Genomic DNA, 115,343 nt, shown 5'->3' with positions numbered 1-115,343 from the left:
TGCCCAATAGAATGAGGCTGTTGAGACATTTTCGCCAGTATTGGCAAAATAGGCTGGTGTCGTTGAAATTTGAGTAAAGAATGGCACCATTGTTCCAAATGGCATTGAACCGTATGCCAACCATTGAATTCCTGTGGTATCGTGCGGTTGGTCTGGGCGCAATTGAAGAATGGCTGTTTGACTAGTGCGGTTGATACCAATTGTGCGGAAGGCACGTTGTGTGACCGCATTTCCTTCTGGTCCGTACGGGTCAAATTCTGTGTCTTGGTAATGATTGCTCAAAACGTATTTGACATCTTCGATCGTAATTTTACGGTAAGGTTTTTGTGCCCATGGAATAAAGAAACTACGTGGGTCTTGTTCGATTTCTGGGTTTAAGAAACGTTGCATTGCCCAAGCACGTGGTGTATTGTAATGACGGTCTTTATCACGTTGGCTACCAAAAGCATAGCGTGGGTTAAAGTGTTCATTTGAGTAAGTCAAATCCAAGTTATTGCTTGCGATGAAATCACGCAAATCTTTTGAATACATGTACTCATCTGGGTTGTTGAACTCAAAGTGATCAATACCGAGCTGATTAGGATTTGTGACGTAACATTCATCTGGAACACGGCGAGCAATCCAATGGTGACCACCAATGGTTTCCAACCACCAAATTTCATTAACATCAGAAAAGGCAACACCGTTTGATTCGTAAGTTCCATATTGTTCAAGGATAGCACCGAGACGTTCTACCCCTTCACGTGCTGTACGAACGTAAGGAAGTACCAATGTCAACATATCTTCCTCACCAATACCAGATTCAACCAAAGGGTCAGCTCCTAAAACACGCGCATTGGTCGTAATGGTTTCAGTTTCGCTCATGGCAACATTGGCTTCGTTGATACCAGCTTCGCCCCAGATACCGTCTTTACGCAAAGCATCTGGCACTGACGTATAGCGCATTGGATTATCTGGTAAATCCATTTCAAATGAAGACAAGACTGATTTGTAATGACGTGGTTGGTCTTCTGGTTTCACCACGATAAATTGTTTTGGCGTAAAATCGCCACTTTGTGAATCTTCCGTACGTGCAATAATAGTTGAACCGTCATAAGACGCTTTTTTACCTACTAATATTGTTGTGCATGCCATAATATGCTTCTCCTTTTACTTTCTATAATTCATCCGCAATTTTATTAATTTTACGTAATCTGTGGTTAACACCACTCTTGGTCAATGTGCCTTCCAAATGGTCGGCAATTTGTTGAATGGAATAATCTGGATTTTCAACACGGATTTTAGCCACTTGTTGAAGTTCAATTGGCAAGGTTTCAAGTCCAACCGTATCCATGATTTTAATGATATTATTGATTGTTTTCATGCTAGCTGTCACGGTTTTGGCAATGTTTGCCGTCTCCGCATTATTAGCACGATTGATATCGTTACGTGTCTCACGCATAATCTTAACTTCTTCAAAAATATCCTTACATTCCATAGCACCAATAATCAAAAGAAAATCCATGATGTCTTCTGCTTTTTGCAAATAGGTTACCGTACCATTCTTATGTTCAATGACCTTAGCATAAAGGATAAATTTTCGCATCAAATTCGCCAAATCTTCAGCGTGGTCTTGATAAACCGAGAAAATTTCCAGCTGATATTTTCCAGATTCTGGATCACGAATGGTTCCAGTCGCCAAAAAAGCGCCGCGCAAATAAGCGCGTCCCTTATCATCATCTTCTAAAATAGTTGGGTTAATTCCCATTTCAATGCCAAAGAAAGAATCCGCCAACTGCAAGTCATTCAAGATTTCTCTGACGTTTGCTACCACAAAAACATTGTAAATACGGTTTTTACGCAGATTTGTCTTTTGGTGGTATTTAATTTCTGGCTGAACATGGTAAAGATTTTCAGTCAATTCATAAATATGACGAGCGATTTTAGCATTTTCTGTTGTGATAGACAAGGTAAGTCCGTCTCCTGTCAAGCCAAGGCTACCAGACATTTTAATGATTGCTGATAATTCGCTCTTATCAAACCGCGACAAATTGAGCAGTTCTTCTTTCACTTTTACTGTAAAACTCATCGCTTCCTCATCCTCACCAAATTCATTAATTCCTCAACGACAAAGTCGCCATTGTGAAAAGCTCCGCCATTTTCCAAACGCAAGAAATCTGATGAAATCACACGTTTCACCTGCTTGCGAAGTCCTGCAAAATCATGTTCTACTTGAACCAAATACTCATCAAATTCGTTAGAATTCATGTAATCTTGCGGTACTTCTTGGATATTGACCAAAACGGTGTCAATCACATCTTTACCAAGGTGGCGGTTGAGCACTTCCACATGGTCAGCATCAGTAAAATGCTCGGTCTCACCATATTGGGTCATGATGTTACAAACGTAAGCCACTTCTGCTGAGGTTTCCAGCAGAGCTTGCTTGATTTCTGGAATAACAAGATTGGGCAGGATTGAGGTAAAAAGCGAACCAGGTCCCAGAACAATCATATCACTATCCATAATCGCATCAACAACTTTTCGACTAGCAGTCGGTTCTTCATTGTTATAAGTATTTGTGACATAAACGTGGTCAATCATACCTTTATAATCAGCAATATGACTTTCGCCAATAACTTCGTGACCGTCTTTGAAAACAGCATGCAAAGTCAATGGATTTTCACTGGCTGGGTAAATCTTTCCTGTGACATGGAAAAATTTTGTTAGCAACTGCATGGCATTGTAGGTTGAACCTTGCATTTCTGCGATGCCTGAAATAATCAAATTACCAAGCGGATGCCCTGCCAAAGCACCATCAGTTTCGTCAAAACGATATTGAAAGACTTTTTCATAGAATTTCGGCATATCACTCATCGCTACAAGGACGTTACGAAGGTCGCCTGGCGGTGTTAACTGCGTCACAGAACGCAAAGTTCCGGAACTACCACCATCATCAGCAACCGTCACAATCGCTGTGATATCAACTTCTTCATGCCGTAAGCTATTTAAAATAACAGGAATACCCGTTCCTCCACCGATAACAGTAATTTTAGGTTTTCTCATGAACGATTCACAGTCTCCTTACGACGATTTTTATCACGGTGGTTTTCATTGACAACCCAATTTTCTTTTAACTCTTCTGCCAAACGATGCGCAAAGGCGACACTACGATGTTGACCACCTGTACAACCAATGGCAATCGTCAAAACGGATTTTCCTTCTTTTTGATACCCTGGCAAAATTGGTTTAATCAAGCCTGTCAAATGTTGATAGAAATCTTCAGACTCTTCATGATTCATAACGTAATCATAGACTTCTGATTCGAGCCCTGTTTGGTCACGGAGTTCTGGTTTGTAGTAAGGATTTGGCAAGAAACGCACATCAAATACCAAATCAGCATCAAGCGGCAAGCCATACTTAAAACCAAAACTCATCACTTCTATACGAAATGATACTTGGTTTTCCTCACTTGAAAATTGCTCTGAAATGGTTTTACGGAGTTGGCGTGGTGTGAGTTCTGTTGTATCAACCACATTTTGGCTCAAGTTTTTCAGTGGCGCTAACAATTCACGCTCAAGTTTGATACCATCTAAAATACGTCCATCTGCTGCCAACGGATGACTACGACGTGTTTCTTTATAACGAGCAACCAATTCACCATCTGTCGCATCCAAGAATAAAATTTTAAAATCAATTTTTGGATTGGCATCGATTTTATCAAGAACAGAATTGATTTCATTAAAAAAGAGGCGACTACGCATGTCGACTACAAGTGCCACACGATTATTGTCGCTAGATTGTTCAATCAGCTCAATAAATTTTGGTACCAAAGCTGGTGGCATATTATCAATCGTGAAATAACCCAAATCTTCAAATGATTGAATTGCCACCGTTTTACCAGCTCCACTCATCCCAGTTACAATAACTAAGTTAATACTTTTGTCAGACATAATTGTCCCCCTTTTATCTACTAGTTTTATTATAACAAAATTCAGCCTAAAGATTGATTAGAAAAACCTTTTCACATAAAAATTTAGGGAGTGAGACAAATAAAGTCTCCAGTGGAGACTTTATCAGAGCGTAGACAAACCCTCTCAGCAGTATAAATATTGTAAATTTAGAGTGTGTCTATCGATTTGAATAAACTCTTAGAAATGCTGATATAACGGTGTTCCTAAGGTTTTTTATTTTTTAACAAAAAGAAAAAAGATTGAAGAAAAATATCCAAAATGGACTTTTTCTTCAATCTGAAATAAAGTCTCCAGTGGAGACTTTATTCATGAGCCTAAAAATTAAAAAGCGAATCAGTAGTTTCGTAGAAACTTGATTTCTCAGCAAGTCTTAATTTCTTGTTGCTGACCTAAAACGGTCTATTCCTAAACCGTTTTTGACACTTACTTCGTAAGTTTTATTTCCCGATTATAAAGGTTCCCCAAACCTTTATAACTCACCCCCGCATAGCTCGAAAGATTTGGGGAATCTTTCGAGGTGGGAAATAAAGTCAAGCGAAGCTTGATGTCAAGTAGGGTTGTAAAAGCTGATTTATCAGCGCATTAGAAACTACTCAACCACTGCGTATGCTCTTATTACAACTGCATAAGCAATGAGGCTTGCCCCGTCTCTACCACCTACTTAAAATAGGGTTGTTAAACTTGATAACCGTTTGGATTTTGGTTTTGCCATCTCCATGAATCACGCATCATGTCTTGCAATGTTTTTTGTGCTGTCCAGCCCAATTCTTCTTTAGCTTTGCTTGCGTCTGCGTAGCAAGTGGCGATATCGCCAGCGCGGCGATCTTTGATAATGTACGGAACGGATACATGATTGACTTCTTCGAACGCTTTCACCAAATCCAAGACGCTATAACCATGACCTGTTCCAAGATTATATACCGCTACTCCTTTGCTAGCAAGATTTTTCTTCAGCGCAGCAACATGACCTTTTGCCAAATCAACAACATGAATGTAATCACGCACACCAGTTCCGTCTGGTGTATCATAATCATTACCAAAAACGCTTAATTCTTTTAATTTACCGACAGCCACTTGGCTAATGTATGGCACTAAGTTATTTGGAATACCATTTGGGGCTTCACCGATTAATCCACTTTCGTGTGCTCCGATAGGATTGAAATAACGTAAATTAGTCACAGATAAATCTTTGTCTGCATAAGCCAGGTCAGTCAAAATTTGTTCAATCATTACTTTCGTATAACCATAAGGATTTGTGGCTGATGTTGGTAAATCCTCAGTCAGCGGTGATACATTATTCATGCCATAAACCGTTGCACTAGAGCTAAAAACAATATGATTGACATGGTAATTTTTCATCACTTCAAGTAACGTCAATGTCCCAGTCAGATTATTTTGATAATAACTTAACGGCTGCTCAACCGATTCTCCGACTGCCTTAAATGCTGCAAAATGAATCACAGCTTCAATGTCATTTTCATAAAAAACATTGTTTAAAAAGTTTTTATCTAAAATAGAACCTTTGTAAAACGGAATTTCCTGACCAATAATGACTTTCAAACGGTTTAGAACTTCTTGTGAACTATTTGAAAAATCATCGACAATAATCACATCATAACCTGCTGAAATGAGTTCAACTGCTGTATGACTACCAATAAAACCTGCTCCTCCTGTTAATAAAACGGACATTCTAGTTCCTCCTCTTTCCCTTTGACCATAAACTTTTAACCCTGTATGCCTCATTTGGAGTATCTTGAAGCAATACATACCACATCATGTTTCGAAAACGAAGATTTTCTGTCGGGTGTTTATTCAGGTTAATCGTTCGCTATCCATATCAATTTCTCTTACTTTGTTTAATTTTGATTTTATAGTTTTTCTGTTGGTTCTTACTTAAACTTTGTCCACGAATTTGGATGTCGCATTAGGGAGCTTTCACCGTAGCCAAGCTCTCCAGTCACAGGTTCATTTTCATTTCCCACTTGCAACAAAGCCGAAATCTTATAGCATTCAACTCCTATTTTTTCATAATCATAAACGAATAAATTATTAACTTCTGACTATAAATGACTGGTATTATCACTATCATTCTCACATGTAACGGTTAAATATATGGTCTGAACATCTTTATAATCTTCTATTCTATAAATCACATCATTATCCGTCAAATGATAACTCTCCTCTGTAGCAGTCGTTATTGACTTTGTAGTAGTGTCTCTTGAATCATCATTATTGGTAAAAAGCCCAAAAATCAAAACAAGCTCAGCGATCACCGCTAACAGTAAAAAGACTAATAAACAGCTTTTGTTATTTTTCGTAATTTCCCTTTCTAGTCAAAATAAGCATTTTTTGATTTAAAAAACTTGCCAAATAATGAAATGCACCGTCTTTTTCCGCTTCAATTATTGGATGCCGTCCTAAAATCTGATATAGCAAATTGCTACTAATGTTCTCTAAATCTAACCAAGCTATGATAAAGTAAAACATAGTTGCAACTAGGAAGCCAAATCCATAAAACAAAATACTTGTATATAAACTAGCAATCGTTGCTAAAATAGATGTCAAAGCAAAGATAATACTAGCACGATAACTACCTGATAGATTTCCAAAATAAATAGTAGACAAAGTGACTACATTGGCCATACCGTAAACAGCATATGCTACACATAAAATTCTAAAATAACCATTCATTGTCGTATTAAATCCCAAGGGTAAAACATTCAAAATCGTTATTCCAACAGAAATAGCTAGTAGCGTAACCATTAATTGAACCCAAACAGTTCGTTTCAAGCCTTTTTTCAAATTGTCAGTCATGTCCCTTTCTAATTTACGAATTTCTTGTAGCGTTACTCCGTTATTAAAACTCAAGTAATATTTACGATAACTATCAAAGAAATCGACCTCCATAGAAACAATAAAATGTGCTGTTGTTGCCAACATGGTCAAAGAAGCAATGAAGACTGTCAAATCATAATAAGGCGCAATATAGAAAAAACCACGAACCTGCTCACCAATTTGACTAAACCAAATCACAATAACATGCCCTAAAAGACCAATCTGTGTACATAAGCCAATGATAGCCAGTTCCCAATAATCATCAAATCCATTCAAAAAATCAAACATATGGTGGTAGACTAGTTTGTTAGGAAATTGTTGATACAAAAGATTGGTTGCTAAAATAAAGAAACTTGCATAACCAAAGATTATTCCTGATAGACTAGCAACAACAACCGAGAAATCAATAAGTAAAAAAATCCCCGTCATCAGTAACGTCGTTACTACGGTCACAAGAAATGCCTTAAAAATTCCCCAATAATCTTTAATAATCGTCAAATAATTAATAATATTCCAAGATAACAATAGTTCACAAAATAAAAGCCATGCTAAAATACCATATAGCCATCCCAAATGTGAAAAAAGTAGAAAAATACCATACAAAATACCACCAATAGTAAGGGTGAAAATTTGACTCCCCCAATAACTTGTCAACACATGGCGAATATCTCGTGAATAAATCTTATCCGACAAGTACCGCGAAATCACCAAGGAAACAAATCCATTAATCAAAAGCAAACCAAGTAAACCATAAGTGATAATAGCAACTATCAAATTACGATCAGTGATTGTTACTTTCGCCAAATTTGACAAAATAAAGACCGTCAGCAGAACCAATTCACCCAGCAAAAGCGGTGCGACAGTAACAATCGAGGCATAAACAAAGGCTCGTGGTTTTGAGGTCAAACGTTTTTCTCTAACAACCTTATTAATGGCAAATCCAATTCCAGCCATCAAACCACCTCCAAATACAAATCACGATATTGCTGAATCATCATCTCATAGAGATAATAAGTTCTCGCACGTTTTTGAGCAATTTCACCCATTTTCAATCGCAACTGACGGGAACTGCACATTTTTTCCATGGCGTGTGTCAGACCTGTTCGATAAGTTGGCGGAATACAATAACCAGCAATACCGAGATAATCATCTTTATTTCCCTCCAACAATTCTCGGCAACAGCCAACATCAGTTGTCACACAAGGTCTCCTAGCTGCCATGGATTCAATAACAGACAATGGCTGTGCTTCTGAAATACTTGTTAAAATGGTAAAATCCAAATTTTCCATGTATTCAACCACATTAACTTGCCCCGTGAAAATCACATTTTTGATGCCTAGCCGACGAATCAATTGATGACATTCTCTGTTATACGTTTCATCATCAACAGCACCTAGAATATGCAATCGCGTGTTGGGATAATTGCGAGACAACTCATAAAAGACATAAAGCATTGTCTTAATGTCCTTGATTGGTGCGATACGAACAACCGCACCAATATCTATCCAACCATCCTCTTCTTTCAAAGGTATTGCCGAAAATCGGTCATAATGAATCCCATTTGAAATCACTCGACATTTTTCAATGTCACATCCAACCTCTTCTTGAATAAACTTCGCTTTGGTATAAAGACTCGTCACACACTCCGCTTTGTCATAGATAAGATTTGATAGCATATAGAAAAACTGAATCCATTGCCGTTTCATCGTTGGCAATACCCAATCTGACCGCAAAATTTCTTCCTCACGCTCTCGCGTGTAAATGCCGTGTTCTGTCAACAACAACGGTGCTTGGTGCTGATAACTTCCCAAAGAAGCCAGTAGCCCTGCATAACCTGTTGCAATAGAATGATAAACATCAGCTTTCGGCATATCTTGGGTCATCAGATAAAGAACCGTTAATAACATGGAACGTGTTGTGTGAAAGAGGTCTGCAAAAGCTTGGTTTTGATGCTTTTCCTCAACAATTTCCGTCAGTAATTCCAAAAACAGCCGACTTCTCAAAAAGTCACTTGGATTAACCTGACGCTGATTAAAAATGTCAAACAATACTTCCCAATCAGGAGATTGACAAGATAGCAAATCTTTCAATGCTTGTCTCTCCGTATCGTTAAAGATTTCTTTGAAGTTAGAATTCCCAGAAACTTGGAAAGCATCATCCAGAAAAACTTCCTTGACCTCGACCACATTGTCAGCCAATTCATATTTGAAGTTACCACGACTTTCAGCATTTGCTCCAATGGTCACTAGAACAAATTCGTGCTCAGTCATCTCATTAATATAATTGTGCATCCACGATGAGACGCCACCATTGACGTAAGGGTAGCACCCTTCCAAAATTAAACAAATACGCAACTATTTTCCTTCCTAAACCTTTATTTCTTAGCAATGGCTACTGAACTTGAGGTTGCATGCAAAAGATAGAGATTTCCTGTCAAGTGTTCCAAACTGCCTCCCGTTATATCACCAGGTTTACCATTGTTAAACCGCACCATCAAATACGCCTCATCAACAAAATTACCAAGATTAAATTGATAAAAATCTTCTGCCTCTTCTTTTTCAACCGTAATACTTGAGAAACGTTGAATAGCGCCACCCATTTGTGATTCTGTCATATTTCGAATAGAGGGTGCTGTTTTGTACAGCCATGCCATTTGTTTAGACAGATTCTTATATAATTGAGCCCAACCCAATTTTGCTCCACGGTCAATATCCAAGGGATCGTCTGGGTGAATAAAGTGGTGACTAACATAATGCATATTTAACTCAGAAAGCATCGTCAATTTCGTGTAATCATCAATAATAGCTCCTGATGTTATCCGCGGTTCTTCAACAATACCGTCATCTGCGACTTCAAATTCTTGCTCATAGACAAAATCTTCTGAAAAATAACTACTGGCAATAACCTTAATATTTGGATAATCCTTTGCTAATAAAGCCCTACCTTCTGCTGATAAAATATTTGAAGGTGGTACATAAACCGAACGTTCACTCCTTGGAAACAAATTCTCCGTGAAATCCATTAATTCATCTAACGACTTTTCAATCGCTGTATCACTCGTCCACGTATTGTAAGAAAAGGCACCACCATAGTCAGTATCCGACAACATCAAGGGTTGATGATTATAACCGTGATAGCCTATCTCACCGCCCATTTGTAAAAGCTTATTACCAAAATAAATAAAACGCGAACTATCTGACTGACGCTCAGTGCTTCCTGTTGTGTCATCCTCATAATTTTCAATGATAACACCCGTATATTTAATACCGTATTTATCAGATAAACTAATCATATCAGGCCACCAAATATTCGTGTAAAAATCAGAAACTGTCATCTGATAATCACGTGTAATGTATTTTCCATCGCCACGTGGAACTGGTGATGGAAAATCATCCAAGGTAAAAGCAGCGGAATTAATTACTGGATATATCTCAACATCTCTCAATAACGAATAAGATGCCGAATAGAAACCACGCACTGCTTTTTCATAGATACCAAAATTATCAACAACCACATGACCATGTCCTAAATCATATTCCCAAACCAGAGGAATTTTACTATCGTCTCCTGTTGTCAAGTAAACCTCTGCATTATCATCAAGCTCAACTGCCCAAGCAGAATCAAAGGGCTTATCAAGAGCATAATCCTGCCCCGCTCCCAACATAAAGCCATTTTTAATTGAAACTTCCTCAACTTTAGCATAGGTATCAGATGCATTTATAATACCTAGCTTATGCTCAATAGCAGATGTAACTTCATCTTTTTGTAGTGTCATCGCAAACATGACATCACCACCTGATTCAACCCATTCCATTAAGTGAAAAACAGTATCACCAAGTGGTCTTAAATCTGGTGTTAGAACAACAACCGTATCAAAATTTCTAAAATCAGGCACCATTTCATTGTCAACATCAATATAAGTCGTTGCAACCTTCATATCTTCAAAAATCTGCTTAAAATTATCAATAGCACTCTCAGAGGTCTCATTGCTTGAATCATAAATCAATAGATTTGTCGCTGAGACGTTAACCAAGGCTTCCGCCTTAGTTTGAACCTGATTATCAGATAGATAATAATCATCCTTATGACTATAATAATTAATCCCATTCTGTTCAACCAACAATCCTACCGATAATACTACAAGAATAAGAAAAACTGGAAGAATCATCGTAAATCTAAACGTTCTTTTTTTTAACATCTGTATTCCCTACACTTATTGCCAAAACGCCAATTTAGCTTTATTTTTAGCCGAAAAATAAACATGATGTTGCTCTAGTTCTTTCCAAAAACGCTTCAAATCAGAACTCGATTTTTTCAAAACAATCATATCAAGTTTCAACATCCAAATATCCTGATCATCTGGAAAAAGAGCAAAAAGCTTTGTTAATAAATTTTCTAATCTCACAAAATCATTCATACTCTGATAAATTTTAGCTAAAGTAAGCAAACGTGACTTTTCAACTGGAAAATTCCTTGCTAGCATCTCATTGATTTCTTCAATATAAATATGTTTTAACGTCAATCCATAGTGCCCCTCTGCTATTTCGCTATCAATATAACGCTCTAAAAAATTAGCATATTCACAATGCCTCTCTAATGAATTAGGTTCTTTTTGAACACGTTCTTCCAACTGACGTAAACGCTCATCATATTTTGCAGTCAATTCAGAAAGAATTGTTGTGGCATAATGAACCACTTCAACATCTTCGTTTAAACGTGCTTGATGGAGCAACGGCACAAATTGATCTGGCGACTCAAAAATAACATCAATAATCAATTCACGTTTAATCCCCGAATGATTAAGCAAAAGCGCCTCTTGGAAAGGAACAATATTTGTAATGTCAAGCATGACATTTTCCTTCACCTCCAATTGATTTTGCTCAGTTGTATCATCTATTAACCAAGGAATCACTTCATAAAAAGCTAACTCACCATCTACAAGTTGCGATTGTCTTTCCTTTAAAATATAAAGCACCAGTAAAATTCCGATGAATGGTAAAAAAATAATTAGTGAGTCAAAATAAAAACCAAGTTGAATGTTGTTTTTTCTTGCTATTAAGAAAAAACTAACAACAATGGCTAAATGGCATCCTAAAAACATAGCAAACAACATTAACTTCTCCTTCTCACGAAATCATTTGCTTAAACGCAATAGCTTCAACAGTCTCCTCAACATTATGTTCACCAACTACTTCAAAACCTAAATCAGACAACTTCTCATACCAGTCTGTTAGTGATTGCGTATATGTATTAATTAACAAACAAAGATGATTTTCAACTTGTCCTAAGCTATCAAAAAGTGATAATTTTTCTTGCAAGCTTTTCAACATTGTTGGAGGAATCTCCTCTACTAGAAGCCCTAAATTCAATACTTTCCACATGAAATAAGGCGAATCAACATCTTTTAACGCTAATAATTTTTGATAAAATGCTACTTCCTTTAAAACCTCATACTGAGAAACTGATGTTAATTTTTGACGAAGATGTTGATAACTTAGGCTTGCTAATCCGGTTAAAGACTTCAAAAGATTTTGATGATAAAGATTTAATTTATCTGTTGGTAAATGATCCAAGGCTAAATAATAACACAACTCACCATCTGCCAAAACTCCTGCCAAATACATCGGATAGTCGTCATGTAAATGCTGGTTCACCCAAACTGTATTATCAACTAACTGCTGACTAACTCCTGCTAACTGTTCTGCAGTTAAAATGAGATGTTTGGTATTTTGCACTGTTGTTAATTGCAACTTACTTTTCTGATTATTATCTACCTTACAAATCGCAATCTCATCTGTACCAAAAGCCTCACTAATATAATCCAATAACTTGACCATAAAAATTTCTAAATATGGTGTTTCCAAATTTTCTAAAAAGCGATAAATCCGACCATAACTATCTTGCCGTTCCAAAATCTGGTGCGTCAGCTCAACTTTCTCTGATAATAAATCTTCAGCAAATGATTGTTCACCAGATAACTGTTGTTTCAAATGATTAATTTCCGATGAAAGTCTAGATAAGTCAGACCTATCTTTCTCTTTAATATACCCACTCACCAAACCTGACACTATGTAGATTATATATGGAATCCAATTAGTCGGCTCAAAAAAGAGCGTTTGAAAATCAGCAAACCCCATCAGAATATTTTGAATAATCAGTCCGATTGATGCAAAAACGGCTGCCCATAGACCATAAAACAGTCCTAAACTAAGACCTGATATCACAATAGCAAACAAACGATAATCGACTGTTTGAAAATATATTTGGTCCCCAAATAAATAAGAAAATACCCCACTAACAATAAGTAACCCAAGCAAAACAACGACTCTGGCTGGTGTTCTATCTAATTTAGCAAATTCACGTAATTTATTCACTAATGATAATGATTGTAGCTCTGTGGCAAAACTTGGCAAATCATGAGTTGATAAATCCTCTAATAAAGAAACTTTTGGAAACCATCCATAGTCTTGTCTAAGATCAGAAGTCTGTGGCTTTAAAATAGACAACTGGGCTTCTTTAGAAAATACAACATTATGAATATTAAGTTCTCTAAAAAGTTGTTGAAAGCTCATATCAAAACTATCTGGGACTTCTATTCTTTCAAAGGCGTCAGTCCAATTATCAAAAATACGACGACACAAATCCAATAAATCTCTATTAAAAATATAATAAATTTTCTGATCTGGATGTATCATTATGTCATTGTCAGACGTTAAGATACTTCGTAAATAATCCGTTGAATTTGATAATTGATAAAGATAAAGAGATCGTAAAATTTTTATAGATAATTGCTGATTTTGTGAATAATGATAAAGCATTCGTTGATAAGCTGATAGCATTATGCTTCGATTACTTTCCTCTTGAAAACATAAATCAGGTCCCATTACGTACAAAAATTCTACCAAAAAATCCTTGCTTAAAGCATTGAGGATTTTTTTAATCTGTAAAAATTCACCATCAAGTTCTTTTAAAGGTTCTACGGATTCGGAAAGATATAGAATAGAGATTATATGATAACCGGTTAACAGTTGTTCAATATCAATTTCTTCCTCCCAAGCAATCTTTCGAATTCTATTTTTACATTTTGATTGACTTAATTCCCCTAATACTACCACTTTTTCTTCAGGAAACATTTTTAACAAATCACTTTCTTCTAGTATTACAGTGTTTCCTGTTATTAAAACAGTCATTTTACCTCCTTTTATTTTAATATTATTTGTTTTATGAAAAAAAAAAACTTATGTGAAAAACATTCTATCATTTTATTTTTTTTGACAAATAATTAGTCTGAAAATTTCAATATTTTGATACCAAACCTTTTTAATATTTACTTCACGTATCAAACAATGAAACATTTCAAGCTTAGTATCACTTATCAATGATTCCTACATATAATCTAGCCATTTTCAAAATATATCGAAAAAACAATAATGGCAACCTCCCCTACAAACATATATCGAAGTTATCTCTACTCAGAGTATCAAATTACTATCAATTAATCTGTACAAGATGCTTGTAGCTACTCCCGTGTTAAACTTACTATTAACAAACAGAAATACATCAATTTTCAAATGAGACAATAAGCTAAATTTATGCCCCTTAAAATCATTAGCAACTCCTGTAAACAGAAAAAGACAAATCCCCAAAATGTGATTTGTCTTCAATTATTAGATTAAAATTTGACATATTGTTCTTCTGGATTTTTATACTTACTTTTACTAATCAAACAAAAGCAATGTATCAGCAGTTTCTTGTCCAGATACTGCAAAGTGAATCGCATTTTTATTTGTCATGGGATCTACAATCCCTAAAGAGATACTATAATTTTCCCGTAACTTCTTTACATTACTTATAGGAAGTTCAATAGGTATGGATTTCTCTTCATTAGGAAGAATTTTAGCTACATTTAAATCTAGTTTAATCCTTTTAATACGATTGGTACCTTTGTTTTTTAAATAAACATAAGTCGTCCAATTTCGATAAAATGGTGCAACTCCTGAATTTTTTAAGGTAATATTAAGAACAACTTTTTGCGTTGACTCTTGCTTGATGCTTGCAGATGTTACCCATAAACGATACCCCATATTTTTTAATAGTTCATTATAGCCAGTCTTATTGTCACCAATATCTTCGGCAACTTTTGGTCCTAAAAATGTTGTATGTGACTGAGCTACTAAACTTGTCGTCTGTGAAAGTTTATCTCCTAAAAGGCTACTTAAGCTATCTGAACTTGTTAATTCACCACCAATTGGTGCTGTTTGCCAAGCATCAGACATCATTACTAAATCGTTTTCTCCCGTTTCTGAATAGATGCCTCCTGAATCAATCCAATCTAGCCATTCTTGAGTTGCTTCACAATTTCCAGCCATGTCATTATACAACCCTAAATCATTTTCACTCGCTATTCTAAACGGCCGACGCATGAGTAAATTGGCATTCGGAAAAGCTGATAACCAAGGCACGACATACCGCTCACGAACAGATTCGTCTGGCAATTGACGAACACCCGCGGTACTATCAACATGCCATTCTCCCCAATGTCCTAATCCACCTAATTCAATAAAACTTATCAATTCCTCATCACCCCAACGATCTCCCATTGCTTGAATAGTTTTTTCATAGGCAGTAATTAATTCTTCACTATTATAGTTCGGCGAAAAACCTTTTCCACAATCTGAATCATACCAATCTCCTAATACCTTCTTTAGGCTCTAATTCTCGCCAAGTAATGTCCACATAAAGAAGGGTAACATCATCCGCCACTATTTCTTCCATTGCAGCAGGTGCGTATCCCATCAAGGGATTACTAATAACTTTTTTTGAATAGGTAAAATTTTTCTTCATATTACCAGGTTTGACATCATAAATAAAATAGAATAATAGAAACATCGCTAATACCATCAATAGCGTAAATAAGGTCATTACTATACCATTTTTCATATTCGTCCTCTCTTAAAACACATTGGCTTATTTCTATTTTAGTGTTATTTTATTCATTTCTTCAAGCAATTCTTTATTTTGCTCTTGCAATTCAATAACTTGATTAGTAAGAGACGCTAACATTTCTGTTTGTAGTTTTTGAATTTCTAACAAATCTGATTGATCTTGTTGGACCAAATGGTCAAGCTTCGCATGTAACAGTCGAATACCTTCCTCTGAAACTTTATTAACATTATAATCATTTTTAGCTTGTAGGCGGTCATATTCTGAAGCTCGATTTTGACTCATCATAATCAAAGGTGCCTGAATAGCTGCAATTGTTGATAAGGCTAAATTCAGCAAAATAAACGGATACTGATCAAAAGCAATTCCAAAAGGCTTGATAACATTTACTGCCATCCAAATCACCATAAAAACAATAAATGAAATGATAAATGTCCATGAACCACCAAAACGTGCTACATCATCAGCGATTCGTTGACCAAAAGTCAGTTTTTTATCCAATTGACCTTGAACATCCAATGCAGTATAACGGTTATCCTTAGATACATCGTAAACTAATTCACGGATAAAATCATTCTTCCGATTTGCTTTATTAACCATTTCATCCAGAAATAACACACGGTAATGTGTTAAATTTTTATTGCTAATAAAATCATTTTCCTTTAATTCAGGATGTTTTTTCTTAATAAGATTACGCAAACGAACATCCAACTCAGAGAGAAATACTCCCTCTACCATTGGGTACAACTGATGATCAATACCATCACAAATTAGCTTTTCATCATTCATAAATTCACTCTTTCTATTTCCTCCCATTATAACAAAATAAAAATAAAAAAACTGATTTCTCAGCTTTTTGTGTTAGTCCTCCCGATCAATAATGACTCCCATGACGGTTAAGTGACCATTACTAATAAGTGTAAGTACCAAACGTGCCAATTCCTTAGCTGGCATAGCAAAATCTGATTTTATCCACCATAACAAGGTTCCTGTGAAGATACTGGTTAGGTAGGCAACGATAAATTCTGTCGGAACCTGCTCGCCAGATTCTGTAACATTCAGCTTAGCAAGCAGATGATCATATTTTTCGTGTAACAAAGTACCAAATTTTTCTTGCATGATTTCCTGTGAAATACTGCGCAAAACTATTTTAGCAATAGCGGAATTTTTCTCCAAATCATGGTAAAAATCAGCTAGTAGTTTTTCAGCTCTTTTTACCTTCACACGATTACCATTTGTTATTTGGGCACCATCAATCATCGCAGACATTTCTCCCAACACCTGCTGTTGAATTCCTTTCTGTAATTCATCTTTATCAGCATAATGAGCATAAAAAGTAGCACGGTTAATCATCGCTTCGTCAGCAATATCTTGCACTGTAATTTTTTCGTAAGGTTTTTCGCTGAGTAGTTTGGCAAAAGCATCAAAAATCAATTTCTCAGTTCTTAAATAACGAATATCTGTAAATTTCATTAGTTTATTCCTCCAAGATAAACAACAGTTTGTTGAACATGTGTTGTTTAAACAACACAACTTAAAAAATTAGCGATTGAATTTGACAATAAGTATTCTATAATACTATTATAGCAAACGGTTTGTTGAATAAGCAACAGATTGTTGGCAATGTAACACTGTGTTAGGTAAAACAAAGAAAGGAAAAAATAGTGTTAAAGACCTATTTGCGTGGATAAGGGGGAAAATTTTCTAAGAAATTCGATTTTCATCTCACTCCCACCGCCCTCTAACACTTTTAGTATTTTATTATATGTATAAAGCAGGTATAGATGTCGGATCGACAACTGTTAAAGTTGTCATCTTCGACGATAACTATCAATTATTATTCTCACGTTATGAACGTCACTTTTCAGATGTCAAAACAGCAACAATTAAAGTTTTAAAGGAAGCTATTTCAGAAATCGGCGACCAAGCAGTCAGTATTGCTATCACAGGTTCAGGGGGAATGGGTTTGGCAGATGTGGCAAAAATTCCATTTGTTCAGGAAGTTATTGCCGCTACCACTACCGTTGAAAAATTCATTCCACAAACCGATGTTGTTATCGAACTTGGTGGTGAAGATGCTAAGATGACATTCTTTGGTGATGCTCTTGAACAGCGCATGAATGGAACATGCGCTGGTGGTACAGGAGCTTTCATTGACCAAATGGCAGAGCTTTTGAAAACAGATGCCAACGGCGTTAATGAATTAGCCAAAGGCTACGAAACGATTTACCCAATCGCCAGTCGTTGTGGGGTATTTGCCAAAACAGACGTCCAACCATTGATTAATGAAGGGGCTCGTAAAGAGGACATTGCGGCTTCTATTTTCCAAGCCGTTGTTAATCAAACCATTGCTGGTTTGGCTTCAGGGCGTAAAATTTCTGGAAATATTGCCTTTCTTGGCGGACCGTTGTTCTTTATGAGTGAACTTCGTCAACGTTTCATTGAAACACTCAATATTAAACCAGAAAATGTTATTTTCCCTGAAAATCCGCAACTTTTCGTTGCCATGGGAGCTGCCTTAGATGAAGACCAAGCGCAATTAGCACTATCAGAAATCATTCATAACCTTGAAAATAACACTTCAAAATCGCTAGTTCCTAAAAATACACTAGATGTTCTTTTCAAAGACCAAGCTGAATTAGACGCTTGGCGCGCTCGCCACAATGAAGCAAGTGTTGAATATAAAGATATTGCCAAAGCTTCTGGTCCAGTCTTTCTAGGAATTGATGCGGGTTCAACAACCTCAAAGGTTGTCTTGACTGATCCCGAAGGTGCCATTTTATTCCAACACTATGGCAACAACCAAGGGCAACCACTTGAAAATGTTATCGAAATTCTTAAAGAAGTTTATCGCCAATTACCAGACACAGCCTTTATCGCACGCTCTTGCGTAACAGGTTATGGTGAAAATTTGATTAAAGCAGCCTTACACGTTGACTATGGTGAAGTCGAAACCGTTGCTCACTTCAAAGCCGCTAATTACTTCAACCCTGGTGTTGATTTCATCCTCGATATTGGTGGGCAAGATATGAAAGCTATGAGCGTTCAAGACGGCGCCCTCTCAAGTATTCAATTGAACGAAGCTTGTTCATCTGGTTGTGGTTCTTTCATCGAAACCTTTGCCAAATCACTTAAATACGACGTTAAAGACTTTGCACAAGTTGCTTTACTAGCTGAACACCCTGTTGACCTCGGTTCAAAATGTACAGTGTTCATGAACTCAAAAGTCAAACAAGTGCAAAAAGAAGGCGCTACTGTTGCTGATATTTCTGCAGGACTTTCCTATTCTGTTATCAAAAATGCGCTTTATAAGGTTATTAAACTCAAACGTCCTGAAGATTTAGGTGAAAAAATTGTTGTCCAAGGCGGTACTTTCTACAATGAAGCGGTGCTCCGTGCCTTTGAATTGGTCAGTGAACGCGAAGTTGTTCGTCCAAGTATTGCTGGTCTAATGGGAGCTTACGGCTGCGCCATTATTGCCCAAGAAAAATACGAAGACGAAACCGCTCAAGCACCTGCCGTTGAAATGGCAACAGTCTAGTAAAAGGAGAGAAGCATGACCGAAACATTACTTGAACATAATCGTGCCAAATCAAGCTTAATGGGGCTTGACGAACTAGATCATTTCACAACCCAAAAAGAATTCACACGTTGCGGACTTTGTGAAAACAACTGCGCATTGACGGTGACGATTTTCAACGATGGCTCAAAATTTGTCACTGGTAACCGTTGTGAACGCGGAGCTGAAAAAGTCACTAAAATCAAATTTGACCGCAGCAATCAAAAAGAAAACCTCGTTGATTATAAATATAAAAAACTCTTTAAGTTCAAAGCACTTACTAAACGAGATGCTGTACACGGCATTATCGGTGTTCCTCGTGTGCTTAACATGTATGAAAATTACCCACTTTGGCACACTATTTTAACAGACCTTGGTTTCCGTGTTCAACTTTCACCAAAATCTGATAAAAAATTATTTGAAAAAGGGATTGAAACTATTCCTAGTGATACCGTTTGTTATCCTGCCAAAATGGTACATGGACACATTCAAAGTTTGATTGACCGAAAAGTTGACGCTATTTTCTACCCAAGTGTTATTTACGAACAAATCGAAAATAGCAAAGCGCCTAATCACTACAACTGCCCAATCGTTCAAAGTTACCCAGAAGTTATCGAAAAAAATATGGACCCTATCCGTAATGGTGAGGTGAAATATTTCCATCCCTTTGTTAACTTGGCTGACCACGAATCTGTTGTAAAATCATTGATTAAAGCTTTCAGCAAATACGAAGATATTACAGCTGAAGATATTCAAAATGCTGTTGAACATGGCTATCAAGCGCTAGCTGATTTCAAACAAGATTTGCAAGATAAAGCTGATGAACTCTTATCTACTCTTGCTCTCAAAGGTGAAAAGGCTATTGTCCTTTCAGGTCGTCCATATCACCTCGACCCTGAAATCAACCATGGTATTGCCAATATCATCACGCAAGAAGGCTTCCATGTTTTGACAGAAGATATGGTAGCTGGTCTTGAAGAAGTTTCAGGACTTCGTGTTGTGAACCAATGGGTTTACCATTCTCGCCTTTATGCGGCTGCCAAGGTGGTTTCTAAAAATCCAAACCTTGAGCTTGTTCAACTAAACAGCTTTGGTTGCGGACTTGACGCGGTAACAACTGACCAAGTCGAAGAAATCATGCGTGGTCACAACAAACTATATACCGTACTCAAAATTGACGAAGGTAGTAACCTCGGTGCTATCCGAATTCGTCTCCGTTCCCTCAAAGCTGCCGTTGAAGAACGTGATAAAAAATTCAAAAAAGCTAATCTTGACCACATTTTCAATCAAGCACCACAATTTGATAACCAATTCGATGAGGAAGAAGAACCCAAAGAACCTGTCTTTACTAAAGAAATGAAAAAGACACACACGCTTCTTATGCCAATGCTTTCTCCAATTCACCAAAATGGTCTTATCGAAGAAGCCTTCAAACATGCTGGCTACAACGTTGTCATTTTACCTGCAATGGACAGAAAAGCCGTTGAAGTCGGGTTGAAATTCGTCCATAATGACGCCTGCTACCCTGCTATCATTTCTATCGGTCAATTGATTGAAGCTCTTCAAAGCGGCAAATATGACCTTGATAATACCAGCGTTATGATGACCCAAACTGGTGGTGGTTGCCGTGCAACTAACTACATTCCACTTTTACGTAAAGCTCTGAAAGACGCTGGCTTCCCTCAAGTTCCTGTGGTTTCCATTTCTATGGGAAATCAAGGTACCGAAGAAACACCAGGTTGGAGCCTCACTTATTCATTCGTCAAACGCCTACTCATCAGCGTTTTGTATGGTGATTTATTCGAACGTGTGCTCTATCGTGTTCGCCCATACGAAGCTGTTCCGGGTTCTGCTAACGCCCTTTATGACAAATGGCTTGAAATTGCTCGTAAAAATGTGATGTCAGGTTCATATTTTGAATTTAATCATAACATGAAACGTATCATCAAAGAGTTTGATAGCCTTGAAACCGTTGATTTCGGACAAAAACCTCGTGTCGGTGTCGTTGGAGAAATCCTTGTCAAATACGCTCCAACAGCTAACAACGACATCGTTTCTATCATTGAAAATGAAGGCGGTGAAGCTGTTGTTCCTGACTTATTGGTTTTATGAATTATTCACTTTTCAACCAAATTTGGAAAGCTGACGAGCTTAATATGAGCCAAAAAGCTAAACGCTTCGCTAAGCTTGGTATTGATGCCATTAATCTCCTTGAAAAACCAATGAATAAAGCCCTTGAAAAATCTGAACGCTTTGAAGGCATTGAGTCTATCTATGACATTGCCGAAGGTGCTTCTAAGATTATTTCAATTGGTAACCACACTGGTGAAGGTTGGTTCCTAACAGGTGAAATGATTGAATTGCTCAACAATGATGTTAAAAATATTGTCTGTCTCCAACCATTCGGTTGTTTACCAAACCACATCGTTGGTAAAGGTATGGTTAAAGAACTTCGTCGTCAATACAAGGCTGCTAATATTACTCCAATCGATTACGACCCAGGTTCATCAGAAGTTAACCAATTAAACCGCATTCGCTTGATGATGACAACTGCAAAAAAATGCAAAAAGCAACACTCACAAGCGCTAATTAACACAAAAAACTCCTGCTTAGCTTCTAACTAAGCGGGAGTTTCTTTGTTAGCGTAGGCAGAAATCAACTGCTACCAGTTCAAACTTAAGCCCAAAATAAAATTAGTCAAGATAAGCAATGACTTCGATTTCAACTTTGACGTCTTTTGGCAAACGAGCGACTTCTACTGCTGAACGTGCTGGAAAATCAGCCTTAAATGCCGTAGCGTAAACGTCGTTAAACGGTACAAAATCATTCATATCACTAAGGAAACAAGTTGTCTTAACCACATGGTCAAAATCTGTGCCTGCTTCCGCAAGAATAGCAGAAATATTTTTAAGAACTTGCTTAGTTTGTTCTTGAATAGTTGTTCCGATAATTTCACCAGTTTCAGGTGACAAAGGCACTTGACCTGAAGCAAATAGGAAATTACCAACGACCTTTCCTTGAACATAAGGTCCAATTGCCGCTGGTGCTTTATCTGTGTGAATTGTTTTTGCCATGATAAACTCCTTCTCTCAATTAAGTAGCTCTATTATAGCAAAATATTCTGAAAATTAAAACATTTTATAACTTATAAAACTGAGGAATATTTGGGATTGGCTTTTCTGATGTTATTGCCATAAATAGGTTTTAGAGCTTCAAAAGCAGCTACTACTCTATTAGGAATATCCACATGAGCTAGAAAATTCTTTCCATTTGGTCCATAACCTTATTCATTATCTGTTAATCTTGGAATCTCACCCATTAATAAATTGATATAGCGGTCAACATCCCACATGCCATGAATCTTTGTTGCGTAGGTGAGTTTATCTTGATAATTCAGGTAAGCTCGATAAGCTGCGTAATTAATCACTACCGTATCTTTTGAAAGGTATTTTCGTAATGTTGCTTCCATACGATATTGCATAGTAGCATCTTGGCATAAAATGATACTCTGGTGGGCAATGCCTTTGTTCTTCATTAATTTGAGCAAATTCGTGATATTATTGCCACAGTTTGTTGATTTGGTTTCAAGATAGTCAGCTTGGATTTGATAAACAGTCAAAAGATATTGTTGAAAAAGTTCAGCTTCTGTCAAGCTATTTACGGCAATTAAGGGATATTCTTTGTGAATCTGCTCTTTCAAGGTAGCCGTTGTATGTCCTTCACCACCAACAATAATATAATGCTCTGCAATATCATCTTTGATAGCCTTAGCCAGTACATCACCGCCAGCAAGAATGCTACCGCCAAAAAGAACCATAACATCTACTTTTTCTATTCCATATTTTTCATGCAAGTTTTTCTGATTAAGTTCCTCAACATCTCTTTTGCCACAAAATTGACCAAGGATATTAAGATTTTCTGCAATTTTTTGATTTTCCATTGGCAAGTCTCCGAGAATTTTTCTGATTTCTTTTGACACTAACGTCGAATGAATTTTGACGGAATGGCAAGGGGATTATTTTCATCAGCCAAAATCTGACGTACTGCTAATTTTCCCAGTTCATAAGAATAATGCTCTACTGACGGAATCCCAAGTAACTCACTAATATGCTGATTTTCTTGCCCGATAATCAACGGCAAAGTTCTGCCATCATCCTTAAAAGCCTTGATAACACCATAAGCCATTTGATCCTCATTCGTCACAATTGCATCAAAATCCTGCGTAAACTGTTTTGCCCAATTATAACCGTCTTGAAAATTAGAAATGCCACTAAAAACAGCTGAATTTTGATATTGCGGAAAATGTTCTAAAACAGAAACCATTGTCCGATAAGTCGCACTAGCTTCATCAGCTCTCGTAAAAAGATAGGCTGGTGATTTAATGCCCGTTTCAACTAAATAGGCATTAAGATCATTATAAGCTTGGTAGCGGTCAACATAGACTGATTTCAAAAAAGGATTGTCAATCGGCTCACATAAAAGAATGGGACCGTATTGTGCATAAGATGCAATGGTCTCTATCGGCAATTCACGTGACGTAAAGATAAGCCCGTCAAAAGCACGACCACGCAATTGTTCTAAATACTCACGTTCCGAAAGCTCATTGTAGCCCGAATGTAGTAAAAGCAAACTATGGTTTGTTTTCTTACTTTCATCTAGCATACCATTCAATAGCTGAGTGAAATAGGGATGACGATTGTGAGGAATAACAACCGCAATTTTATTAGTCTTTCCAGCACTCAATTCTTTTGCGACCAAATTTGGCGTATAATTAAGCTCTTTTATCACCGCTTGAATTTTTCGACGCACGTCATCTGACACATAAGGATGATTGTTAAGCACGCGTGACACCGTCGCTTTAGAATAACCCGTTCGTTCTGCAATATCTCTGATTGTTACCATTTAAACATTCCTCAAAAATTTATGAATTCCATAACCAACACCATTGCACTGGTTAACCAATGTGATAAATTTAGCTTGGGCAATCACATCTGGGCTAGCATTTGCCATTGCAATTGGAAAACTCGTCCGTTCAAACATTGGCAAATCATTGTGCCCATCGCCAAAAACCGCAGTTTCTCCCTCGCTCAAAGCTTCTTTTTGCATGATATAATCAATACCAGCTGACTTCTTAGCCGCCGCATGAGTGATTTCCAAATAATGATTTCCTGATTGCTGCACCGCAACCGTATCTATCCCTAATGATAGCACAAATTCTTGTAGATTTGTTAACGCTTTCTCATCAAAGACAATCATCATTAACTTATAAATCTCTTTTTTGGGTTTTAAGAAATGGCTGAGCAGCATTGTTCGTGTCGGCTTTTGTTGCGTAAGCTTCTGCTCAAAGAGAATTCCTTTGTCAATCTCATGACAATACCATTTATGCAAATCATAGTATGACAAACTGACCTCTGGAAATTTCTCATGAATCGCGCCAAGAAGAGTATGAACATCTCCTTTTGCTATTGGTTGACTGTGAATCGGAAGGATACGACCACCTTCAACACGATAGATCAAACCACCATTAAAGCTAACTTGCGCACCCGTCAAATCTAATTTTTTAATCGCTGCCATCATTTCCATTGGAGCACGAGCTGATACCAAGGTCATCGGAATGCCAGCTGATTTAATCAGAGAAACATTTTCCTCTGAAACTGCGCCAGTATTGTCAAGAAGCGTTCCATCCATGTCTGAAAAAATACGTTTAATCATCTTTTTTACCTCGCTTGTTTGATTTGACTAAAGTATAATTTATGAAACGCGTTCCAGGTCAAGCTCTTTTTTAAAAGAATTTTTTTCAAATAGTTACAAAAAACTTTTTTCTCTTTATTAATCGTGTATAATCAGTAATGTAATTAGCTATTTGACTAGTCATTGTCAATTCTAAAAATACGTTTCCAACCTCATAGTAACTAAAACATTGACATGACGTAAAAAGCACCCTAGCGAGATGAATTCTCACCGTTAGGGTGCTTTTATTATCTTAATGATTGTTTTTCTCATTACGTTTTTCTTTTAAGGCAGCTGTTTGTTTGCGAATTTCGTTTAAGAATGGCGCTGTTGTTAATCGGAAATTCTTATAGTTTCTAAGCATACGACGTTGATTGAAACGGAATGGCTCGATTTCTTTTTCTCTCAAGGTTTCATTGATGTGAAGTCGTAAATTTTCCAAACGTTTGCTAAAGACTTCAGCTTGCTGTGTTAAATCAGCAACTTCTGTTCGCACTGATTCGCGTAATTTTTCTTGCTCGGCACGAACGTATTTTTCAAAAGCAGTAGCAGCTTGTTGGAATTTCACCGTATCGACAACTGTCCAAATCAAATCTGCAGTCATCACAACAACAATACCTAATGCTAACCAATCATTCAGGTGATTAATTAGCCCCATCACTCCTGGTTGAATAAATTTAACGAGAACAACAATTCCAAATCCCCAGAAAAGTGATATCCGCGGTGCAATACGTCCCTGAATATTACCAAACTCCTGACTGTAGTCCCATAATTTCATATGAAAGACCGTTTCTAGCAACCAACCTGCAACATATTCAAATGCTGTTGCTACAAGCAAACCACTCAAGAACAGCCATAAAATATTGCTCTGAAACGGCTCTGTCGCTAGTAAAACCGTTGTCACTGCAAAGCCATAAACTGGACAATACGGTCCCACTAAAAAACCACGATAAGCAAACTTCTTATCCTTAATCGAACAATAAACCGTCTCCCAAAGCCAGCCTACAAACGAATAAATAAAAAACAAAAAGATAATGTCTGCCAATGAATATGTCATAAAACTCCAACCTTCTAAAATTCAAACTATTTTCATTATATCAAAAAACCTAGAACAAGACGTGTTCTAGGTTATTGTTTTACAAATTTTCAATAAGCTTTGCTGCAAATCCACTTGTTGAGCAGGCTACTTTTTCTTGCGCCAAATCAGCTGTAAATTGACCTTGTGCAAATGTTTTTTCAATCGCTGCTGTGATTAAACTAGCTACTTCTGTCCAACCAATGTAATCAAACAACATGCAACCAGACAAAAGAACAGAGCATGGATTGGCAATGTCTTTACCAGCAATATCTGGTGCAGTTCCGTGTGTTGCTTCAAAAATAGCGTGACCTGTTAAATAGTTGATATTGGCACCTGGTGAGATTCCAATACCACCAACTTGGGCAGCAAGGGCATCACTAGCATAGTCACCATTGAGGTTTGTCAAAGCCACAACATCAAATTTTTCAGGATTAAGCAAAATTTGTTGCAAGAAATTATCAGCAATAATGTCATTAATCACCAATTTTCCGCTGGCTAATTCGTCAGCGTATTCACGTTTTGCAAGGTCATAACCCCAGCTACGGAAGCCACCTTCTGTGAATTTTTGAATATTTCCTTTGTGAACAAGAGTGACTTTAGTCAAATTGTTAGCAAGAGCGTATTCAATCGCAGAGCGAATCAAACGTTCACTACCTTCTTGTGAGATTGGTTTGATTCCGATACTACTTGTTTCAGGAAAACGAATCTTGCTGACAGACATTTCATTTTGCAAGAAATCAATGACTTTTTTCACTTCTTCTGTGCCAGCATTCCACTCGATACCTGCATAAATATCTTCCGTATTTTCACGGAAAATAGTAATGCTTGTTTTTTCTGGTTCTTTAAGTGGGCTTTCAATCCCTTTAAAATAACGAACAGGACGCACACAAGCGTATAAATCCAATTCTTGACGAAGGGCAACATTTAGTGAACGAATCCCACCACCAACTGGTGTTTCTAGCGGACCTTTGATAGCGACCAAATCTTCTTTAATCGTTTCAAGAGTTGCTTCTGGTAACCATTCTCCTGTTGCTTCATGCGCTTTTTTACCAGCCAAAAGCTCAAGCCATTCAACTTTTTTCTGACCTTGGTAAGCTTTATCAATCGCTGCATCAAAGACAGCACGCGCATTTTTCCAAATGTCACGTCCAACACCATCCCCTTCAATAAAAGGGATAATTGGATTGTTAGAAACAGTCAAGTGACCATTTTCTAAAATGATTTTATCTGCCATTTTTCTCGTTTTTCCTTTCTAAGGCTTTTTAGCGTTCTTCAAGTGGTGTGTATTTCAAACCGAGCTCTCCAGTATAATGAGAACGTGGTCGAATCAATTTGTTATTTTTTTGTTGTTCTTGAATATGAGCAATCCAGCCTGATACACGGCTCATTGCAAAAATAAGGGTAAAAATCGAGCTATCAATACCAAGAACATGGTAAACCGTTGCCGAATAGAAATCGACATTTGGAATAAGCCCTTTAGTGTGTTTCATGTAATCTTCAATTTCACGTGACAAGTTGAACCACACTTCGTTTTCAGTACCTTCGGTAAGAGCTTGTGCCATTTCACGCAAATATTTTTCACGTGGGTCTTGTGTTTTATAAACACGGTGACCAAAGCCCATGATTTTTTCTTGCGAATCTAATTTTTCTTTCAAATACGCTTTGGTATCACCCATTTCACGAATTTCAGTTAACATGTCAAAGACACGTTCATTAGCACCACCGTGAAGTGGTCCTTTAAGCGTACCAATTGCAGTTGTCACACAAGAATAAATATCAGCCAATGTTGACGCACAGACACGCGCTGCGAATGTAGATGCATTTAATTCATGGTCAGCATGTAAAACCAAGGCATGATTTAAGGCTTTTACTTGCAATGGTGTTGGCTCCTCACCGCTTAACATATAAAGGAAATTCGCTGCAAATCCTAAATCTTCACGTGGAGCCACTGGTGTTTTCCCATCACGTAAACGCGCAAAAGTTGCAATAATAGTTGGCATTTTAGCCATTAATTGAATAGATTGTTCATATGTTGCTTCTTCAGAACTATCTTCAGCATTGACATTATACACACCAAGCAAACTAACTGTTGAACGAAGCACGCTCATTGGGTGCAAATGGCTGCGCGACTGAATCATAATGCATTGTTCAACCGCATCGCTGATGGCATAATTTTCACGAAGTTCTTTCACAAAATTACCAAGCTCTGCTCTATTTGGCAAATGCAAGTTCCAAAGAAGGTAAATCACTTCTTCAAAACTAGCATCGTTATCCACTAATTCAGAAATATTATAACCTGCATAGGATAAATTATCATCAATAATTGAACTAATATAGGTATTACAAGCCATTAAATCTTTTAATCCGCTTCCTCCTGTCATAGATTATGCGTCCTCCAATTTCTTTCTAACAACCATTGGTAAGATACCGCCGTTTTTATAGTAACGAATGTCAGCATCGGCATCAAAACGTACCATGGCTTTAAAGTGCTTTTCATCTGATTCATCACGAGCCACAACATCAACAATATCGTGAATACTAGGAGTTTCTGAAAGATTAATATCGTATGTTTCAAGACCAGTCAAACCAAGACTTTCTGCTGTATCACCTTCTAAGAATTGCAATGGTAATACACCCATCATGACAAGATTTGAGCGGTGAATACGTTCAAAACTTTCAGCCAAAACAGCTTTAACCCCAAGAAGGTTAGAACCTTTGGCAGCCCAGTCGCGACTAGATCCCATACCATAATCTTTACCTGCAATGACTAAAGTATCGACATTATCTTCTTTATAATGCATAGCAGCGTCATAAATTGGCATGATTTCGCCGTTGTATTTTGTGTAACCGCCGATTTTACCGTCCGCTAATTGGTTTTGGATACGAATATTGGCAAATGTTCCACGCATCATGACTTCGTGATTACCACGACGGCTACCATATGAGTTGAAGTCAACGTAATCAACACCATGATTATCTAAATACTTAGCAGCTGGGCTATTTTTAGCAATATTACCAGCAGGTGAAATGTGGTCAGTTGTCACACTATCACCAAATTTGGCTAATGGCTTAAGATTTCTCAATGGCTTAATTGCTAAATCATCACCTAGCTTGTCAAAATATGGTGGATTTTGAATATAAGTTGACGATTCATTCCAACGGTAAATCTTACTTTCTTCTGTTGGAATTTGATTCCATTTTTCACTATCTGTAAAGACGTGTTCATATTCTTGTTCGAACAATTCACGTGTCACGTATTTATTGACATATTCTGCCACTTCATCATTGGTTGGCATGATGTCTTTAAGATAAACAGGTGCATTATTTTGATCAAAACCAAGTGGTTCTGTTGTTAAATCAATATTTGTATTTCCAGCAAGTGCATATGCCACAACAAGTGGTGGGCTAGCAAGAAAGTTTGCTTTGACAAGCGGATTGACACGTCCTTCAAAGTTACGATTACCTGATAAAACAGCAGATACTAACAAGTCTGTCTCTGTAATAGCTTCTGCCACTTCTGGACGAAGGCTACCTGAGTTACCGATACATGTCGTACAACCATAACCGACAATATTAAAGCCAAGTGTATCTAAGTAAGTTTGCAAACCAGAATTACGTAGGTAACCTGTAACCACCTTAGACCCTGGAGCAAGTGATGTTTTAACTGTTGGAGCTACGCGCAAGCCACGTTCAACAGCATTTTTCGCAAGCAAACCAGCTGACATCAAGACGTAAGGGTTTGAGGTATTTGTACATGATGTGATAGCTGCGATAGCCACATGTCCTGTTTGAATCTTAATATCTTGGTCATCAAAATGAACGGTTGCTTTTTTATTGATTTCATCAGCTGTCAAACCAAAGCCTTGAACACCAGCTTCACGAACTAAGCTTTCTTGGAAAGTTTGTTTGGCTTGTGTCAAATCAATCAAATCTTGTGGACGTTTTGGTCCAGAAATACTTGGTGAAATTGTTGATAAATCAATTTCAACGACTTTAGTGTATTCCGCTTGATGCTCTGGGTCGTAAAAAAGATTATTGTGTTTGACATATTCTTTTGTTAAAGCAATATGGTCTTCTTTACGGTTTGTTAAACGCATATAATTGAGCGTTTCATCATCAATTGGGAAATAGCCGCAAGTTGCACCGTATTCTGGTGCCATATTGGCAATGGTGGCACGTTCGGCAAGGCTAAGATTTGATAAACCATCACCAAAATATTCAACGAATTTACCAACAACTTTTTCTTGACGAAGAACTTGTGTCACTTTAAGAGCTAAATCGGTAGCGGTGGCAATTTTAGGAAGTTTACCTGTCAAACGAACACCGATAACTTCTGGAACTGGAAAGAACGATGCTTCACCAAGCATTGCTGCTTCTGCTTCGATACCTCCGACACCCCAACCAAGGACACCAATACCGTTAATCATTGTTGTGTGACTATCAGTACCAAACATTGAGTCTGGATAAAGCATGCCTTCTTTTTCAATGACAACATCACTAAGGAATTCAATGTTAACTTGGTGAATGATACCAGTTGCAGGTGGCACCGCACGGTAGTTATCAAACGATTTTTCTGCCCATTTCAAAAATTCATAGCGTTCATTGTTACGTTTAAATTCAAGGTTAATATTATCTTCTAAAGCTGTGTCACAGCCAAAGAAATCGACTTGGACACTGTGATCAATAACCAAATCAACTGGAATTTCTGGATTAATAAGTTCAGCATCTCCACCATTGGCAACAATGGCATCACGCATTGACGCAAGGTCAACAACAACAGGAACGCCTGTAAAATCTTGTAAGATGACACGACTTGGTTTGAACGGAACTTCTCCGCCTGTTTTTTTAGGATTGTAAGTTGCTAAATTTTTAATGTGATTTTTTGTAACATCTACACCGTCATACTTTCTGAGTAAACTTTCAAGTAATATACGAATAGTGTAAGGGATTTTCTTGATATCTCCTCCATAATGTGAAACCGCTTCTTCAAGATTAAAATACGAATACTCACTATCTTTTAAGGAAAACTTTGATAAAAATTCTGTCATGTACAACCCCCGAAATATAATAAATTTTTTTAATTATACAGCTTTCAGAATATTTAGTCAAGTACAACCTATAATATCGTGTTAGGTTTTATGACATATCATATAATATAAAACTTTAGCATTTCTAAAAAACTTGATTTTACAATATTTTGTGTGTTATATCATTTTTAAATACTACATATTGTGTTTTTTCGAGAGATTTTTCTTGCTTTTTTGACTAATTTTGGTTATTCTAAATTAGCATTGAGTTTCCCATAAGGAAATATTTTTTAGGAGGATGCCCTAATGGCTAATAAAATCACAATTTTTTCAAAAAATAACTGTATGCAGTGTAAAATGACAAAAAAACTCTTGGATAAAGAGGGAGCTGATTACCAAGAAATCAACATCGACGAACGTCCTGAGATGATTGATTATGTAAAAGACCTTGGCTTCTCTGCTGCGCCAGTCATTAAAGCAGGTGACATTATTTTTTCTGGCTTTCAACCTGCAAAATTAAAAGAAATTATCTAAACCTTCTATAATTAAATTAAAATTAGAAAGGAGTTACCACACTTCAATTAATGAGCGTTGGTATCTTACTTTATGAGTCTTAAAAATCTCGGCGATGTTTCTTATTTTCGCCTTAATAATGAAATTAACCGTCCTGTGAATGGACAAATTCCCCTGAATAAAGATAAAGAAGCCCTTAAAGCTTTCTTTCGTGAAAATGTCATTCCATATTCAATGACTTTTGACACGATTATCGATAAAATCAACTATTTGATTGATAATGATTATATCGAGTCAGAATTTATCAACAAGTATACGCCAGATTTTATTGAGACTGTGGCTAAGGATTTGCAAGCACAAGGCTTTCGTTTTAAATCTTTCATGGCCGCCTATAAGTTTTATCAGCAATATGCTTTAAAGACAAATGACGGTAAACATTATCTGGAAAGCATTGAAGACCGTATTCTTTTTAATGCCCTTTATTTTGCTGACGGTAATGAAGAATTGGCACGTGATTTGGCAACTGAAATGATTCATCAACGCTATCAGCCTGCTACACCTTCCTTTTTAAATGCTGGTCGTAGTCGCCGTGGTGAATTTGTCTCTTGTTTTCTCATTTCAGTAACTGACGACATGAATTCGATTGGGCGTTCTATTAATTCAGCGCTACAATTGTCCCGTATCGGTGGGGGTGTTGGTATCAGTCTTTCAAATCTGCGTGAGGCTGGTGCTCCTATCAAGGGTTATGAAGGGGCAGCTTCTGGTGTTGTTCCTGTCATGAAGCTCTTTGAAGATAGTTTTTCATATTCTAACCAACTGGGGCAACGTCAAGGGGCTGGTGCTGTTTACCTTGATGTTTTCCACCCAGATATCATGGCGTTTCTATCAACAAAAAAAGAGAATGCTGACGAAAAAATCCGTGTCAAAACTCTCTCACTTGGTATCACTGTGCCTGATAAATTTTACGAATTAGCTCGCAATAACGAAGAGATGTATCTCTTTAGCCCATATAGTGTTGAGCGTGAATACGGCGTACCTTATAGCTATGTTGATATTACGGCTGAATATGACAAAATGGTTGCTAATCCAAATATCGTCAAAACCAAAATTAGAGCACGTGATTTGGAAACTGAAATTTCAAAATTACAACAAGAATCTGGTTACCCTTACGTGGTCAATATTGATACAGCTAATCGTACCAATCCAATTGACGGTAAAATTATCATGTCAAATCTTTGTTCAGAAGTGCTTCAGGTTCAAACCCCTAGCGTGATTAACGACGCTCAAGAATTTGTCAAAATGGGAACTGATATTTCATGTAATTTGGGCTCAACAAATGTGGTTAATATGATGACTTCACCTGATTTTGGACGTTCTATCAAAGCTATGACACGCGCCTTGACCTTTGTTTCGGACACCTCATCTATTGAAGCTGTGCCAACAATCAAGCATGGCAACGAACAAGCGCATACCTTTGGACTTGGTGCTATGGGGCTTCATACTTTCCTAGCTCAACATCACATTCATTATGGTAGCCCAGAATCCATTGAATTTACCAATATTTACTTTATGTTAATGAATTATTGGACTTTGGTGGAATCAAATCATATCGCTCGTGAACGCAAGCAAACATTTGTAGGGTTTGAAAACTCAAAATACGCTGACGGAAGCTATTTTGATAAATACATTACAGGTGAATTTGTCCCAAAATCTGACCGTGTGAAAGAACTCTTTGCAGAACATTTTATTCCTAGTGGTGAAGATTGGGCTAAGCTCCGCGATGCTGTGATGACAGACGGACTTTACCACCAAAATCGTCTAGCAGTTGCTCCAAATGGTTCTATTTCTTACATTAATGATGTTTCTGCGTCACTTCACCCGATTACGCAACGTATTGAGGAACGTCAGGAAAAGAAAATTGGTAAGATTTATTACCCAGCTGCTGGTTTATCTACAGATACTATTCCTTATTACACTTCTGCTTATGATATGGATATGCGAAAAGTCATTGATGTTTATGCTGCGGCGACTGAACACGTTGACCAAGGATTGTCACTAACGCTCTTTCTGCGCAGCGATATTCCGCAAGGCCTCTATGAATGGAAAACGCAAAGCAAACAAACCACTCGTGACCTTTCTATCCTGCGCCATTACGCCTTTAATAAAGGCATTAAATCAATCTACTACATCCGTACCTTTACCGATGACGGTGATGAAGTCGGCTCAAACCAATGCGAAAGCTGTGTAATTTAACTGAGTAAGTCTGACTAGACGTTAAAACGTCTGTCAGACTACGCTATTCGCTATGGCGAATGGCTAACTCACTTACTAACTCCATTAATCGACTAGTATCGAGTCGATTAATTACGTGTCGTAACCTTTTCCAATACTCGTATTGGTCCTAAAGGACCTAATAGCAAGACGTAAAACGTTATAGCGAAATGGTTAACTCCTTTACCAACTCCATTAATCAACTAGTATCAAATCGATTAATTATGTGGTGTGACTTTATCGAACAACTATTAGCAAGTCATAATGACATGGCGTAATCTTTTAAAAACTTATACTTGTTCTACAAAAGCTAAAATCAAACAGTAACTACTTTCGCTTAGGAATTCAAAAAGGTGTTAGCATTGGGGTAACTTTCACTCTTGGCAAAATACCTTGCTCTTGCTAGGTTAGCTTACTCCATGAAAAAAACAATCTTAAAAATTTAAATACTATTTCTGAAATCCCAGTCGTTTGGCTGGCTTTCTTAATCACTTTTAGGAGAATATAAATGTCACAAACTTATTATGAAGCCATTAATTGGAACGAGATTGAAGACATCATTGATAAATCAACTTGGGAAAAGTTGACGGAGCAATTTTGGCTTGATACGCGTATTCCGTTATCAAATGACCTTGATGATTGGCGTAAATTGTCAGCAGAGGAAAAAGACCTTGTCGGAAAAGTCTTTGGCGGATTAACTTTGCTAGATACCATGCAATCTGAATCTGGCGTCGAAGCGATTCGTGCGGACGTCAGAACCCCCCATGAGGAAGCTGTTCTGAATAACATTCAATTCATGGAGTCAGTTCATGCCAAATCTTATTCATCGATTTTTTCAACACTTAACACAAAATCTGAAATTGAAGCCATTTTTGAATGGACAAATAGCAATGACTACCTGCAAAAAAAGGCAAAAATCATCAATGATATTTATGAAAATGGAAACGCACTACAAAAAAAAGTTGCCTCTACCTTCTTAGAAACTTTCCTATTCTATTCAGGTTTTTTCACACCACTTTATTATCTTGGCAATAATAAATTGGCAAACGTTGCTGAAATTATCAAATTGATTATCCGCGATGAATCTGTTCATGGCACTTACATTGGCTATAAATTCCAACTTGGTTTCAATGAATTATCTGAAGAAGAACAAGACAATTTTCGTGAGTGGATGTATGATTTACTTTATCAACTTTACGAAAATGAGGAAAATTATACCAAATCGCTGTATGACGGTGTTGGTTGGACTGATGAAGTATTGACATTCTTACGCTACAATGCCAATAAAGCTCTGATGAATCTAGGGCAAGATCCTCTTTTCCCAGATACTGCTAATGACGTTAACCCTATTGTTATGAACGGTATTTCAACAGGAACGTCTAATCACGACTTCTTTAGTCAGGTCGGAAATGGTTATCTCCTTGGTTCTGTTGAAGCCATGCAAGATGACGATTACAATTATGGTCTCTAGTCTGAACTAATTTTGAAAATGTGTGATAACTTTTAAAAAACATGAAAACTAATCTTGACAAGAAACTATCTTCCATGCTAGACTATAGGTGATTAGATTCACAAAGGAGTGCCTCTGGCTGAGATCGCATTTGCGAAATCCTGATAACCTGATCTCGTTAGTACGAGCGTAGGGATTGTGACATGACCGTTTTAAACTTTGTTTTGAATATCATTGCACATATTATCAGAAAATTAAGCTCCTTTGTATAATAAAGGAGCTTTTAATGATGTCGTCAAAAAATTCTCAACTGTCTGCTTTGATTGAAACAGCTTTGGTAGCTGCTTTAGCCATGGCTTTATCTTATATTCCAGATTTTGCAAGCTGGTTCACACCGTCGTTTGGAGCTATTCCCTTGGTTCTCTTTGCACTACGTCGAGGAACAAAATATGGCATATTAGCTGGACTGATTTGGGGCTTGCTGCATTTTATCCTTGGTAAAGTTTGGTATTTAGCTTTATCACAAGTACTTATTGAATATATCCTTGCCTTTGTTTCCATGGGATTAGCTGGGATTTTTACCGTTCCTTTTCAAAATGCTCTGGTCAAGGACAATAAAGGACGTGCTTTATTTTACGCAACAGGTGGTGCTGTTTTAGCTGTCTTTGTTCGCTATTTCTGGCACTTCGTCGCTGGCTTTATTTTCTGGGGCAATTATGCGCCAAAAGGAATGTCGCCTTACTGGTATTCATTTACCGTTAATGGAACAGCTGGGATTTTAACCTTGATTTTTGTTATTTTAGCGCTAACTATTATCATTCCGACACAAGGAAAACTTTTCTTAGTTAAGAGATAAAACAAAAAAACACGTTTGTAGCGTCAGATTGAAGAAAAAGTCCATTTTGGATATTTTTCTTCAATCTTTTTTTCTTTTTGTTAAAAAATAAAAAACCTTAGGAACACCGTTATATCAGCATTTCTAAGAGTTTATTCAAATCGATAGATACACTCTAAATTTACAATATTTATACTGTTGAGAGGGTTTGTCTACGCTCTGACACGTTTGTAGCGTGTTTTTTTAATTGACCTTGAGACGACGATGATAACAGCGGTAAAAAAGTACAACCCACATCATGGCTTGCGAGAAAATGGTCATGCTCAATAGCATACCAATGGCTTTTATAGCAATATCCAAGCCAATCCATTCATTACAATAGCTTCTTGCAGCTGCTTCTGCTGCATTTGTGGTCACAACATTAGTTAATTCTGAATACATCTAGACATTGGTGAAAGAAACGAGCATAACAATAGCACCATAAATAATTTGAGCTACCGAACTGTTAAAGTCATTAGCTACTAAAGATGTCGTATTCGATATATCATATAACGTAAAAGTGCCACAATGAGAAACACTCAGGAAAAATACGATTAGGTTCGGTAGCCCCTGGTCCGCTTTACATTGCTGAAGATGTGGCATCCGAGCATATTAGCATTGATAATAATTTGCTTTCGGAAAATGATGTCATTGCTAAATTGCTGTCTCAAGATTATCAGCTCATTTTTACGCACCAAGAAATTCAAACAGATGACATCGAATCGCTTTATGTCGGCACGGAAAGTTTACGTGTTAACAGTGATGCCATAGTTGTCCCAGCTAATAAAACCGAAACGACGTTTCAAGAAATGGCTGGTTTTAGTTTCGTGGTTCTTCGCGACATTGGCATTTGGCAACGAATTATCGAGGACAATATTCCAAATGCGAAATTCATTTACCAAGCTGAAGTTGATGATTTCAATGAAATTAGGCGCTATTCGAGTTTGCCGTATTTCACAACCAATATTACGCAGCTCACGCGCGAAAGGCAAGTACACAATCGCCGTTTAGAAATGCCAATTACCGACGAAACTGCACAGATTGATTTTTACCTTGCCTATCTGAAAACAAACAAATCACACTTCAAAGTGGACATTACCGCCATTCAAACCGCCTGGGCACATTTGAAATGAGAATGACGAAATAGCTGAGTGTTCTTGCTCAGCTTTTTGCTATCTATCACGTTTGTTTTAGAGTTGTTTTGCTAGGTTAATCATTTCAAGCACACCTTGTGCGCATTCGCTGCCTTTATTTCCTGCTTTTGAACCTGAGCGTTCGATGGCTTGCTCAATATCTTCTGTCGTAATCACGCCAAACATAACTGGAATATCGCTTGTGAGATTGATTTGCCCGACACCTTTTGCCACTTCATTACAAACAAGATCGTAGTGACTAGTTGACCCACGAATAACACTGCCAAGTGTGATAACACCGTCGTATTTTCCACTTGCAACGATTTTTTTCGTCATAAATGGAATTTCAAAAGCACCTGGAACCCAGTAAACATCAATAGCTTCTTTAGCTACTTCGTTACGAATCAAGCCGTCCATTGCTCCACCTAATAATTTCGAGGTAATAAATTCATTAAAGCGTGCAACGACGATAGCGATTTTAACATCTTTTCCAATAAATTTCCCTTCAAATGTTGTCATGATTTTTTCTCCTTAAACGATGTGTAATAAATGATGAAATTTTTCTTGTTTGGTTTGCAAGTAAGTACGATTTTCAACGTGCGCTGGAATTTGTAACGGTAAGCGTTCGACAATCTCGATACCAGATTTTTCAAGCTGTTCTAGCTTATCAGGATTGTTAGTCAACAGCTTAATTTGTTTAATGTTCAAAAAGGACAATATGTCTGCTGCAATCTGGTAATCACGCTCATCTGGCGCAAAACCAAGCTCAAGATTGGCATCATAGGTATCAAATCCTTTTTCTTGCAGCTGATAAGCTTTGAGCTTATTTTTAAGACCAATACCACGTCCTTCTTGGCGAAGGTATAAAATCGCTCCGCATCCAAGTTTATCAATTTTCTTCATCGCTGCGTGCAGCTGCTCACCACAATCACAACGTAAAGAGCCAAAAACATCACCTGTCAAACATTCCGAATGCAGACGAACTAATAGTGGTTCATCAGACGTCAGGTCACCTTTTGATAACAAGAGGTGCTCACGTTTTTTCTCATCTTCAAACAAACGAAGCTCAAAATCACCATAAGACGACGGTAACGTTACCTTTGGGCTATCTTGAAAGCTCACATAACGTGCGATATCTCCTACTTCAATCATGGTCAAATGCCATTTTTCAGCATAAGCGTGCAAATCAGCTTTTCGTGCCATGGTGCCATTATCTTTTAAAATTTCGCAAATATAAGCTGCTTCTGTGCTACCAGCCAAACGTGCTAAATCAAGACTAGCTTCTGTATGCCCACGCCGTTGCAAAACACCGCCGCTTCGTCCAACCAAAGGAAACATATGCCCAGGTCGGTGAAAATCACTAGCTTTACTAGCCTTAGTAGCCAAGGTTTGAATGGTCTTAGCACGGTCAAAGGCTGAAATACCTGTTGAGGTTTCTTTATGGTCCACGCTGATAGTAAAGGCGGTGCCATGCGCATCAGTATTTTCTGCTGACATAGGAACAAGTTCCAAACGATCAGCAATGCTTTTAGCTACTGGCGCACAAATCAAACCACGCGCGTGCTTGGTCATAAAGTTCACATTGTCAGCGCTAGCCAATTCGGCTAAACCAACCAAATCCCCTTCTGCTTCGCGGTCATCATCATCAACCACCACGATTAATTTTCCTGCTTTCAAATCAGCAAGAGCTTTTTCGACATCCTTAAACATTTATTGTCCTCCCATTTTTGTAACTTGTGCTTGCATGTATTTGGCTAAAATATCCGTCTCGATATTGACCTTATCGCCTTTTTTGAGTCGAGCCAAGTTAGTTTCTTTCGCCGTATGCGGAATCAGCGACACGCTAAATTGCCCAGACGTCACCGACACCACCGTCAGACTAACCCCATTGACTGCGATTGAGCCCTGCCCCACGATTTGCCCTGCGAGTTTTTGGGAAATAGCAAAGCTAAGCACGATAGCATTTTCATCGCTGTGGTTTTGGATGAGAGTTGCGACACTATCAACGTGCCCCGTCACAAGGTGCCCTTCAAAACGTGCATTAGCAGCCATAGCCAGCTCAAGATTCACCAAGTCACCGATACGACATTCTGAAAAAATAGTGCGCTTAAAAGTCTCTGGCATAATATCCACCGTAAACGTATCACCTGCTTTAGCCACGCAAGTCAGACAAACCCCATTGATTGCCATACTATCACCGATTTTGTAATCCGCTAATAATTTTCGTGAAGCTTTGCAAGTTAATTTGATACTGTGTTGCTGTTTGACGATTCGGCTGATACGCCCTTGTTCTTGAATTAATCCTGTAAACATCACAACCTCCTTTTGACTGACAAACGTAGATTAGTGCCAATTGTTTGAACTGAAAAATCCTGCAAATCGTAAACTTGTTCAACCTGACGAGAACTGGCCATAGCAGCTCTGCCATTGCCACCAATCACCTTAGGGGTCACGTAAGAAATGAGCTCATCCCATAAATCGCTCGCTAAAAATGCATCATGAACCTGCGCTCCGCCCTCGACATAAACAGACTGAATCTTTTTCTCATAAAGCGCCTGCAAAATGTTAGCAATGGAAAAATTAGATAAGGCTATAACCGTGATATGCGCAGGCAAATTCGCAACTTGTCGCCTACTAAAAATGTAAACTGGCGCTGATTGATTTTTAAAAATTTGTAGCTCTCGTTTGTCAAAAATGCGCCCTGTTTCGTCCAAAATCACGCGTACTGGCGGATACAAACTCGTCCCAGCGCCCAATAATTGTGGGTTATCAATCAAAACTGTGTCAGCACCAACCAAAATGGCTTGGTAATCATCTCGCTCATCATGAACAAAACGGTTGGTTTCATCATTGGTCAAGGCAGTTCGTTTGCCAAGCACCGCAATTTTCCCATCCAAACTCACCGCTTGTTTCAAAACCACGTAAGGGCGCTTGTATTCATGGTAAAAATTATAATGCGGATTAAGTGCGCGTGCCTCATTTTCCAAAGCTTGTGTGACAACCTCAATTCCTTGACTTTTCAAGAATTCTAAACCTTTTCCAGCAACCAAAGGATTGGGGTCAAGCTGTCCAACAACAACCTTTTTAATGCCTGCTTCAACAATCGCCTGCGTACAAGGCGGCTGCTTCCCAGTATGATGACAAGGTTCCAGAGTCACATAAAGAGTTGAATTGGCTAGTTCTTCAGGGGCTTCACAATGCAAAATCGCATTTTTCTCAGCATGCTCGTGACCATACTGCAAATGCGCACCACGAGCAATCACACGACCATTTTTAACGATAACCGCACCAACTAAGGGATTGGTATAGGTCTGCCTAAAACCTTGTTTAGCTGCTGCAATTGCCTGTGCCATATAGTTTTCGTGCATAAAAGCCTCCTTTCTAGCAAAAAAATCCCAATGAAAACAAGCTTAGCGACCTTAGCCAAAGCAATTTCATCGGGATAATTCATTTTTACCATTGCATCAAGCAACACCAAAAAACAATAATTGTAATCAAAAACCTCGTAGCAATACACTACGAGGCAATCAAAGACAACTAAAAAAGTATTCCAAAAAGCAAGAGACTTGCCCTTTGACACTCTATCAATTTCTTCTCCCATCCAGACTATACTGTCGGTTCTGGAATCGCACCAGATCAGCTTGCGCTCACGGACTTATCTTTGCTCATTTGATTATCAAACAAAGTTGATTGATGATTTGCTTTTAGTCTAGGCGACACCTCGCAGACATAACTGGTGTTAGGCAAGAGGCGTCAACAACGAATAAAAGCAAATAGCAATCAACGACAAAGAATCACCGTCGGTCGGGAATCACACCCCACCCCGAAGAAAACTATTCAATTCTTTTTTAGATTAGCACGATTTAAAAACGCTGTCAATCATTTTTCTTATTTTCTGAAATATTTATTAACAAAGCGAATGTTCGCAAGATTGATATAGAGATAGATTGCTGTCGTTACGACCAAACCTGAAGTGACATCAACTGAGCTAAGTGTTGCTAACACACACAACACAATATAAACAAATGGTAAATACTGATTAAGATTGAAAACAATCAAGAATGCTTGTTCATAATTTGCTTGAAGCTCCCCTTCATCATAAGAATAAGCAAATTCCTTTACTTCTTTAATTGTCGGAAAAGTTGATAATTTATAGTGACGAATTTTCTGAGTTAATTTAAATATCATCACTTGAAAAATAATTAGCAGAGCTAGGAAAATGATATCTTTTACATATGCTGTAAGATTAAGGACAGCACCGCTAACAATCCTATCATGGAAACCGTAAACATCACCAAATATTGAAAGGAGAATTAATGCTACTGAGACATTGTAGAAAATTGTTGCAAACTCTAAATTTTTAAATGTCTGGCGATAAACCTCATAACTATCATCTTCATCAGCATCATCACCCATGCTTTCATAACGATTATGGTAATGATTTGCTTGATACATAAACCATAATGTAACAATAATTGAAATAGCAGTAATCCCATAAGCCAAAACCATAAAAGTATCATAATTAAACGTTAGCACATTATCGCCAAAATCAACACCAAAATAACCAATAAGCCCACCTGCAAGCGCACTAACTACGAAGATTCCAAACCACGTTAAGATACGTTGCGCAATTGTTAATCTTTTTGTCTTTTTCATTCTTCTTCTCCCTCTTCATCAAGACTAAAAACATTTTCGACAGGTTCGTTGAATATGTGTGCAATGCGCAGAGCGATAATCACCGATGGCGTGTATTCATTGCGCTCCAAGAGACTGATCGTTTGCCTAGAAACCTTAGCTAATTTGGCTAGTTGAGTTTGATTTAACCCATCACGCGCCCGTAATTCTTTAAGACGATTTTTTAAAACCAAAATACCCTCCATTCTAGTAACTAACAAAAGTTGCTTCCTTTTTAGAAATTGTTTTTTAACAATTCCTTCCTCCTAGGATTTGGTGCTTCTGATGTTAAATAAGCACCAAAAATAGCAAGAAAAATAAGAAACCAATTTTTATCCGACATATAATCTCCTCCCTTTTGTTGATTTGATTATAACATCGTTTTTTATTTTTGACAAGCATCTTTGTCAAAAATGAAAAAATATTTGTCAAATAGTATATAATTCTTGTCAAATAAAAACTCAGATTAAATAATCTGAGCTCCTAAAATATCAATATTTTTTACAAACCATTCACCAACGCCACCAATTTTTGGGCATGTCCTTGTGATTTTACAACCATTTCTTGTGCTTTGTTAGCGTCCTCTCGAAGTGAGTAAGAAACACCATGTGTGACAATGTGACCTGCATAGTTTAACTGTGTTAATTTCGCTGTCAAACGAATTGGTGCCAAAAGGTCATCAATCGTCGTGCCTGCTTCTGCGCTATAAGCCGCTTCTCCTGCTCCAGTTGTCAAAGATGCCACCAAATATTTTCCTTTCAAAGCATCACCAGTTGAACCATGTGAAAAGCCGTGAACAAAGACCCTTTCAATCCATTTATTAAGCAAAGACGGCGTCATATACCAGTACAATGGGTATTGGAAAATAATCACATCAGCCTCTCGCAATTTATCCTGCTCTGCTGCCACATCAATCTGATAATCAGGATACAAATCACTCAAGATGTCCAATTCCACCTCTGGCAAAGCTTTCTTCACTTCTTCCAAAATCGTTTTATTGGCTAAAGAATCATTTTTCAAATCGGGATGCCCTGCAACAATTAAAATATTTTTTGACATATTTTTACCTCTCGTATTTTCAGAAAATTATATACATTTTCAACCAATTTGTCAACTTAAAAAGAAGTTGAGACAAACTTGCCCAACTTCCCTAGCTTTTACGCAAAAACCTCTGCCAAAATGGCTACGCCTTGGTCTATTTCTTCCTTCGTCAAGGTCAATGGTGGCAAGAGACGAATAACATTTGTTCCTGCTGTCAAGACAATCAAGCCTTTATCACGTGCTTTTTCGACCAATTCGGCAAGATTTTCAGTCGTTTCAATCCCAATCATGTAACCAAGACCACGAACATCAGTCACTTTTGCATTGCCAGCCAAAACTTTCTTCAATTCAGCTTGCAAGTAATTTCCATTGTCAAACGCTTGTGGCAAGAAACCGTCAGCCAACATAATATCGAGTACGCTTGAGGCTACTGACATGACAAGTTTATTACCACCAAAGGTTGAACCATGGCTACCGTAAGAGAAAGCAAAACCAAGTTTTTCCTTGGCTAACATGGCACCGACTGGTACACCATTTCCAAGACCTTTTGCCAAAGTGAAAATATCAGGCTCAATGCCATAATGTTCAAATGAGAACAATTTACCAGTACGTCCCATACCAGTTTGCACCTCATCAACAATCAGCAAAATACCTGTTTCTTGGCAAAATACGCTTAATGCTGTCACAAAATCCTTGTCAGCTGGGCGAACACCTGATTCCCCTTGAACCAATTCCAACATAATAGCGGCAGTATCATCGGTCACCAAGCTTTTCACGCTATCCAAATCATTGTAAATCGCATAGCTAAAATGTGGCACGCCATCACCAAAACCAGTTTTAATTTTGTCTTGCCCAGTTGCGGACATTGACCCAAAAGTACGACCATGAAAAGAATTAACAAAAGCAATGATTTCTTGCTTGCCAGTCGCCTTACGTGCAATTTTAATAGCAGCTTCATTGGCTTCAGCACCACTATTGGCAAAGAAAGCAAGATAATCTTTATTCCCAATCAACTTGTCTGCCACTTCTTCTTGCAAAGAATTAAGGTACAAGTTTGGTGTGTGCCAGATTTCTTCAGCTTGTTTTTGCAAAGCAGCTTTCACTTCTGGGTGAAAACCAAGATTTGTCACACCGATTCCTGTTGAAAAATCAAGGTATTTCTTGCCGTCTTGGTCAAAAAGGTAATTTCCTTCTGCCTTGACAAATTCAACGGCTGCGCGTTTATAATTTTGAAATAATTTTGTCATTGTTATCTTCCCTTTCATGCTAGAGTTAGCAGATGATTGAAGTTCCTGTTACCAGATTGTCGCCAATCAATACCTCACCAACACCTGCTAAAACGGTATTTACCGCTGATTCAATCTTAGGAATCATGCCTCCTGTGATCATTCCTTGGTCAATCTTATCTTGAAATTCTGTCGAAGAAAGGCTATCGAGCACCGCACCATTTTCCAAAACACCTTTAACATCAGTCATCAAGACTAATTTTTCAGCGCCGAGGGCAACGGCAACAGCTGTTGCAAGATAATCCGCATTGATATTTAGCATATCACCATCTTTAGAATAGCCAATTGAGGCAAGGACAGGTAACATTTGATTCGCCAACATTTTTTCCAAGATTTCCGTCTGAATTTGTGAAACATTGCCAACATAACCGTAAGTTTCTTGGTCTAAGAAATCAGCCTGAACGACTTTTTCAATATCAGACAAGAGTTGAATGCTATCAATAGACGACTGGTTAAGTTTTTTAACCAAATTTTCTCCAACGATATTTAACAAGGCATAGCTAACAAGCTTCATGTCAGATTGGCTCGTCACACGCAGACCGTTGATTTTCTTAACAGGCACGTGCTCTTCTTCCATTAATTTGTTAATCGCAAAGCCCCCACCATGAACGATAACCAACTGCTTGCCTGCTTCTTTCCATTTTTTGATTTGATTAATAAAGTCTTGCGAAAGGTGCTGACTAGCAACACCTCCGATTTTAATCACAATAATATTTTCCATATGTTTCTTCTCTTTATGTGCGATAAAGGGCATTAATTTTCACGTAGTCGTATGATAAATCACAGCCCCAAGCTTTTCCTACTGCTTCACCAGAATGCAAATCAACCGTAATCGTAATCTCATCCTCGTGCATGATGTCTTGCATTTCCTCAGCTTCAAAGTCAACTGGGCTTGATTTTAGCATAACAGGAATGTCGCCGAGGTAAATGTCAATGTTGTCAACTGGAACATCAACACCTGCATAGCCAACCGCTGCTAAAATACGTCCCCAGTTAGGGTCCTCTCCAAAAATCGCTGTTTTAACAAGACTTGAACCAACGACACTTTTTGCCATCATACGGGCATCAAGGGCATTAGGTGCATTCTTGACATTGACTTCAATGAGTTTGCTTGCACCCTCACCGTCTTTGGCGATTTTCTTAGCCAATTCTTGCATGACGTAATTAAGCATTGCTGAGAATTTATCAAATTCTGGTGTATCTGGCAAGATTTCTTCATTCAATGTACAACCATTTGATAACACTAAGACCATGTCATTTGTTGATGTATCACCGTCAACCGTAATTTGGTTAAATGTTGTTTCAACATTTTGGCTTAGCGCAAGCTGCAAGGTTTCACTTGAAATATTCGCATCACAAGTGATAAAAGCAAGCATAGTTGCCATATTTGGGTGAATCATTCCTGAACCCTTCGCTACACCAGCCATGGTCACTTCATCACGACCAAATTTTTCTGTGACAGCAACGGTTTTAACCATAGTATCTGTTGTTAAGATAGCTTTCGAGAAATCATCAGAATTACCATTAACAACAAGCTTAGAAAGCCCAGTTTTAAGAGTATCCATTGGCAACAAATCACCAATAACACCCGTTGAAGCAATCCCGACCAAATCAGGCTCAATGCCTAATTTTTCAGCTGTCCATTTTTGCATAGTATAGGCATCTTCCATTCCTTGCATGCCCGTACAAGAATTTGCCACTCCTGAATTCACAACGATTGCTTTCATCTTTTGCGCTTTTTTAATGGAATTTCGTGTCACAATCAATGGCGCAGCAATGACTTTATTTGTCGTGTAAACACCTGCTACACTAGCGGGAACTTCTGAAACAATCCAACCAAAATCAAGTTTTCTTTTCTTAAATCCTGCATGCAAACCGTCTGCCGAAAAACCAAGAGGGCTCGCAACATTTCCTTCAATCACTTTCATCTTCTTACACCTGTAACACGTAAGGAACTCATACTTCCCAATAACCTTCTGTGCTACTTCCTTTCTATATTCTATAAATAATTTGGTGAAATCAACAAACCTTCTGTTTCGTTCCAACCATTCATCAAATTCAGATTTTGCACGGCTTGACCAGCAGCGCCTTTAATCAAATTATCGATAACAGATACGACCGTCAGCACATTTGTGACATCATTGTAAAGAAAACCAATATCTGTAAAGTTTGAACCGATAACATTGTGCAATTCTGGCAAATCATCTTGGATGCGGACAAAAGGTTTGTCCTTGTAAGCATCCTTGTAAATGGCGTATAATTCCGCTTCGCTCAATGGCTTTTTCAATTTAACATAAGAAGTCGCCATAATCCCACGGTTAACTGGCAACAATGATGCTGAAAACTGAATCTGGTGTAACTTCTTGCTAAATAATTGCAATTCCTGCACAATTTCAGGAATATGCTGATGACGGTTTAATTTGTAAGTCACGTAGTTATCATGCACATTGACAAAGTGACTTGATTCTGATAAAGCTTTACCAGCCCCCGTCAAACCACTTTTTGCATCAACGATGATAGAATCTTCTTCAGCCACACCAGCTTTTAGCAATGGAATCAAGGCTAATTCTGTTGCTGTCGCATAGCAACCAGGGTTTGAAATGAATTTCTTACCTTGGACATCTGTAAATTCTGCCAAAGCATATGTAAATTTATTCAACACATCATCACTAGCTGGTGTTTTTTTATACCATTTTTCATAAGAATCAGCTGGCAAACGATGGTCTCCCGACAAATCAATCACTGGGAAATCAGTTTCAACAAATGGCTGCGCTAACTGGCTAGCCACCCCACTTGGTGTCGCAAAGAAAACCAAATCTGATTTTTCCATGATTTCTTGAGCATTAAATGTCTCAATAACTAAGTCACAAACACCAACAAGGTAAGGGTATAATTCTGACAATCGTCGGCCGATTTCCTTAGTTGCATGAATCGAAGCAATCGTAACATTTTTATGATTATTCAATAATTTAACTAATTCGAGACCACTATATCCAGTGATACCAACAATTGACACTTTCATAATATACACTCCTTGAATAAATATGTATTCAATTTTATAGTATATTTATTCATAAGTCAAGTGTTTTTTGCATAAAAAACAAAAAAAGCATAAATTTTCACTTATGCTTTCACTATTTTTCAAATAATTTCAGTTTGTTAATTCGCTCGACGGCTTCGACAAGGCGGTCTGGTTCGACGAGCAAGCCGATTCTGACGTATCCGTCTCCTTGTTCTCCAAAACCTTTTCCTGGTGCGACAGCAACATGAGCTTCATTTAATAGCAAATCTGCAAAGCTTTCGCTGTCATACCCTTCTGGTACGGGCATCCAAGCATAGAATGACCCTTTTGACTCAAAAGCATGCCAACCAATTTTTTCTGCTGCTTGAACAAAAGCATGGCGACGCTCGTTGTATTTCTGATTTAACCCTGCGATTGCTGCTTTTGCTTTTTCATCTAAAAGAGCTACTGCTCCCGCATCTTGAATAGCAGGGAAGATACTTACAAAAAGGTGGTCTTGTAGCAAATTAAGCGCTTCAATCAATTGTTCATTTCCTGCCGCAAATGCCAAACGCCACCCCGCCATATTAAAGGTCTTAGAAAAAGTGTATAACTCAATGCCGACATCTTTAGCTCCAGGTGTTGACAAAAAGCTTGGATTCTCATAACCGTCTGCCCCTAAGGCACCATAAGCAAAATCGCTAACTACCCCAACCTCGTATTTTTTAGCCCAAGCGACGAGTTCTTCGTAAAACGCTGCAGTTGCAACCGCACCTGTCGGATTATTAGGATAATTAACATAGATGAATTTCGCACGTTTAGCTACTTCTTCAGGAATAGCTTGCAAGTCTGGTAAGAAATTATTTTCAGCTTTTAACGGAAATGTCTCATAGTTGATTTTTCCAAGCGACACACTTGAGAGATAATCTGGATAACCTGGGTCTGGCAACAAGAGCAATTCATCAGGATTCATTGTCGCCAGAGGAAATTCTACCAAGCCAATCTTTGCGCCACCAAGGATACAAATTTCCTTTTCGCTATCAAGATTTACATGATAATTGTCCTTATAAAATTGACTGGCTGCCGCTTTAAAATTAGTATTTCCACGAAATTGCGAGTATTTATGAGAAGCAGGATTTTTGGCTGATTCAACTAAAGCATCAACAATGTAATCATAAGTTGGCTGATCTGGATTGCCCTGTCCAAGATTGATGACATCATAGCCTTCTGCCACTTTGGCATTAACTTTTGCGACAAGACTAGCAAAAAACTGTTCTGGCAATTCTTGTAAAATCTTTGATTGTGAAAACACCTTAATTCCTCCTAATGATACAAATCTGGCTTGCGGTCAGCAAAAACTGGAATGTGACCTCGATTTTTTTCAACTTCTGTCAAATCAAGTTCAGCCGTAAAAATTCCCTCTTGATTATCTGGCACTTGTAAAACGATTTTCCCCAATGGGTCAATCACCAGAGAATGCCCAGAAAAATGGTCTGAAATGCCATCGCCAACCCGATTGACAGCCACGACAAAGGCTTGATTTTCAACCGCACGCGCTCGCAATAAAATCTCCCATTGCTCTACACGTTCTTTGGGCCATTCAGCTACTACAAATAAAACCTTAGCACCGCTAGACATCAAGGTTCTCACCCATTCTGGAAAACGAATGTCATAACAAATCACACTAGCTGCTTTGATATCATCTAGTTCAAAGACACTTTCTTTATTGCCTGCTTGCAGGTACTCATCTTCTACCATTAAACCAAACAAATGCACCTTATCATAATCAGCAATCACTTGCCCCTCTCGATTAAACACATAGGTCGTATTAAAAAAGTGATTCTCTTTTGCCGTTGCGACCGAACCAGCCACCAAATTAACATGGTACTTCTTAGCAAAATTTCCTAAATCCGTTATCGTTTCTTTCCCATTAACATCAGCAATATCTGCCAGCTGTTTCAAGGCATAGCCAGTATTCCACATCTCAGGAAGAACAATCACATCTGGCGCATCATGCACCGCTTTTTCCAATAACTCCAATACTTTCTTTCTATTTTGCTCAGGATCCGCTTCACGGATAGCCATCTGAATAAGTGAAACTTTCATTTTTCCCTCAATTCTATCTTCTGTGAAAATATTCTGAAATCTTAGTGACTATTATAACAGTCTAAAAATCCCTCGTAAAATAGTTATTTTAAATAGACTCGATAGTTAAAAACTATAACTAAAAAACCCACCTTTTTAGGTGGGCTTATGTTTATTTTCCACTATCTTGTAACATTTTTATCAGACTGCTGAGGAGGCTGCCTTCTGCTAAAGCGACTAGTAAGGTTACCCAATCAACATGACCTTGCAGAGCATCTACAATAATAATGTAAGCAAGAATCAGCAGCGTTATGCCGATAAAAGCGATAGCTAATTTCAAAAGTGTGTTTTTAGATTTCATCTGACAAAACAACTCCTTTATCAGTCAAAGACTGCCTAACGGATGTTACAGATTTTCAGCTACTGCTGCAAGAAGGTCAGCAATTTTAGCGGCATCTGAACCACCAGCCATAGCCATGTCTGGTTTACCACCACCACGACCTGATACGATTGGTGCCAAAGCTTTAATCAAATTGCCAGCGTGAACATCTTTTGCTTTGCTTGCTACAAGAACATTGACTTTTTCGCCAATAGCTGCCGCCAATACAAGCACGTCAGAGTAATCTTTTTGTTTCCAGTTGTCCGCAAATGTACGAAGAGCACCAGCGTCAGAAACGGTTACTTGGCTAGCAATGTAACGAACTCCATTTGCTTCTTTAACATCTTCAAAGACATCACCAGCTTGCGCTGCAGCTGCTTTTTCTTTTAATTCAGCATTTTCTTTTTGCAATTTGTGCAATTGTTCTTGCAAGCTTGCGACTTTATTAGTGACTTCTTTCAATTGTGGGACTTTAAGCGTAGCAGCAATTGTTTTAAGGTCTTCTTCTTCTTGACGGTAAGCTTCAAAGGCTTCTTTACTTGTTACAGCAAGGATACGACGTGTTCCTGAACCAATCCCTTCTTCTTTGACAATCTTGAAGATTCCGATTTCTGCTGTATTTGAAACGTGTGTTCCACCACAAAGTTCGATTGAGTAATCGCCGATTGTGACAACACGGACGTTTTTACCGTATTTTTCACCAAACAAAGCCATTGCGCCCATTGATTTCGCAGTATCAATGTCAGTTTCAATAGTCTTAACAGGAATAGCATTCCAGATTTGTTGGTTAACTTCTTCTTCAATTTGACGTAATTCTTCAGCTGTTACAGCCTCAAAGTGAGTAAAGTCAAAGCGCAAGAAGCCTTCTTCATTAAGTGAACCAGCTTGAGTAGCGTGTTCACCGATAACATTGTGAAGCGCAGCGTGAAGCAAGTGAGTTGCTGTGTGGTTTTTAATCACACGGTGACGACGTTTGCTGTCGATTTCAAGAGTATATGTTGTACCAACTGACAAGCTTGCCAAGACTTCAACTGTATGAAGTGCTTGACCATTTGGTGCTTTTTGAACATCAGTCACACGCGCAACGATATCGCCTTTATCATTTTTAATCACACCGTGGTCAGCCACTTGTCCACCCATTTCAGCGTAGAATGGTGTTTTAGCAAAGACAAGCAAGGCTTGACCTTCTGAAACAGCTTCTGTACGTTCGTTATCAGCGATGATAACTGACAATGTAGAATCAAGGACTTCATCTTCGTAGCTAAAAACTGATTCTTCAGTGATGCTTGACAATGTCTCGTTTTGCATACCCATTGAGCCGCCTTTAACAACATTGGCACGAGCACGTTCTTGTTGTTCTTTCATAGCAGCTTCAAAGCCAGCATGGTCAATCTTGAAGCCTTTATCTTCAGCCAATTCTTCTGTCAATTCAACTGGGAATCCGTATGTATCGTACAATTTGAAGATGTCTTTACCTTCAACCGTATCTTTGCCAGCAGCTTTCAAATCAGCCAACAATTCATCAAGCATGCTTGAACCAGCATCGATTGTACGAGCAAATGTTTCTTCTTCACGTTTGACGATTTTTTCGATAAAGTCTTGTTTTTCAAGAATCTCTGGGTAGTATGATTCCATGATTTTACCAACAGTTGGAACCAATTTGTACAAGAATGTTTCCTTGATACCAAGACGACGACCGTGCATAACAGCACGACGAAGCAAGCGACGAAGCACGTAACCACGACCTTCATTTCCAGGAAGGGCACCATCACCGATAGCAAATGAAAGTGAGCGGATGTGATCGGCAATAACTTTGAAGCTCATATTGTCGCCATCTGGGTCATAAGTTTTACCAGATAATTTTTCAATTTCGCGAATGATTGGCATGAAGAGGTCAGTTTCAAAGTTTGTTTTAGCCCCTTGCATAACTGCAACCAAACGTTCTAAACCAGCACCCGTATCAATGTTTTTGTGTGGTAATTCTTTGTATTCTGAACGTGGAACAGCTGGGTCAGCATTGAATTGTGACAATACGATGTTCCAGATTTCGATATAACGGTCATTTTCAATATCTTCAGCAAGAAGTTTGATACCAACGTGGTCTGGGTCAAAATCTTCACCACGGTCAAAGAAGATTTCTGTATCTGGTCCTGAAGGTCCAGCACCGATTTCCCAGAAGTTATCTTCGATTGGAATCAAGTGGCTTGGCTCAACACCAAGTGAAATCCAGCGATTGTAAGTATCTTTATCATCTGGATAGTAAGTCATGTAAAGTTTATCTTTAGGGAAATCAAACCATTCTGGGCTTGTTAATAATTCATATCCCCAAGTGATAGCTTCATCACGAAAATAATCACCAACAGAGAAATTTCCCAACATTTCAAACATTGTGTGGTGACGAGCTGTCTTACCAACATTTTCAATATCGTTTGTACGGATAGCTTTTTGTGCATTTGTGATACGTGGATTGTCAGGAATGACAGAACCGTCAAAATATTTTTTAAGAGTTGCAACACCTGAGTTAATCCATAACAATGTTGGGTCATTTACAGGAACCAAGTTTGCAGAAGGTTCAACAGAGTGACCTTTTGATTTCCAGAAGTCTAGCCACATTTGGCGCACTTGCGCACTAGTCAATTGTTTCATTTTATCTTTCCTTTTCTTGTTACTAAGCGATGTTACAACGCTTGCCATAGATTGAAATCATCTTTTATGCCATTAAGGATACAAAAAACGGCAAGTCCATCTCATAGAGGGTGACGTTAGCCACGGTACCACCTCTTTTCAATGAACCTGTCATTCTTCATTTATCTCTTAAATTGTTTTTTCTTGCATTTGACCCTGGTAACTCGGTTACCAATATTGACAATTAGAAAACATGAGTAGCACATTTTTAACTTCATCCATGGCTCGCAGCAACCGCCACTTTTCTGAATCTGAATTTTTAAAAACGATTCTCAATCTTTTTAATTGTACTGTATTTTAAGCTTCTGGTCAAGTAGCTTATTCAGCTGAATCTGTAGATGATTCAGTTGTTGATGATTCTTCTGTTGAACTTGATGAGCTTGCTTCAGAAGAAGTTGATGAAGCTTTTGATGATGAAGCTGAAGAACTTGATGATGAGCTTGTTGCATATTGTGAAAGAATACTTGCAAAGGTGTTATCTTTAATCTTCACGTTAGCTTTATCAAGAGCTTTAGCAATAACTTGATTTTGGAAGTTTGTGTCGTTTTGATATTTAGCCATGATAGCTTTCTTCAAGCGTTTTTTGTATGTCTTCCAATCAGAGTTTTTATCTGTTTTCTTAGTTGTCTTAACGATGTAGTATGTGTATGAATATGTTGAAGAATTCATTACTTTGATAACATCTGAAACTGAACCTTCATTTTGTTTGAATGCAGCATCCATAACATCTGTTGGAAGTTTTGTATCTGCTGAGTCAAATGTGTATTCAGTTTTCTTAGCTATTGTGTTTTCTTTAGCGATTTTATCAAAATCAGCGCCATCCGCAGTTGCTTGATCGTGAACTGAGTTAGCTTTGTCTTCGTTGCTCAAAGCAATAACTGTAGCTGTTGTATCAGGGGTGTAATCTTTGTAAGCTTCTTTGTAGTTTTTAGTTGTCAATTTATCTTTGGCAGCTTCTTTAACAGCATATTCCACTAACATTGATGTGCGAATTTGTTGCTTGTAAGTATCTGTTGTCAAACCAGCAGCTTGAAGTGCACTTGAGAATGATGAACCATATGATGAAGCAGTTTTATTGTAAGCTTCAGTCACTTCTTTATCTGAAACTTTGCTTCCATATTGGTCTTCAAAGACACGTGACAAAATCAAGTTCAACATTGTTTGTTGTGAAGATTTTGAACTTTTTGCAGCACTGTAGAAGTCTGATACTGTGATAGTATCACCTTTCATGGTAACAAGAGCTTTTGTTTCTGAATTGCTGTTAGTAGCAAGGTAAGTTACACCTGCACCGATAAGAGCTGAAGCTACTGCAATTGAAACACCTTTGAAAGCTTTACTTTGGATAACTTTCTTAAACCCTGATTTTTCTTTGTTGGCCATTGTTATTAAACTCCTTAATTTGTCTTTAACTCCACTAGTATATCACAATAACTTAAATATTGCTTAATTTTACAGTGATATATCTGCTGTATTTTTACGAATCATCAATAATCCGTCGCTTAACGGAAGTAAGGTTGCTGTTAAATTTGGATTATCCAGTGTCGCATCAAACAATCGTTGAAGCCCACGATAGATTGTCCGTTGTCCGCGGCGCACTTCTTCGATTGGCTTGACAATATCCCCGCCTTGGAAAACATCATCAAAGACAATGACTCCGCCGACTTTCAAATGTTTCAAGACTTCTGGCAGAAAGACAATGTATTTTGATTTCGCTGAATCCATAAAAACAAAGTCAAATTCCCCATCAAGTGTCGAAAGAGTATCAACGGCATCTCCTTCAAGCAAAGTAATTTGTTTGCGAGTGTCATACTTAGCAAAATTTTCCTTGGCGAAGGCAATCATTTCAGGATTACGGTCAAGTGTCGTAATCTTCGCATCTGGGGCATTTTCTGCCATTAAAAGTGCTGAAAATCCGATAGCTGTGCCAATCTCTAAAATATTTTTTGGCTGCAATGTTTGCATCAAAAAACGAAAATAAGCCACAACTTCATGCTGAATAATAGGGATATTTTCTTGATGAGCAAATGCTTCCAATTCTGCCAGATAGCCCTCATTTTGCTTCTGATGTGTTCGCATATAGCGAACAATGTCTTCTTTCACTACGGGACGACGCATATTGTGATTTGCTGTTTTTGAATATGATTTAACCATAACTCTTATTATATAGCAAAATAAACCCGTTGTGAATAGGCTTTCTTCGATTTTTAGTCATTAAAAAGTGCCACAATATCGGATAAATCAGCAATGTGTTGATTGATTTTTGATGACGGTTGACCGAGATTAATTGATTTAATGCCTGCATTTTCGGCAGCTTCAACGTCAAGACGACGGTCACCAACGTAATAAGTGCTTGTTTTATCCAACTCATATTTTTCAAGAAGGTAGTTAATCGCTTCGGGTTCAGGCTTACGAGCGAAGCCATTTGCTGATGTCACCACTTCTGTAAAATACTGATGCACGCCTAGTCTTTCTAAAACATCATTTGCCGTGATACCTTTATGCGTATAGGCAAAGTGTGTCACTCCTTTTTGTTTGGTTGCCGCAAGAACCTCTGTTAAATGTGGCATGGGTTTTATCAGATAATCACGCGCTTCCTGCTCTTTTTTAAAGAAAGCTGATAGCTCCGTAAAATCTAATTCTTGCTCTTTTGCCACTTGATAAAGCAAAGCTTTGACCGATTCTTTGATAATAAAATCCATAATCCATTGTTCATCAAAAGCCAAGCCATAATGCGCATAAGTCACTTGCAAGGCTTGCCCAATCGCTTCGTAGGAATCCACCAAAGTTCCGTCAAAATCCCAAATAAATGTTGTCACTTCTGTCTCCTCATTTCAATATTAATCTGAATTCTCCAAGTCCAAGGTAATCCAATAACGCGCTAGACGATGCCCATCCTCTAAATCGATAATATTTTCCAAAATACCGCCAGCTTTTTCAATGGTTCTACGACTGGCAATATTGTCCTCACGCGCTGTGATAAGCACAGGATTGATGCCACGTTTGGCATATTGCTCAAGGGCAAAGCTGAGAAGTCTGGTCATGATACCTTGTCGTCTAAATTCTGGTGAGGTTTGATATCCGATATGTCCACCAATCGTCGCAAGATTGCCCTTTTCCAGCTGCCAACGACAAGATATAAGCGCAGCAATTTTCCCATTCAAAAAGGCATAATAGGTCGTCATCGTTGAATAATCAGGGTTAGTAGTTTGTGTTTCTTGCGCTCTGCTATTTTCCACAAAGGTTTTAAAATCACCAATCTCACGTGTCGTGATAAAGGGATTATCGTCATTTTCCAAAGCCGTTTGATAAGCTCGGTAAGCCGCTTCATCACTAACATCTAGTTTCCTAATTTCCATGCCAGCACCTCCCCAAAATTTTTTCTATTATAACATAAAAACGAGGTTAGAATACTCAACCTCGCTATAATTTTATAGATGTGCTCCTTTTTCAATTAAAGCTTCCAACTCATCCAAGCGTTCCTCAAAAATTCGGAAAGCAGCGTCTAGATAAGCACTTGTTGTCATATCCACACCAGCTTTTTTGATCACATTAAGCGGATAATCAGAATTACCTGCTTTCAGATAATCAAGGTAGCGGTCAATATCAGCTTGTGTACCGTGAACAACCTTATCAGCTAAATAACTAGCTGCCGCAAATCCTGTGGCGTATTGGTAAACATAGTAATTGTAGTAGAAATGCGGAATGCGTGCCCATTCGTATTGGATTTCTAGGTTGTCTGTTTTGCTGAGTCCATAATATTTCTCGTTTAAGTCGGCATAAAGTTGGTTGAGGTAATCACTCGTCAACACTTCTCCAGCTTGGTCTGCCTTATGAATGATATCTTCAAATTCCGCAAATTGTGCTTGGCGGAAAATGGTACTCTTGAAACCATCAAGATAATGATTCAAAATTGCAAAGCGTGCTTTGTCATCATCAACTTCTTTCAAAAGTGTTTCTGTCAAAATATTTTCATTAGTTGTTGAAGCAATTTCTGCCAAGAAAATACTGTAATCTCCATAAACATAGGGTTGATTTTCACGTGTAAATGTCGAATGCAAGCTGTGCCCTGTTTCGTGAACTAAGGTAAACAAATTATCCAAGGTATCTTGCCAATTTAACAGCATGAAAGCATTCGTATCATACGAACCACCAGAGTAGGCACCAGAGCGTTTGCCTTTATTGACATGGACGTCAATCCAGCGTTCTGTAAAAGCACGATGAACACGCTCAGAATATTCTTTGCCAAAAACAGCCAAGACATCTTCAGCTTTTACCAAAGCTTCTTCATAGGTAAAACTCATATCCATTTCAGAAAGTGGCGTATGAATATCGTACATTTTCAAATCATCCAGTTTAAGGATTTTCTTGCGAAGTTCCACGTAACGATGAAGCAAAGGCAGGTTAGCATTGACCGTTTCAATCAAGGTATCATAAACAGATTCTGGAATAAAATTAGCCGAAAGTGCTGCCTCACGTGCTGATTTAAAATGATGAACACGCGCTTCATAGTTATGCACTTTGACATTGGTTTGCAAGGTTTTCGCATAAGTGTGTTGGAATTGTTCATAAGTTGCATACAAAGCTTGGTAAGCTTCTTTGCGGACATCACGATTTTTTGATTCTAACAAGCTAATGAAATTACCATGCGTTAGCTGAATTTCTTTGCCCTCATCATCTGGAACGATTGGAAAAATGATGTCAGCATTATCCAAAAGCCCAAATGTTTCTCCTGCAGCTCCAAAAATTTCTTGCGCACCTGCTAATAATTCTTCCTCAGCCTGTGACAAAACATGCGGTTGACGTTTGAAAAGTTGCTCAAAGAAATGTGCATAAGCAGATAAAGCTGGTGTTTCTGCCACGAAATCCTCAAAAGCTTCTTTAGACAATTGCATCAATTCAGGTTCGTAAAAAGCAAAAATTTCACTAAACTTGGCATAGATTGCTGTTGCTTTAGCTTGGTATTCTTGGTATTTGGCTACTGTTGTATCTTGGTCGTTTTTCATTGAAGCATAAACATAAAGCTTCTCCAAACGACGCGACAAGGCAAGGTAACTTTCCGTAATAGCAAGCAAATCATTACTTGACGCTGTCAAACGTCCTTTGTAAGCTTTAGCATTTTCTAAATCACTATCAAGACTAGCCAGCTCCGCTTCCCAAGCATCATCTGTAGCAAAAACTGTGCTTAAATCCCATTGGTATTTTTCATCAATATGACTACGATTATCTGACATCACATTCTCCTTTTTGAGGTTTATTTACCATTTTATCATAATAAGCTGGCGGATAAAGCCATTGACGTTCTTTTTCTGTTTGATTTTGATAAAAGCGATGAAAATTTTCGTAAAACGGTGATAAATCTTGCGAAATCTGACAGAACCCCTCAACAAAATCAAAAGGACGAACTTGTGGAAAATAAGCCGATAAAGGCAAACTTAGCAAATTTTTCCCTTTTAAATAAGCTTTTTCTTGCCTTTTTAACCAAATTGAATGGCGAGAAGATAACTGTTTTTGAATATAGGTTAATAAGGTTTGGTCTTGGTTTACCTCGTAAGTTGAAAGCTTCTGCTGTCGATAAGGAAGTCGAAAAAATGCCATAATATCATCTGAAAATGAACAAGTCTTGGTTAGATAGTGAACCTTGCCATGCAAATCTTCATAGATTAAATAATGTAAACGAATGAGTTGTTTTGTGACATCCAACTCCCACAAATGAAAGCCCATATTCTGCGAAAAATAAAGAAAATGACGTTGCAAAGGTGATAAACGATTGCCAAGCCACAACTTTTCCCCCAACAACCAAAGTACTTGAATACCATGACTTTGATAGGCTTTTGTGCGTTGAAATAATCGCTGTTCTGATAAGCGCGAACATTGCACTTCTAAAGCCAAATTATCATTGACAAATAAATCAGCCACCTGATGTAAATCTGGTAAAACTTTTTCAACCACGACTTGTTCAGTCCGCGACACAGCATGATAAAGCGCCGCTTTTAACTGAAGGTGCTCACTGCTTTCATTTTCACTATAAAAATCACACTTATCCAAAGAAACATGAGCAAAGTGCGGACGCATAACTTTGCCATTTTTTAAACGGACAGCAGAGCGGCAAGCTGGGCAAACAAAGTTTTGGTTAGCTGGGATACCATCTAACAAGGATACTAATCTTCCATTTTCATCAAGCGCTGATAACACATCACACCTCCTACCTATTTTATTCGAAAAAAATCCTGAAAAACATCTGACACCTAATCCAGATAATTTTTCAAGATTTCTTTTTCGGTAGACGTCAACTCACGATATTGTCCGCTTGGTAAATCGCCCAGTTGAAATTCTCCAAATGTTAGTCGTTTCAAATAGGTTACTTTTACACCGTAGGCTAAAAACATTTTTTTAATCTGATGAAATTTTCCTTCAGAAATCGTGACATAAGCAGAGCTTTTTTCTGTACTTGCCGTGATAAGCTCAAGCTTAGCAGACTTACAAATCGTTCCATCATCAAAGGATACTCCATTTTCAAAAAATGCTGGCGCATCATCAGCTAAAAACGCATTAACCTCGACATAATAAGTCTTGGCAACGTGATATTTGGGATGTAACATTCGGTAACCTAGCGGACCGTTATTGGTAATGAGAAGCAAACCTTCGGTACTGCGGTCAAGTCGTCCGACTGGATAAAGCTGTGGAACACGGTCTGCTTCTTTGATTAAATCAATCACTGTCTGATGTTCTTTATCAGACACTGCTGAAACAACGCCAGCAGGTTTATTGAGAAGAAAATATTTCTCTGATGACTGTTTGACTTGTTTTCCTGATACTGTGATTTTTTGCAGACTGGTCTCAACGTTGAGATTATCCGCTTCAGCCAAACGACCGTCCACATACACTTGGCGACTGCGAATTAATTTTTTAACCTGATTTCGCGACCCAAAACCAGCCTGACCTAATAATTTGTCTAAACGCATGGTTCTATTTTACCATGTTATCAATAATTTTTAGACAGCAAAAGTCTGAGTGTCAAAACCCAGACTTCATGTTTATTAGTTTAATTGACTTGCTGCGGCTTCATCTACAATCACGACAACATTAGGGTGATTTTGAAGGACACTCGCTGGCAATTCTTCAGTGACAGGTCCATTAATCATTTGATTGATAGCGTCAGCTTTACCTTCGCCGTAAGCCATTAAAACAACCACCTTAGAAGCCATGATTGATTTGATACCCATTGAAATGGCTTGTTTTGGCACATCATCCATGCTGGCAAAGAAACGGCTATTTGCTTCAATGGTGTCTTTTGCCAAATCAACAATGTGTGTTGTCACGTCAAATGGTGTCCCAGGTTCATTAAAACCAATATGACCATTGCGCCCAATTCCCAAAATTTGAAAATCAATACCGTGTTCAGCAATCACTTGGTCATAACGACGTGTTTCTGCTTGCAAATCTTCTGCCAAGCCGTTAGGAAGAAAACTTTCTTTAAATGGTTTGTATTGGAAAAGATTTTCTTGCATAAAATGACGATAACTTTGCTCGTTGTCAGCTGCCAAACCAACGTATTCATCCAGATTAATGCTAGTCATATCTGAGAAATCAAGATTGCTCTTTCTAATTTCTTCATAGAAACTAAGCGGTGTGCTACCTGTCGCAAGTCCCAATGTTTTAGCTCCCTTAGCCATTTCATCTTTCAAAAGAGAAAATGCCACTTGACCACCTTCAACTTGATTATTAACACGAATTATTTTCATTTTTAAATCCTCCAACATCTTCTGTTTTGGTATAGACCTCTTATCTATTTTTATTATATGGTATATACCAATCTTTGTCAAGGGAATTGTTTAAAAAAATCCACTCATTATTAATGAGTGAATTTTGCTAGCGTGTTCCTGCTAATTTTCCGAGACCTTCGCCGACATAATAGGCAAAAAGCGCAGCGATTAAGCCAATAAGTAGGGTTCTAAAAATTTCTTTTTTCTTACTGCTACCTGTAATGATTGCTTTCACCAAGCCAAGTAAGGCTAAGGCAAGTGATACCAAGACACAAGCAATCAGAAATGTGTGTATTTTAAAGAGACTAAAAACATTAATCAAAAGATATGACAGTAAAGGAATTAAGCCGAAAGTGATAAATGACATAAAGGTTGCTCCTGCATTTTTTACAGCTTTTGCTTTAACCGCAGATTCTTCTGTCGTAGAGCTTAAATAATCACCAACTGCCATCGAAAATCCGTCTGCTAAAAGATTTGAAAATCCTAAAATAAGAATCGGTTTAATCCCCAAATTACCACCGACAGCTCCTGCTACCACAGCAAACGTTGTGACAATGCCATCCATACCACCGTAAACAATTGACTTTGCATAATCCCTAATTGTCATATCCGTTACCTTCCATTAGTGAGTAATGAGTTAATTTTAATTAGAATCATTCTAAATAACTTCATCTTTATTATATCATCTCTTTAAAACGATTACAATTATCCTCGATCAGATGACGAGAAATAGTTCTCGTGTTATAATGTAAAGTTGAGAATATAAATATTAAGGATTTACTATGAATACCAATGATTTTGATTTTAATTTACCAGAGGAATTGATTGCCCAAACTCCTCTTGAAAAACGAGATAGTTCAAAACTTTTGGTCATTGACCACAAGACACATGAAATGGTTGATGCTCATTTTGACCATATTTTAGATGAATTAAACCCTGGGGATGCGCTTGTTATGAACAATACGCGTGTGCTTCCTGCCCGTCTTTACGGTGAAAAACCAGACACACACGGTCATGTGGAATTACTTCTTTTGAAAAATACACAAGGTGACCAATGGGAAGTTCTTGCCAAACCCGCAAAACGTTTGCGTGTCGGAGTTAAGGTATCATTTGGTGACGGACGTTTAACAGCTACTGTGGTTGAAGAATTAGACCACGGCGGACGTGTCGTTGAATTTGCTTATGACGGTATCTTTCTTGAAGTTTTGGAAAGCCTTGGTGAAATGCCATTGCCACCTTACATTCATGAAAAATTAGATGACCCAGACCGTTACCAAACCGTTTATGCTAAAGAAAATGGTTCTGCTGCCGCTCCTACTGCTGGGCTTCATTTTACTCAAGATTTGCTTGCCAAAATCGAGGCAAAAGGTGTTAAACTTGTCTATCTGACCCTTCATGTTGGGCTAGGAACTTTCCGCCCAGTATCTGTCGATAATATCGAAGAGCACGAAATGCACTCTGAATTTTACACGCTATCTGAAGAAGCTGCCCAAACGCTTCGTGACGTGAAAGCTGCTGGCGGACGTGTCGTTGCTGTCGGAACAACATCTATCCGCACACTTGAAACTATCGGTTCAAAATTCAACGGCGACATCAAAGCTGACAGCGGCTGGACGAATATCTTCATCAAACCTGGTTATGAATTTAAAGTGGTTGATGCTTTTTCAACGAACTTCCACTTGCCAAAATCAACACTTGTCATGCTAGTATCTGCCTTTGCAGGACGTGAATTTGTCCTTGATGCTTACCAACACGCCATTGACGAGCACTACCGCTTCTTTAGTTTCGGCGACGCCATGTTTGTGAAATGATCTAAAAAAGAACGGAAATTTTCCGTTCTTTTTATTCTGCCATATTGGTATAAACGTCTTGGACGTCATCGTCGTCTTCGAGTTTATCAACGAGTGTCTCCAAAATGTCTGCTTGTTCGTCATCAAGGCTAACGTAATTTTGTGGAATCATACTAAGTTGTGCTTGGGCGAATTCCAAATTTTGTACTTGCAAAGCTTCTTTGACAGCTGGAAATTCTTTTGCTTCGGTAAAAATTTCAAAGGCGTCATCTGATGTTTTCAAATCTTCCGCACCAGCATCCAAAATCACTTCAAGCATGGCATCTTCGTCCAAGTCCAAATTATCGCGGTCAATGACAATGTAACCTTTTCGGTCAAACATATAAGCAACAGAACCTGTTGAGCCCATGTTACCACCGTTACGCGTGAAAATGGTATGCATATTCGCATCTGTACGTTTTTTATTGTCAGTAAGAGTATGAACAAGGATAGCGATGCCACCAGGTCCATATCCTTCATAAGTGACTTCATCATAGTTTGTTGTATCGCCAACATCTGTCGCTTTTTTAATCGCACGATTGATATTGTCTTTTGGCATATTAGCCGCACGCGCTTTATCCAAAACTATACGAAGGCTGGCATTCATTGACGGGTCACCGCCACCTGCTTTAGCAGCTACAAAAATCTCACGTGACAATTTATTGAAAATCGCACCACGTTTAGCATCTGCTTCACCTTTTTTATTTTTAATTTTGCTCCATTTATTATGTCCTGACATGCAAAATTCCCCCACTCCTTGCTATTATATCACATTACACCACAAAAAAGCAGAACACCACCGAGTTTTCTCGGATTAACGTCCCGCTTGATAAAAAATCTATAAATTAAAGAATCGTATTAATTAAAGGATTTTTGATACGTTGAAGTCACTTTGTTGCTTTTGAGTAAAGCTCAGCAACTTTTTCCCAATTAATTACATCAAAGAAAGCTTTGATGTAATCTGGGCGAACGTTACGATACTTGAGATAGTAAGCGTGTTCCCAAACGTCAAGTGCCAAAATTGGTGCTTTTCCTTGTGAAATTGGTGTGTCTTGATTAGCTGTCGAGAGCACTTCAAGTTTGCCATTTTCATTCACCACAAGCCAAGCCCAACCTGACCCAAAGCGAGTTGTCGCAGCTTGCGTGAAAGCAGCTTTGAATTCGTCAAATGAGCCAAAAGCTTCCTCAATTGCAGCCAACACTTGTGTTGTTGGTTCTTGTTTTTCAGGTGATAATAATTCCCAGAAAAGGGCGTGGTTCAAATGCCCACCACCATTATTAATCACCGCTTGACGGATATCTGTTGGAATACTATCAACATCTGCCAACAAAGCTTCCAAATCATCTCCAATTTCTGGATGCTTTTCAAGCGCCGCATTTACATTTGCCACATAAGTAGCATGATGTTTATCATGGTGAATTGTCATTGTTTCTGTATCAATATAAGGCTCAAGAGCGTCATATGCATAAGGTAGTTTTGGTAAAATAATAGCCATGCTAATTACCTCTTTCATTTTTGTACCTTTATTTTATAGGAAAATAGCAGAGCTAGCAAATTATTTGACCGCTTTTTTCAAGGCATGATTAGTGATGTTCGTGAGCGATTTTTAAGATAGCAATATCAAATAAATAAGCCTTGTCATATGTCCCAGTTTTAATGGCATAATCCGTTTCAATCAACACCGCCAAAGCTTTTTTCAAGAACGGCATTGAAAGCGTACGAGAGTCACGCAAAGCAAACTTAACTTGATAAGGATTGACACGACGTCCAAGATAATCTGACAGCGCCGTTACAGTTTGTTGTTCATTTTTACCTTGACTGGCTAAAATGCTGACTTGCAAGAACATGCGAAACTGCCCTAACATAATCGCAATCAATTTGATTTCATCCTCACCTTGCAAACGCAAATCACGAATCAGCTCGCGTGCCTCATCGATTTTGCCATTCAAAACAAACTGCGTCAAGTCGAAAATATTATCCTGAAGCGTTTTTGGAATGGCTTGATTAATATCATCTGCCGTGATATGACCATCTTTTTTATAAGATTTCAAAAAAGCAATGTTTTTCAAAATCTCACTGAAATCATAATTGGATTTCAAAAGCAAAGCCTCAAAAACACCTGAATCAAAGGTCAGATTTTCTTTGTGAGCCAATTTTCGGAAATACGTTTTTAGCTCTGCTTCTTTTAATTCACTTGCTTCAAAAATCTGTGCATCACGTTTAAGAATTTTCACCAAGCGACGTTTGCCGTCTAATTTCCCTGGCGCAAAAATAATCAAGCGCGTCGTGTCCAAGGGATTTTCCAAATATACCTCAAAACGTTTGAGTGCCTTATCATCCAAACAAGACCTCTTAGCTGTCGTGATGTCGAGTAAATTATCAAAAATAACCACCTTTTGGTCAGCAAAAAATGGCAGACTTTCAAGGTCCATTTCCGCATCTTGATAATCAACCTCAGCCATATCAAAATAAGAATAAGTCAAGTCATCCTTATCATAACCAACACGTGCCATCATACGTTCTTTCAGCTGAGAAAATTGTCCCAAATCCTCACCCGTCACCACCGTAATTAAACTAAGATTTTCTTTTCGTAATTTATCAATTTCTTCGATTGCAATCATAGAAATATTATAACAAAAAACCATGAGAAAAACTCATGGTTTTAAACTGAAGAAAAAGTCTTTTCAATTCCCCCTACCTCACTGTTTCGATTTTCCAGTGATTTAGTCCTCTAAAGCGGATAGCGCCTTGCTCGTCTGTGCGGTAAATGGTCATGTTTTGTACTCGGAAGCGTTCAAGCGTTTCTTGGTGAGGATGTTTGTATCGGTTATTTTGCCCTGCGGAAATCAAAGCAATTTGCGGTGAAATGTGAGCGAGAAATTCTGAACTTGATGATCCTTTTGAGCCATGATGCCCTGCTTTTAAGACATCAACCGGCAGATTGGGATAAGTTGCTATCAACTCTTGCTCGCCTTCTTCTTCCAAATCTCCTGTAAACAAGAAATTCTTACCCAAAAGATTCCCATAAAGCACCACCGAGTCATTGTTACCACCATCACCAGTCTGGCTCGGATAAAGCACTTGCAGGTGACTTCCCATAATCGGCAAAACATCACCAGCTGTTACCACGCGCACCTTGGTTTTCATGGCTTGTAATTTCGCCACAAAATCTGGCTTTGTCAAACTTCCCTGACTAACCAGAATTTCATCAATTTTCACCTGCTTTACCACCTCTAGCATATCTCCCATGTGGTCAGTATCCGTGTGCGTCAGAACTAACTGGTCAATTTTTCCAACGCCGCGACTGTTGAGATAAGGAATCAACGTTCGCTCCGCATTGCTATCCGTCAGCCGCTCCTGCCACGCGTTCTTCTCACTAAAACTCACCTTTCCGCCCACATCAATTAGCAGCGTATTCCCCTTAACATCACGCACAAAAATACTATCTCCCTGCCCAATATCAACCACCGTCACCTCGTTTTCTAGCGGATGCTTGATTTGAAAAAATAGCAGAGCTACTAAGCTGACAAGAAAAATTGCCGTTTTCTTTCGTCGCCAGCAATCATAAAGCACGCCCAACATTAAAAATAGTAGCACCAAGATACCAAGATTTGGTTTACCAAAAACAATCGGACCGCCCAAAATTGCCTTAGTGTGCTTGATAACAGTTTCCAAGAAAACAAAACAACCATTAAAACAAGTCAGTTTAACCAAGGGCGATAAAATAAAAATGATTGATAGCATTGGCAACATAATAGTGTCAAATGCCACAGAAAAAATTGCGGTCAATAAGACAGATAACGGTTGAAACACAGCAAAAAAATGAATTAACAAGGGCAAACTGGCTAATGAAATCGTCAAACTTTCCGCAATAATTTTCTGATAGCGACTAATGTCATCAAAGTTAATAAAATTGAGAATAAAAGCGTAAGTAAACGAAAGAATGCCTCCCATCGTCAGCAGAAAATTTGGCATAACTATAAAAAGAACAAACAAAGTTAAAGCCAAGTTATCTAATTTTTTAATACCAAGATTTGCAAAAGCAGATTGAATTAAACTCCGAATTACCGAAACAGAAAAGCCAGTCAGCCCCGCATAGACGAGTGAAAATGGGATTTGTAGTATGTCCACATAATCTCGGCGTAACCCAAGACGTAGAAAGAAAAAGCGGAATGCCCCCACAAAAAAGCCAACCTGCATGCCTGAAAGAGCAAAGAGGTGAATAATTCCTAAACTCGTGTAAACCTCACTCATCTCATCAAACGATTTATCCAGATAGCCAAACAAAAGCCCAGTCATATAATGTTGCATAGGAGCAGGAAAATGCTGCTGAATACTAACAATAGCCTTTCGTCGAACATCATGTAGCTTATCCCACAAAGTCGTCTTATGAACAAGTTCAACATTGTTAATCGCCGACAAATTTACCACACGATAAATACCTTCATGTTTAAGGTAAGTACGATAATCAAAACCACCAAAATTCCGCTGGGGCGTTGCTTCTTCCAAGTCCATATCACCAGATAAAACAACCGTTTGATTTAATGTTTTAAAAAAATGCTGTTCTTTCTCCGATTTCAAGGAATAAAAAATCTGATAAGTCCGCCCAGCTTCCTTACCTCGAAAGGACAGCAAATCCCCATTGACCGAAATCGTGTCAGGAATCATCTGGATTTTTGTTAAATGATCTGGTGCTGCTTGATAAGCCTGCTCTGTCTGATTAGCCTTAGTCAGAAAAAATACCGCAAAACAGGTTAAACACAAGCAAACTTGACACCAAGCCTTCCAACCATACTGTTGCCATAAAAACACCAAGGCTAGCAAGAGAAACATCAAACACCCAACCACTTTTGAAAAGCAAAAATAATAGAGCAAAATGAGCAAAAAAGCCAATTGAATTGGCTTAATGGGAAAATATTTAATCAACGGTCACCTCAGATTTTAGCTTTTCTAGTATTTTTTCTCCGATACCAGACACATTCGCTAAGTCATCAACTGATGAAAAACCACCATTAGCATCACGGTAGTCAATAATATCTTGGGCACGTTTGGCGCCAATGCCAGAAATCGTCTGGAGTTCCGCCAAAGTTGCGGTATTAAGGTTGATTTTATCTGAACTTTCTTCCTGTTGAGCGCTGCCATTTGCTTGTGAATTAGTCGTTGCAGGAGCAACATTTTCATCAACTCTTGCCACATAAATCACCGATTCATCGGTTACTTTTTCAGCCAGATTCACCGACTTCTTATCAGCATCTTCTGTAAAACCACCTGCTAATTTGACCACATCTGTCACACGGCTACCGTTTGAAAGCTCATAAACCCCCTCATTTTTCACAGCACCTTTGATATCTACAAACATTTTTTGAGTCTCAGTTTGCGAACTTGAACGTTCTGTTTTTAAATCACTTGCGCTACTACTTGTCGAAAAAGTCGTGCTTAGGGCAGGTAGGTCATTTTGCGCATCCGCTGTTGTTTTTGTCACATTTAACCAAGCAAAAAATCCGATTATCATGACAAGTATTATCCCCAATACCGCTGCCAACGTTTTGTTCTCCAAAAGTTTTTCTTTTATTTCTTCAATCATCTCACTACCTCACTTTTGACATAAAAAATAGACTCATACAAGCCTTTACTTATTTATTCGAAAAAGCCCAGCAAAATCGCTGAGCTTTTGGTTCTTATTTCATTTTACGGTGCTTATCTGGATCCCAAACAAAGCTTGCAATGTAGCTAAAGAGCAATGTCAACAGAACAACGATAATCGCCACAAGTCCAAGAGGAATACGGTAAATGTAAGTTAATGGATTTGGTTTTTTGTTGGTATGATAAGTCGCATTTTCAGCATCCAAGCGATCAAATTCTGTTTGAATACGGTTTGCCACTTCTTCAATCCCTTCATCATTCATGCGTTTGATATCAGAAATGTCAACTGGATTACCAAAGTTCATATCCACACGTTCTCCAGTCAAAAGCCCTTTTAATTCCATTGGTCCTGCATAAACGACTGGCATAATCTTAACCTTCGCCATTTTAGCAATAACAGCAACCCCACCTTTAACATCGGTTGAATGACGGCTACCACTTGGAAACATCACAAGTGAACGATTGCTTTTCTTCAACATGTTAATAGGGTATTTAAGAGCTTTTTGCCCTGGATTTTCACGGTCAATCGGAAAGGCACCACACATACGAATCCACCAACCAAAGATACGGTGCGTAAATAATTCTTTCTTCGCCATGAAAATAAATTCTTTCGGACGAGCAGCAAATGCCATATAAACTGGATCCCACCAAGTACGGTGCGGTGCAACCAAGATATAGTTCTCATCCTTGCTTAAAATTTTGTCCTCATTATGATAGTGAGCATTTCCATTGATAATCCAAAGTAGGAAAACCACTAATCCTCGTAAATAAGTATAAAACACAGATTTACTCCTTTTTCTTCAAACATTCTTTAACATTGTACCATGCTTGAGCCGAAAAATCATTACCTAACTAGTGAGAAAAATTAAAATTTGCTATAATAAATATCATGATTAAATCAATTTTAAAAGCTGGCGAACGTATTGACCAGCTCTTTTCGACAGATGTCAAAATTATTCAAAATAAAGACGTGTTCAGTTATTCTATCGATAGTGTCTTGCTGTCACGTTTTCCAAAAATCCCTTCACGTGGCTTGATTGTTGACCTTTGTTCTGGAAATGGTGCCGTAGGACTTTTTGCCAGCACGCGCACCAAAGCACCAATTATCGAGGTAGAATTGCAAGAACGTTTGGCAAATATGGCAGAGCGTTCAATCCAGCTCAATCAATTAGAAAACCAAGTTCAGATGATTAATGACGATTTGAAAAATCTGCTCAAGCATGTGCCACGTTCTGGTGTTGATTTGATTCTGTGTAATCCACCTTATTTCAAGGTTTCAGAAACGTCAAAGAAAAATCTTTCTGAACACTACCTTCTTGCTAGACATGAAATTGCTACCAATTTAGAAGAAATTTGTGAGGTAGCCAGGCACGCGCTCAAATCAAATGGACGACTAGCTATGGTACATCGACCAGACCGTTTCTTAGACATCATTGATACCATGAGACAATACAATCTAGCGCCAAAACGTATCCAATTTGTTTATCCTAAAATAGGTAAAGATGCTAATATGCTCTTGATTGAAGCGATTAAAGACGGCTCTACTGACGGACTAAAAATTCTCCCACCACTCTTTGTTCACAAAGAAAACGGTGACTATACGGACGATATTTTTGAAATTTATTATGGAAAAAACGGAAGAAAAAACTAACAAAGCTTATATGTATGTTGTCGAATGTGCTGATGGCACACTCTACACAGGCTACACAACCAATGTTGAAAAGCGTATCAAAACACATAATAGCGGCAAAGGTGCAAAGTACACTAGAAGTCGCCTACCAGTCAAACTCATCTACCAAAAAAGCTTTGACAGCAAAGAAGCCGCCATGTCCGCCGAAAGCTACTTCAAACAAAAAACACGACAACAAAAGCTAGCATATATAGAAGAACACACTTCCATTTTCTGAAGTGTGTTCTTCTATCTCATTCGCTAATGTAATAATTGATAGAGAGCGCCTAATAAATTCGCATCATTACCGAAACTAGTTTTAACAATATTAGGGCGTGTTAAAACACTTTTAGTTCCTGAAAGGTCTTGTGAGCTGATCCCACCTCCAATAGCAAAAGTATGTAAATCTAAGGTAGCATGCACATTCAAAATAATAGTCGCAATGGTTTACAATAGTCTTCAAAAGTAGCTACTGCTTCTGTTTTTTTGATTGAACAGCTTTAAAAGCTATTAAGCCGTCTTTAATATCTGAATTTCCAATTATCTGATTGATTTTTTCAATCATTCCCACAGCAGACTCTAGATAGCCACTCATCTTGTCAAAACTTTGATTAGCAGGATTTAGAAGTATAAAACTTAACTCACCTGCTTGAAAATGTACACCACTGCGTAATTTCCCATTCAAAACGAGACCGCCACCAACACCAGTTCCTAAAATAATGGTTGCACCATCTGATACACCTTTCAAACTCCCCTGCCAGACCTTTGCTAAGGCTGCTGCCTTACCATCATTAAGCACCGTAGCTGGTAAATCATAATTTTCTTTAATACGCTCTTTAATATGAACATCATCCAAACAAGTCAGGACACCACCCAAATAAATGATACCATTATCAATATCTACACGGTCCGGAGCACTAAACGCCACTCTTTGAATCTGGCTACGATAAGTCAAGATAATGTCATCAATTGCTGACCAAAAATCATCTAAATCCTTAGGAGACATCACATGATTTTTCTCTAAAATCTCCTCGGAAGCACTCATCAAAGCATATTTTATATGAGTACCAGCAATATCAAAACTTAAATAACATGTCATTTCCTCACTGCTCATCTCTTAACTGACGAGCTGTCTTTCCAAAATTTGTTTCCAAGGCGCGGTTCATTGACCGTAAGCCGCTAAAACCATGTTTTAAAGCAATATCTGTCAGACAATCCTTGGTTTCAATCAAACTATCACGTGCTTTTTGAGCACGAATAGTTGCTAGGTATTGCCCTAAGGTTACCCCCAAGTGAGCTTTGAAAAAGCGTGCCATATAGGAGCGAGACAGATGACAATGTTCTGCCAATTCTTCCAAACCAATGGTCTCCTGATAATTTTTCTGCAAAAAAGAATCAATCTCCTTGATACGCTCAGCAATTTGAAGGCGATTATCCTTATGAACATCAGCCACAGTATCAACCAAAAAAGAAGTCACTAAAATATCCAAAACCTGTAAAATACCTAAATTTAATTTCAGATTTTTCTGTGGACTATCTGCCTGAAAATCTCTTATAATCATCTCTAAGATATCTTGGAGATGATTATAAGCCTGCTTTTGCTGCGTTGAAAAAGTCTCTGGATGATTGATATCAAACTGACAGTGACTAATATCTTCATATTGACCAACCAAAAATGGATAAGGATAGGTAATCGTCAGAGCCAACTCAGGCTCTTCCTTATAATTCAAAACACGAATGCTGTGAATATCCTGAGTATTAACCACTAAAATTTGACCTGATTGGGTTTGAAAATTTTCACCTGCAATGTAAAAATGATCAATGGATCCTTTTGAGGTATAGCTTAATTCAACAGCCCTATGCCAATGCGGCTCAATATAGGCAGGCGACTGCTCATTGTGAACATATAAAAATGACAATAAGCCTTGATTAGGGTTGACCACTTCATGCTGACACGTTTCCAAGAAAGACCTCCTGATAGGAAAGAAACTCGCTTTCCAACGAGTTCTTCTCTGATATTATTTGTGTATATTATGCACTCTGACATAATGCACAAGCGCATAAATTGTTATAAGTGCAAAGCCAATAGCTGAAACCAATAAGGTGTTGCTCGCTTCAGAACCAAAGAAAGCCGATAGAGCTCCCATAACCGTAGGAGAGACAAAACAACCAACATTCACCATAACTAGAACAAGTGTTGTTGCTAAGTTAACAGAATTTTGAGGTGCTGCCCAACCAAGCCAGTTGTACATATATGGTACCGCAAATCCAAAACCAATACCAGTAATAACCATAGATAACAGTAAAATAACTAAATTTTGTGAAAATGCTGTCAGCAGAAAACCTAAAGTGACTAGAAAAAAACCAAGTGGAAAAATTTTATCACGCAATTTTTTAAAGAAGAAACCAAAGGTAACCCCAATAGGGATACCCACCAATGTCGAAAAGCCTGCTACCATAGCTGCTGTCGAAGTAGTACCGATACCATTTTCTACAATCATAGTTGGTAATTTATAGCTCATCGGTAAATACAGCATGAAAATAAAGAACATCAAAATAGCGATAAGAATGACTTTACCATTGATTGATTGCTTTTGCTTATTTCCATTTTGATTACCAAATTGAGTAGTTTCTCTTTTCAATGGCACAAATAGCGTAAATAAAATAAGAGATGGGATAACCAGAAAATAAATAACAAAGGCTGCATGCCAACTAATCGTAACCAAATAACTGACTAAAAAAGAAGATACCGCCGCACCAATACTGCTCATAACATTTTGGAAACCAAGCATAGAGGCGCGTTCTTCCTCATCATCAACATAAAATTGAGGAATCAAACTGACTGCTAGAGAGTTAAAAAGTCCAATTCCTGCTCCGAGTAGAAAACGCGAAATCAAAATTGGCGTAAAAGCCACAGCATACATTGGAAACGTTCCAGCTAACAAGGTAATAACCAAACCAATCAATATAGTCAATTTTTGTCCAAGAGCACGTATCAAAAACGGACTGACAAACAAACCAACCATAATTCCAAAATTTGGAATAGTAGATAGTGTCTCAACACCACTTTGACTGACACCGGGAAAAGCATTATACATAAGTGGTAAAGCTGCTGAAATCTGGGGTGCAATCATTAAAAAGAGAGAAATAGAGAGCAGAGAGATTTTAAAAGATAGTTTATCTTTTACTGGTTTCATAACGAAATCCTCCTAGAGTATAAAATATGACTGGTTTAACAGATTTGTAACGTAACTTCTGCTAAGCTTTTCTTACTTTTTATTATAACGAGTTAACAGAGTTTACAAAATAACAAGAGTTCCCAGAAAAAGGCGTCTAGTAACCTTTTTCTATATCATAAATAGGTTACTAGACGCCTTTTTTTAGATAAGATAGTGCTAGAATTTTACTCATTTTTAACCTAAAATCGTAGTGTCTTAAAAATAGATTTAGAAACGAGGTCTTACAAAATGACGATCAAACAAGAGGTTTTAGAAGCTGCGAAAACATTAAGTGCACTTTTTAAAGAAGGTGATGATAAACGTGACGCCGGACTGCCACATGATATTCCTGAGGTTGAACGTTTTGACAACATCGCCTATGGTCCTAAAGAAAAATGGAATCTCCTAGATATTTACCTTCCTAAAAAACGTATAGACAAGGTTCCTACTATCATTAATATCCACGGTGGGGGATGGGTCTATGGTACCAAGGAAACCTATCAATTTTTTGGACTTAGCTTAGCTAAAGAAGGTTTTGCTTTTGTTAATTTTAACTACCAACTAGCACCTGAAGTCGAATTTCCTGGAGAACTCGATGATGTCAACCGTGCTGTACACTGGGTTGCTAGCCACGGTAGCGATTATGATATAGATTTAAATAATATTTTCATCATCGGTGACAGTGCTGGCGGACAAATGGCGGTGCAGTATTTGACTATCCTCACCAATAATGACTACCGTCAAAAATTTGGCTACGACAAACCTAACATGTCAGTGCGTGCAGCTGCTATTAACTGCGGAGCTTCTTTCCTCAACCTTCCTGGTACTATTGAAGGTGCCCCAAAGGCTTACTTTACCGATACTGTTTTAGAAAATAAAATGGATATGCTGCTAACCGAAAAATATATCACACCAGCCATACCACCTTTATTCCTCACAACCGCTAATCAAGATTTTATTCGTGATTGTACTGTCAGACTAGATGGTTTCCTGCGTGCTAAGCATATTGAACACGAATTTCGTACCTATGGAACCCCTGAAGAACCAAAAGGACACGTTTTTAATTACAATATTAAAGATCCTATTGCTACTGCTTGTAACTTGGAAATATTAGCATTTTTCAAACAGTACATTGCTTAATATCAATTACCTCTGCTAGAATAGCGGAGGTTTTTTACCTGTATTCAAAAACACACCCTGTCATCACAGAGTGTGTTTTATGATTATCTTTCCCCTTTATTACGGATAACAAATCCTGTTTTCTTTTCGCTTGATGTGCGATGTGGGCGTTTGTTATCTTTGTTTTGGAAATCACGTTTGTTCTTAGATGACGTACGTTTGAAATCACGATAGCTGTTATTATCTCGGTCATCACGTTTTCTGTCTGAACGTCCACCACGGCGATTATCACGACCGCGACCATTGCCACGACCACCCTTGCGGTTATTAAAGCCACCACCTGATGGTTTAAATGGTAATGGTTTTTCACGAGCAATTTCCACTTTTGGAAGCGTATCTGGATCTTTAACGGTCAAGTTCAAGATGTACAATGCTAATTCTTCTGGTGTAAATTCTGCTGCCAATTTAACGGCATCACCTTTGAATTTGTCAAAGTTTGCACGAATCGCTTCATCCGCAAAATCACGTTCAATTTTCTTAAGCGCAACTTTTTTCTTCGCTTTAAAGGCTTCATCAGCAGTCGCTGGTTTCAAGCCTTTCATGCGTTTTTTCGTCAATTTTTCAATAATTGACAAATATCCCATTTCGTTTGGTGCCACGAAAGTGATTGATTGACCATGTTTCCCAGCACGTCCAGTACGTCCAATACGGTGAACATAGCTTTCTGGGTCTTGTGGAATATCGTAGTTATAAACATGTGTGACCCCTGAAATATCAAGACCACGTGCTGCAACGTCAGTCGCAACCAAGATGTCAATATTGTCATTCTTAAAATCACGAAGAACACGGAGACGTTTACCTTGGTCAAGGTCACCGTGAATACCTTCGGCACGATAGCCACGTAATTTCAATCCACGTGTCAATTCATCCACACGACGTTTTGTACGCCCAAAGACAATTGACAATTCAGGTTGGTCAACGTCCATAAGACGTGTCATTGTATCAAATTTATCTTGTTCTTTAACGCGAATATAGTATTGGTCAACAAGATCAGTAGTCAATTCTTTAGCAGCAACTTTAACGTGTTCAGGGTTTTGCATAAATTTCACCCCAATACGTTTGATAGCTTCTGGCATCGTCGCTGAGAAAAGAAGGGTTTGACGTGTTTCCGGAACACGACTAATAATGGCTTCAATATCTTCTAAGAATCCCATGTTAAGCATTTCATCTGCTTCATCAAGGATTAATGTTTCAACATGGTCAAGTTTCAAAGCTTTGCGTTTAATCAAGTCAAGCAAACGCCCTGGTGTTCCCACTACAATATGAGCTCCTGAACGAAGTGCCTTAATTTGTTTTTCAATGCTTGACCCACCGTAAACGGAACGGACTTTCACACCTTTTTCACGACCAAAACGAAACAATTCTTCTTGTCCTTGAACAGCCAATTCACGTGTTGGCGCAATAACCAAGGTTTGAACAACATTACGATTTGTATCAATTTTGTTCAAAGTTGGCAAGCCAAAGGCAGCTGTTTTCCCTGTTCCAGTTTGTGCTTGTCCGATAACATCCTTACCTTCCAAAGCCAAAGGAATCGTTAATTCTTGGATTGGAGATGGCTCAACAAAGCCTGCTTTTTCTACGGCAGCAAGGATATTTTCCGATAAGTTAAGTTCTGTAAATTTCAAATTTTTCTCTTTTCTAAAAGGCAGTGCGAAGCTGCCTTATTAAACTTTAATCGTTGTTTAACAACTTATCTAGTTTAACACATTCCAAGTTAAAAAGATAGGAAACAATTTCATTTATTAAAATAACACGTTTTCATAACTTCTATTGAAAGTTCTAAAATGAAATTAGTCACTTGAGTGTATCAAAAAACATCTCAGAGAGATATAATTGTAATCACCACAACGACAAGTCACATTTATTGAATACTGGATTAACAACTATTCCAAAAAAGTGCTTGATTATCACTCTCCTAGAGAGTTTTTACAAAATGGCTAATTTAGACTTGAAATTTGGTTTCACAACTTCTATCATTAGAATTTTCTGTAAAAGACTATTTTTCTTAGTCGTTTAAGGTTTCTTTAAGTCTTCTCTGATAAGATATGGATATCCTAAAACTTTTCTTTTTCATAATCTCAAAAAGATAGTCCTGATTCGTCGGGGCTGTTTTTGTTTTAACTCCTAAAAAGGTCTGAGCACGCAAGTTCAGACCTTTATTTATTTTTATCTTAGCATGAAGAACGACAAAAGAAGTTGAGCACTTTCTCAACTCCCTCTGTCTTTATTACATTTTTTCTTCTAGTTCAACATCTGGGTATTTATCCGCAAACCAGCGAAGCGCAAAGTCGTTTTCAAAAAGGAAAACAGGTTGGTCAAAGCGGTCTTTAGCCAAGATATTTCGACTTGATGACATGCGTTCATCAAGGTCTTCTGGTTTAATCCAACGAACAGTCTTTTTACCCATTGGTGTCATTACCACTTCGGCATTGTATTCATTTTCCATACGGTGTTTGAACACTTCAAACTGCAATTGACCAACAGCACCAAGCATGTATTCGCCAGTTTGATAATTTTTATAAAGTTGGATAGCTCCTTCTTGCACCAATTGTTCAATTCCTTTGTGGAATGATTTTTGTTTCATGACGTTTTTAGCAGCTACTTTCATGAACAACTCTGGTGTGAAGGTTGGTAACGGTTCAAATTCAAATTTATTTTTACCGACTGTCAACGTATCCCCAACTTGGTAAGTTCCTGTATCGTAAACCCCGATAATATCACCAGCAACGGCATTTTCAACATTCTCACGTGATTCTGCCATGAATTGTGTCACGTTTGACAATTTCACTGATTTTTTCGTACGTGCTAAATTCACGCTCATGCCACGTTCAAATTCACCTGAAACGATACGCACGAAAGCAATACGGTCACGGTGTCGTGGGTCCATATTTGCTTGGATTTTAAAGACAAATCCTGAAAAATCTTTATCGTAAGGGTCGATTTCATTACCTTCTGTTGTTTTATGTCCATGGGGTTCTGGCGCAAATTGTAAGAAAGTATCTAGGAAAGTTTGCACCCCAAAGTTTGTAAGGGCAGAACCGAAGAATACTGGTGTTAAATCACCAGACAAGATAGCTTCTTCTGAAAATTCATTTCCTGCTTCTTCTAACAATTCAACATCTTCCAAAACTTGTTGGTAGAATGGGTTGTTAGCAAATAATTCATCACCATCTTCAAGTGCTGCAAAACGTTCATCGCCTTTGTAAAGTTCCAAACGTTTGTTGTACAAATCGTAAAGCCCTTCAAATGATTTTCCCATCCCAATTGGCCAATTCATTGGATAACTTGCAATACCAAGCACTTCTTCCAATTCTTCCAAAAGGTCAAGTGGTTCACGACCATCACGGTCAAGCTTGTTGATAAAAGTAAATACTGGAATATTACGGTGTTTAACAACTTCAAACAGCTTTTTCGTTTGTGCTTCAATACCTTTGGCAGAATCGACAACCATAACCGCAGCATCTACCGCCATAAGAGTACGGTAAGTATCTTCAGAGAAGTCCTCGTGCCCTGGTGTATCAAGGATATTGACACGTTTTCCAGCATAATCAAATTGCATTACTGATGAAGTAACGGAGATACCACGTTGCTTTTCAATATCCATCCAGTCAGATTTAGCAAAGTTCCCTGTCTTTTTCCCTTTTACGGTACCAGCTTCACGGATTTCTCCACCAAAATAAAGTAATTGTTCTGTAATTGTCGTTTTACCAGCATCTGGGTGACTGATGATAGCAAACGTACGACGTTTTTTAATGTCATCTTGAATTGTCATTTTATTTCCTTATTAATCTTAATTATCTTCTTTATATAAACGTATCACCTAATCTTTAGTGACTACATTGGTCCACTCCTTTTCTGCCATACAAAAAATAGAGTCATGGGACTCATAACTCTATTATTATAACGAAAAGTGGGCTCTATTTCAATATTTCCCCACGGTGTGCTCCTCAGAAACCGCAAAATAATTGATTAAGAGAATACTACACATACAAAGACTGCCACCATAGTGCTCCATGATATTGATAAAGAAAGTTATCAAAAAGAGCATCGTATGGAATAGTGTCAGTTTCTTCCCTCTCAACTGTGCAATGAGAAAAATTGGATACAGTAGAAATAGAAAAATTCCCTGACGTAATAATGAATCAATATAAAAACTATCATCGTACATCGGATGCCCATTTATTTCGGTAAAAGTTGGGATATTTCGTGGCAACCAATCAACACCGAAATGCTGCAAATACGTATGTCCGATATTCAATCTTCCTGAAAACAAATGATTCAATGTTGCATAAATGGTACTATCACCATTGTAGAAGTATGGAAGCCCTAGCCCCAAACCAAACATCACAATCACCAGTGGAATAATCACAGAACCGGAAACCTGATACTTTAGTAATAATGGTTTCAAAAAATAGCAAAGAATGATGACTCCTGCAATTAAAAATGTTGTCCTTGAGTCGGTAATCGCAAAAATCAACAAGGAAACAAGCAACATGACCAATCCTGCTCTAGCTTTACGTCTCTTTCTAACCAAGGAAAAATCAAACAACAAACCAACTAAATACATTCCCAAAGAATTTGGGTGCATAAAACCATAAGAATGCCTAATCAAATCTTTGTCAACTCGATACATGGTCATATCAGAAATAATATGACTATTGTAAGCAAAGAGCACTAAGATTGCTACAATCAGCTTAAAGTAGAAAATCGCTGTCATCAACCGCTCATCATCTTTATCAACACTCGCTGATAACAAAAACAAGGTAACCATGGACAAATCATCAACGTTTGTTTCCAGATAATTAGACATTGGCAATAAAATCAAGAAAGCTAGTGCAAAAATCCCTGCTAAAATCTTCTCTATTGACCAACCCGAACGCCAAAAACTCCACAAATACATAGCAAATCCACCAACAATGGCAAGACTTGACATCAATAAGAAAAATGGTAAAGGAAACGGATAACGTTTCAAAAACCAAGCTAGAAATAGCAAACAAAACTCAAGAAAATACAAGGCTCGATAAAGAAACCTTGCAAATGACTCTTCAGTCCTAAATACTTCCTTTAACCTTAATATCTCCACAGTAATCTATTTCTCCAGTGCTTCAACAATTTTAACTAATTGCATTGAGTTGCTTCCCTTCAATAAAATTTGGTCAGCTGGTTGTAATACTTTTTGAATAGTTTCAAGCATGGCATCAAATTGATTCTCATCAGCTGTTTTCTTGAAATAATAAACTTTTCCAATTGGAAACATTTGACTAGCAAGTTGTGCCAATTCAGCAATGTCTTCCCCATAGAAAATGAGTGTATCTAATGTTTCAGGTGACAAGCTCATAATCATGCGTTTATGAAGCTCAACAGATTGCTCACCCAATTCTTTCATGTCAGCAAGCACAGCTATTTTTTTACCGCCCTCATTGGCAGGAATTTTAGAAAATGTCTCTAAAATCAAGCGCATTGCCGTTGGATTAGCATTGTAAACATCTGACAAAATATCAGCACCATTGGCTGCTTTTTTCCATTCCGTACGATTGCGTGTTAATTCAATTGTCTCAAGAGCCTCGACAATATCGTCATCAGAAATGGCTAATAATTTACCAACATAAGCTGCTACCATGGCATTAGTCGCATTGTATTTTCCAGGCACAGGTAGGGTAATTGGACGGTCAATCACATTTGTCGTAAAGGTCAACGATTCCTTACTTTCTTGCAAATCTTTCACAAAAATTTCTGCGCCGTCACCAAAACGAATAACCATTTGGCTTTCAGGTAAATAAGGATCCACGATTGTGTCAGCTGGCGCAATCAAAATGCCATCTGAATCCATGCCATCAACAATTTGCAATTTACCTTCTGCGATTTTCTCACGACTACCGAAAAATTCCAAATGAGCTTCACCAATCAAAGTCACCACACCGATATGTGGTTTTGCAAGTTCTGACAACAGATGAATGTCACCCATATGATCTTGCCCCATCTCAAGGACAATTTTCTCCGTATCATCTGGCATATGAAGTGCTGTATATGGCAAACCAATTTCGTTATTGTAGTTGCCTTGTGTTTTATAAGTCTTGTATTCTGTTGATAAAACCGCAGCAATCATATCTTTGGTTGTCGTTTTACCATTTGACCCTGTCACAGCAATGACATCAACACGCTGTTTCTCAAGATAATAGCTAGCTAGCGCTTGAAATGCCTCTAGGCAATCATCAACCCAGATGTATGGATGACCAGCTACTTCACGTTCTGAAAAAGTCGCAACAGCACCATTTTCAAAGGCAGTTTCAATAAAATCATGCCCATCACGCGCACCTTTTAATGGTAAAAATAAATCCCCTTTTTCAATCTTACGACTGTCAAATTCAATTTGTCGCAGGGGAACGTCATCAAACTCCGAAATAGTATTTTTAGCGCCAACAACCTTGGCGACTTCATGCAATGTTAATTTCATATTGAATCCTTCATTAAAAATCTAGTGTTAACGCCTTTTATTATACCACATTTTAGCAATCATGCAGGGATTTTTATGGTACAATTATAATTGCAAAGCTTGTTTTGCACAGAGTAGATGATTTGCGTTAAGTGTGTGTGAATGGGATGTTGTCACACAACGAAGCAATTTGCGCGGTGAATCATTGCATCCGCTGTTAAATTTTTTTAACAGCTCCAGTTTTATGTTTTAAAAGGAGTAGAAAATGAATTTATTTTTCAAAACACCCAAACTCACCCTTAAGCGTTTGGTTAGCTTGGCTATGCTAATCGCGCTTGCTTTCATCGTTGGGAAATTTTCAATTCCAGTCATTCCACAACAATTAGTTATCAGTTTGACGTTCATTGTCAACACGATTATCGGAATGATTGGCGGTCCTATTTGGGGCTTTATCAGCCTAGGTATTCTTGATGTGGTTGATACCTTATCATCAAGTAGCGCTGGTAATTTCATCATTTGGTGGACACTTATGGAAGCAATTCAGGGCTTTTTCTATGGTCTTTTCTTTTATAGTAAGCCACTAAGCTGGTCAAGCAAAAAAGACTGGCTACACGTAACAATCGCAACTGTGGTTATCATGCTGATTAGCACCTTTATCCTCACACCACTTCTGATTCAGATATACTTTGGCGTGCCATTCTGGGCACAATATCTGGCAGGACGTTGGTTAAAAGTCTTTGAAATTCCACTACGAATCATTATTACCATGCTTGTCATTCCGAGGTTACAAAAGATACCCGAATTACGCAAGCTTGCAAATCTATAACTAAAAAGCCTCAGAGAGTTATCCCATCTCTGAGGTTATTCATATCTAAAAAGCGCCCCAATTGTTAGATTTATCGTCTAACTTTTGGAGTGCAGCTTTTTTTAAATCAAATGGCTTTCGCGTTTTTCAAACATTTCTTTAGCTAATTCAACCAATTTTTCAATCAAATCAGAGTAAGCGAGTCCCATGTTTTCCCAAAGAAGTGGATACATTGACCATTGTGTGAAACCTGGCATTGTATTCAATTCATTAAGGTAAACATGACCGTCTTCTGTCAAGAAGAAATCACAACGTGACAAACCACATCCACCGATAGCACGGAAAGCTGTTGTTGCATAGCCACGCATTTCTTCCATAATGTTGCTATCGATATGCGCTGGAATATCCATAGTAATTTTATTGTCGATGTATTTAGCATCGTAATCATAGAAAGCAACGTCTTTAACCACTTCACCAGGTAATGTTGTTTGCACGTCAGCATTTCCTAAAATCCCAACTTCGATTTCACGCGCATTGACACCAGTTTCGATAAGAATACGGCTATCGTATTTAAGGGCGAGGTCAATAGCTGAGCGGAGCCCCTCTTCATCATCAGCTTTTGAAATTCCTACTGAAGACCCCATGTTGGCTGGTTTAATAAAGACTGGATAAGTCAATTTTTCATTTACTTCAGCAACCGCTTTTTCAAGGTCAGCCCCTTCAACATAAGTCACGTAAGCAACAAGTGGTACACCTGCAGACTCAAGAACGTGTTTTGTTGAAATTTTATCCATGGCAACACTTGATGACAAGATGTTAGTTCCAACGTAAGGCATTTTAAGAATTTCAAGGAAGCCTTGAATTGAACCGTCTTCTCCCATTGGTCCATGAAGAACAGGGAAAACAACTGCTCCTTCTTCATAAATATCACTTGGTTTAATTTTTTGACTTTCAACAACAGTAGCGTTAGTCATTAACTTTTCATCATCGGCTGGTTTGCTTGAAAATTCTTGTGTCTTAATAAAATCACCAGATTGTGTGATGAAGTAAGTTTTCACAAAGAATTTGTCATAATTAATCGCACGCATGACACTCTCAGCTGATAAAACAGATACTTCACGCTCCGCAGAACGTCCACCATAAAGTAAAACAAGCGTTTCTTTTGCCATAAACTTTAATTACCTGAACAGAAAAAAGATACCAAGTTAAGGTCACCTAATACATTTTTCAACAAGCCGAGCATGAACCAAAAAACAGCCCCAAACCCAACTCAAGTTCAATTCCTTTTCTATTACAATTTCCTACCTATCATACCACAAAAGAAGCTACCTTTCAAACAAGTTTAAACATCAGATGATAGAAAAAGTGACAAGCAAAAAAGCAGCATGAAGCTGCTTTTCTTACATCCTACAATTCTGTTCGATTTTCTATGGCACGAAGTAGTGTGACTTCGTCGGCATACTCGATGTCTGAGCCAACAGCCAGTCCACGTGCTAAACGTGTTACCTTGATTCCTGCTGGTTTTAGGACACGTGAGATATACATAGATGTTGCTTCACCGTCTGCGGTTGCATTGGTCGCAATAATCACTTCATTGACCTCACTATCCATTAAACGTGTAATCAATGATTTCAAATTAATATCATCTGGTCCGACACCATTCATTGGTGAAATCAAGCCATGTAAGACATGGTACAAGCCATGATACTCTTGAATTTTTTCCATAGCAGATACGTCTTTTGAATCTTCAACCACTAAAATAACGGAATGGTCACGAGTTTGATCTGTACAGATATTACAAGGGTCTTCATCTGTTAAATTCCCACAAACAGAACAATAAGTCAATTCACGCTTAGCTGCCAATAAATTTTTGGCGAATTCATTCACATCTTCATCTGACATTCCAATCGTGTAGAAAGCCAAACGTGTTGCTGTTTTTATACCAATTCCTGGTAATTTTGTAAAACTATCAATCAGCTTTGCGATAGGTGTTGGATAAAGCAATTGTCATTCTCCTTTAACAAAGTGACGAGCCGACTACTTCCTCGGCCGACTCGCTTTCATTATCAATTATTGATTAACATAAGTTGACATGTACAAATTAATAATATCACGCGCAATGTACTGGTTTGTATGATTATCTGAACTTGTCAAATGCGGAACGATGACGGCAACAGCGATATGTGAATCATCACTTGTTGAATAGTCATAGGCAAGGACACTCAAGTTAACTGTCGTTACAGCATTACCGTTAGCATCAACAGCATAAGTTTCGGCTGTACCTGTTTTACCAGCGATAGTGACTGTTGAACTCTTCATATAAGTACCTGTTGCATAAGCACTACTACTATTTACCACTTGATAGAACCCTTGTTGCAAAAGGTCCATATCATCGTCTGAAATGTTGATTTGATTAAGCACATTTGTTTCAATCGTTTTACCTAAAGTTCCAATGCCATCTGTACCATCATTGTCATAGATACTATCAACCAAATGTGGTGCAATACGTTTCCCACCATTAGCAACTGTTGCTGCATATTGTGCCAACTGCATTGGTGTGTATGAGTCATACTGACCAAATGCTTCGGTTAGGACATTACCAGCAGAATAATCATCCGAAATGTAACCAGTAGTATTTTCTGGAAGGTCAATTCCTGTGCTTGTTCCCATTCCATATTCGGCATAGGCAGCACGCAATTCTTCCATCGCTTCTTTCATACCTGTGGTTGCTAGAGACATGCCTGAATAGTATTCTTGTCCCATCATTTTAAGAGCAACTTGCACCATATAGGTATTTGATGAGTATTCAAGCGCTTGAACAGCTGTGATGTTTGTTGAACCGCTGCCTGTAAACCATGATGTAATCGCTGAAGAACCAGCAATATTGATTGATTGGTCAGCGATAACTTGGTTCCCTGAAATAGCATCTGATTCCCAACCAGCTGTCAACGTTGCTGCTTTCACAACTGACCCTGGAACAAAAATATCATTAATAGTACCAAGGGCATCAAGAGTAGTTGTTGATGAACCTGTTTCATGAGAGAGACCAGCCATTGCCAAAATGGCACCTGTCTGCGGATTCAAAGCAACTGCATAAGCTCCTTCTGAATAGGTTGCATAACCATCAGCAATATCAGCACTGTAATACTGATTTAAAATACTTTCAACACCAGCTTGGAAATCTGAATTGACTGTTAATTTTAGATTTTGGCCTGCTTTTCCTTCGCTTGTCACTTCATCTGAAACCACATTACCATTTTTATCAGTTGTAATTTCACGAACGGTATGCGTTCCTTGAAGGTATTCTTCGTATTCTTTTTCAAGATAAGACGTTCCAACACGGTCGTTCAAAGAATAACCTTTTGCCAAGTAATCGTCCGCTTCTTCTGCTGGTAGACCAGAGTGTTTCGATGAAACCGTACCAATAATTGAAGCAAGAGAGCTTGTTGGCGTTTCACGGTCCCAGTCGGTTGCGATTGAAATTCCTGATAATTTAGACTGATTAGCTGTGATATAGGCAATCTGTTCTTCCGTTAAGTCGCCAGTCGTCAAATTAACCGTGCTAAATGTTGAAGCAGCATTCATTTGACTAAAGATATAAACCAATTTTAGTTCATCTTCAGAGTAGTTAATTTCATCATCAGTTACCGCATTAATCGCATTTGCGTAAATTTCTGATTCGGTCAAATTGTTACCGTAACTATCATATTTTTCATCATCAGGCAAACTCTTGACCACTGCTGCGTAAGTATCTGAATCCGCCAAATAATAATCTTTTTTCTGACGTGTCGTAACATTTGTCTCTGTAAAAGTCACTAGAGTTGATAATTTTGCCGCCAATTCTTTCATTTCTTCAGCTGTAATCGTATTACTACGAGTAAAAGCAACTACTTGCTTGACAGTATTAGAAACTAATAAATTACCTGCAGCATCATAAATTTCCCCACGAGGGTTTGATGTTGTTACCGTATAAGTTGTTGACGAATTTAATTTCTCATCATAAAACGATTTATTCAAAATTTGCATTTGAGCCAATCTCAAAATGATAATTGAAAAAAGGACTACGATGACTGAAAAAATCAAATAAATACGTTTCGTCATACTAGTTGGCTTTTTATCAATTTTGAACTTACGTACTTTTTTTTCGGTTGTTTTTTTGGCAAATTTTAGCTTGCTCAATCTCTTCTTAAATGACATTCTTTCCTCACAATTAAAAGCTCTGAGTTCTATTTTATCACAATTTGCTTAAAACAGAGTGACACAACCTGTAAAACTTTGATCTTTTTTATTTTGAAAATTCCCCCACCATAAAACTCTTGAAAATAAAAAAAGGGAGTGGAACAAATAAAATTTCCAGTGGAGATTTTAGTCATAAGTCTAGAATAGGCGAATCGGTAATTTCGAAGAAATTCTTTCTCAGCAAAACTTAATTTCTTGTTGCTGACCTAAAACAGACCGTTTTTGACACTTACTTCGTAAGTTTTATTTCCCGATTATCAAGGTTCCCTGAACCTTGATAACTCACCTCCGCATGGCTCGAAAGATTTGGGCAATCTTTCGAGGTGGGAGATAGAGTCAAGTGAAGATTGACATCAAAAAAGGGGTGTAAAAGCTGATTTATCAGCATATTAGAACCCACTCAACGGCGATTGATTGCTCAAACAATTGAAAATTGTTTGAGATTGGAAATCTAGCTTGCAAAGCAAGCGCCAAAAAGTACCTAATCAATTGTGCATGGGAAACTCTAAGTTGACTAAAGTGGGTAATCGCTGTTTAAATATTTCTTGATAGCGACCTTCAACAATCTATCCCCAGATTGTTGAAATCCAAACTACTGCGTCTTGTAAGTTAAAGAAGCTGGGCACTTTGTCCCAACCTCTTAATTTTCTTTTGAAGTGACTGAAAAATCTACACCGACTTTGTCTCGTAGGAATTTCCAAAGGTAGTAAGCAATGTAAAAGTCAATACAACCATGGACAAGAGAACCAAAGCCAATCAGCCCAACTAGTGACCAAACATAAGCTGCACCAGTTTGTGCCCCTGCAGTCAAAACTAAAACAACGATGAATTCTGCCAAGCCATGCAAGAAATTCAAGAACAAAGCCAAAAGAAATGTTGATAAAGGTTTCTCAAGCAAACTTGGACGTTTTTGAATCAAGATAGCTCCCACAACAGCAAATAACAAATGAGAAACAGCACGCAAAACGATAACAATCGGAAAACCCGCCAATAAGAAACCTAAGCTTGTTCCTAAAGCAACTAAAACCGCAACTTGCGGTGAAATAAACATTGCCATAAAAACGGGTACGTGACTTGCTAGTGTAAACGAAGCAGGTCCAATAACCACTTTAACTGGCATAACCATTGGAATCAGAATCCCAAACGCAACCAAACTTGCTGTAAAAGCAAGAGATTTTGTCTGATTTCGTCTCATAATAACTCCTTTGTGATATCTATCAAAACCTTGATTTACCAACCAAGGCACTATCAGCTTCTTAAATGTTATCGATAAAAAAAGCCTATTGACATTATTTAGACTAATTTCCCCAAGAACAACCATCCTAGAGCCACTAATTAGTCTTGCCTATTATAAATAAAAAAAACACAGGTGTCAAGACACCTGTAACTGTTTAGTTAGACTTCAAAAGTAAGCCTTTATCTAATAACATTTCCTTGATATCTTCAAAATCATCTTTTGAATGACAAGAAAGCGTATGTGTGTGAATCCCATGTGTTAGCGAAGATAAAAGTGTCGCATTAGAATGTTCAACCTTATCCATAAAATTGGCAATATCTTCGTCGCTTCTTATATCGAGCGGCGCTGTTAACATACCATAAACAGGATGTTCAACTTCAACATCAACCACAATCCCACCATTAGCAACAATGCTGTCCAATTCTTCTTTGGTTCTTTCAGGACCATGTTGACAAGCAATTTTCCCGATAAATTGGTGCGAATAAAGCGCTTGTGACATCACATAACCTTTAGGTGTCGAAATCACGTCATGATTAGCTGCTCTCAACAGAGCAACATCACCAACAATAATTTGGCGACTAACACCAAGCCTGCTAGCTAAAGAACTGGCTGAAATGGGAACTTGCGTTTGGCTCAAAATATCGATAATTTTTTGACGACGTTCTGCTGCTTTCATAAAAGCCCCCTTCAAATATAATCCTTACTATTAATCATACCATAAATTTTCAAAAAAACGTCCACTAGATACTCACACAATAAAATTTAGCATTTTTTCAAAAAATGATTAAATTGTGAAAGGAAAAACATCTCAAAGCACACAAGGAGTGTTTAGTTCGTGTCACTAACTTTTTCTGTGCTATGCTATAATAAAGCTATAAAAAATTTATCTTGTTATAAGCAACTCAGCCATTCTGCGGGAGAATAAAATGGAGATTTAAAAAGAAATAATATTACAAAAGACAAAAAATTAGCCATTTGGCTAAATATCATATCCCTTCCTACTTTTTTCCTATTTTTTTATCTTTTTTACTTACTTGGTTTAAAGATTCAACACCCTACCATTGAAAATGTTACCTACACTATTCATTTGGGAAAATTATTTCTTTTTGTACTAGCGATACTTGCTGTTGTCATCATTCATGAACTTATCCATGCTTTCTTTTTCAAACTCTTTAAACCTAAAAGTAAAGTCAAATTTGGAATCAATTGGAAATTAGGAGCGGCATATGCTACCTGTCCAAAAGTGACTTATGACAGATGGCAAATGATAGTCATTAGCTTAGCACCTTTTATCATTTGGTCTCTAACGCTGACTATCCTCTTTGGTATGAATTTATTATCTTTTCCTGCCTATATCGGAATTGTCAGCCTACATGCAACAGGATGTATCGGTGATTTCTACTATGTCTATCTCCTTGGCATTAAATATGCCAGAAAGAAAATTTTAGCAGAAGACACAGCAGTAGGACTAATCATATATAGTAAAAATTAAGCTAAATTTAGCAAATGAATTTTGACACTATTCTTTTAGAATAGTGTTTTTTAGCACTTAACATAAAATGCTCATTATGACTAAGAAAATTTGTCAAACAAAAAGCGGAAGTGCCCCACCTCCTACCGCAGACACAAAGTCTGTTTCAAGGGGAGTTAGACCACCTCTGCTTCACTTATATTGTACATCAATCTTTTTAGTTTTATTATAAGTAATATAAAAAGCACTCTAGGGGATAGCCTAGAATGCTTTCATATTAAGGGTTTTACCCCTTATAATCTACTATCAGATTATTTACCAAGGTAGTATTCGTTTGTAACGTTTAATTTTTCATCAAATTCGAATACAAGCGGTGGGAAGTTAGGGATTTCAACATCCATAATTTCGTCATCTGACAATTGTTTGATATGTTTTACAAGAGCGCGGATTGAATTACCGTGTGCACCTACAAAGACGTTTTTACCGTCTTTAAGAGCTGGAGCGATTTTATCTTCCCAGAATGGAAGAGCACGTTCCAAAGTAACTTTCAAGTTTTCAGCATCTGGAATTACTGTATCGTCAAGGTTAGCGTAACGACGGTCAGTATGTGCTGAGTACTCGTCATCTTTAGCCATAGCTGGTGGCAATACATCGTATGAACGACGCCAGATATGAACTTGTTCGTCACCCCATTTTTCAGCAGCTTCAGCTTTGTTTTGACCAGTTAAACCACCGTAGTGACGTTCGTTCAAGCGCCATGATTTTTCAACTGGTACCCAAAGTTGGTCAGCTGCTTCAAGAGCAAGGTTAGTTGTTTTGATAGCACGTTTAAGAACTGAAGTGTAAGCAAGGTCAAACTCAATACCAGCTTCTTTGATTAATTTACCAGCATCGATCGCCTGTTGTGTACCTTTTTCTGACAAATCAACGTCAGCCCAACCTGTGAAAAGGTTAGCTTTGTTCCATTCTGACTCACCGTGGCGAGCAAAAACCAATTTTACCATTAGATAAAGTCTCCTTTAAAGTAATACAAAGGCTATTAACGCACAGCGAAAAATAGGTGTTAGCATATCAGTCCGGCGACTTAATAAGTTAGACTATTTTTGGCTCAGCATTCTAGCCATATTAATTATTACGACCAAATAAAGTCGCTTACCCTTACTATTCTACCCAAAAAGCTATAAAAAAGCTAGTAAAATTACTAATTTTCTCTAAAAGACTCAATGCCCGCTGGTCATTTTTAACCCGATAATCCCAATGACAACCAAAATCAAAAAAAGGTAGGCAAGCGGTGATAATTGGTCTTTCAGAAAGACAATTCCAACAACTACTGTTCCGATTGCACCAATCCCTGTCCAAATCGGATAAGCAAGACTCATCGGAAGTTCCTTTAACGCACGCGCTAAAAAGACAAAGCTTAAAACCATTCCAAGAATGGTTACCATTGAGTAGCCAAGCCTGCTAAAATTCTCACTTAATTTCATACTCGTTGCCCAAACAACCTCCAATATTCCTGCGAAAATCAAATAAATCCACGTCATTTTGCTCTCCTTTTCTTGATAAAATAAAAAACGGCAACAACACCATTTCTTTATCCAAAAGGATATCCTTACGAAACGATGTTATCGCCATTCCCCACTTTCCGGGGAAAGTGGTAGCTTTCTATATGATTGATGCTATTATAAATCAAATTATTTTTTATGTCAACGTCATGGTACGCATGGCATTCAAGGTTGCGAGAATCGTTACTCCCACATCTGCAAAAATTGCTAGCCACATATTCGCCATTCCGAGGCTCGCTAGTAATAAAACTAGAACTTTGATACCAATTGAGAATATGATGTTTTCATGAGCAATACGAATTGTCTTGCGAGCAATCTTAATCGCTTTGGCAATCTTTGACAATTGGTCGTTCATGACAACCACATCTGCCGCTTCAATGGCAACATCACTTCCTAGACCACCCATGGCAATTCCAACATCAGCTCTGGCTAAAACTGGTGCATCGTTGATACCGTCACCGACAAAGCCAACTGTGGTACGTGGTGATTTTTTAGCAAGATATTTTTCAAGTTCATCAACCTTATCTGTTGGCAATAGCTCCGCTTGATAGTCTGTGATACCCAGCTCATCAGCGATTTTTTCAGCAACTTCACGACGGTCTCCTGTCAACATCACCAGATGTTTAACGCCAGCTTGTTTGAATTGTTCCAAGGCTTCCTTGGTGTCTGACTTGATGCAATCAGAAATCACAATGTGCCCTGCGTACGCTCCGTCAATAGCAACATGAACGATTGTTCCAACTTTGCTACAAACCTTCCATTTTGCCCCTAGGCTATCCATGAATTTGGTATTTCCGACAGCAACACTATGTCCATTAATAATAGCGCTGACGCCATATCCTGACTTTTCTGTCACGTCTGTAATGGAACAAGCATCTGCTTCTTTTTCATAAGCTTCGCGAAGCGATTGGGCAATTGGGTGAGTTGAAAAACGTTCCACATGACTGGCTAAATGTAACAACTGCTCATCCGTAATATCATTGGGATGAAGTGCCGTTACTTCAAAAACACCTTCTGTCAATGTCCCAGTTTTATCAAAAAGCAAACTCTCAAGCGAAGCTAGACTTTCCAAATAATTAGACCCTTTAACCAATACACCTGCTTTTGAACAAGCTCCCAATCCTCCAAAAAAGCTCAAAGGAATTGAAATCACAAGCGCACACGGACACGAAATCACAAGGAAAGTCAATGCACGGCTAAACCATTCTGGAAAATTCCCAGCAAAATCACCAGAAACGAGAGGTGGAAAAACAGCCAAAATCACCGCTGCAATCACCACAGTTGGCGTATAAACAGCCGCAAATTTTGTCATGAAATGCTCACTTTTTGACTTGTTAGCAGCAGAATTTTCCAGTAAATCCAGAATCTTGCTTAACGTTGAATCCTTTACAGAATGCAAAACTTTAACACGAATAACCCCTGTCATGTTAATCATTCCTGAAAGCACTTGGTCACCAACTTGAACCGTTTGTGGTAAGCTTTCACCTGTCAAAGCTGCTGTATCAACAGAAGATTCACCAGTAATCAAAATACCGTCTATGGCCACTTTTTCTCCAGGATGGATAGAAATGACTTGCCCTTCTTGCACTTCTTGTGGGTCAATATCAACTACCTCATCGCCTTTTTCTAAGTGAACAAGGTCTGGGCGTAAATTTAACAATTCAGCAATTGATTTTTCGCTGCTACCTTCTGCAATATGTTCAAATAATTCACCAACTTGGTAAAATATCATGACAAAAACAGCTTCCGCAAACTCAGATTCATTTGTTATAAAGCTCAAGACAAATGCCCCTAACGTTGCTATCGTCATCAAAAAGTGTTCGCTGAAAACTTTTCCTTTACTGATTTTCAGCACCGCTTTTCTTAAAACATCATACCCAGCAATAAGATATGGTATAGCGTAAAGTGTAGCCTGTACTGGTAAAGATGGTTGTGTTGCCTTTACCACTCCAAAAACTAGCAAAAATCCTAAAGTCGCTAGTAAAATCCGTCTAAGGGATTTTTTGTTTTTTTCTGACATTGTCAGTCCTCCTCATAATGCTCCACGACAGAATCTAAAACCTGACTGATATGCTTATCAGCCAAAGCATAAATCTGATTTTTTCCTTCACGTCGTACAGATACAATTTTCAGATTTTTCAACAAGGTCAATTGGTGTGAAATAGCTGATGGGCTCATTTGCAAAATAGCTGCCAGCTCACTAGATTTTAACTCACCTTGGCTTAAGCACCAAATGATTTGTAAACGTGTCCCATTTCCCAAAGCCTTGAAAAAATCTGAAACATTTTCCAATAGCTCTCCCTCAAGCAACTGTTGTGTTTGGCTATCTTCTATCATCTAAAATTACTCCAATATCAATTTATAAAACACTTGAACAATTGCTCAATTGTTTTATGATTAAAATATAGCACTTTTACCACTTTTTTTCAAGGAAATACTGGATTTTTTCAAAAATAAGAAATTTGTGCTACAATTTTTGTATATACAATTTTTTGGGAGGTAGTAATGAAAGCTTTTGCACTTACAGATAGCTCACAACGAGCAATTTCTGATTTAGCAATAATAGATATTCCAAAACCTAAGATTTCAGCGAACGACGTTCTCGTCAAAGTGACCGCTGTCGGACTTAACCCTGTTGATTTCAAAGTTATCGAAAACGGCGTCGATACTTGGACATTTCCACATATCGTTGGTATGGATGTTGTCGGAGAAATCGTTGAGCTTGGTGAGCATGTCACTCAATTTCAAATCGGTGACCGTGTGGCTGGGCATGGCAATTTAACCAAACAAGGTTGCCTAGCTGAATTTGCCAGCGTCCCTGCTTACCAATTAACCAAAATTCCTGACAGCATTTCTCATACTGACGCTGCTGCACTACTCTGTAATGGATTGACCGCTTATCAGGCACTATTTCGTAAAGTAACACTCGCTAACAAGAAAACAATTCTCATTCATGCAGGAAGTGGCGGTGTTGGGAGCATTGCCATTCAATTAGCCAAAATGGTTGGCTTGACAGTTTATACCACAGCTTCAACTGCTAAGTTTGATTTTGTCAAATCGCTCGGTGCAGATGTCGTAATTGATTACAAGACAGAAAATGTTAGTAGGCGAATTGCCGAGCTCACTGACGGACTTGGCGTTGACATGATTATCAATACCATTGGTAAAGACGAATCAACCGAAGATTTGAAGCGACTAGCCTATAACGGCAGTCTGATTGCAATTGTCTCACCACCACGCATTGACAATCCAAGTGACTTATTTAGCCGAGCCTTAAGTATTGACGTCTTAAATCTTGGCGGCGCTCATTTATCACACAATCCTCAGCAAGCCCAAGACCTTGCAACAATGACCGAAGAACTCTTTGCACTTGTTCAAGAGCAAAAAGTAAAAGCCCTTGTTAACCAAACATTCCCATTTGAAGAAACAAAAGAGGCTTTACAACTGATAAAAGACCAAAAAATTACAGGAAAACTGGTCGTTGATATGATTTTAAATCACAAACGTTCGGAAACAACTTGCTTTATTTCTAACTAAATAGTAAAATAAAGATGGCTTAGAATTGTCTTTCTAGCCACTAACACTATTCTTGGAGGATTTTATGGTTTCTACAGTAACAAAAATTGGTGCTTTCGATTTTGACAACTGTTTCATGAATGCCGCTGGCGTTTATTGCATGACTCGTGAAGAATTGGCAGAAATTGATGCCTCTGCAGCTGGTTCTTTCGTTACAAAGACAGGAACATTGACAGCACGCACTGGTAATCCTGAACCACGTTACGCAGACACTAGCCTTGGTTCAATTAACTCAATGGGCTTACCAAATAACGGTTTTCAATATTATCTTGACTACGTTACAGAGCTCCAAAATACGCCAAATAGCAAACATCATTTCTTATCACTTGTTGGCATGTCAGAAGAAGAAACACATACCATTCTTAAAGTCGTCCAAGATTCTGACTACCAAGGATTGGTGGAATTAAACCTTTCTTGTCCAAACGTTCCAGGTAAACCTCAAATCGCCTATGATTTTGAAACAACGGAAACACTCTTAAGAGATATTTTTACCTATTTCACTAAGCCACTTGGTGTGAAATTGCCACCTTACTTCGACATCGCTCATTTTGACCGAGCAGCTGCGATTTTCAATCAATTTCCACTCACTTTTGTGAATTGTATCAATTCTATCGGAAATGGTTTGATTATCGAAGACGAAACCGTGCTTATCAAACCTAAAAATGGCTTTGGCGGTATTGGTGGCGACTATGTCAAACCTACGGCGCTTGCTAATGTCCACGCTTTTTACCAACGCCTTAACCCATCTATCCAAATCATCGGAACAGGCGGTGTCAAAACAGGGCGTGATGCTTTCGAACACATCTTGTGTGGCGCTAGCATGGTTCAACTAGGGACAATTTTACACCAAGAAGGTCCAGCAGTCTTTGAGCGTATTACGAATGAACTAAAAGCCATTATGGAAGAAAAAGGCTATGAAAACCTTGAAGATTTCCGTGGCAAATTAAAATATATTGATTAAATATCACAAAAGCATCTGAGACAATATCCCAGATGCTTTCTTCTTTCTATTATTTTTCACCTCAGAAAGATATAAGTTTTGATATAAGTTATTTCCTATTTAGTCATTACGCATTAAATTCAAAATTGGTTTTTTGACAAGAAATAATATCACACCAATACCAATACAGATTAAACCTAGAATACCGAAGAATGCTACTTCGGTTTCTTTATTGAAAGATGGTGTAATCAAGGCGTTTACTGCTTGTGATGTTGAGTCTGATAAGAACCAAAGAGCAACCATTTGTGATTGGAAAGCAAGCGGTGCAAGGCGAGTTGAAACAGATAGACCTACTGGAGAAATCAACAATTCACCAGACATTTGAACTGCAAACATCACTACCAACCACATGAAGCTCACGCGACCATGGGTACCATATAGGATACCCGGCACAGCCATAATAAGGTATGAAATCCCAGTCAACAATAGACCCAATCCAAATTTTGAAACTGCAGATGGTTGACGGTCCCCCATTTTGTTCCAAAGCCATACAAACGCAGGTGTCAATATCACGATAAATAACGGATTAAGCAATTGATACCAAGAAGGGTCAATATGAATAGTGACACCAAAAATAGTTGGATTTAGATTTGAACGTGTTTCACCCCAAACTGCAATAACTGTTGAGCTTTGTTCTTCGACTAGCCAAAAAACAATCGAAGATAGGAACAATGGAAGATAGGCTAATAATTGTTTACGTTCAGTACTTGATACTTTATTTGATGTAAACATTGTCGCAAAGTAAATAAATGGAATAACAATACCTGCCCATGAAAGAACATTAATAACATTATTAACAAAGTTTGCTGGATTTAAACGATAAACGAAGAATCCAGCAGCAAGGATAATGACTAAAGCAACACCCAACTTCACTAATAAGCCTCGTTTTTCTTCTTGACTTAATGGGTTAGACGGTTTATTTCCCAATTCTGGGAATTGTTTCATACGTCCAAACCAATAAACAAACAGAGCAACAATCATTCCGATTGCAGCAAGTGAGAAACCTAGGTGATAATTGATACTCTCACCAACTGTCCCTACTACAATAGGAGCAAGCAATGAACCAATGTTAATTCCAACGACAAATATGTTAAATCCCGTATCACGACGTGGGTCATCTGCTGCATACAAGTGACCTACCATGTTTGAAATATTGGATTTTAACATCCCTGTTCCCAGAATAATCAAAAAAAGCGAAATAAAAAGTGAGGTTAAACCAAACGGAGTAGCTAGGACAATATGTCCTAGAGTGATAAGAATACCACCGATAAAAATTGTTTGAGAAGCTCCGAGAATACGGTCTGCAAACCATCCACCGATAATTCCTGAAAGATATACAAGTGCCCCGTAAATACTAACGATAGCCATTGCTTGGGTTTTAGGAAGTCCTAAACCTGCATTAGGCGCGGTAACAGATGCATACAAATAATAAATCAAAATGGCACGCATGCCATAGTACGAGAATCTTTCCCAAAGTTCTGTTTGGAATAATGTAAACAAAGCTTTAGGTTGTCCAAAAAATATTTTTTCTATTTTTTTATCCATACGCTCTATTATATAAGGAATTTTAGACTTTATCAAGTTAGTTTTTCTGACATCATTTATCACTAATTTCCTAAAAAGCTCATAATATCAAGCATCCTATATTCTAAATTCTCACCCAAAAATTTTGTTATGTTTTTAATAATCAAAAAATAGCTATTAAATCATGTTAGCTTTTAACTTTTTCATCAGCAATGTCTAACATTCAATGTATTTTGTATTACGAAAGAAAAACTCTTCTCTAACATTCCTATTATATTCTTGAATTTTAATTTTCGGATACTCATGATAAAAACTCCCATAAAATTAACCTAACATCTTAATTATGAACGAGTAAAAAAGTGCCCAATGGACACCACTCACTTTTCTATTTCTAGACAAGTAAAAAAACCATCCAACGGACAACTACCAGAATGTAGGCAAAACCTACTTTTAATAAAGTAAGTTATAAAGAATTATTGTCTTTGTTCAATCTTAGGATTATTTGCGAGCAAAGCGAGCAGCAAAACGATACTTACCGCCGTGGTGAAAGTGACTGCAACATCAATAAAACCAGCCACCCGTAAGTTTTGAGGGAGTGGTACAGAATCCCAATATTCATAGTTCGTTGTACCACCCCCGCACAGTTGACTAGGTTGGTCGCAATTTTGCGAAGCAAAATGAGAACTGCCAGTCAACCACTGCGACTCTTAGGAATTCCTTGGATTCCTTCAACAGTCCACTGGACTGTCGAACCTGCCGACGGCACCACCTAAGGAAAGTATCAAAAAAAAGACTTTCTTATCACCAATTGTCCCAGAAGTCATCATCTTCCTTTTGTTGAGTTTCTTCTGTCTTCTCTGTCTTTCCTTGTTCAATAACCTTGCCGTTTTCATCTACTTTAGGTTTTATCACAAAGCTATAAGCGATAAACATGATAACTTTCAAAATTGAAAAAACACCTAAAAAAATGACAACGATTAAAAGGGATTTATTCATAGCACACTCTCTTCTGATTTTTCTCTGTTGATTTTGATAGCTAATAAACTAACTTTCATAGCTTAATTATACCACAAACCATCCAACAAGTTTCTAAAGCTATTTGTTCCCAGAATATCCATAACACAATAAAAAGCCCATCAATCAGGCTACGAAGCGTAATATGATGAACTTTTAAATGTAAATTATTTTACAGCATCTTTAAAGTTTTCTACTATTATATAGATATAAAATAGATTTAAACCGTATGTCATAAGGATATATAAGTTTTAAACATTAGTAAAATTAATTGATAAAACTACATAAGTTTCAAACTTATGTCCCAAATTTGTCCTAAAAGGAAAATAAAATATTTGGAACAAAAAACTATTTTCTGTTATAACCACAATTTGCTGATAAGTCCGTTTTAACGGCAATAAAAAAGGACTAGCTTGTGCTAGGGTTAGTTATGCCACGTTATACTTTTTACAGCAGTCTGTCTTGAGCCTTTGTAAATATTATTACGACTTTCATGTAATGTGGTCGGTATGAAATTATTAAATTTATCTCTTCTTAAACCTAAAACAACAATACGTTTTTGTTCATTCTTATAAAATACAACACTCAAGTTCATTGTATTTCTTTTTAAATCTTTTTCAAGTAAACAAATTTTGATTTTATCTTGATAAAAAATTTCGTAAAAGAACTCATAATTTCTAATTCTTGGAATAATATCTTTAAACTCTGGACGTTTTGAAAATTTATTTAAATCAAAAGAACCTCTTCGAATCGCTTCAATCCAAGTTGTGGCTGTATATCTTGTGTGTAACTTATGGATTCCTAAAAGATGAAATAAATTAGTTGCATTAAAGACAACTGTAAATTCTGGAAGTTTCTTATATCCAGTCTCCACAGTGCATTTCTTATGACAAAAATTTAGTTCATAATCATTAAGAATCTCTTTTAGCTCCACATCAATAAAACTTTCTACAAAATAAAAAAAGCACGGCTGGATAATCCTCCAGCGGGGTTAACGATTAGAGAGGAACGGCTTCTCTAACTCCTCATTGTGCTTCTTAGGCTTATCGCCGAGGAACAGTTTTTAAGCTCTGCCAAGCCACATAATGTGCTTCAATTATGTGTTCGTATCACTACGAATTTAATAACACTACCGATTAACGGCTAGACGGCAAAGAACAGCACGATTGCTTCTTCGCAACTATATTATGCCATAGTTTTAAACTTATTGCAACTTATAAATACTTATTTTTGTTTCTAAAAACGCAAATTTTCTTTGCAAAAACGAAACTTTTTAGTATTTTTACGTTTTTTACTTATATTTATACTGTAAAAAAATACAAAAAATCCCCTAGCCATTAAGACCAGGGGGGTTAAAGTGTTTGCTATTTAATTATATTATTTTTTGTCATCTTTAATCGTAACTTCTACTTTTTGCGGAATATCTTTAGATTTAGCAATCTCTGCTGTAATGGCATCCACAGTCGCTTTTGATTGCTCTTTAGTCGTTTTGATAGCTTCTTTAATCTCCGCAGATGTTGAATCTGGATTCAGCGCTCTAAAGAAACGTACATACCAAGGAGCTTGATTAGTCCATGTATAAGATGGAATATCATGCCCGTTGTTGTCTTTGTAAATCTGTTGAATGATTTTCATTTCATCAACATGCGCTAGTGCGCGCACTTGGTTTGTGTGTCCGTTGTAAAAGTAAAGTGTACCTTCGTTCCAAGCAGGGTCACCTTTGATATTGAATAAAAAGTCCATAGTTTCTTCTCCTTTGATTGTAATTGTACTTTGTGTTGTTTCGTTATCATCTAGTAACACGACGTTCTTATCTAAACCACCTGAAATCCCAGTTGATGTAAACTGCCACCAGCGAATCCCATCCATACTTGGAAATATTGACCAAATAGGGTCGGGTGTCACATTGTAGTTAGGGTAAGCTGCAATCCAAAGCGAATCTGGATATTTAGCTAAAATCTGATGATAATCAATGTTGTTAAGTGTATATGGTTTGTAACTATAATAAATAGGTTTATAACCCGCACTAGCGCATCTATCCATAAAAGCTAGTACCGCATTAGTGTTGGCTTGTTTTGATGTACTTGCATCATCTTCGTAGTCGCAGACAAGGTAAGTTGGCTTAGTTGGTAAGTTAGCCAAAAAATAGTTCGCTTCTGCTACCGCTTGACTGACGTTACCGCCAAAACGCGCAAAGTGATAATAGCCGATTGGTTCACTCGTTTGTGCCTGTGTGAGGCGATTAGGTGAAAGATAGCCAGTTCCCTCGCTCACTTTAATAATCGTCTTGCGTGTACCAGCCGCTTGACAAATAGCTGTTAAATCAGCTGACTGATAAGACGACACGTCGATAAAATAATCGTTTTTCTTCATTGCGATACCTCGTTATTTTCGTGGTTCGGCATAGTCCATTGCTTGTCCACTATCACTAACTCCTGCCGTTGTCGGGTCATTGACGACCCCTAATAATACTAGCAGAGTCAAGAACGTGTTAACAACATCTGCAATGTTATCTGGCAGTTTCAAACCCAATTGCTGCGCTAACAAAATCACCGTACTAGCAATAGCTAACAATGTAGCTTTGTTCTTAAATCGTAATTTCCAATTAATCATGATAGCTCCTCCAATTTATTATCAATTTTTTCGACTTTCTCACTCAAGTTGGTAATTTCGGTGGTTAGTCGGATAAGTGCTTCATTCTGTTTGTCGTGATTGTCTAATCGCTTTTTAATTTCGATTAACTCTTTATCATGTTGTTTATCTTTTTCTTCAAGAATCGTCGTGCGACGTTCACTGTTTGTCATACGGCTCTGAAAAAAAGTAAAGAGCGTCAATACTGAGACTGACGCACTTAAAAACATGCTAATAATTTCAGGTTTCCACATAATAAACAACCTCATTTCTAAGGTTGTTCAGAAGTTTCTTTAGTTAAATCAGCTAAAATTGCATCTTCAATTTCATAGCGCTTATCTCTAAATTCTGCTTCCAGTTTACGCAACTCTGTTCGATTTTTTGCGTATAAGTCAGAATCATAAATATATTCATTAATCGTTGAAACACCATTTTCATTAATATCAACGACATACTGTTTAACAAGAGTTTCTTCGATTTTTAAATTACCTAATAAGTGTGTTGTTTTAATCGTTTCAAGTGCCATAATGTTATTCTCCTTTTTCTACTTCTTCTGGTGCAGTCGCTTCTTCTAATTGTTGTTGAAGCTCTGCATTTTGTTGTTGCAATTGTTCGACTTGTGCTTGTAGAGTTGCTTTATCAAGTGATAATTGTGCAATTTCTAAAGCTAGCTTTGATTGAATGTGTTGATTAAAGTTATTATTCATAAAATTTAAACTCCTGAAATTTGAGATATAGCGCTTCTGATAGCGTTTATTGCATTAGATGAAGTTCCTCCATTAATAATATGCTGGAAACAGTTCCTTAAAATTTGAATACAGCTTCTAACATAGTATCCAGAACCATCACCATTATCTAACCGGACATCTCCTGTAATGATATCTGCATTACGATAGCTTATCCCATATGGTCTCAACACAACATGAGAAGGGTATGTAGAAGTTGGAGGATATGTTTCCATTTTCCAACCACTAGCTGATACATTAGATGCAGAATCATTGTTATAGGTATGAGTAAAATAAATATTATCTGAAATAATACGTAGACTATCAGCTTTTTCGTGAACATTCGAGGTAATACCATTAATGGTTTCAATTACAATCCCTGAAAACCCACCTTGGTCCCATTTGCCATCATCGAGCGTTGTTTCACGACGGTCACCACCTAAAATAACTCGCGATAAGATTCGGCTAGTTCCACTAACTGTGATACTAGTGTTTGAAAATTTAAGTCCCATTGTACTAGCGTTTGCTTGAACACGAAAAATACCAGTGTTGTTGTTATTGTAAAAAAGCTTACCAGTATCAAGTTCAAAATTAGTTGCGTTAGATAGTGATTGTAATTTACCACCTTTGATAACATTAGCTGTAATACCGCTTGTTACAATCTTGTCAGAATTAATACTATTTGCTGCTATTTTATCTGTCGTAATCGCTCCCGCAGCAATATTCGCTGCACTAATCCCACCAGTCTTAATCTGGCTACTGGTAATCGTACCACTAGCAATCTGACTAGCTGTAATACTACCTGCTTTAATTTTGGCAGCATCTAATGTACCAGCTGTTATACGGTCACCATTGATACTATTGGCTGACATAGCACTTGTAGTTACTGCTCCTGCTTTAATGGCATTTGCTGTAATGGCACCGGTGGAAATCACGTCAGCAGTAATGATTTTACCGTTCAAATGTGCCGTAGTAATCGATTTGCTGGCTATCTTATCGCTAGTAATCGCACCACTAACAATCATGTTTCCTTTTACATTAATCTTGTCAGAAAACAGATTAATAGCGTTTTGGTTAACAGCAAAATAAGAACCAATCGCATTAGCAACATCAGTCGTTGACTTGCCAGCCTTCATAACGATTCCATCTGTATTAATAGTCAAGCTAGCACTCTTAACCGTTGATTTATCCAACGCAGATACGCTCGCTTTGATTGAGTCTGTTGTCTGCTTGATTTCTGACTGTGCAGTGGCTAACTTACTGTCATAGTCTTCGGGAGCAGGTGTCCAGTCTGTGGGTATCTTGCCTTTTTCGAGCTTAACACCGTAAAGCCACACTTCGGATTTAGCAGTAGAAACTTGACGGCACGGCAACACGTTTTTGAGTCCGTTTGCGGTGGGTAGCGTCTTCCAAGTTATCCAATATCGTTCCCAATTCGATTTCAGCGTATGAGTAATAAATCCATCAGCTGCTGTAGTAGTTTTACCATCACTATTAATACCGTATGCTACACAGCTTGGGAAGAAATGACTGTATATAGTTCCACTACCTTTTACCCAAAACGATAAAGTGTATTCAGTATCAGGGAGAACAGTTAAAGCGTTGTCAAAACGAACATCATAGTTATTCGAAGCTGTATCTGTACCGGTAGACGTACCATGATATACGTTGAACTTATCGATAATGTCCGTAATTGTCGCAACCTTAGTATTCCAAGCCCAACCCGAAGAAAAGTTAGCAGTACCTCTAACTAAATTCCGCCCGCCAACGCTTGTAGGTATTTTTTCCTCCACACTCGTAATCTTACTGCTCAACTCGTTAGCTTTAGCTATGATATTGTTTTCAGCAGTTGTTACACGACCGCTTAACGTATTGAAGTCAGTCTGTGAAACTTTGGCACTCAGACCAGTAGTTAGTGAGTTAATCGAGTTAGTGTGTGATGTAATCGTACTGCCTTGCGACGTTACTTGCGTGCTAAGCTGTTTAAGACCGTTGGCTGTTTGAGTTAGTGTTGTATTTAGTTTAGTGATGTCAGATTGTGTGTCTTCAACTGCTGGCGTATAGCTTAAAGGAATCTTTCCTTCATTTAACATCATGTCATAGATATAAATTTCATCACCAGTCTTCAGGTACCAGAAATATGGTTTAAAATAGCTATTTGATGTAGCTTTAAATGTACACCAAACCTTTGTCCACGTATTTGCTTTTATAGTATTTGTACTGTAAACGGGCGTCGTGTGTTGGTGTGCAATATCGTTGCCAACTTGATCGCCATTGCCATTGCAAACTTGGATATGACCTAAACTCTCAAAACTGTAACTCTTATCTTTGTTAGTTAAAACCCAGAAACTAAACGTGTAAGATCTGTCTTTGATTAAATTGTAGTATTGAGCGTTACCGTTGAAAACCACCCCAGAATTGTTGGTAGCTGACACTACGATTTTATATGTCTGATGTCCATCCTTTGTGACAATGCTAATTGTTGAGTTAGACGTTCCAAAAAGTTTTAAGTTATCAGCATTTACCGCAGTGTTTCGCAATAAGTTAGATGACCCTATTTCCGTCGGTATCTTACCCTCAACCGCAGACACCGCACTTGTAATCTGACCAGGTACTGCTTCAACTTTTGTCTGCAAACTGCTAATGTTGCCATTCGCTGTTTGTAGATTGCTTTGCAAGTTAGCTACTGCCTTATCATTGCTAGCTTGATAGTTAGCAAGATTTGTTTTAGTCGTGTTTGCAGTTGTTGTAGTCGCTGTTAAGTCAGCTTTAACACCATTCAACCCAGTTTCTAAAGTAGCTGTTTTTTGACTGGTACTGTCCGCAGTCGTCTTAACTTGTGATAGCGTTGTTTTAGTGCTTGTTAAGTCGTCTTCGACTACTTTTGTTCGTGCAGTAACACTTGTAATATTTTTAGTATTACTATCTACCGTCTTACTTAATTCGCTGACAGTCGTCTTAGTACCGTTTGCAGTTTCTTCAACTGTTGAGACACGTTTAGTTAGTTCAGACTGTGCGCTAGCCTGTGCAGTCAACTGACTAGCTTGTGTTTGTAAGTCTTGCTTAGCTTTAGACAAGTCGTTAGCAACTGTGGTGAGTTGTTGTTTGGCTTCACTCGCTGACGTCTTAGCGTCATTTGCAGTTGACGTTGTGGCAGTTAAATCAGTTTTGACTTTGGCTAAGTCAGATTTTAAACTGTTGACAGCTGTATTCGCTTGTTCTGCGACTTCTGCTGTTGCCTGGTTGATTTCATCAGCGTATGCTTTAGCGTTAGTTTCTGCTTGTGTTTTAGCTGTGTCAATCTGTGTTTCAAGTTCTGCTTTTGACGTGGCGAGTTCGTTTCTAACACTGTTTTGATATTCAAGTGATTGTTGCAACATCTCATTGCTGACTTTTTTGAATTCTTCATCAGCATATTTTAATTGTTGTTGCACCTCGGCTTGGATTTGTGTTGATTTCTGATCAATTTTTTTAGTAACAAAACTTCCGTAAGTGTATTGTGCATCACTTCCAGCTACACTATCAGCACTAATCGTACTTGTTAAACCACCACTAAAGCTAAATGATTGATAAAGCACTGGTACCTTAAGGGTTTCATCTTTGTTTGTTTTAATCGTTACCCATTGACCAACGTCTAGTTTTAAATGACCTTGATAACTCAAATCATATGGATAATAAACAATGTCTTTCAACGCATAATAAAGCAAGTTTAATGTGTCTTGTGTTGCTAATGGATTTTCAATTTCAAGTGACCTACCAGTTTGCAAGCCGACCGTTAGTTTTTCGTTATTAGTTACCTCGCAAGTGATACCAGCGATTTGATACTCTACTTCGCTTTTTTCAAGACCGTGTAAAAAATAATTATCAGCAGTAATCGTAATACCGGATTCAGTCAATCCTCTTACTTCCAATTCGCCATTACGATTAAAGAAACAAGAAAAGCCAAGCAACTGACTTACTTGACCGAGAACATCTCTAAACGTAAGTTTATCACCTGTAGGTTGGGAAACGTGTTGTTGAATGGCTGTCATTCCAAAATTATCACTAGCAAGTGTAACACCAGTCTTAGTGGCGATTTCTAAAATAACATCACGGATTTGTGCTGGGTATTTTAAATCAGTTTTAAAACTTTCATTGAGCTTAAACATTTCGTCCATAAGTTCAATTTCAGTAGTGTTGGCATTTCGGTCAATCTTAATATCGTCAATGTAATATTTCCCCATTTTGACCCATTCAACTTTACTGCCAACTAACAGACCAATTTCTGGATAGACAACATCTAGCTTTTTGAATGATTCGACAATGCTAGTAAACAGTATTGAAGCCGTACCAGCATATGTCCCGCCAGGTGTAAAGTCGTCACCAGTAATATAGCCATACTTGAAATTAGCACTCTTGATATTTTCTGATGTGAAATCACCTACTCTAATAGCCAAAGCACGGTCATTTGATAGCATTGCTTCGTTAAAAGTTACCATAAATTACCTTTCTATTAGATTGAATTTTAAACCACTCCACGGCTTAAATTTGTTAGTAAATGAATAAGCTGGCGCCGTTCTATCACCAACATAAAATGTCCGTGTTGATTGTCCAGAAATAGGGTCTGGGTAGCTCACAGTAAAAAATACAGCTGATACTGCATTAAGTATCACACTGCATTCTGATTGCGTTAACATTCCCCACTCAATTTCAAGTTTACGTTTAGTGGTTATTCTGTCTCTGACCATATCGCCGTTTGCGTTTCGACCAGTTTCACCGTCAACGTCTTGTACACCAACTTGAAAACTTTTAGGTGACACTACTGAAACGCCATTTATAATTAAATTACTCATTGAACCTCCTAAATCTTAAGCAGTATTTGACCTGCTCGTTGTTGTTCTTTGTTGATTTCCTTAATAGCAATTCTTCCAAATTCACTACCACCGATTTGGATAATGATGTCACCGTCACCTGAAAAGCCTGACTGTTGATTACCAGACCCCAGAGCGTTAACAACTGCTGTGCTGACAACACGCCCCATAGTTTGAAGGAAACCAGTATTTTCAAGTGGTACGACCGCTTCTTTACCTGCTTCACCAATCATGGCAAGTGTTGGACTATCAACAATACCACCACGAGCAAGTTTAGGAATATAAACTCGACCGATGCGCCCAAGATGTACGCCTGGTAATTTATTAATGACACCGATAACACCATTAATCATTCCTATAAATGTATTCACAACATTTTCAACTGTATAAAAAGCGGAATTCATTGCCGAACGGAATGCACCAGAAACAGCCGAACCAATAGCAGTCCCAATATTAGTAAATGAACTTCTGATAGTGTTATAAATGCCTCTAAAGAAATTAGCAACACCACTAAAAGCAGAAGTTACATTCGACCAAGCCCCCCTAAAGGTGTTTCCAAACCATGAACCAATACTAGAAAAAGCATTAGTGACATCACTATAGCGTGACCTAAACCAATTCCCAATGCCAGAGAAAACATTTTGAACGTTAGAATATGCAGTATTAAAGTTTTGACTAAACCAATTGCCGACATTTGAAAATGCTTTAGTAATATCGTTATATCTATCGGTAAACCAATTACCAATAGATTGGAAAATATTAGTTAAGCCAATCCAGGCTTCTTGAAATCTTTGAGTAAACCATTGTCCAGTACTAGAGAAAGCTTTTACAATATCATTCCAACGGTCACTAAACCATTGACCGATTGGACTAAATATCTTAACAATACCGTCCCAGCCTGCTTGTACAATGGCAACAATGGTATCCCAAGCCGCTTTGAAAAGTCCAATAAGAGCATTCCACAACATCATGACAAGAGATTCTAGAACGGTAGAGAAACCAGAGAAGATTTGCTTGATACCGTCCCATGCCAATGACCAATCACCAGTAAAGACACCTTTAAGAAAGTCGTTGATGCCTTGAAGAATATCAATAACTCCACCAATAATATCAGCAATCTTACCCCAAACATCAAAGAAGACGTCTGCTAAATATTGAATAGCAGGTGCTAATATTGGAACTATCCACTCTGCTAGCCAATTAAAGAATGGTTGTAATACATTTTCCCAAATAACTTTTAAATCGTCTATGATGTCTCCGAAATAATCTAACGCTTTTTCAATCATCGGTTGAATGTGGTTAGACATTAAGTCAGAGAAACCTTGCCCGATATTATCAAGCACTGGTTGGATATAAGTATTCCAACTATCTAGGAACGTTCCTACGATTTCTGACCAACCACTTGCCAAAGAATCAACAAACGGTTTGATATGTTCGTCATAGGTCGCATTGATAGCAGACATAGTATTTTTAACTAAATTTTTTAGCGAAGCAAAAGCTGGTTCAGCCGCCGAAAGTAATCCTGTTAAATTACGAGTAATTTTGTTTTGATTTTCAGTCAAGATAGTATCAACAGCACCAAACATATCACGCAAAGACTTAGTGTATAACTCTGCTATTCCCATTCCTGCATAGGTGAACGCCGAAATAATATGACTACCTATATCAGTAGCTGGTGTGCTTGTAATAGTGTCATAGAATATTTGCCCAAGCGCTTGTGCAATATTTCCAATATGTGCTACTAGGTCGCCAGATATTTCGAATTGCCTAATTAGCCAACTTTTTATGTCAAATTTGGTTTCATTGAGCGATTTATTAAGGCTTTCAGCGATAAATACCGCAATTCCCATGATGACATTGGCTATAGCTCCTGTTGTTTGCCCTAAAGCATAAGCTAATTTTTCACCAAATTTCGCAGCGGCTGCTAATACCGTTCCATCTTCAAAAATATCTTTTAATGACTGCCAAATACCTTTTAGAGCTTCCTTGAAACGTTCAAGACTGTCAGCCCTAAACGAAACATTAAAGCCGTCTTTAAACAAATCTTTTAGTTTTGAAAGATAGTCTAATAGAGGTTTTAATGTTTTGTCCCAACCATCAAAAATACTCTTAAAATTGTTGTCTAAATCTTCAAGCTCAACTTCTGGTAAAATATCACTTCCACCGTTAGCACCAGAATCGCCTTTTCCTGAACCATTAGAAGGTGAACTTGAATTAGGGCTAGATGAATCAGAATCATTTGAACCAAGACTATTAATTTCATCAAAACTAGCCAGACCAAGTAGCTCTTTAACAGCTTTCTTAGCACTATCTGCCGTATCATCTAAGCTATCAGCGATACCACTTGATGCGTCATCTGCGTCACCTAAGCTGTCCGCAACATCATCTACAGCGCCTGCTGCATCATTAGCATTATTAGTTAGACCGCCAAAATTTTTAGACAAAGAATCCAACGCACTATTCTTAACCTTTGCCTTTTTATTAAACATCAAGCTAACAAATTCAGCTAGTTTAGCTGTAGCGTTCTTTAATGCCATTGCTAGTGAGTTTAAAATTGGCATAACAGCATTAAGAATTGGCAACAAAGCACTACCAATGTTTAATGCTGTATCTTTTAAAAGTGACTTGAATAAGCTAACACGACTATTTACGGAATTGGAAAGTGTATTACCATATTTCGCCGTTGCTTGTTCTAAAATAGCCATTAATCGAATTTGTTGTTGTGTGTTGTAGTCCAACTGTTGCCAAGATTGCCCATTTGCAAAACGTTTAAACGCATTTGTGGATTCAATCATGGATACATTGACGTTGATTCCTAAATCTTCAATAGCTTCAGTATTACCAAGTAACCCAGAGCGAATACGCTCCATAACATCCGTAATACTTCGTCCAGTACCCTCCGCAATAACGGCTGATGTTTGTAACATTTTACCTGTATAGGCGCTTAGTTTACCAGAATCCTTAATAAAACCACTAAATAAATTGGAATAAACGGATGCATATTGTGTCGCATCTGAAATGGACATATTCATTGCATTAGCGTTGTTTTCAATCCATTTTAAGAATGTTTGTGAGCTCTCGCCCATTTGACGCTTAATTTGGTTCACAGAAGCCGTTACTTTCAACGCCATTTGTGTCGAATACATACCGACATCAACCATTTTTTTGCCAATGTATGCAAAAGCAGTTATCTTAGCGAGTTTACTAAAAGCATTTTTAATACCAGATGTACTACTTTGAACCTTGTTATTTGAGCTCTTTACCTTACTTTCAACTTCTTGCATCTTTTGTTTAAATGGTGCAATTTTAGCGTCAATAACAACTTGAAGTTCCTCAAGAGTCATGCTCATGTGCGTCCTCCTTTCTAAAATGATTATTAAACTGTGTTGCAAACGCACGCATGCGTTCTTTGTGCATTAATAAATCACGTTGCCTACGTTCTTCTTCGACTTGTTCACGCTCTTTATCAAATAAATCTGGTGCATATTCCCAAACCTCTAATGGTTTAGAATCAGAAGACAGTAAACAAGAAACATGATTAGCAATCATTTGTGATAATTGATAGTTATTTATAATCTGTTCTTTTCGTTTTTGTGTATAGACACGATTATAGCTATCAATTAAATCAACGATTTCAGCAACCGTGTACTCCCAAAAGTCAAAAGGACTGCCCTTGATGTCCAAAAACATAGGATACAGTCCATTGATATAATCTTTAGCAGAAATAATTTCGACAGATGTTGTCACTTCACTGTGGTTAGCGTCGCTTGTTCGTCCGTCGTTTCTTTCTGTTTTGGCATAAAACCCGAATTTTCAAAAAGTGGGATAATAACGTCCATTAATAAAGAAGTTTGGTCACCACCTGCATCAACGTAATCGTCGTGCATGTCGTAAACATCATCTAGTGTGACACCATGCTCAAATTTTTGCAAAGCGCCGTGAATAACCACCAACATCACTTTAAGTGGTGGCAAAGGAAAATCTTCATCTTGGCGTGGCATGAATACCTTGAGAAGATTGACTCCCAATTTTTCTTCAACTGCAACTGCTTGACGTGTTGTCAAACGTAATTTGTGTTCAACTTCGCCGATTTTCCAAGTTGTGTATGGTAATGACATTTAATTATCCTCCGATTGGGTCTGTAAATTCAAGTGCTGATTGCAACGCAATGCTTGCTGTAAATTCAATAACACCATTGACAGCACCGCTACCGATTTTAACTGAAACTTGACCAGAAAATAGAACTTTAGTACCGTCTGGGTATTTATGTTCAAAGTTGGTAATTGTTCCTGCTTCTTGTAATTTACGCAAGACACGGTACGAATCAGTTTCTTTAGTATTTGAAAAAGCAAATTTGTATTCCAATTCGCCTGCATCACCAATACCAAGTTCGTATTGTTTAACTGAGTCTGCCAATGTAGTGTTATCTACTTTTTCTGGATCAACCCCAATTTCAGGGACTTCTTTCAGTCCTGTCAAATTCGTAAAACTAGTTTTACCAGAAGTTGAGTAACCTAGTGTAATTCCATTTGCTAACATAAATTATCCTTCCATTCTTTGTTGATAAACAAGTTCAGAGTTAAGGTCAACAATACCTTCAAAACGCATTAACTTGTGACGTAAATTGCTAGGGTCTGGCACATCTTGGCAAGTCGTACGTTTAAGTCCCAAACTTGCAAAGATAGAGTTGATAGACGTAGCCATATCACTTGTTGTATCGTTGTTAAAGATATCGACCTTATATCTGACATATGTTTTTTGTTCTTGGTTATCGTATTGTTCATAAGGCTTATTTTCCTCTTCTAAATAGATAACCACTGGGAAATGTTCCCAATCATCTGGATAAGTGTCTGTGACATTATCCGTGAGCTTCTCAAGCTCTTTATAAATAAGCGGTTTAATATTAATCATTTGACAATTTCCTTTATCCTTTTGTTAACGTAAGTGCAAATATACTGTGAAACACGTTTCTCGTTATTTTTCAATGCAGGGTATAGATAAGGCTGTGCCGGCTGACCATACATCTTATAAAATTCACCTACTTTTTGGAAGTGGTATGGTCCTACATCAATTTGACTTTCATGAACATACCACGGCGTCGAACGATAAGAGACACTGATTTCTGGTGAAATACCTGAATGGTTAGCTTGTCCAACTGGTCCTGTTCCAAGTTCAACGTATATACCATATTCTTTCGTAACGTAAACAACTGCTATCGCTTCACCAACGCTTTTAGCTTCGGCTTTTACTTGTATGCCTTCGTTACGCAATTCACCCGAATTTACGGGGGCTCCTAGCTTAGCTTCACCTTGTACCATTTTCCCACCACCGTTGACAGCCGTCAAAACAATATCTGTAGCCGCTCTGCTGTCAGATAGCCTGTGTAACTTTGCAATCAATTTATCAGCATTAACGATTTCTGACATCTTCTAACTCCAACACCTTGTGATTGCTGTAGGTTTTTATTGAAATGACTTTATGTGTCACGTTATCACTATCAATACATAGCCCGTCAAGCTCATTAATCGTTGTATCACGTTCAACCAAAGCATTTAAAATATAGCTTAATCGTTGTCCGTATACTTCTGCTTGTACATTGCCTGACGCTGGCCATATTTCTACATAAATCGTAACACCTTCATCACTATAGCCAGTCCTTTTTAGACCCTCGTTAGTTTTAACCGTCTGATGTTTCTTTAGTAGATACGGTTTCAGTCTGTTCTTTTTCAAACGCATATCCGCCCACCTTTGCTAATCGGTATTGATTAATACTAGCTTTTAATGTCTCTGAAACACCGTCTTTATAGCTGACCGATACACCACCTTCACTACGTGATGATTCACCTTCGCTACCTTGTTTGTTGTACAATTCCAGAGCCAATTCAAGCTGTAAACCTTCCAAAACTGGAATTAGTTTTGTTCGGTTCGTCATTGTCAAAATAATATTTTTAGCCCGCAAAAGTAAAGGCGAAAGTAATTTTGAATCACTCTCGCCAGTTAACGTTTGTAAAGTTTCAAGATTGTCCATGAAACCTCCTTACTTGTTACTTAGAAGATTTCTTATCTTCCTTAACAACTTCCACGACTGTATCAGTTTTGACGCCCTGCGCTTCAAGGTTTTTAGATAGTTCTTTGAAACGTTTCTCAGTCACTTCAATAACTGCTCCTTTGGGACGCAAAACTTTTGCTTGCCAGTCGTGGAAATCTTGCAACACTTTTAATTTAACCATTTAGCGCCTCCAAAAGTTCCTGTTTTGTCAAAGTGCTATAACCCTCAACACCACGTTGCTTAGCTAATCCTTTTAGCTCTTTAACGTTCAAATCTGACAAGATATCAGTTTCTTCAACTTTCGCAGTTTTTTTAGGCAAGTAATGGCGTCTTAGTAGCATTCCCATAAAAATACTCCTTATTCTGTCCCGCCAAATTTGACAACTTTTGATTGGTCATATAGATAAACACCATAGTGTTCATCACCAGTAATGACAGTTGTCTTCTTGATAATGTCGCGGTCTGTTTCAATAGCAACGTTACGTTTCAAGTTGATAACGAATGCACCGTATTTAGCTTCGTCATCTGGATCTGTTTGTTTAGCAGATACTTGCACAAGGAAACCTTTGCCTTGTTCTACTTTCTTAGAACGGACAATTTGAACGCCACCAGCTTCACCAAACGTACCAGACACAACCATTTCTGCGCCAAGTTCTGAACCTTTAACCCATTCTTTGCCAATATTCGCTTTTAGTGAAATGGCATCTTTTGGATTGATGACAGCGACATAACGTACATCTTCTTCATCTTCAAAAATTTGAAGTGCTTTGTCAATTGTTTCAAGTGTTGTTGGTGCTTCAGCAACGTGTTGTGTAGCTGTTTTAGCAAGTTCCACAATGTCATTATCAATTTTGTTAGCAATAGCCAAGCCGAGTTGATAAGTTGCTTGTCCGATAGGGTCACCAAGTCCAGATAAAACAGCTTCGTCGGTAATTTCATACCCTTTACCAGCTTTTTTGATAGTCATTGTTGTCTTTTTAGTTGTCAATTGGTCAAGTGGAATAGCTTCCCCTTCGGCAACATCTGTAGCATCACCTGCATACTCGAAAGCTGGAACCGTTAGAACGCTTCCTGGTTGCCCTTCAAGTGCTGTTTCGACATAAGCAAGCGGTGTAAATTTCAATAGTTTTGGAAGTTTAGCAGAAACCATATCTGCCATAACTTCTGGATTAATCATGTTTGCTAATTTAGTAGTTCCTGTTGGCATAGTTTAATTATCCTTTCAGTTTGTTATATAGTTCAGGATTACGTTCGAACAGCTCATTACGGCTCTTATAACCCATTTTGTCAAACTGTTCTTTGGTAATTTCAGCTGGTGCACCTGGTGCTTTTTTAATTGTTTTGCCACCCTTAATACGTTCTGAAACACCTTTTTGAACAGCTTCCTCCCAACTCTTTTGTAGTTGGTCAATTGATTCATGTACACTATCTGCATCAGTCAAATTGACGTTGTTAACTAATTCAATTGGTAAGCCACGTTCGCTTAGAATAGATTTAGCTTCTGCTGTCAATTCACGTTTATTGATTTCTGCTTCACGGTCAGCCAATTCTTGCTCACGTTTTTTAAGTTGATATGCTTGTTTATCGTCAGCGTTCATCTTAGCTAACTTTTTAGCTTCAGATTCTTTAGCTTCTTGGTCAGCTCTCCATTTTGCAAATTTCTTGTCGATAATGGCATCAACATCTGCGTCTGTGTACTTTTTCTCGTCTTGTGATTCTGATTGTTCAGACCCTGCAGCAGTCTTATCAGTTTCTACCACTTCAACGTTATCGTTTTTTTCTGCCATAATTGGCACCTCCTATGTTTTAAGTCGTCCCCGACTATTAAATCCATAGCTTTTAACGTCTTCCATGCCTGGACAAAATAAAAGCAGTATTACTACGACTATTCTTTTAGAGCTTTAATAACTTCCTTGATGAATGCTTTAATAAAAGCCAAAATAGACGTTATTAATACAATCAATAAAAACACTACTGTAATAAAGCCAAATAAAAAACTGGCTAATTGCCAGATGAAATTTACCATAAATTTTATCTCCTTTTAAGCATAAGAAAAGCACCTAATCAAATTGACTAAGTGCTTATGATTTCTATTTGTTTAATATTGTCTTCTGAGTACGATTGATTGTCTATGACGATTTCATCTTCGCCATCAATATCATAGCCATCAAACCAATCAGAAACTTTACCAGCCACAGACGTACCATCATTTAAAATGATACGAACATCTTTATTTATATATTCCCACAATTTCATGAGGCACCTCCTTTAGTTTTATTATCGCTTGGTATTCTTGGAACTAAATGCGTTGTCGATTTTGAAATATGTATTGTGAATTCATCAGTCGCAATTGGGTTAGCTCCTGTTAAATCATGAATGCAATAAGCTACACCACTCTTAGTATCTATTTTAATAATAGCACTATACTGACCACTCTGTCGTCTAATAATTGTGCCGTTCAAATAATTATCGTTTATAATCTTTTGGACAGTCGCATTATCCACAGTAAGATAACCTGGTATTGGTTTTCCTTTTGACTTATTATGTTGTACATAATTATTATAAGCTTTATGATTTTGAGTGTGCCTATTTTGTTTGTCTTGATTAATAGTCAAAGACAAATCACCATTATTTATGTGTTCTTGCAGACGTGATTTAAGTCTTAACTGCTTGTATCCCTCAGCATTATTATACTTTAAATCAACAAAATCTGCCAGCGTTTTAGGAGTTCTTTCATCCCCTAAAATGTCTTTGTATTTGATGTATTGTTGGTTAGCTCTATCAATATCAGACTGTTTCAAACCGTCAACTTTATACAACGGTTTTACATGTTTAGTGTACCAGTCATCATAAGTCATATCAGCTGGAACAAGTATGTTTTTACCTGTTTTAGGGTCCTTCGCACGTCGTTTCTTACCTTTAGCCCACTTATCATCAAAGTAAGCAATGGTTGTCGAACGACACCAAGGGTGCATAGGTGGATAGTTAACGCCGACTGTCGCTTCTTTCGTTTTATAAACCATTTGGTCATGTTCACGGCAAATAGTCGACGTCCTTAAGTCAAGCGTAGCTACAAATTGATATTGACTGATGTCAGCTTCATCATAGCTTTTTAGTTCCATTTGACCATGATAATAAGCTGATTCTGTTCGAACCAATCGCCTTGAAGCATTCTTCCCAACATCAAAACGTTGTGAAATAATATCAGCAATATCACGAGTGCTACGCCCAGTCATAAGCCCAATTAAAAGCTCGTTTTTTAGGCTATCTGCTAGCGCCTGTGTGTTGTTCCAAATTCTGCTTGAATAATTATCCCCATACCAATTAGAACGCTGTAAACACGAAATCTCACGCTCCGGTAAGGTGTTAAAATCATATGCAACACCAAGGCGTTTTTGAAGCTCGTAAGTATGATGATAATAACTATCATTCATGAAATCAGAATAATAAGTATCCGATTGTTGCTTTTCGCTTTGATATACCTTGTTAGAAATATTATCAATCTGTTTCTGCAAATCATTAAAGCGATTAATTCTAAAAGCAAAAGCTGGGCTGTCTAAATCAGCTAACAATTGATTAATGTTTGAATTATCTGGTTGTGCTTGAAGCTGTCGTTTAAGATTATCAATTGTCTTATCATCTTTTATTGTCTTTAATACTAAACGTGCTTCTTTTTCAGTCAAGCCATAATCACGTTGAAACTTATCAAATACTTTGTTAGATTGTCTGGTTAAATAACGTTTGGCTTCGTCGTAAATGGCGTCAAACGAATCTGCTTGTTTTTCTGCTTTATCCATTTGATTAAAGATAAGCTGTGCTTTACGACGTTCCCAGTAGCTTAACTTCTTACTCATCTACATCATCTTCTTCGTCTAATGGCAAATTTTGGACAAATGCAGGCGCTTCGTCAGTCTTATTTTCTTGTTCTTCCTCAAGCGCTTTTAATTCTGCATCTGGATCTTCGACAAACGGCAATAAAGAAATCAATTGACGAAGACTAACCTTGCCATCAAGATTGTTGATGATTTGAGACAATTCAAGCAAATTCTTAGGCAAACCACGCTTATATTGTGGTACGATTGCTTTTGCGTCAAGTGCAATTTGTTTTAAACCTAAATAGTTACAAAATAGCTTAATACGCTTACGAAGTGACTTACTATAATGCTGTTCTTTAGTCTTAGTAATCATTTCTAAGCCCAACAGCTTGTACTCCATAGCCACACCAGACACATTACTAGCGAAATTCTCATCTGTTAAATTAGGAACATGACTAAATGTGTAAATGTCTTGTTTCAACGCTTTACGCAACACCTCAATAGCATTTTCATCTAGCACATTATTTAAGAAATCTGCCTTAGCATCTGGTGGTAATTCAAGCAAGCCTTCCTCACTCAAAATCTGCATAGCTTCG

General features: G+C 37.8%; 105 protein-coding genes, 3 pseudogenes and 3 riboswitches (2 of these 111 cut by a window edge). Of the genes and pseudogenes, 15 read left to right on the top strand and 93 right to left on the bottom strand.

Features of this window, described 5'->3' with window-relative positions:
• The 14 genes from CCC20_RS09470 to CCC20_RS09405 all read right to left on the bottom strand — a co-directional run.
• A protein-coding gene (locus tag CCC20_RS09470) for a C69 family dipeptidase (protein ID WP_013851645.1) crosses the window boundary here: on the bottom strand, positions 1–1,134 show its 5' portion. The gene continues 264 nt to the left of window position 1, outside the view; only the first 1,134 of its 1,398 coding nucleotides appear in the window; its start codon is at positions 1,132–1,134; its stop codon lies beyond the left edge, outside the window.
• Positions 1,135–1,156: 22 nt separating this feature from the next.
• Positions 1,157–2,068, bottom strand: a complete 912-nt coding sequence (gene whiA, locus CCC20_RS09465; RefSeq protein WP_013851644.1) for a DNA-binding protein WhiA — start codon at positions 2,066–2,068, stop codon at positions 1,157–1,159.
• A complete protein-coding gene (locus tag CCC20_RS09460) occupies positions 2,065–3,042 on the bottom strand; it encodes a YvcK family protein (RefSeq protein ID WP_013851643.1) in 978 nt (325 codons plus the stop codon). Before CCC20_RS09460 ends, whiA begins: the two co-directional genes overlap by 4 nt.
• Positions 3,039–3,929 carry an RNase adapter RapZ gene (rapZ, locus tag CCC20_RS09455; protein ID WP_003063956.1) on the bottom strand — a complete coding sequence of 297 codons (891 nt, stop codon included), beginning with the start codon at positions 3,927–3,929 and terminating at the stop codon, positions 3,039–3,041. The genes CCC20_RS09460 and rapZ overlap by 4 nt, the downstream gene beginning before the upstream one ends.
• A gap of 696 nt (positions 3,930–4,625) precedes the next feature.
• Positions 4,626–5,639 carry a UDP-glucose 4-epimerase GalE gene (gene galE, locus CCC20_RS09450; protein ID WP_013851642.1) on the bottom strand — a complete coding sequence of 338 codons (1,014 nt, stop codon included), beginning with the start codon at positions 5,637–5,639 and terminating at the stop codon, positions 4,626–4,628.
• 618 nt (positions 5,640–6,257) lie between these two features.
• The gene (gene pelG, locus CCC20_RS09445; protein ID WP_287180102.1) at positions 6,258–7,739 is read right to left on the bottom strand and encodes an exopolysaccharide Pel transporter PelG; all 1,482 of its coding nucleotides are present in this window, start codon (positions 7,737–7,739) and stop codon (positions 6,258–6,260) included.
• Positions 7,739–9,139, bottom strand: coding sequence for a GT4 family glycosyltransferase PelF (gene pelF, locus CCC20_RS09440; RefSeq protein ID WP_013851641.1), 1,401 nt, complete (start codon positions 9,137–9,139; stop codon positions 7,739–7,741). The genes pelG and pelF overlap by 1 nt, the downstream gene beginning before the upstream one ends.
• 20 nt (positions 9,140–9,159) lie before the next feature.
• Positions 9,160–10,983, bottom strand: coding sequence for a DUF2194 domain-containing protein (locus tag CCC20_RS09435; protein ID WP_003063940.1), 1,824 nt, complete (start codon positions 10,981–10,983; stop codon positions 9,160–9,162).
• A gap of 15 nt (positions 10,984–10,998) precedes the next feature.
• Positions 10,999–11,898, bottom strand: coding sequence for a hypothetical protein (locus tag CCC20_RS09430; RefSeq protein ID WP_003063938.1), 900 nt, complete (start codon positions 11,896–11,898; stop codon positions 10,999–11,001).
• A 13-nt stretch (positions 11,899–11,911) separates the two neighbouring features.
• Positions 11,912–13,975 (bottom strand): hypothetical protein, encoded by a 2,064-nt coding sequence (locus tag CCC20_RS09425; RefSeq protein WP_069789051.1) that lies wholly within the window; start codon positions 13,973–13,975, stop codon positions 11,912–11,914.
• Between the two features lie 528 nt (positions 13,976–14,503).
• Complete coding sequence (locus CCC20_RS09420) at positions 14,504–15,385, bottom strand: DUF4832 domain-containing protein (protein ID WP_003063930.1); 882 nt, start codon at positions 15,383–15,385, stop codon at positions 14,504–14,506.
• 79 nt (positions 15,386–15,464) lie between these two features.
• Entirely contained in the window at positions 15,465–15,707 is a 243-nt protein-coding gene (locus CCC20_RS09415) for a hypothetical protein (protein WP_238374719.1), read from the bottom strand.
• A gap of 51 nt (positions 15,708–15,758) precedes the next feature.
• The gene (locus tag CCC20_RS09410; RefSeq protein ID WP_003063927.1) at positions 15,759–16,517 is read right to left on the bottom strand and encodes a DUF1003 domain-containing protein; all 759 of its coding nucleotides are present in this window, start codon (positions 16,515–16,517) and stop codon (positions 15,759–15,761) included.
• 72 nt (positions 16,518–16,589) lie between these two features.
• Complete coding sequence (locus tag CCC20_RS09405) at positions 16,590–17,201, bottom strand: TetR/AcrR family transcriptional regulator (protein ID WP_003063924.1); 612 nt, start codon at positions 17,199–17,201, stop codon at positions 16,590–16,592.
• A 292-nt stretch (positions 17,202–17,493) separates the two neighbouring features.
• On the opposite strand from CCC20_RS09405, the gene CCC20_RS09400 reads away from it, so the two are divergent.
• Both CCC20_RS09400 and CCC20_RS09395 read left to right on the top strand, forming a co-directional pair.
• Complete coding sequence (locus CCC20_RS09400) at positions 17,494–19,269, top strand: acyl-CoA dehydratase activase (protein WP_003063923.1); 1,776 nt, start codon at positions 17,494–17,496, stop codon at positions 19,267–19,269.
• A gap of 15 nt (positions 19,270–19,284) precedes the next feature.
• Positions 19,285–21,911: pseudogene (locus CCC20_RS09395) on the top strand (acyl-CoA dehydratase activase-related protein).
• A gap of 69 nt (positions 21,912–21,980) precedes the next feature.
• Here CCC20_RS09395 and CCC20_RS09385 read toward each other — a convergent pair.
• The 8 genes and pseudogenes from CCC20_RS09385 to acnA form a co-directional block, all read right to left on the bottom strand.
• A complete protein-coding gene (locus CCC20_RS09385) occupies positions 21,981–22,361 on the bottom strand; it encodes a RidA family protein (protein ID WP_003063919.1) in 381 nt (126 codons plus the stop codon).
• Positions 22,362–22,432: 71 nt separating this feature from the next.
• A pseudogene (locus CCC20_RS09380) lies at positions 22,433–23,227 on the bottom strand (YdcF family protein).
• 38 nt (positions 23,228–23,265) lie between these two features.
• Complete coding sequence (locus tag CCC20_RS09375; RefSeq protein WP_013851637.1) at positions 23,266–24,189, bottom strand: LacI family DNA-binding transcriptional regulator; 924 nt, start codon at positions 24,187–24,189, stop codon at positions 23,266–23,268.
• Positions 24,190–24,999 carry an HAD family hydrolase gene (locus CCC20_RS09370; RefSeq protein ID WP_013851636.1) on the bottom strand — a complete coding sequence of 270 codons (810 nt, stop codon included), beginning with the start codon at positions 24,997–24,999 and terminating at the stop codon, positions 24,190–24,192.
• Positions 25,000–25,270: 271 nt separating this feature from the next.
• The gene (locus CCC20_RS09365) at positions 25,271–26,074 is read right to left on the bottom strand and encodes a putative ABC transporter permease (RefSeq protein ID WP_013851635.1); all 804 of its coding nucleotides are present in this window, start codon (positions 26,072–26,074) and stop codon (positions 25,271–25,273) included.
• A 79-nt stretch (positions 26,075–26,153) separates the two neighbouring features.
• Positions 26,154–27,329 carry an NADP-dependent isocitrate dehydrogenase gene (gene icd / locus CCC20_RS09360; protein WP_013851634.1) on the bottom strand — a complete coding sequence of 392 codons (1,176 nt, stop codon included), beginning with the start codon at positions 27,327–27,329 and terminating at the stop codon, positions 26,154–26,156.
• A gap of 28 nt (positions 27,330–27,357) precedes the next feature.
• Positions 27,358–28,476 carry a citrate synthase gene (locus CCC20_RS09355; RefSeq protein WP_003063907.1) on the bottom strand — a complete coding sequence of 373 codons (1,119 nt, stop codon included), beginning with the start codon at positions 28,474–28,476 and terminating at the stop codon, positions 27,358–27,360.
• A gap of 3 nt (positions 28,477–28,479) precedes the next feature.
• On the bottom strand, positions 28,480–31,143 hold the full coding sequence (gene acnA / locus CCC20_RS09350) for an aconitate hydratase AcnA (RefSeq protein ID WP_013851633.1): 2,664 nt from the start codon (positions 31,141–31,143) through the stop codon (positions 28,480–28,482).
• Positions 31,144–31,428: 285 nt separating this feature from the next.
• Here acnA and nrdH point away from each other — a divergent pair, with 285 nt between their 5' ends.
• The 4 genes from nrdH to thiT all read left to right on the top strand — a co-directional run bounded on the left by nrdH (position 31,429) and on the right by thiT (position 36,212).
• Positions 31,429–31,656, top strand: a complete 228-nt coding sequence (gene nrdH, locus CCC20_RS09345; RefSeq protein WP_003063903.1) for a glutaredoxin-like protein NrdH — start codon at positions 31,429–31,431, stop codon at positions 31,654–31,656.
• 72 nt (positions 31,657–31,728) lie between these two features.
• A complete protein-coding gene (gene nrdE / locus CCC20_RS09340; RefSeq protein WP_003063901.1) occupies positions 31,729–33,888 on the top strand; it encodes a class 1b ribonucleoside-diphosphate reductase subunit alpha in 2,160 nt (719 codons plus the stop codon).
• Positions 33,889–34,414: 526 nt separating this feature from the next.
• Entirely contained in the window at positions 34,415–35,377 is a 963-nt protein-coding gene (gene nrdF / locus CCC20_RS09335; RefSeq protein WP_003063899.1) for a class 1b ribonucleoside-diphosphate reductase subunit beta, read from the top strand.
• A gap of 94 nt (positions 35,378–35,471) precedes the next feature.
• A riboswitch (TPP riboswitch) is annotated at positions 35,472–35,569 on the top strand.
• A 76-nt stretch (positions 35,570–35,645) separates the two neighbouring features.
• The gene (gene thiT / locus CCC20_RS09330) at positions 35,646–36,212 is read left to right on the top strand and encodes an energy-coupled thiamine transporter ThiT (protein ID WP_041974048.1); all 567 of its coding nucleotides are present in this window, start codon (positions 35,646–35,648) and stop codon (positions 36,210–36,212) included.
• Positions 36,213–36,434: 222 nt separating this feature from the next.
• Here thiT and CCC20_RS09325 read toward each other — a convergent pair whose 3' ends face one another.
• Positions 36,435–36,632, bottom strand: a complete 198-nt coding sequence (locus tag CCC20_RS09325) for a hypothetical protein (protein ID WP_003063895.1) — start codon at positions 36,630–36,632, stop codon at positions 36,435–36,437.
• Positions 36,633–36,826: 194 nt separating this feature from the next.
• Between CCC20_RS09325 and CCC20_RS09320 the strand changes: the two genes are divergently transcribed.
• Positions 36,827–37,363: a LysR family transcriptional regulator gene (locus CCC20_RS09320; RefSeq protein ID WP_003063892.1), complete on the top strand. Its 537-nt coding sequence runs from the start codon at positions 36,827–36,829 to the stop codon at positions 37,361–37,363.
• 57 nt (positions 37,364–37,420) lie between these two features.
• Here CCC20_RS09320 and ribH read toward each other — a convergent pair whose 3' ends face one another.
• The 24 genes from ribH to CCC20_RS09200 form a co-directional block, all read right to left on the bottom strand.
• On the bottom strand, positions 37,421–37,882 hold the full coding sequence (gene ribH / locus CCC20_RS09315; protein ID WP_003063890.1) for a 6,7-dimethyl-8-ribityllumazine synthase: 462 nt from the start codon (positions 37,880–37,882) through the stop codon (positions 37,421–37,423).
• A gap of 12 nt (positions 37,883–37,894) precedes the next feature.
• The gene (locus tag CCC20_RS09310; RefSeq protein WP_069789047.1) at positions 37,895–39,073 is read right to left on the bottom strand and encodes a bifunctional 3,4-dihydroxy-2-butanone-4-phosphate synthase/GTP cyclohydrolase II; all 1,179 of its coding nucleotides are present in this window, start codon (positions 39,071–39,073) and stop codon (positions 37,895–37,897) included.
• On the bottom strand, positions 39,074–39,676 hold the full coding sequence (locus CCC20_RS09305; RefSeq protein ID WP_069789046.1) for a riboflavin synthase: 603 nt from the start codon (positions 39,674–39,676) through the stop codon (positions 39,074–39,076).
• Entirely contained in the window at positions 39,676–40,731 is a 1,056-nt protein-coding gene (gene ribD / locus CCC20_RS09300) for a bifunctional diaminohydroxyphosphoribosylaminopyrimidine deaminase/5-amino-6-(5-phosphoribosylamino)uracil reductase RibD (RefSeq protein ID WP_013851622.1), read from the bottom strand. The genes CCC20_RS09305 and ribD overlap by 1 nt, the downstream gene beginning before the upstream one ends.
• A 217-nt stretch (positions 40,732–40,948) precedes the next feature.
• A riboswitch (FMN riboswitch) is annotated at positions 40,949–41,198 on the bottom strand.
• 53 nt (positions 41,199–41,251) lie between these two features.
• Positions 41,252–42,019 (bottom strand): DUF3169 family protein, encoded by a 768-nt coding sequence (locus CCC20_RS09295; RefSeq protein WP_013851621.1) that lies wholly within the window; start codon positions 42,017–42,019, stop codon positions 41,252–41,254.
• On the bottom strand, positions 42,016–42,258 hold the full coding sequence (locus CCC20_RS09290) for a helix-turn-helix transcriptional regulator (protein ID WP_013851620.1): 243 nt from the start codon (positions 42,256–42,258) through the stop codon (positions 42,016–42,018). The genes CCC20_RS09295 and CCC20_RS09290 overlap by 4 nt, the downstream gene beginning before the upstream one ends.
• A gap of 280 nt (positions 42,259–42,538) precedes the next feature.
• The gene (locus CCC20_RS09285; RefSeq protein WP_013851619.1) at positions 42,539–43,096 is read right to left on the bottom strand and encodes an NAD(P)H-dependent oxidoreductase; all 558 of its coding nucleotides are present in this window, start codon (positions 43,094–43,096) and stop codon (positions 42,539–42,541) included.
• A 98-nt stretch (positions 43,097–43,194) separates the two neighbouring features.
• Positions 43,195–44,325 (bottom strand): acetylornithine transaminase, encoded by a 1,131-nt coding sequence (locus tag CCC20_RS09280; RefSeq protein WP_058692796.1) that lies wholly within the window; start codon positions 44,323–44,325, stop codon positions 43,195–43,197.
• Positions 44,326–44,350: 25 nt separating this feature from the next.
• Positions 44,351–45,085, bottom strand: coding sequence for an acetylglutamate kinase (gene argB, locus CCC20_RS09275; RefSeq protein ID WP_013851617.1), 735 nt, complete (start codon positions 45,083–45,085; stop codon positions 44,351–44,353).
• Between the two features lie 13 nt (positions 45,086–45,098).
• Entirely contained in the window at positions 45,099–46,292 is a 1,194-nt protein-coding gene (gene argJ / locus CCC20_RS09270; protein WP_058692795.1) for a bifunctional ornithine acetyltransferase/N-acetylglutamate synthase, read from the bottom strand.
• 71 nt (positions 46,293–46,363) lie between these two features.
• Entirely contained in the window at positions 46,364–47,386 is a 1,023-nt protein-coding gene (gene argC / locus CCC20_RS09265; RefSeq protein WP_058692794.1) for an N-acetyl-gamma-glutamyl-phosphate reductase, read from the bottom strand.
• 112 nt (positions 47,387–47,498) lie between these two features.
• Positions 47,499–48,677 (bottom strand): pyridoxal phosphate-dependent aminotransferase, encoded by a 1,179-nt coding sequence (locus tag CCC20_RS09260; RefSeq protein WP_058692793.1) that lies wholly within the window; start codon positions 48,675–48,677, stop codon positions 47,499–47,501.
• An 11-nt stretch (positions 48,678–48,688) separates the two neighbouring features.
• Positions 48,689–49,471, bottom strand: coding sequence for a carbon-nitrogen family hydrolase (locus tag CCC20_RS09255; protein WP_058692792.1), 783 nt, complete (start codon positions 49,469–49,471; stop codon positions 48,689–48,691).
• A 151-nt stretch (positions 49,472–49,622) separates the two neighbouring features.
• A complete protein-coding gene (locus CCC20_RS09250) occupies positions 49,623–49,811 on the bottom strand; it encodes a hypothetical protein (RefSeq protein ID WP_003063866.1) in 189 nt (62 codons plus the stop codon).
• A 45-nt stretch (positions 49,812–49,856) separates the two neighbouring features.
• Positions 49,857–52,475, bottom strand: a complete 2,619-nt coding sequence (gene alaS, locus CCC20_RS09245; protein WP_058692791.1) for an alanine--tRNA ligase — start codon at positions 52,473–52,475, stop codon at positions 49,857–49,859.
• A gap of 357 nt (positions 52,476–52,832) precedes the next feature.
• A complete protein-coding gene (locus tag CCC20_RS09240; protein WP_048791500.1) occupies positions 52,833–53,894 on the bottom strand; it encodes a peptidyl-prolyl cis-trans isomerase in 1,062 nt (353 codons plus the stop codon).
• 69 nt (positions 53,895–53,963) lie between these two features.
• Entirely contained in the window at positions 53,964–54,665 is a 702-nt protein-coding gene (locus CCC20_RS09235) for an O-methyltransferase (RefSeq protein ID WP_013851610.1), read from the bottom strand.
• Positions 54,666–54,718: 53 nt separating this feature from the next.
• A complete protein-coding gene (locus CCC20_RS09230) occupies positions 54,719–55,330 on the bottom strand; it encodes an HAD-IA family hydrolase (protein WP_003063855.1) in 612 nt (203 codons plus the stop codon).
• Between the two features lie 21 nt (positions 55,331–55,351).
• Positions 55,352–55,870 carry a GNAT family N-acetyltransferase gene (locus CCC20_RS09225; RefSeq protein ID WP_013851609.1) on the bottom strand — a complete coding sequence of 173 codons (519 nt, stop codon included), beginning with the start codon at positions 55,868–55,870 and terminating at the stop codon, positions 55,352–55,354.
• A gap of 72 nt (positions 55,871–55,942) precedes the next feature.
• Positions 55,943–57,745 (bottom strand): oligoendopeptidase F, encoded by a 1,803-nt coding sequence (gene pepF / locus CCC20_RS09220; RefSeq protein WP_013851608.1) that lies wholly within the window; start codon positions 57,743–57,745, stop codon positions 55,943–55,945.
• Complete coding sequence (locus tag CCC20_RS09215) at positions 57,735–58,706, bottom strand: competence protein CoiA (protein WP_013851607.1); 972 nt, start codon at positions 58,704–58,706, stop codon at positions 57,735–57,737. The genes pepF and CCC20_RS09215 overlap by 11 nt, the downstream gene beginning before the upstream one ends.
• A gap of 53 nt (positions 58,707–58,759) precedes the next feature.
• Entirely contained in the window at positions 58,760–59,476 is a 717-nt protein-coding gene (locus tag CCC20_RS09210) for a pseudouridine synthase (protein ID WP_013851606.1), read from the bottom strand.
• A gap of 75 nt (positions 59,477–59,551) precedes the next feature.
• Entirely contained in the window at positions 59,552–60,256 is a 705-nt protein-coding gene (gene nagB, locus CCC20_RS09205; protein ID WP_041972899.1) for a glucosamine-6-phosphate deaminase, read from the bottom strand.
• A gap of 127 nt (positions 60,257–60,383) precedes the next feature.
• A complete protein-coding gene (locus CCC20_RS09200) occupies positions 60,384–60,884 on the bottom strand; it encodes a VIT1/CCC1 transporter family protein (RefSeq protein WP_003063844.1) in 501 nt (166 codons plus the stop codon).
• 175 nt (positions 60,885–61,059) lie between these two features.
• Between CCC20_RS09200 and queA the strand changes: the two genes are divergently transcribed.
• Complete coding sequence (queA, locus tag CCC20_RS09195; RefSeq protein ID WP_003063841.1) at positions 61,060–62,088, top strand: tRNA preQ1(34) S-adenosylmethionine ribosyltransferase-isomerase QueA; 1,029 nt, start codon at positions 61,060–61,062, stop codon at positions 62,086–62,088.
• 31 nt (positions 62,089–62,119) lie between these two features.
• Here queA and CCC20_RS09190 read toward each other — a convergent pair whose 3' ends face one another.
• From CCC20_RS09190 to CCC20_RS09165, 6 genes are all read right to left on the bottom strand, one after another.
• Positions 62,120–62,845: a YebC/PmpR family DNA-binding transcriptional regulator gene (locus tag CCC20_RS09190; RefSeq protein ID WP_003063840.1), complete on the bottom strand. Its 726-nt coding sequence runs from the start codon at positions 62,843–62,845 to the stop codon at positions 62,120–62,122.
• Positions 62,846–62,993: 148 nt separating this feature from the next.
• Positions 62,994–63,602, bottom strand: a complete 609-nt coding sequence (sodA, locus tag CCC20_RS09185) for a superoxide dismutase SodA (RefSeq protein WP_013851603.1) — start codon at positions 63,600–63,602, stop codon at positions 62,994–62,996.
• 88 nt (positions 63,603–63,690) lie between these two features.
• Positions 63,691–64,728, bottom strand: coding sequence for a DNA polymerase III subunit delta (gene holA, locus CCC20_RS09180; protein WP_003063837.1), 1,038 nt, complete (start codon positions 64,726–64,728; stop codon positions 63,691–63,693).
• A 73-nt stretch (positions 64,729–64,801) separates the two neighbouring features.
• Positions 64,802–67,033, bottom strand: coding sequence for a DNA internalization-related competence protein ComEC/Rec2 (locus CCC20_RS09175; RefSeq protein ID WP_048791497.1), 2,232 nt, complete (start codon positions 67,031–67,033; stop codon positions 64,802–64,804).
• Positions 67,026–67,691 (bottom strand): helix-hairpin-helix domain-containing protein, encoded by a 666-nt coding sequence (locus CCC20_RS09170; RefSeq protein WP_048791496.1) that lies wholly within the window; start codon positions 67,689–67,691, stop codon positions 67,026–67,028. Before CCC20_RS09170 ends, CCC20_RS09175 begins: the two co-directional genes overlap by 8 nt.
• A gap of 94 nt (positions 67,692–67,785) precedes the next feature.
• Positions 67,786–68,532 (bottom strand): lysophospholipid acyltransferase family protein, encoded by a 747-nt coding sequence (locus CCC20_RS09165; RefSeq protein WP_003063827.1) that lies wholly within the window; start codon positions 68,530–68,532, stop codon positions 67,786–67,788.
• 107 nt (positions 68,533–68,639) lie between these two features.
• On the opposite strand from CCC20_RS09165, the gene CCC20_RS09160 reads away from it, so the two are divergent.
• Both CCC20_RS09160 and CCC20_RS09155 read left to right on the top strand, forming a co-directional pair.
• Positions 68,640–69,401, top strand: coding sequence for a tRNA1(Val) (adenine(37)-N6)-methyltransferase (locus CCC20_RS09160; protein WP_003063822.1), 762 nt, complete (start codon positions 68,640–68,642; stop codon positions 69,399–69,401).
• Positions 69,376–69,657 carry a GIY-YIG nuclease family protein gene (locus CCC20_RS09155; protein WP_003063819.1) on the top strand — a complete coding sequence of 94 codons (282 nt, stop codon included), beginning with the start codon at positions 69,376–69,378 and terminating at the stop codon, positions 69,655–69,657. Before CCC20_RS09160 ends, CCC20_RS09155 begins: the two co-directional genes overlap by 26 nt.
• 231 nt (positions 69,658–69,888) lie before the next feature.
• On the opposite strand, the gene CCC20_RS09150 is transcribed toward CCC20_RS09155, so the two are convergent.
• Genes CCC20_RS09150 through CCC20_RS09140 form a run of 3 tightly spaced genes read right to left on the bottom strand, consistent with a single transcriptional unit; the run spans position 69,889 to position 72,616 of the window.
• Positions 69,889–70,518 carry an ROK family protein gene (locus CCC20_RS09150; protein ID WP_048791504.1) on the bottom strand — a complete coding sequence of 210 codons (630 nt, stop codon included), beginning with the start codon at positions 70,516–70,518 and terminating at the stop codon, positions 69,889–69,891.
• A gap of 4 nt (positions 70,519–70,522) precedes the next feature.
• Positions 70,523–71,383 carry a helix-turn-helix transcriptional regulator gene (locus CCC20_RS09145; RefSeq protein ID WP_048791495.1) on the bottom strand — a complete coding sequence of 287 codons (861 nt, stop codon included), beginning with the start codon at positions 71,381–71,383 and terminating at the stop codon, positions 70,523–70,525.
• Between the two features lie 54 nt (positions 71,384–71,437).
• The gene (locus CCC20_RS09140) at positions 71,438–72,616 is read right to left on the bottom strand and encodes an MFS transporter (RefSeq protein ID WP_048791494.1); all 1,179 of its coding nucleotides are present in this window, start codon (positions 72,614–72,616) and stop codon (positions 71,438–71,440) included.
• Positions 72,617–72,886: 270 nt separating this feature from the next.
• Between CCC20_RS09140 and CCC20_RS09135 the strand changes: the two genes are divergently transcribed.
• A complete protein-coding gene (locus CCC20_RS09135; protein WP_003063810.1) occupies positions 72,887–73,777 on the top strand; it encodes an alpha/beta hydrolase in 891 nt (296 codons plus the stop codon).
• Between the two features lie 83 nt (positions 73,778–73,860).
• On the opposite strand, the gene cshA is transcribed toward CCC20_RS09135, so the two are convergent.
• The 4 genes from cshA to CCC20_RS09115 form a co-directional block, all read right to left on the bottom strand.
• Positions 73,861–75,441 carry a degradosome RNA helicase CshA gene (gene cshA, locus CCC20_RS09130; RefSeq protein ID WP_013851597.1) on the bottom strand — a complete coding sequence of 527 codons (1,581 nt, stop codon included), beginning with the start codon at positions 75,439–75,441 and terminating at the stop codon, positions 73,861–73,863.
• Between the two features lie 602 nt (positions 75,442–76,043).
• A complete protein-coding gene (locus CCC20_RS09125) occupies positions 76,044–77,588 on the bottom strand; it encodes a peptide chain release factor 3 (RefSeq protein WP_003063805.1) in 1,545 nt (514 codons plus the stop codon).
• Between the two features lie 150 nt (positions 77,589–77,738).
• A complete protein-coding gene (locus CCC20_RS09120; RefSeq protein ID WP_270619638.1) occupies positions 77,739–78,809 on the bottom strand; it encodes a polymerase in 1,071 nt (356 codons plus the stop codon).
• A gap of 96 nt (positions 78,810–78,905) precedes the next feature.
• On the bottom strand, positions 78,906–80,270 hold the full coding sequence (locus tag CCC20_RS09115; RefSeq protein WP_003063800.1) for a UDP-N-acetylmuramoyl-tripeptide--D-alanyl-D-alanine ligase: 1,365 nt from the start codon (positions 80,268–80,270) through the stop codon (positions 78,906–78,908).
• A 107-nt stretch (positions 80,271–80,377) separates the two neighbouring features.
• Positions 80,378–80,468: riboswitch (THF riboswitch) on the top strand.
• 46 nt (positions 80,469–80,514) lie between these two features.
• On the opposite strand from CCC20_RS09115, the gene CCC20_RS09110 reads away from it, so the two are divergent.
• Entirely contained in the window at positions 80,515–81,075 is a 561-nt protein-coding gene (locus CCC20_RS09110) for a folate family ECF transporter S component (protein WP_013851594.1), read from the top strand.
• A gap of 101 nt (positions 81,076–81,176) precedes the next feature.
• Here CCC20_RS09110 and CCC20_RS09105 read toward each other — a convergent pair whose 3' ends face one another.
• The 5 genes from CCC20_RS09105 to CCC20_RS09085 form a co-directional block, all read right to left on the bottom strand.
• Positions 81,177–82,223 (bottom strand): D-alanine--D-alanine ligase, encoded by a 1,047-nt coding sequence (locus tag CCC20_RS09105; RefSeq protein ID WP_003063795.1) that lies wholly within the window; start codon positions 82,221–82,223, stop codon positions 81,177–81,179.
• A 238-nt stretch (positions 82,224–82,461) separates the two neighbouring features.
• Entirely contained in the window at positions 82,462–83,058 is a 597-nt protein-coding gene (gene recR, locus CCC20_RS09100) for a recombination mediator RecR (protein ID WP_003063793.1), read from the bottom strand.
• 66 nt (positions 83,059–83,124) lie between these two features.
• Positions 83,125–85,251: a penicillin-binding protein PBP2B gene (gene pbp2b, locus CCC20_RS09095; protein WP_003063792.1), complete on the bottom strand. Its 2,127-nt coding sequence runs from the start codon at positions 85,249–85,251 to the stop codon at positions 83,125–83,127.
• A gap of 682 nt (positions 85,252–85,933) precedes the next feature.
• On the bottom strand, positions 85,934–86,488 hold the full coding sequence (locus tag CCC20_RS09090) for a hypothetical protein (RefSeq protein WP_041972906.1): 555 nt from the start codon (positions 86,486–86,488) through the stop codon (positions 85,934–85,936).
• A 196-nt stretch (positions 86,489–86,684) separates the two neighbouring features.
• Positions 86,685–87,206, bottom strand: coding sequence for a transcription repressor NadR (locus tag CCC20_RS09085; protein ID WP_003063789.1), 522 nt, complete (start codon positions 87,204–87,206; stop codon positions 86,685–86,687).
• 411 nt (positions 87,207–87,617) lie between these two features.
• Here CCC20_RS09085 and CCC20_RS09080 point away from each other — a divergent pair, with 411 nt between their 5' ends.
• Positions 87,618–88,022, top strand: a complete 405-nt coding sequence (locus tag CCC20_RS09080) for a DUF3267 domain-containing protein (RefSeq protein WP_003063787.1) — start codon at positions 87,618–87,620, stop codon at positions 88,020–88,022.
• Between the two features lie 290 nt (positions 88,023–88,312).
• Here the strand turns inward: CCC20_RS09080 and CCC20_RS09075 are convergent, their stop codons facing one another.
• The 4 genes from CCC20_RS09075 to CCC20_RS09060 all read right to left on the bottom strand — a co-directional run bounded on the left by CCC20_RS09075 (position 88,313) and on the right by CCC20_RS09060 (position 91,900).
• A complete protein-coding gene (locus tag CCC20_RS09075; RefSeq protein ID WP_003063785.1) occupies positions 88,313–89,005 on the bottom strand; it encodes a phosphoglycerate mutase in 693 nt (230 codons plus the stop codon).
• A gap of 216 nt (positions 89,006–89,221) precedes the next feature.
• The gene (locus CCC20_RS09070) at positions 89,222–89,542 is read right to left on the bottom strand and encodes a DMT family transporter (RefSeq protein WP_003063783.1); all 321 of its coding nucleotides are present in this window, start codon (positions 89,540–89,542) and stop codon (positions 89,222–89,224) included.
• A 157-nt stretch (positions 89,543–89,699) separates the two neighbouring features.
• Positions 89,700–91,583, bottom strand: a complete 1,884-nt coding sequence (locus CCC20_RS09065) for a heavy metal translocating P-type ATPase (RefSeq protein ID WP_058692790.1) — start codon at positions 91,581–91,583, stop codon at positions 89,700–89,702.
• A 2-nt stretch (positions 91,584–91,585) separates the two neighbouring features.
• Positions 91,586–91,900 (bottom strand): ArsR/SmtB family transcription factor, encoded by a 315-nt coding sequence (locus CCC20_RS09060; RefSeq protein WP_003063779.1) that lies wholly within the window; start codon positions 91,898–91,900, stop codon positions 91,586–91,588.
• A gap of 168 nt (positions 91,901–92,068) precedes the next feature.
• On the opposite strand from CCC20_RS09060, the gene CCC20_RS09055 reads away from it, so the two are divergent.
• Positions 92,069–93,100, top strand: coding sequence for a zinc-binding dehydrogenase (locus CCC20_RS09055; RefSeq protein WP_058692789.1), 1,032 nt, complete (start codon positions 92,069–92,071; stop codon positions 93,098–93,100).
• A gap of 64 nt (positions 93,101–93,164) precedes the next feature.
• Positions 93,165–94,100 (top strand): dihydroorotate oxidase, encoded by a 936-nt coding sequence (locus CCC20_RS09050; RefSeq protein WP_058692788.1) that lies wholly within the window; start codon positions 93,165–93,167, stop codon positions 94,098–94,100.
• A gap of 99 nt (positions 94,101–94,199) precedes the next feature.
• Here CCC20_RS09050 and CCC20_RS09045 read toward each other — a convergent pair whose 3' ends face one another.
• The 24 genes and pseudogenes from CCC20_RS09045 to CCC20_RS08930 form a co-directional block, all read right to left on the bottom strand.
• The gene (locus CCC20_RS09045; protein WP_287180061.1) at positions 94,200–95,684 is read right to left on the bottom strand and encodes a peptide MFS transporter; all 1,485 of its coding nucleotides are present in this window, start codon (positions 95,682–95,684) and stop codon (positions 94,200–94,202) included.
• Positions 95,685–96,464: 780 nt separating this feature from the next.
• Complete coding sequence (locus CCC20_RS09040; protein ID WP_003063769.1) at positions 96,465–96,659, bottom strand: hypothetical protein; 195 nt, start codon at positions 96,657–96,659, stop codon at positions 96,465–96,467.
• Positions 96,660–97,101: 442 nt separating this feature from the next.
• On the bottom strand, positions 97,102–97,611 hold the full coding sequence (locus CCC20_RS09035; RefSeq protein WP_117567188.1) for a PBECR4 domain-containing protein: 510 nt from the start codon (positions 97,609–97,611) through the stop codon (positions 97,102–97,104).
• A gap of 845 nt (positions 97,612–98,456) precedes the next feature.
• Positions 98,457–99,050 (bottom strand): annotated as a pseudogene (locus CCC20_RS09030) (GH25 family lysozyme); the annotation flags it as partial.
• Positions 99,051–99,062: 12 nt separating this feature from the next.
• Positions 99,063–99,290 carry a phage holin gene (locus CCC20_RS09025; RefSeq protein ID WP_117575622.1) on the bottom strand — a complete coding sequence of 76 codons (228 nt, stop codon included), beginning with the start codon at positions 99,288–99,290 and terminating at the stop codon, positions 99,063–99,065.
• Positions 99,287–99,562, bottom strand: a complete 276-nt coding sequence (locus CCC20_RS09020; protein ID WP_117567196.1) for a DUF7365 family protein — start codon at positions 99,560–99,562, stop codon at positions 99,287–99,289. The genes CCC20_RS09025 and CCC20_RS09020 overlap by 4 nt, the downstream gene beginning before the upstream one ends.
• A gap of 17 nt (positions 99,563–99,579) precedes the next feature.
• Positions 99,580–99,834, bottom strand: coding sequence for a hypothetical protein (locus CCC20_RS09015; protein ID WP_270627719.1), 255 nt, complete (start codon positions 99,832–99,834; stop codon positions 99,580–99,582).
• Positions 99,835–99,838: 4 nt separating this feature from the next.
• The gene (locus CCC20_RS09010) at positions 99,839–100,015 is read right to left on the bottom strand and encodes a hypothetical protein (protein ID WP_180947046.1); all 177 of its coding nucleotides are present in this window, start codon (positions 100,013–100,015) and stop codon (positions 99,839–99,841) included.
• A 5-nt stretch (positions 100,016–100,020) separates the two neighbouring features.
• Entirely contained in the window at positions 100,021–104,511 is a 4,491-nt protein-coding gene (locus tag CCC20_RS09005; protein ID WP_287180054.1) for a phage head spike fiber domain-containing protein, read from the bottom strand.
• Positions 104,512–104,514: 3 nt separating this feature from the next.
• Positions 104,515–104,865: a DUF6711 family protein gene (locus CCC20_RS09000; RefSeq protein ID WP_058692258.1), complete on the bottom strand. Its 351-nt coding sequence runs from the start codon at positions 104,863–104,865 to the stop codon at positions 104,515–104,517.
• A gap of 8 nt (positions 104,866–104,873) precedes the next feature.
• Positions 104,874–108,233, bottom strand: a complete 3,360-nt coding sequence (locus tag CCC20_RS08995) for a phage tail protein (protein ID WP_058692257.1) — start codon at positions 108,231–108,233, stop codon at positions 104,874–104,876.
• Positions 108,217–108,630 (bottom strand): hypothetical protein, encoded by a 414-nt coding sequence (locus CCC20_RS08990; protein ID WP_238374689.1) that lies wholly within the window; start codon positions 108,628–108,630, stop codon positions 108,217–108,219. The genes CCC20_RS08995 and CCC20_RS08990 overlap by 17 nt, the downstream gene beginning before the upstream one ends.
• Positions 108,627–109,001, bottom strand: a complete 375-nt coding sequence (locus CCC20_RS08985) for a DUF6096 family protein (RefSeq protein ID WP_058692256.1) — start codon at positions 108,999–109,001, stop codon at positions 108,627–108,629. Before CCC20_RS08985 ends, CCC20_RS08990 begins: the two co-directional genes overlap by 4 nt.
• Positions 109,002–109,005: 4 nt before the next feature.
• Positions 109,006–109,422 carry a phage tail tube protein gene (locus tag CCC20_RS08980; RefSeq protein WP_058692255.1) on the bottom strand — a complete coding sequence of 139 codons (417 nt, stop codon included), beginning with the start codon at positions 109,420–109,422 and terminating at the stop codon, positions 109,006–109,008.
• 3 nt (positions 109,423–109,425) lie between these two features.
• The gene (locus CCC20_RS08975) at positions 109,426–109,794 is read right to left on the bottom strand and encodes a hypothetical protein (RefSeq protein WP_058692254.1); all 369 of its coding nucleotides are present in this window, start codon (positions 109,792–109,794) and stop codon (positions 109,426–109,428) included.
• Complete coding sequence (locus tag CCC20_RS08970; protein WP_287180052.1) at positions 109,791–110,309, bottom strand: HK97-gp10 family putative phage morphogenesis protein; 519 nt, start codon at positions 110,307–110,309, stop codon at positions 109,791–109,793. The genes CCC20_RS08975 and CCC20_RS08970 overlap by 4 nt, the downstream gene beginning before the upstream one ends.
• Before the next feature lie 251 nt (positions 110,310–110,560).
• Positions 110,561–110,911: a phage head-tail connector protein gene (locus CCC20_RS08965; protein WP_058692251.1), complete on the bottom strand. Its 351-nt coding sequence runs from the start codon at positions 110,909–110,911 to the stop codon at positions 110,561–110,563.
• Between the two features lie 16 nt (positions 110,912–110,927).
• Positions 110,928–111,113, bottom strand: a complete 186-nt coding sequence (locus CCC20_RS08960; RefSeq protein ID WP_058692250.1) for a hypothetical protein — start codon at positions 111,111–111,113, stop codon at positions 110,928–110,930.
• Positions 111,106–111,279: a Rho termination factor N-terminal domain-containing protein gene (locus tag CCC20_RS08955; RefSeq protein WP_081048582.1), complete on the bottom strand. Its 174-nt coding sequence runs from the start codon at positions 111,277–111,279 to the stop codon at positions 111,106–111,108. The genes CCC20_RS08960 and CCC20_RS08955 overlap by 8 nt, the downstream gene beginning before the upstream one ends.
• Before the next feature lie 11 nt (positions 111,280–111,290).
• The gene (locus CCC20_RS08950; protein ID WP_058692249.1) at positions 111,291–112,139 is read right to left on the bottom strand and encodes a N4-gp56 family major capsid protein; all 849 of its coding nucleotides are present in this window, start codon (positions 112,137–112,139) and stop codon (positions 111,291–111,293) included.
• A gap of 7 nt (positions 112,140–112,146) precedes the next feature.
• Positions 112,147–112,719, bottom strand: a complete 573-nt coding sequence (locus CCC20_RS08945; protein ID WP_058692248.1) for a DUF4355 domain-containing protein — start codon at positions 112,717–112,719, stop codon at positions 112,147–112,149.
• A gap of 286 nt (positions 112,720–113,005) precedes the next feature.
• Complete coding sequence (locus CCC20_RS08940; RefSeq protein WP_058692247.1) at positions 113,006–113,188, bottom strand: hypothetical protein; 183 nt, start codon at positions 113,186–113,188, stop codon at positions 113,006–113,008.
• Positions 113,185–114,786, bottom strand: a complete 1,602-nt coding sequence (locus tag CCC20_RS08935; protein WP_058692246.1) for a minor capsid protein — start codon at positions 114,784–114,786, stop codon at positions 113,185–113,187. The genes CCC20_RS08940 and CCC20_RS08935 overlap by 4 nt, the downstream gene beginning before the upstream one ends.
• Positions 114,779–115,343 carry the final stretch of a phage portal protein gene (locus CCC20_RS08930; RefSeq protein ID WP_058692245.1) on the bottom strand. It continues 818 nt past the right edge of the window, so the window shows 565 of its 1,383 coding nt (coding positions 819–1,383); the start codon falls outside the window, past its right edge; its stop codon occupies positions 114,779–114,781. Before CCC20_RS08930 ends, CCC20_RS08935 begins: the two co-directional genes overlap by 8 nt.

It is taken from the genome of Streptococcus sp. LMAG:39 (assembly GCF_008680485.1).
Classification (GTDB): Bacteria; Bacillota; Bacilli; order Lactobacillales; family Streptococcaceae; genus Streptococcus; species Streptococcus pasteurianus.
Note: the sequence above shows the minus strand (reverse complement) of the source record. Positions and strands in the feature narration are given on the sequence as shown.

Bases quoted from the DNA above. Each gene is read 5' to 3' on its own strand.
- CCC20_RS08955 (WP_081048582.1), bottom strand. From the start codon at position 111,279: ATGGGAATGCTACTAAGACGCCATTACTTGCCTAAAAAAACTGCGAAA.
- CCC20_RS09310 (WP_069789047.1), bottom strand. From the start codon at position 39,073: ATGTTTAAGGATGTCGAAAAAGCTCTTGCTGATTTGAAAGCAGGAAAA.
- CCC20_RS09040 (WP_003063769.1), bottom strand. From the start codon at position 96,659: ATGAATAAATCCCTTTTAATCGTTGTCATTTTTTTAGGTGTTTTTTCA.
- CCC20_RS09085 (WP_003063789.1), bottom strand. From the start codon at position 87,206: ATGAAAGCAGCAGAACGTCGTCAAAAAATTATCGATATTTTGAGCCAA.
- acnA (WP_013851633.1), bottom strand. From the start codon at position 31,143: ATGACAGAATTTTTATCAAAGTTTTCCTTAAAAGATAGTGAGTATTCG.
- CCC20_RS09370 (WP_013851636.1), bottom strand. From the start codon at position 24,999: ATGATTAAACGTATTTTTTCAGACATGGATGGAACGCTTCTTGACAAT.
- CCC20_RS09000 (WP_058692258.1), bottom strand. From the start codon at position 104,865: ATGAGTAATTTAATTATAAATGGCGTTTCAGTAGTGTCACCTAAAAGT.
- argB (WP_013851617.1), bottom strand. From the start codon at position 45,085: ATGGAAAATATTATTGTGATTAAAATCGGAGGTGTTGCTAGTCAGCAC.
- CCC20_RS08970 (WP_287180052.1), bottom strand. From the start codon at position 110,309: ATGTCAGAAATCGTTAATGCTGATAAATTGATTGCAAAGTTACACAGG.
- CCC20_RS09325 (WP_003063895.1), bottom strand. From the start codon at position 36,632: ATGTATTCAGAATTAACTAATGTTGTGACCACAAATGCAGCAGAAGCA.
- CCC20_RS09115 (WP_003063800.1), bottom strand. From the start codon at position 80,270: ATGAAATTAACATTGCATGAAGTCGCCAAGGTTGTTGGCGCTAAAAAT.
- rapZ (WP_003063956.1), bottom strand. From the start codon at position 3,929: ATGTCTGACAAAAGTATTAACTTAGTTATTGTAACTGGGATGAGTGGA.
- CCC20_RS09110 (WP_013851594.1), top strand. From the start codon at position 80,515: ATGAATTTATTTTTCAAAACACCCAAACTCACCCTTAAGCGTTTGGTT.
- argJ (WP_058692795.1), bottom strand. From the start codon at position 46,292: ATGAAAGTGATTGAAGGAAATGTTGCGAGCCCTCTTGGTTTTTCGGCA.
- nagB (WP_041972899.1), bottom strand. From the start codon at position 60,256: ATGAAAATAATTCGTGTTAATAATCAAGTTGAAGGTGGTCAAGTGGCA.
- CCC20_RS09400 (WP_003063923.1), top strand. From the start codon at position 17,494: ATGTATAAAGCAGGTATAGATGTCGGATCGACAACTGTTAAAGTTGTC.
- sodA (WP_013851603.1), bottom strand. From the start codon at position 63,602: ATGGCTATTATTTTACCAAAACTACCTTATGCATATGACGCTCTTGAG.
- CCC20_RS08940 (WP_058692247.1), bottom strand. From the start codon at position 113,188: ATGAAATTGTGGGAATATATAAATAAAGATGTTCGTATCATTTTAAAT.
- CCC20_RS09020 (WP_117567196.1), bottom strand. From the start codon at position 99,562: ATGTGGAAACCTGAAATTATTAGCATGTTTTTAAGTGCGTCAGTCTCA.
- CCC20_RS09135 (WP_003063810.1), top strand. From the start codon at position 72,887: ATGACGATCAAACAAGAGGTTTTAGAAGCTGCGAAAACATTAAGTGCA.
- CCC20_RS08965 (WP_058692251.1), bottom strand. From the start codon at position 110,911: ATGGACAATCTTGAAACTTTACAAACGTTAACTGGCGAGAGTGATTCA.
- CCC20_RS09410 (WP_003063927.1), bottom strand. From the start codon at position 16,517: ATGAATGATGAAAAGCTAATTTGTGATGGTATTGATCATCAGTTGTAC.
- CCC20_RS09015 (WP_270627719.1), bottom strand. From the start codon at position 99,834: ATGGCACTTGAAACGATTAAAACAACACACTTATTAGGTAATTTAAAA.
- thiT (WP_041974048.1), top strand. From the start codon at position 35,646: ATGTCGTCAAAAAATTCTCAACTGTCTGCTTTGATTGAAACAGCTTTG.
- CCC20_RS08985 (WP_058692256.1), bottom strand. From the start codon at position 109,001: ATGTCATTACCATACACAACTTGGAAAATCGGCGAAGTTGAACACAAA.
- CCC20_RS09155 (WP_003063819.1), top strand. From the start codon at position 69,376: ATGGAAAAAACGGAAGAAAAAACTAACAAAGCTTATATGTATGTTGTC.
- ribD (WP_013851622.1), bottom strand. From the start codon at position 40,731: ATGCACGAAAACTATATGGCACAGGCAATTGCAGCAGCTAAACAAGGT.
- CCC20_RS09050 (WP_058692788.1), top strand. From the start codon at position 93,165: ATGGTTTCTACAGTAACAAAAATTGGTGCTTTCGATTTTGACAACTGT.
- CCC20_RS09435 (WP_003063940.1), bottom strand. From the start codon at position 10,983: ATGTTAAAAAAAAGAACGTTTAGATTTACGATGATTCTTCCAGTTTTT.
- CCC20_RS09225 (WP_013851609.1), bottom strand. From the start codon at position 55,870: ATGGAAATTAGGAAACTAGATGTTAGTGATGAAGCGGCTTACCGAGCT.
- argC (WP_058692794.1), bottom strand. From the start codon at position 47,386: ATGAAAGTGTCAATTGTTGGTATCACTGGATATAGTGGTCTCGAATTA.
- CCC20_RS08960 (WP_058692250.1), bottom strand. From the start codon at position 111,113: ATGGTTAAATTAAAAGTGTTGCAAGATTTCCACGACTGGCAAGCAAAA.
- CCC20_RS09025 (WP_117575622.1), bottom strand. From the start codon at position 99,290: ATGATTAATTGGAAATTACGATTTAAGAACAAAGCTACATTGTTAGCT.
- CCC20_RS09365 (WP_013851635.1), bottom strand. From the start codon at position 26,074: ATGACATATTCATTGGCAGACATTATCTTTTTGTTTTTTATTTATTCG.
- CCC20_RS09150 (WP_048791504.1), bottom strand. From the start codon at position 70,518: ATGACATGTTATTTAAGTTTTGATATTGCTGGTACTCATATAAAATAT.
- CCC20_RS09170 (WP_048791496.1), bottom strand. From the start codon at position 67,691: ATGATTGAAGAAATAAAAGAAAAACTTTTGGAGAACAAAACGTTGGCA.
- CCC20_RS09065 (WP_058692790.1), bottom strand. From the start codon at position 91,583: ATGTCAGAAAAAAACAAAAAATCCCTTAGACGGATTTTACTAGCGACT.
- CCC20_RS09255 (WP_058692792.1), bottom strand. From the start codon at position 49,471: ATGAAAGTTTCACTTATTCAGATGGCTATCCGTGAAGCGGATCCTGAG.
- CCC20_RS09210 (WP_013851606.1), bottom strand. From the start codon at position 59,476: ATGCGTTTAGACAAATTATTAGGTCAGGCTGGTTTTGGGTCGCGAAAT.
- CCC20_RS09240 (WP_048791500.1), bottom strand. From the start codon at position 53,894: ATGGCCAACAAAGAAAAATCAGGGTTTAAGAAAGTTATCCAAAGTAAA.
- CCC20_RS09190 (WP_003063840.1), bottom strand. From the start codon at position 62,845: ATGTCAGGACATAATAAATGGAGCAAAATTAAAAATAAAAAAGGTGAA.
- CCC20_RS09160 (WP_003063822.1), top strand. From the start codon at position 68,640: ATGATTAAATCAATTTTAAAAGCTGGCGAACGTATTGACCAGCTCTTT.
- nrdE (WP_003063901.1), top strand. From the start codon at position 31,729: ATGAGTCTTAAAAATCTCGGCGATGTTTCTTATTTTCGCCTTAATAAT.
- CCC20_RS09280 (WP_058692796.1), bottom strand. From the start codon at position 44,325: ATGACAAAATTATTTCAAAATTATAAACGCGCAGCCGTTGAATTTGTC.
- CCC20_RS09415 (WP_238374719.1), bottom strand. From the start codon at position 15,707: ATGACCTTATTTACGCTATTGATGGTATTAGCGATGTTTCTATTATTC.
- CCC20_RS09010 (WP_180947046.1), bottom strand. From the start codon at position 100,015: ATGAATAATAACTTTAATCAACACATTCAATCAAAGCTAGCTTTAGAA.
- CCC20_RS09385 (WP_003063919.1), bottom strand. From the start codon at position 22,361: ATGGCAAAAACAATTCACACAGATAAAGCACCAGCGGCAATTGGACCT.
- nrdF (WP_003063899.1), top strand. From the start codon at position 34,415: ATGTCACAAACTTATTATGAAGCCATTAATTGGAACGAGATTGAAGAC.
- CCC20_RS09425 (WP_069789051.1), bottom strand. From the start codon at position 13,975: ATGACTGTTTTAATAACAGGAAACACTGTAATACTAGAAGAAAGTGAT.
- alaS (WP_058692791.1), bottom strand. From the start codon at position 52,475: ATGAAACAATTGACTAGTGCGCAAGTGCGCCAAATGTGGCTAGACTTC.
- CCC20_RS09140 (WP_048791494.1), bottom strand. From the start codon at position 72,616: ATGAAACCAGTAAAAGATAAACTATCTTTTAAAATCTCTCTGCTCTCT.
- CCC20_RS09285 (WP_013851619.1), bottom strand. From the start codon at position 43,096: ATGTCAAAAAATATTTTAATTGTTGCAGGGCATCCCGATTTGAAAAAT.
- CCC20_RS09075 (WP_003063785.1), bottom strand. From the start codon at position 89,005: ATGGTAAAATTGGTTTTTGCTCGCCACGGTGAGTCAGAATGGAACAAA.
- CCC20_RS09200 (WP_003063844.1), bottom strand. From the start codon at position 60,884: ATGACAATTAGGGATTATGCAAAGTCAATTGTTTACGGTGGTATGGAT.
- CCC20_RS09405 (WP_003063924.1), bottom strand. From the start codon at position 17,201: ATGAAATTTACAGATATTCGTTATTTAAGAACTGAGAAATTGATTTTT.
- CCC20_RS08975 (WP_058692254.1), bottom strand. From the start codon at position 109,794: ATGATTAATATTAAACCGCTTATTTATAAAGAGCTTGAGAAGCTCACG.
- whiA (WP_013851644.1), bottom strand. From the start codon at position 2,068: ATGAGTTTTACAGTAAAAGTGAAAGAAGAACTGCTCAATTTGTCGCGG.
- CCC20_RS09305 (WP_069789046.1), bottom strand. From the start codon at position 39,676: ATGTTTACAGGATTAATTCAAGAACAAGGGCGTATCAGCCGAATCGTC.
- CCC20_RS09235 (WP_013851610.1), bottom strand. From the start codon at position 54,665: ATGGTTAAATCATATTCAAAAACAGCAAATCACAATATGCGTCGTCCC.
- pepF (WP_013851608.1), bottom strand. From the start codon at position 57,745: ATGTCAGATAATCGTAGTCATATTGATGAAAAATACCAATGGGATTTA.
- queA (WP_003063841.1), top strand. From the start codon at position 61,060: ATGAATACCAATGATTTTGATTTTAATTTACCAGAGGAATTGATTGCC.
- CCC20_RS09105 (WP_003063795.1), bottom strand. From the start codon at position 82,223: ATGGCAAAAGAAACGCTTGTTTTACTTTATGGTGGACGTTCTGCGGAG.
- holA (WP_003063837.1), bottom strand. From the start codon at position 64,728: ATGATTGCAATCGAAGAAATTGATAAATTACGAAAAGAAAATCTTAGT.
- CCC20_RS09295 (WP_013851621.1), bottom strand. From the start codon at position 42,019: ATGAAAAAGACAAAAAGATTAACAATTGCGCAACGTATCTTAACGTGG.
- CCC20_RS09250 (WP_003063866.1), bottom strand. From the start codon at position 49,811: ATGAAATCTAAAAACACACTTTTGAAATTAGCTATCGCTTTTATCGGC.
- CCC20_RS09055 (WP_058692789.1), top strand. From the start codon at position 92,069: ATGAAAGCTTTTGCACTTACAGATAGCTCACAACGAGCAATTTCTGAT.
- icd (WP_013851634.1), bottom strand. From the start codon at position 27,329: ATGGCAGATAAAATCATTTTAGAAAATGGTCACTTGACTGTTTCTAAC.
- CCC20_RS09090 (WP_041972906.1), bottom strand. From the start codon at position 86,488: ATGAGACGAAATCAGACAAAATCTCTTGCTTTTACAGCAAGTTTGGTT.
- CCC20_RS09005 (WP_287180054.1), bottom strand. From the start codon at position 104,511: ATGGTAACTTTTAACGAAGCAATGCTATCAAATGACCGTGCTTTGGCT.
- CCC20_RS09460 (WP_013851643.1), bottom strand. From the start codon at position 3,042: ATGAGAAAACCTAAAATTACTGTTATCGGTGGAGGAACGGGTATTCCT.
- CCC20_RS09430 (WP_003063938.1), bottom strand. From the start codon at position 11,898: ATGTTGTTTGCTATGTTTTTAGGATGCCATTTAGCCATTGTTGTTAGT.
- CCC20_RS09070 (WP_003063783.1), bottom strand. From the start codon at position 89,542: ATGACGTGGATTTATTTGATTTTCGCAGGAATATTGGAGGTTGTTTGG.
- galE (WP_013851642.1), bottom strand. From the start codon at position 5,639: ATGTCCGTTTTATTAACAGGAGGAGCAGGTTTTATTGGTAGTCATACA.
- CCC20_RS08980 (WP_058692255.1), bottom strand. From the start codon at position 109,422: ATGTTAGCAAATGGAATTACACTAGGTTACTCAACTTCTGGTAAAACT.
- CCC20_RS09125 (WP_003063805.1), bottom strand. From the start codon at position 77,588: ATGACAATTCAAGATGACATTAAAAAACGTCGTACGTTTGCTATCATC.
- CCC20_RS08950 (WP_058692249.1), bottom strand. From the start codon at position 112,139: ATGCCAACAGGAACTACTAAATTAGCAAACATGATTAATCCAGAAGTT.
- CCC20_RS09375 (WP_013851637.1), bottom strand. From the start codon at position 24,189: ATGGTAACAATCAGAGATATTGCAGAACGAACGGGTTATTCTAAAGCG.
- nrdH (WP_003063903.1), top strand. From the start codon at position 31,429: ATGGCTAATAAAATCACAATTTTTTCAAAAAATAACTGTATGCAGTGT.
- pelG (WP_287180102.1), bottom strand. From the start codon at position 7,739: ATGGCTGGAATTGGATTTGCCATTAATAAGGTTGTTAGAGAAAAACGT.
- CCC20_RS09045 (WP_287180061.1), bottom strand. From the start codon at position 95,684: ATGGATAAAAAAATAGAAAAAATATTTTTTGGACAACCTAAAGCTTTG.
- ribH (WP_003063890.1), bottom strand. From the start codon at position 37,882: ATGACAACATTTGAAGGGAAATTTATTGGAAAAGATGTTAAAATCGCT.
- CCC20_RS09420 (WP_003063930.1), bottom strand. From the start codon at position 15,385: ATGGGAGATCGTTGGGGTGATGAGGAATTGATAAGTTTTATTGAATTA.
- CCC20_RS08995 (WP_058692257.1), bottom strand. From the start codon at position 108,233: ATGAGCATGACTCTTGAGGAACTTCAAGTTGTTATTGACGCTAAAATT.
- CCC20_RS09355 (WP_003063907.1), bottom strand. From the start codon at position 28,476: ATGACAGGAGGAAGCGGATTAAAAGATTTAATGGCTTGTAATACCTAT.
- CCC20_RS09060 (WP_003063779.1), bottom strand. From the start codon at position 91,900: ATGATAGAAGATAGCCAAACACAACAGTTGCTTGAGGGAGAGCTATTG.
- CCC20_RS08945 (WP_058692248.1), bottom strand. From the start codon at position 112,719: ATGGCAGAAAAAAACGATAACGTTGAAGTGGTAGAAACTGATAAGACT.
- pbp2b (WP_003063792.1), bottom strand. From the start codon at position 85,251: ATGTCATTTAAGAAGAGATTGAGCAAGCTAAAATTTGCCAAAAAAACA.
- CCC20_RS08935 (WP_058692246.1), bottom strand. From the start codon at position 114,786: ATGAGTAAGAAGTTAAGCTACTGGGAACGTCGTAAAGCACAGCTTATC.